The organism is Nostoc sp. (assembly GCF_036917415.1).
GTDB lineage: Bacteria > Cyanobacteriota > Cyanobacteriia > Cyanobacteriales > Nostocaceae > Nostoc.
On sequence record NZ_JBALDJ010000061.1, the window covers coordinates 1 to 97,473 of the forward strand.

Consider the following 97,473-nt stretch of genomic DNA (forward strand, 5'->3'; position numbering starts at 1 on the left):
ACAAATGACAAATGACAAATGACAAATGACAAATGACAAATGACAAATGACAAATGACAAATGACAAATGACAAATGACAAATGACAAATGACTAAATTAATTTTGCTGATTGGTAGCAACGGTCAAGTGGGTAAGGAACTACAACAAATACTCTCATCTTATGGCGATATTATCTCAGTAGCACGCCCAACAGTAGACCTTGCCCAACCCGATACCCTGTGCAAAGTTATCAGATCCAAGCAGCCGCAAATCATCATTAATGCCGCCGCTTATACTGCTGTAGATAAAGCCGAAAGTGAACCCGAACTTGCTACCGCTATAAATGCTACTGCACCCCTAATTCTTGCCCAAGAAAGCCAAAAATTAGGAGCTTTTCTAATTCATATTTCAACTGATTACGTTTTTGATGGTAATGGCTGTAGCCCTTACCAAGAGACCGATGCGACTAATCCCTTGAGTGTCTATGGTAAAACCAAACTTGCTGGAGAAGAAGCTATTCAAAAAACTTGTGCCCATCATCTTATTCTCCGCACTGCTTGGGTTTATGGAACCTTTGGCAAAAGTAACTTTGTCAAAACCATGCTGCGACTAGGTGCAGAACGCCAAGAACTCCATGTTGTTGCCGATCAAATTGGTAGCCCAACTTGGGCGCAAGATATAGCGGCAGTTATAGCCCAGATGATTCCCCAGTTAACCCCAGAAATTAGCGGCATTTATCACTACACTAATAGCGGCGTTGCTAGCTGGTATGACTTTGCCGTTGCTATTTTTGAAGAAGCACAACAACTAGGCTTCCCTTTGAAAGTTGAACGTATTGTCCCCATTACAACTGCCGAATATCCGACACCAGCCCGTCGTCCTGCTTATTCCGTCCTTGCTTGTGGAAAAATTTCCGCAATTTTAGGGACTTATCCTTCCCATTGGCGACAAAGACTTCGGCAAATGCTTCAAGATTGGGTATTGGGTACTGGGGATTGGGGATTGGGGATTGGGAAAACTCTTCCCTAGTCCCCAGTCCCTAGTTCCCAGTCCCTAGTCCCCAGTCCCTATCCCCTTTTTAATACTCCCGTTTCATATTGCATGGGCAAAACATCTAAAATATCAGTTTGGGAACAATATTTTAAATCTTCTTGACAGTCAAGGCGCAACAATCGTTGACCGTGACTAGCTTGGTGAAGTAATCCTAATAAGTTATCTTGCCATTGAAAGTAAAGAGCGATCGCACTAATTACTTCATCGTTACCAGCAAGTTCTTCAGATGACAACTCGGTTTGCTGCAAAATACTATGAGCGATCGCACCCGCACAAACTGTATCCTCTAAAGAAAAACTGCCTTCCCAACCGGAACCGACAATCCACACTGTCTCTGGTTGCTTATCTAAGAGAAATTGCACCACTGCCGCCCGGTTAATCAAGGCTGCTGCTAATACATTTGGGGAGTCTTGTACCCGTTGTAAAGCACGAGTGCCATTTGTAGTACTGATAAACAAACGCCGCCCTTGGACTAATTCTGGTGTGCAGTCGAGGGGAGAGTTACCCAACTCAAAACCAGCTACTTTCGCGCCACCGCGTTCTCCAGCCCGCAGACGTTTTTCGGCAGGCCATTTTTCGCTAACTTCAATTAACCGCTCTAAATCGCTGAATACTTGTACAGCTTCGCCTCCAGCTGCCAAAACTGTCGCAATTGTGCTAGTGGCTCGCAAGACATCGACTGCGATCGCACATTCTGGCGCTTTACCCGTTGGAGTCAATTCAGGAGTGTGGTATACGAATAGCTTCACGCGCTGGATACACCTAGTTTAATAATACTGTCGCAAATAACATTTTACCTAGTTGGTGTCACTAACTATAGTTACAATTGCTCCAGGAAAATTTTTTACCATCAAAATACAAAATGTATCTCATTCAGAGCTAATTTGTAAACTCAAGTAAAGTACTTGTCTAATAAGGGTTTCAGGAATTTAAGTCAATACAGCACTTATTCGCTGAAACTTAGACCTAGTAATGAGTTGAGTACCCTTAAGATTTTCTTTACGAATCAGCTCTCAATACTATAGATGGGAGTGGGGACTGGCGAAGAAGCAAGGGAGCAGGCTTGCTGTGAGGTAGCCGAATGGGAGCAAAAGAGCAAGGGAGCAAGGGAGCAAGGGAGACAAGGGGGCAAGGGGACAAGGTGACAAAAGTTTAGAACTTACAACAAGTCTTTCCCCTTGTCCCCAATTCTCCAAGTCACCTTGTCCTCTTTCCCATACCCAATGCCCAATGCCCAATGCCCCAATGCCTCTTTTCAATCCCCAAGGTGGTTTCATACGAAAAAAGAAAAATACATAAGTCTTGATTTCTCGTGAAAGTGGGATGGCTTTTTCCCTCTCTCCAAGCCTCTCCCCCACGGGGGGAGAGGCTTTGAAACACAGTTTTAATTTTTCTTTGCTTGTATTAAACCACCCTGCTCTGCCTCTTTTCAATCCTTAATCAATATTCAAAAAGCCCATTTTTATGATTTTAGACTTTCAGACTTGCTGCACTATCTTGTAATCTAAAACAAGAACAGACCTTCTAAATGGGGAAAAAGTTACAGTTTCAAGGTTACAGCCCAAAAGAACAAATATTCATTCATTCCCTACTCCCCAGTACAGACGCGAGATTAATCGCGTCTCTCCCACTCCCCACTCCCCATTGAAATTGCTATGGCACCTTTACCCGACTATCGCCCGAAACAACTATCTTTAGGCCCGTTAGAAGCGGAAATTTTAAATATCATTTGGGAACTTGGTTCAGCCACAGTCAAGGATGTACACGATCGCATCCTCGCCGATCCCAACCGCGAATTAGCGTATACTTCTGTCACCACCATTTTACGTCGCCTCACTGATAAAGGTTGGCTGGCTTGCGACAAGAAAGAGCGGGCATTCTATTGGCGGCCAATGCTGAGTAAGCAGCAATCAGAAGTCATCAAAGCTCACGAGCAGTTACAGCGATTTTTGGCAGTGGGGAATCCCGATGTTGTCGCAGCCTTTGCTGATAGTCTGGATGAAGCAGCTAGCGAGCAAATAGCAGCGATCGCTAAACGCATTCAATCTGCACGCCAAGCCAGGGAGGAACAATGATCCATCTAATAATGATTTTGAATGCTTTGGCAGTTGCCTGGTGGTTAAGATCCTCCTGGAATCAACCCCAAGGTAATTGGAGTCGGCGGTGGCAGCGATCGCTATTTTTGTTTCTCTTTCCGCCTTTGCTAATTTTCATGACTGCGATCGCTGTGCTGTTCATGGGGCCTCAAGGAGAAATGGGCGGAATGTATACAGGCTCAATTAGCTATTTACTAGCATTAATTTATTTGGCATTTTTTGCCATTTCATGCATTAAACTTGCTTTCCAAGGTTGGCAGTCTGTAGAATCTGCCCGTAACTGCCCCTTAGTGAATGTTGGCGATAGACGAGCCAGACTGCTGCAAACGGGGGCGCTGTTTGCAGGTCAAATTGGTTTTTGGCAACCAGAACTAGTGGTTAGCCAAGGATTAGTGCAAACTCTCTCACCGGCTCATTTAGAAAGCGTCTTAGCCCATGAGCAAGGACATCACTATTATAGGGATACATTCTGGTTTTTTTGGCTGGGTTGGGTGCGTTCCTGCACAGCATGGTTGCCGAATACAGAGCCTTTGTGGGAAGAACTGTTAGCTTTGCGCGAACTCCGTGCTGACGGTTATGCAGCATTGCAGGTAGACCCTCTGGTGTTAGCGGAATCACTTTTATTAGTGGTTAGTAGCAGCCCAGTTTTATCAGAAATTTGCTGTGCTGCATTAGGTTCTTCTGGTGCAGATCGCTTAGAACAAAGAGTAGAAGCTTTATTAGCACCACCAGAAGCAACCCCAGAAGCTCAATTACAATCCTGGCATGGCTTTTTGTTGGCGTTCCTGCCTCTACTGACTGTGATATTTCATAGTTAAGTTGAATTTAGCAAGCTATTACAGCACGAAATCGTGATGTTTGTAACGAAAATTATGATGTTTGTAACAAAATCGTGGTGTTTGTAACAAAAATCATCTTGTTTGTAACGAAAATCGTAGCGTTGGTAATGAAAACGTAGTGTTTGTAACAAAAATCGTGACGTTGGTAATGAAAACGTAGTGTTTGTAACGAAAATTGCGATAACAACAAATTAACAAGCGGTAATTACGAATTACGCTTATTCTTCTTCAAGCAACTGTTCTATATATTTTTGCACTAAAGGCACTTGAAAGGCATTGCCTTCTTGAGTCAAAATCTCTTTTCGCGCTAGTTTGCGGACAACACCTTTATCTTGCGGTGTGGGAGTTTCCCCGTGGATTATCCGCCGAAGCAAATTGCGATCGCTCTCTGCTAAACTCGTCCATAATTCCCGAAAATACTGAACGCCTCGCTCCAGCACGCCTAACAACATGCCTACCGCCACATCTTGCGGCACGCCTGATAAAAATTTAATTGCAAACATAGCAATCCAGAAGATATAGATGATAAAAGAAAAGTTTTTGAGATATAAATCATCTCCGAAAAATAAAAATTTCTTTGTATTAATACCACGTTTTAGAAACTTTCCTATTAACCAGCCCAACCAGAAAATCGAGCCTAAGAACCACCAGTTAAATGACTCTCCACTAGCGAACTTATAAGCTGGCCCAATGAGCAATAAAGAAAATATTGACGCTAGTTCAGTTAACCACCAAAATTGCCCAGCATAGCGGCGTAAACGGGGATTTGTATGAAATTCAGCTTGTTTCTTAAAAGGGTTATCTGTTGGTTTTAGTTCTGGATGGATATCACGTAGCCAGCGCTCAAATGTAAAAGGCTTAAAGTAAACCCAATAAAGCAGACGGAGACATTCAGCCACATAATTCCAAAAGCCTGATATTGGAGACGTTTTACTCATGGCTACTTTATCCCCAGCTTGTCACGCACAAAATCCCAAACTTCATTCCAGCGCACCACACCCACCAAAACCAAAACTGGTAAAAGCAGCATGACTAATCCAGTAATCCAGTTACCGATATCACCTACAGTTACACCAATGAATTGGGGTATCTTACCCAGACGCACTGGTAAATCCCAAACTAACCAACGCAGCCATAATTGCCATTGCTGTCCGTTGGATGGGGATTTAGCTTTAGTAAGCTGTTGTTCAAACTGCTGTTTCGCCCACTTGATTGGCTTGCCTTGTTGACGTGCTTCCCACAAATAGTAACCAGCCAATTGCAACTTATAAGGATGACGATCGCCCCATTGCTGGGCATCACTCTGTTCACCTACACTCAAAGCTGCACCATTAGTAGACCGAGTTGGTAAGCGCGACAGTTCAATAGCCTCATCTGTACTTAGTTCTTTCAAATAAATAGTGTGACCAATATTGAAAAAACTAGAGACAAACCGATGCTTGTTAGCATAAACATCCAGCTGTTTACGGGAAGCCACCACTAGCATCAAGGCGTTGCTATCCATCAGCGATCGCAAATTGTCATAAAATCCATTATCGAATTTATCAGGATATTTCAAAAGGCTTTCAAAATCATCCAGACAGAGGACGGGTAGCTTTCCTTGCTGTTTCCATTCCTTAACCGCATCTGAAAATGCTTGACGATTAAGCGGTTTACTCTTCCAAGGATTTTGCAGACTGCGGTGTTGCCATCCCTGAACGTGATTCAGTAAACCTTCAGCTACAGCCTCATAGAAACCCGTTTCAGTTTGGCAATCTACGCCCCGTAACGGTAGGTAAATAACCACATAACGGTTCGCGTCTAATCCTCGCTGCTCCCAAGTCCGAACGAAATAATACAGCAACGAAGATTTACCAATGTGCTTCTCACCAACTATATTTATACTTGTAGGCTGATCGCCCTTCATCCGAGATGCGATCGCGTGTAATTCATCTTTACGACCGACAAACAGCCTGGGATCTTCAATCATCCCCGCAGCCACAAAAGGATTGTCAGGCAGCGCTCCAGAAGCCATGTAAAGCGTTATCCTAGTTTCAGTAATTTAAGTGCAATCACTTAAAACAATAGCACTAGCCCCATAACATCTTTGTGATTTGGTTGTTGGGTATGTGCTTTTGCCATATAATGACAAGTCACAACGATTCCTAACACGAGATTAAAAAGCAAATCATTTCAATCTGTTATATAGAAATCTAAATTTGGTATATGTAGCTCTTTTGAGTAAAGACTACAGTTACAACAATGAGACTCAAAATATTAGAGCAAACTCCAACATTATTGAAACTACAACTTAAGCCAGCAGCCATCCTCTACTGGTTATTTGGCGGATTATTTGTAGTAGGAGGCGTTTTGTTAATAACAACACTGGCAAAGACAACTACTTTTACTTGTAATCGGGTTGAATCCACTCAAGCAAGTTGCCAATTAATCACCAAAAGTATTTTAAAATCTCAAGTTAAAACTTGGAATCTCAAAGACGTGCTAGGTGCAAAACTAGACACTAGTACGACAGCTGGGAATAGTTATCCCTTGCTACTTATAACGAGAGATGGTTCAATTCCCATAGATTTAGTAAATGCAGACAGCACTCACAAGGAATCTAAGGCTAGACAAATCAACGCCTTTCTTAAAAACTCACAAGAACCAAAATTAATTATTCATGAAGATACTCGTTTTTGGACTTATCCTCTAGGTTTCTTCTTAATTGCAAGTGGTGCTGTTTGCATTATTTATCTGCTAATGAATAATATAATTATTTGCATTTTCGATAAAACTCTTGACAAAGCAACTATCGAACGTAAAGGTTGGCTTGGGCAAGAAGTTATTGAAGCTAAACTCTCAGAAATATCAGGGCTGAATATGGATGCAGTTGCAATTGACACAGTAACAGGCACAAGTTCAAACAGTTATAATATTGTCTTAAACTTGGTATCTGACAAAAATATTTATTTGGCTGCTGGCCCAATGTTTACTGCTAAGAGTGCAGAACAAACCATTGAAGCGATCGCCAGCTTCCTGAAATCAGATTAACCTCAGAGCAACGCCTTTAGCACCTTTGCCAAATACTCATACTGCTCTAAAATATTGTATTGTAAATCTGTGCCCAAATCCTTACCAAAAGCCGAGTCAAGCGACCACGAACCTCTGATAAATAATCCAGAATCAAAAATTTAAAATCCAAAATTGCTAAACTCCCCAGGCTGGATTCGAACCAGCGACCAATCGATTAACAGTCGATCGCTCTACCACTGAGCTACTGAGGATCACTCACGATTTATAATCTTAGGGCTAAAAATAGGATTTGGCAAGTACTTTCGCCAATATTTTTTTTAGATGTTTAATTTAAATAATTATTTACAGCCAAAATCTATTCAGGAAATTAAGCAGAGACTGTTAAATACTAAATATCTACTACAATCCCATTCGTAATTCAGCCAAACGCTGCCGCGCCTTTGCATCAATGGCATTAGCTAAAAACCTACTCTTCGATTGTTTGCGCGTATGATACTTTTGTCGCATCCGGCAGACAGTGGCTTCCACTTCCCCACAGAGTTGTTGTGCTGACAACCATTCAGCCCCATAGCCTTGTATCATCAACTGCTGTGCCCGATCTGATGTAGCAACAATCACACGAGAAATCAAAGATTGAGCTATTTGCTGGCGAAAAGAAGCGCAGGATTTTTCAATATAAGTATCTGCGGTTTGCCCAAAATCAGTGTAATAAACAGATAAAAGCTCAGTAATAATTTCTTTATTACTAGAGGTGTTCTGATATTGGGCATCAAAAACTATCTGAGTTGTGTAACCTTGAAACGCACTATAACCAGTCATCGCTTCCACAAGTTCGCCCCGTGCTGCCTCTAATCCAACGCTATCACGCGTTTTTTTAAGGCAAGGCCAAGCGCCTATGATATTGTAGCCGTCTACTAACAAAACGGCTTGGAGTAAGGAACGGGGCATGGTTTTTAATCACAATTTTCTAGAGTTAACAAAATTCATTCATAAGTTTTATAATAATTGATGCATTGTCTGTAACACTATGTTACACAAAATAAAAAATACCGTAGCCTCACAAAACTCAAACCTCAGATAGACACACCAACTTAAAACGCGCCTTTTAAACAAAGGCGCGTTACAGTTCTTTTTTAGTAGTATTCAGGAGTGCTGAATGCAATGAATTTTACTTATTTACTCAGCACTCAGCACTTAATTAAGAGGCTTCGCTGTGTACCTCCATCAGACGTTGCTTGAGACGTTGGGCTTCACCGCTATCTACCAGAGAGCCTTTTTCTAGCAAGAAAGCGCCGTCACAGTAATTTAACTCATCTAATCGATGTGTTACCCACAGGGCTGTAATACCTCGACTTTTGACAAGGCGACGGACACCAGCAACTAAATCCAACTGACTATCTGGATCTAGTAAGGCTGTGGGTTCATCTAATAATAAGACTTCACAGCGACGGGCGATCGCACCTGCGATCGCGACTCGTTGTTTTTGTCCCCCAGAGAGTGCATAGATAGGGCGTCGTTGCAGGGTAAGCAAATTCACCGCTCCTAGCGCCTCCTCAACCCTGGCTCTAGTGGCAGCAGGTGGCAACTTTTCTTCCACCAATCCAAAAGCCACATCAGCACCAACCGTTGGCATTACCAGTTGATGATCCGGATTTTGGAAGACAAAACCAACAGGGTGCAAAAGCCGAATTTCGCCAGATTCAGGAGCTAATAACCCTGCCAGCAGTCTCAGTAAAGTAGATTTTCCACTGCCATTTGTACCCAAGAGCATCCAAAACTCACCTTTGGGTACTTCTAAAGAGCAAGATTTGATAACTTTCTCTCCATTAGGCCAACTGAAATTTAAATCCTTGACTTCAATGCCCACTTGAGCCATTTGTCAACCTTGGTTACTCAGCAGCTACAGCAAAAAAGCCAGGTGGTCTGCCGCCACCAGGGGTTGTACCATCTTTCTGAACAATCTGCACCCCAGAAATTTCACTAGCGCGGACAGCAATTTTTTTCTCTGTCTTACCTTCGCACTTGAGTTCTACAATGTCAGGGTTCCCAGAACGGATTGCTGCCAAAATTAGCTGATAGATAGCCTCAGCATCCTCTGCTGACTTACGTTGTACCGAGATAGGAAAAGCAGTGTTTCTGATGCTTAAATCGATGGTAAACATTTAGCAATAATCAAATTTAACTGTGGACTCATTTTAGCGTCAGCTGACTGATTGTAGGGAAATGAGGGTCAGGCATGGGGAATGGGGCATTGGGAAGAGACTTGGGGACAAGGAGAATTGGGGACAAGGGGAAGGGAAAGACTTGTTGCAAGTTCTAACTTTTGTCACCTTGTCCCCTTGTCTCCCCTGCTCCACTACTCCTCTGCCCCTCTACTCCCCATTTATCACCTCATCTGAATCAAAAATTAATTTTTATGAGAAAACCCCTAGAAAAATTAGCAATTTACACCTAATATGATTAAAGGTGTGTAAAAAATTGTAAACTAGGTTAACAACCCGGTTAACTTTCTGCTTATAGAAGGCTTTTTTATGGCCGTCTATAATACAGATACAACCTGTACTTATAAACATTTGGAGATTTGTTCTAATGACCATCGCAGTTGGACGCGCGCCCAGTAGAGGGTGGTTTGACGTTCTAGACGACTGGCTCAAGCGCGATCGCTTCGTATTCGTAGGTTGGTCAGGGATACTACTATTCCCCTGCGCCTTCCTAGCACTAGGCGGTTGGCTGACCGGCACCACCTTCGTCACCTCTTGGTACACCCACGGATTAGCCTCCTCCTACCTAGAAGGCTGTAACTTCCTGACAGTGGCAGTATCCACCCCCGCCGATAGCATGGGACACTCCCTATTGCTGTTGTGGGGGCCAGAAGCTCAAGGCGACCTCACCCGTTGGTTCCAATTGGGTGGTTTGTGGCCATTCGTGGCACTGCACGGAGCCTTCGGTTTGATTGGCTTCATGTTGCGGCAATTTGAAATTGCGCGTTTAGTAGGGATACGTCCTTACAACGCCCTCGCCTTCTCGGCTCCCATTGCAGTATTCGTCAGCGTATTCCTGATGTACCCCTTGGGACAATCGTCGTGGTTCTTTGCACCCAGCTTTGGGGTGGCTGCAATTTTCCGATTCCTACTATTCCTGCAAGGGTTCCACAACTGGACACTCAACCCCTTCCACATGATGGGTGTTGCTGGCGTATTGGGTGGTGCTTTATTGTGCGCCATTCACGGAGCCACAGTCGAAAATACCTTGTTTGAAGACGGTGATGGTGCTAACACCTTCCGTGCCTTCAATCCCACCCAGTCGGAAGAAACCTACTCAATGGTGACAGCAAACCGTTTCTGGTCACAGATTTTCGGGATTGCTTTCTCAAACAAGCGCTGGTTGCACTTCTTTATGTTGTTCGTACCAGTCACAGGCTTGTGGATGAGTGCCGTCGGCATCGTCGGTTTAGCACTCAACCTGCGGGCTTATGATTTCGTCTCCCAAGAATTACGGGCGGCGGAAGACCCGGAGTTTGAAACCTTCTATACCAAAAACATTTTGCTGAATGAGGGTATCCGCGCTTGGATGGCTCCTCAAGATCAACCCCACGAACAATTTGTATTCCCTGAAGAAGTTCTACCTCGCGGTAACGCTCTCTAAGAATTAAAATTTGACCATGACCTAAATCAGGTTTGTGGTTGGCAGAAATTGACATACCCAGATTAAAATAATCTCCTTGTAATCAGCCAAGAAAGTGTCAATTTTCAAAATTCTCCAGTAATCTCTCATCAAAAGGTGGGAGATTTTTTCTATATATGGTTAATATCTCTAAATTTATATGTTATGTTAGTTATAAGGTTATGAACCCAGAGTAAATCCTCTGCCCTTTTGAAACTAAGACCGCTTAGGCAATAAGGAGGTGATGCCCATGATAGAAAGTAGTAAATGCATGGGTCATCAGGTTGCAGTTAGCCGGCTGTGTGCCGGAGCTGTTCTCTAAAAGTTAGCCTTAGTTATCTTTGAGATACTAAGTTAGCTCAAGTAGCTAGGCAAGCTCGGAGTTCCTTCCGGCAGTCTGGTTGCAACCTGAAGACCCGCTAGACCGCCCTGAATTAGATCGCCCGATCTAATTCAGGGCGGATAGTTTTTTATAGGTGATTTTTGCTCGATCGATAGTTATTTTTAAAAGATAGATAACGATTGCTGTCGCGAATAAAGCCAACCTATTTAAGTTTTCTAAAAAGAATAAATATTTTACATTAAACCTTGGAATATGACCAAATGTGAGAAATAGCGTCTATATGCCAAGTCTGATTTAAATCTAGACATACGCATTGTGGCTTAATTTATCCTGCCATACTTTCTGTGTGCAGAATAAAAGGGGTTTGCCTTCGTCAAATGCAAAATGTAACAAATTTATATATAACTAGGAATTTCTTGATATGGCACAACTACTCACCGAAGCGGAAATTCAAGAACAAACAAAGGTTCTGTCAGATTGGACTGTTCAAGACTCCAAGTTGCAGATTACCCGCACATTCAAAGATTTTATTGAAGCAATTGAGTTTGTCAATAAACTGGTTGAACCGGCTGAATCAGCTGGACATCATCCACACATAGAGATTTCCTACAATAAAGTGAAGATTACACTTACAACATATGATGCAGGCGGATTGACGCAGCTAGACTTTGATGTAGCACAGGTGATTTCCCAGATAAACTAAGTGATTTCTTCTAACATCTTGCACCAGACGATAGGAAGTCACCGCGATATAGGGTTTATATAGCCGAGCCAGTGTGTTCTAACTGGCGTGAGATTTATGCTAGGGGTAAGTGGAAGAAGCGATTTTTGATGGCAAACTGCTAAGTGTCTAAAGCTTTCAGCAATTTAGGTTGCGTAGAGAGCGAATAACCCAAACCCTACTCCCTGCTTAGATATTTAAATAAGTATGTGTGACAGTTATTAAGGCGATCGCTGCAATCTTGCCATCTAGATCGGATGTTTTATAATGTTATGATATAAAGATATGTTTTTGCATAAGTTAATCACATAAGTTTTTAACCCAAAGTTAATCGTTTATTAGCTTTGCAAAAACTAGAATTGTATTAGTGGCAACTATGTCTCATCCACAGGTTTGAATGAGATGTCGCATTTTCGAGAATTAGGTGCAACGAAATCAATTATCTAAACAAGGTGTGAGGAGTAAGGTAAAGATGTCTAATCTGTTGTGGAAATCCTTAGTGGTTAGTCCAGCAGTTTTGGGAGCAACGTTGTTAGTTTCGACCGCAGCAATGGCGGCCCCAAACCCAACCATAGAAGTATCATCAGCCAAACAACTAGGTGTAACCGAAGTTGCCCAACAGCCAGAAGTATTGGCTCAAACAACCATAGATCAAGTTAACCGCTACAGTAACGAAGGTAATCAAAATAACTCTCAGTCCCAAGTAACATCAGTTTCTCAATTTTCCGACGTACAACCCACTGACTGGGCATTCCAAGCATTACAGTCCTTGGTTGAGCGCTATGGTTGTATTGCAGGTTATCCGAATTCCACTTATCGCGGTAATCGTGCTTTGACCCGTTATGAATTTGCCGCTGGTTTGAATGCTTGTTTGGATCGGGTTAACGAATTGATTGCCACAGCAACAGCTGACTTGGTGACTAAACAAGATTTAGCTACCTTGCAACGGTTGCAAGAAGAATTTTCCGCAGAATTGGCAACCCTACGCGGTCGCGTAGATTCTCTAGAAGCGCGGACTGCTGAATTGGAAGCGAATCAGTTCTCCACTACCACAAAACTAGTCGGTGAAGCCGTTTTTGCCGTTAGTGATGTATTTGGGGGTAACACTGGTGACAATAACAATACTGTCTTCCAAGATCGGGTACGTTTAGACTTGCAAACCAGCTTCACTGGTAGAGACGTTTTACATACCCGTCTGTCAGCCGGGAATTCAACAGCCTTTACACAATTTGACGACGCTAATAATCCGATCGGTACTGCTGAAGGCACACAAACATATCAAGTTGGTATAGGCAATGGTAACAACAGTGTTAGAGTAGACCGCTTGACTTATGAAGTTCCCATAGGTCCAGCCCAAGTTTACCTCGCAGCTAGTGGCGGACGGCATAGCCAGTATGCTGCTGTCAATAATCCTTACTTTTTTGACAACACTGACGACGGTGGTAACGGTGCTTTATCTACCTTTGCTTCTGAAAGTCCCATCTATCGGATTGGTGGTGGTGCAGGTATAGCGCTCAATCTCCCCCTTGGTAAAGGTGGCGGGATTTTGGGAAATAGCTCAATCACTGCGGGTTACTTGGCATCGCAAGCTAATAATCCTGGTCTTAATACAGGTTTGACCAACGGCGACTATGCAGCTCTTGGACAATTAAACTTTAGTGTTGGCGATCGCTTGGCTTTAGCTGCTACCTACGTCCACGGATATAGCGCCAGTGGTGCTTTATTCGACTCTGGTACAGACGGAGCAACTGGAGCTTTTGATGTAGGTACTGGACAAGCTAACTTTTTAGGTAATGCAGCAGGTCTTGCAGCAGGTGTAGCAACCCCAGCTATCAGCAACTCCTACGGTGTGTCAGCTGCGTTTAGACCCAGCGACAAACTGTCTATTAGTGGCTTCGTCTCTTACCATGACGTCACAGGTGTCGGTGCAGGTGATGATTATGAAGCTTGGAGCTACGGTTTAGGGGTAGCCTTACCTGATTTCGGTAAAAAGGGTAACGTCTTAGGTGTTTTTGCTGGTGCAGAACCTTATTCCTTTAACCGGCCAGGTTTTGGCGGTAACAATGATATACCCTATCACTTTGAAGGCTTCTACAAATATCGTGTGTCGGATAACATCTCTGTTACCCCTGGTGTAATCTGGTTGACCTCTCCTGGGCAAAACAGCGATAACGATGATGCTATTATCGGTACGCTTAGAACTACTTTTACCTTCTAGAGTGTTGATTTTCCACTGACAATTTTGAACTCTATTTCTCCCTGCCATCAGGCGGGGTTTTTTGTTTTCAGTAGTAATAATAGATAAACCCCAGTAGTTAACCGGAGTATACTAGAAAAGTTAGGAGTTATGGCGGGTTTGATATGAATAGAGCAGAGTAATGCCCACTCTATAAGTGACTTACACCGTGAGCGACTTTTTCGGAGCGAGCTTTTTTAGTAGAAGTTGGCGGTATAAAGCTACATATTGCGTAGTATCTTAACTCTACCAATTTGAGATTTTGAATTTTGGATTTGAGATTTTTCCTTCAATCTCAAATCCAAAGTGAATGACTTCTAACTCTTAATTTCTACCCCTAACTTATTGCTGCTTGTGGAACTATCCTGTAAATCGGAATACGCAATTCTCGCCTTATTAGAGATGGCCGCTCATTACGAAAGCGGCGAACCGCTGCAAATTCGACAAATTGCAGCACAACAAAATATACCCGATCGCTATCTGGAACAGCTACTAGCAACCTTGAGGCGTGGCGGTATAGTTAAAAGTCAGCGTGGGTCAAAAGGTGGCTATCTGTTAACGCGAGAACCCCGAAAAATCATCCTTTTTGAGATTTTGGAATGTTTAGAAGGCTTAGAGGCGCGGGCTGGTGAAGAAAACGTTAATTTCAAAAGCATAGACAGTTCAGTTATAGAAGAAATTTGGCAAGAAGCAAGTCGCGCGGCAAATTCCGTCTTGCAAAAATATACGCTCCAGGATCTTTGTGAAAAACGAGATTCGCGGCGGCAATTAGATATCATGTACTACATTTAGTCAAGAGTGATTTGTCATTTTTTGATGACTAATGACCAATAGCTAAGTAGGTGGGCGTAAATAATTATCGTTAGGATAAGGCAGTTCTTGCTGGGGGCAGGGAGCAGGGAGCAGGGAGCAGGGGAAAAAGGGTTTGAGTCTTATTTACTTTTCTTCACATAGTTCGGTTTTATTCTGCCCACTTAATAACTAAATAATTAATAATTAGGGACTAATTTATGCGAATAGCTCGTAACATTACAGAACTAGTTGGTCGTACCCCTCTAGTACAGTTGAACCGTATTCCTCAAACAGAAAAATGTGTTGCGCAAATTGTCGTGAAACTGGAAAGTATGAACCCATCGGCATCAGTTAAAGACCGGATTGGGGTAAGTATGATTAACGCCGCAGAGGAGGAGGGGCTAATTACTCCTCTTAAGACAGTATTGGTAGAACCCACTTCTGGAAATACCGGAATTGCCCTAGCAATGGCAGCAGCAGCTAAGGGTTATCGATTAATTTTGACAATGCCAGAGACGATGAGTGGAGAGCGTCGGGCAATGTTGCGAGCATACGGGGCAGAACTGGAACTAACACCAGGAATGGAAGGCATGAGTGGGGCAATTCAACGAGCGCAGCAGATAGTTAATACTACACCAAATACCTATATGTTGCAGCAGTTCCGCAATCCAGCTAATGCAAAAGTGCATCGGGAAACTACGGCAGAGGAAATCTGGGAAGATACCGATGGACAAGTCGATATAATTGTGGCAGGAGTGGGTACAGGTGGTACGATCGCTGGTGTAGCAGAAGTGATTAAAGCACGCAAGCCTAACACTAAGGCGATCGCTGTTGAACCAGCCAATAGCCCAGTTTTATCTGGGGGACGACCAGGCCCCCACAAAATCCAGGGAATTGGTGCTGGGTTTATTCCCCAAGTACTCAAGATAAAATTGATTGATGAAGTGATTACCGTCACCGATGAAGAAGCGATCGCCTACAGTCGCCGTTTGGCAAAAGAAGAAGGGCTACTATCTGGCATTTCCAGTGGAGCCGCTTTATGTGCAGCAATTCGCGTCGCCCAACGTCAAGAAAATCAGGGACGTTTAATTGTAATGATTCAGCCCAGTTTTGGTGAGAGGTATTTGAGTACGCCATTGTTCCAAGACCTTGAGGCAAGATTGGCCGCTAGCGTCAGTTAACGATACATTGAATTAATGGTCAATTCTAAGCACGTTTCTAACCATTACGAAACTCTCAAAGTTAGTCCAAGTGCCAGCCAAGCGGAGATTAAGCAAGCTTATCGCCGCTTGGTTAAATTGTTTCATCCTGACAGTAATCAAGAAACAGCCGATCGCGAGCAAATTATCCGCATCAATGCAGCTTATGAGGTCTTAGGCGACAACCAAAATCGCCGCAATTATGACCAACAACTGCAAGATGACTCCCAAAAATTAAATAGCGATCGCCAACAGCGTACAGCATCAGCCCAACAGCATTACCAAACAAGACGAAAAACTGGACGGGATGTTGACGAGCAAGTTGAAGAATGGCTCCGCCAAGTTTACCAACCAGTTAATCGCTTGCTTTGTACCGTTCTTTATTCGTTAGAAGAACAAATGGAGCAATTAGCTGCCGATCCCTTTGATGATGAGTTGTTAGATGAATTTCAGGAATATTTAAAAACCTGTCGAGATGACCTCAAGCAGGCACAAATTACTTTTCGCTCCCTGCCAAATCCCCCTAGTCTCGCAAGAACAGCGGCTCACCTTTACTACAGCCTCGATCAAGTAGCAGATGGACTAGATGAATTAGGTTATTTTCCTTTGAACTACGATGAGCGTTATTTACACACAGGTCATGAACTATTCCGCATAGCTACAAGATTGCACTGTGAGGCACAAGCGTCTGTTACATAGTCATTAGTCATTAGTCATTGGTCATTGGTCATTAGTCAAATAACAAATGACTAATGACAACTGACAAAGAAATTAGTTTATCCTGGAAGCAGAGAAAGATTAAGAAATTTTAAATTCTGCTCATAGTGTAGTCATGCAATGCATTGTTAATCGCCGTGCCCAGTTTTCAGCAAGTCATCGCTATTGGTTGCCAGAACTGAGCGAAGCCGAGAATATTGATAAATTTGGTGTTGGTACTAGATTTCCGGGACACGGACATAACTATGTTTTATTCATCTCCCTAGCTGGGGAATTGGATGAATATGGGATGGTGCTGAACTTGTCTAATGTGAAACACGTAATTAAACGGGAAGTTACCAGTCAATTGGACTTCTGTTATCTCAATGATGTATGGGCAGAATTTCAACAAACTCTGCCCACCACTGAGAATATTGCACGGATTATCTGGCAGCGGCTAGCACCTCATTTGCCTCTAGTCCGCGTGCAGTTATTTGAACATCCTGAACTTTGGGCAGATTATATGGGAAACGCAATGGAAGCCTACCTCACCATCAGTACTCACTTTAGCGCCGCCCATCGGCTAGCTCACCCTAACCTCAGTAACGAAGAAAACACTGAGATTTACGGTAAATGCGCTCGTCCCAACGGTCACGGACACAACTACCATCTAGAAGTCACTGTCAAAGGGAAAATTGACCCACGTACTGGCATGATTATTGATTTAGGTGCGCTGAATCAAGTGGTAGAAGATTATGTGCTAGAGCCATTCGATCACACTTTTTTAAACAAAGATATTCCTTATTTTGCCGAAGTTGTACCCACTGCTGAGAATATCGCACTTTACATTAGTAATTTACTGCGATCGCCTATTCAGGAATTGGGAGCTAAACTTTACAAAGTGAAATTGATTGAAAGTCCCAATAACTCCTGCGAAATCTACTGTACTGAGTCAGAATCAAATTCAGTCAGCGCAGCCTTAAATCAACCAGTATTGGCACGCATTTAGCTAATTGAAAATCCAGGCAGAGGACATAGGGAATTTATATCATTCCCATGCCCAATGCCCAATGCCCTATAAACGAAAAGAATCTAAAATTAGAACAGTTTACTTACTAAGCAGTTGAAACCAGGTAGCAAAGGACTTGTCAATTCATCTTGATTAAATAAAGTAACTACTAGCTTTAATGCAGCCTGTTCGCGTCGATAAACTTCAACTTTCTTCTGTATAGAATCGCAAATCCAATATTCCTGAACTCCTTGCACCGAGTACAGCTTTAGCTTTGTTTCCTTGTCGCGTTTCTCATTTTTTTCACCGGGAGACAAAACCTCTACTACTAACTCTGGTGCGCCCATGAGATGTCCAGCTTCATCTAGCAAGTGTTTTAAGCGTTCATGACTTACCCACACCACGTCAGGGATCACATTGTCAGCATCGGAAAAAATAATTCCAGGGGCGATCGCAGCCTTACCTAAACCAGTTTCATCTGACCAAATCTTGAGAACTGTACCAATATTGACACAACTTGATTGATGATCCCAGTGAGGTGCTTTAGTCACAAATAGTTCTCCATCAATAATCTCATAGCGATTTCTGCGATCGCCAGCGAATAACTCTAGGTCAGCAGTCGTCCAACGCACTGGAGTTGTTTGCATAGAAACCCCCTAGCATTTTCTTAAATCATATTTTAAAAATACCGACGGCGGGCGGAATGTCGCAAATAGCGATAAATGCCCCACGCTAAAACTCCAAAAAAGAGATTTAGTAAAAAGCGACTAACTATAAACCACAAAATATCAGTGTCAAAAAGCTTCGATGGACTCAAAGGACTAACAGTCCTAACTAAAAGAAACAGCCCAAAAATAGCATTTCCACCCAGGACGAGGGCAAACAACACTAAACTCCTTTGCCAGTAACGGCGCTGGATTGTACGGTTTGAAATCAGGGTAATTACAGGTTTACCTTGCACTTTTCGCAGTAATTGTTCCAGGCGCCAAAACATCCATAACAGAAACGGAAATAAACCGTAACTTAGGAAACGTAGGGGTAATGAATAACCCCAAGCACTAGATAGGACATTCACTAGGGCATGACAAATTACAGAATTTAGCCAAGCCCTAAAAATAAACTTATTGTCTCGATTTAAGCGATTTTTAGAGGAAATATAGATTCCTAAAGCATATCCCCAAGGCACAGAGAACATAGCATGGACTGGCGTGCCGATAGTACGTTCAAAAATTGATGCTGTACCGTGGAAAAGGTAAATCCAGTTCTCTTCGGCAGTGAATCCAAGAGAAACGGCGATGGTGAAGAAGAAAACCGTAGAGTGAAGTAATCGATACTTGCGTTGCAGATAGTAGGTTGGGACAACAACCGCAGCTAACTTGCAGCCTTCTTCGATTGGGCCTATTTCTACAAGCTGCCGCAAAGCTGTACCGGGAAGCGATCGCTTAATCTGATGCCAGTCTACAAAAGAATTCGCTACAATTTCAAAATCCGATTCGAGTCTAAGGGCTAAAAAACCAGATATTGCCCCAATGATAAAGAACATCAGTAACTTTAACAGAGGTGGGGCAAATGGTATCCGACAGTAGTAGTAGCCTAGCAGCAGCAAGGGTGGTATTGCTGCCCACAACACTAGAGATAAATCAACCACTCACCTGAGCGATCGCTGTGCGGTGACGGTGGGTATTGTTGGTAATAGTGGGAGTTTGGAAACCTGCCTCAACAATAGCCTGCTCAATGTCCAAAGCAAAATATTCATCTAAATACGGTTCAGTACTTTTGAGCAAAGTCAAAATGTAGGCTGGCATTTTCTTGTAAACTTCAGATTTGGGATTCATATCCATGATTGCCAAATAGCCACCCGGACGCAGCACGCGCCGCATTTCAGCTAAAATCTGTCGGGTTGCTGATTGGGGTAATTCATGGCACATCAGGAAAATGGAAACTAAATCAAAAGAGGCATCAGGTAATCCGGTAGATTCAGCTTGGGCATGAAGCCAGTTAATTTTAGCTTGACGTTGTTGGGCGCGGTAGTTAGCAACAGCTAAAAAGTAGGGAGATAAGTCTAAGCCTGTAATTTTGGCATGGGGATAAATTTCTTGTAGGGCAAAACTACTCAAGCCAACACTACATCCTACATCTAAGATGTCTTGCGGCTCATTGGGGATTTGATTCAGGATATTGTGGTAACTTTGGCGGAGCATAGCATCGCCTTGCGCTTCTTCAGCACTCTGCCAAATCTTAGCGTGGACAGCGTAAGCAGCAGGTTCTACCTCAAAAGCGGCTTGCCAACTGAGATTTCCGGTTTCGTAGGCATGGAATGAGGTGACGTAGTATTCTGGGTAGGAAAGCTGAGGATTTTCTACTTGAGCTAGATCGATCTTCCAATCACGCGCTTGTAGTGTTTCGACTTCTTGCGTCCAAGGCACACCAATTCTCTCGGCACGTTTAATCATCATTTGTCTAGCTTGATGCTTGGCTAGGTTAGCTAAAGGCTGGATTGCCAGTATGCCATTCACCAAGCGGGAAGCTAAACCAGGATTATTGTTTACAGCAACGGTCATAAATCAGTTTGCATTTAACAGCTTTTTCTACTTATGACATACTTGCTGGACGGCAGTCTAGAAATGAATTGAATTGTATAACGGCAGTCTGCCTGCTTTGGCTTGCCCCAAGCAACAAATATTATAGAAGGTTGACATTTGGAGAGCAGCAAAGTTCTGAGAAGATGTGAATTATGCTGGTTTACTATAGCTCAGGAAAGATTGACTGGTGCGTTGGATAGACTCAACCAAACCTTGGAAACTCGGAATAATCAAGTTTTGTGAGTAGGGGTGGGAGTGGGAGGATCGGGGAGAAATCAATTCAAAATTCAAAATTCAAAATTCAAAATTGTTCGCGTAGCGTCTCGTAGAGAAGAAAAAGACTGGGGGAGATGTAGCTTTAACTTCCCGTAGGGTGGGAGATGAGGAAGTGAGGGAGAAATATTCAATCCCCATGCCCCATGCCCCATGCCCTATTTGGCAGTAGGTTTGAGAGCTAACAACATCTCTAATTCACTGGTAGATTTATCAGGACTAATAGCGGTAAAACCAATACCACGAATGGAATTCAGGATGGTGATGGTATCGGCGTTAGACGATACAAAACTATTGATTAGGGGCACAGTTTTAGTTTTATCCATATCTAGGTAAAAATAGCCGCCGTTGGGTTTTTGCAAAGAACCAGTAACGGCTTTGAAGGCGTCGCTAGTGTCGAGAGATGGATTCTTGCGATCGCTAACAGCCTCAGCAATTGGACCACCAAGAGCTATAAATACAGTATCTCGATCTAGCCAACCATGTGCCAATAAAGCTCCTTGTCGGGGAATTTGCCATTCAGTTACGTCTTTACCACCGATATTTCTGTTAGCGACGTTGATTTGTTGGGTTTTGGCAAGGGTATCCAATTTTGTTAAGGTGGCTTCGGCAGTTTTGCGATCGCTAGTATCAAATACTAAAGCACCTCCAAAACCAACATTCGCTAACACTCCTTGATTTGATGGAATCGCACCAAAGGCAAATTCCCCATTCATCCAGCCAAAAATATCCTTATCTAAGTCTATATTGGCGAATTTCAGTTGTCCTCGCGCTTGTTCCAGAGCTTGCTTCATTTCTGGATAATCTTTTGACTGCTCTACTAACACTTCCCAACCACGGCTGATGCCATTTCCGCTAATCAGAGCAAAGGTATCAGCAGGAAATTGCCCGACTATATTCCCAGGACTTGATTGATACTGAAATTTATTTAATTGTGGATCTAAATTAGCGATCGCTTTTACCCGCACTCCCGCATCATCAACACCAACACCCGCTACCACAGATTTTATCTGCTTCAGTTGTGTCAGGGTTTGTGGGGGTAGCTGCTTTGCCTGGGGATTTCCAGCGGTTAATTGCTGTATCATCCCGGCATAGTCTGGTACATAAATTTGGGCGAGGCTGTTTTTAACATCCACTCCTTTAAGAATGCTGCTAGCACCTTCTTTACTGGCAAAAGAAGACTGTCCCTTAAATGTATCAATTGCTTTTTCTACAGCTTGCTTTTCGGGGGCTAATACCAACTGACTATCATTTAAAACTACGCTATACGTAGGCTTGCCATTTTGTGTAGTTTCAACAATTTTTTGACCTTGATAGTCAGATTCCTGTAATTTCACTCCTTTTTGTGACTTCAATTTGTTAGCAAAATTCAAGGCGCTGAGTTTGTCCTTGATTCCCACCACTATCAGGATATTTGATTCCTGCTGTAAATTTGTTGGTACATTAGGTGCCCCAGAGGGTACCTTTAACTGTGCTGGTTTTACAGGATTTGGTGGCAATACAGCAATCATCACACCATCAGCCCAAGGCTTTATGTCTTTTTCATAAGAAACGTTACTGTCACTGAACATTTGCTGATTGAAATCTTCCAGACCTTTTGCCACTAATTTTTGTGCTTCTGGAGTGCCAAACTGCTGTAATTTTGCCCAGGCTTCAGAGTCAGTAGTAATATAAGTTGCCATCAGTGCTGTTGAAGGTACTACTTTAGCACTGCCTAAAGCGTCGGAACTACCTCCTGATGGGCCTTTAAAGTACATATAAGTCGCTATACTTCCGGCGACAACGACAGCAGCACCAACAGCAGGAATGAGAAATTTTGATTTACTTTCTGGCATTTTGTTATCCTCTTTTTGCTCAGATTGTCACCGAGATTTATACAAGTGTCACTGTAGAGTTTTCGGATTTATTAGTAATTTCCGCTAATCCATCGCTACTGGAGTTTAGACTAACCCATGACCAAAGGATTTAGCAGCACACTCGTTGACAAACTGCACATCTACCTCTTCCTTGCTGAAAATTGTTGCTTTTGATATGCATCATTAATTGGAGCTTAATCAGAACTATTCTCAATTAAATATGATGTTCAATCAGCAAATATCCAACTTAAAAGTGATTTTTCACTACAAATGGTGTTTCTGCACATTAAATACATAGCAATCCTATCTGATTTGTAAAAATTGCAAGGCCAAGATTCCTGACTTCTCTAAAAAATTGGGAATCTCGTTGTTTACGAATGATTTAAGATTGCTATAGCACTTGGATTTCGCAGTCCATCTATACAGCAAACAAGCTAGCGATCGCCGATTTGTTAAAGAAGTTAAGAGGATTTGGGAAGCGCAACGTCAATCTACAAGCGTTTCCTTTGAGCGACTTTTACAGGCACTGGGCAGTATGGGAGTTTTTACGGAGACAGAAATCGGTTATTGTACTCTCATACAACTGGTATCCTGCATTTAGTTTCAACTCCAGTTGGTATTTACTGATAAAATTAGTAATCCTATAAATTAGCGGTCTAAAATTACTCTCAAAAATACTTCAACCAGATGAGGAGCGAATCTGCAAATGATATGCTGTTCATTTTAAACAAAGTAGCGTGTTTAGCAGCAAGCTATCCTAATTTATAAAAATAATTAGGAGTATTTGTACTTAATGAGAATCTATCGAGGTGCAAGATACTCTTGACTCAATGCCAAAAAAGTGCAAAACATCAGAAAAAGTAAATGCGGGAGAGATATGGAAAAAACCCAAGCATCGGTAGCCGAGCTTGGGAAGTTCGGGTGAGATTAATTTTAATCCCCCAATCCCAAAGGGGAGTTCTCACCTCCATAATGCCCTGTTGATTTGGGAAATACATCAAACACTGCTATTTTTCTTAACTACATTCAACCAAGCCAGACTTTTCAGGATTACAAGGTCATTAAGCATCAATGTCGCAGTCTTATTTTGATACAGATAATAACGGACACAAACCTTTTGAGTTACCGGGAGCAAGACCACACTACAACCCCGATCGCCCCGGACAGGTAGAGCATATTTTTCTCGATCTCATCCTGGATATTCCCAAGCAAAGCTATCAGGGCAGTTGTAGCATTCGCCTCTTGCCAATCCGTAATGGTATTGATCGTTTGACTTTGGATGCTGTCAACCTAAATATCGAGTCTGTGCAGGTGGACGAAGTGCCACAAAATTTTGACTATGACGGGGAACAGCTTTCCATCCAACTTTCTCAGGCAACCCAGATTGGTCAACGCTTGCTGATTGCGATCGCTTACTCGGTGACAAAACCGCAACGCGGTATTTATTTTATTCAACCAGATAAGCACTACCCAAACAAACCTACTCAAGTTTGGACTCAAGGGGAAGACGAAGACTCTCGCTTTTGGTTCCCCTGCTTTGACTATCCAGGACAACTGTCTACTTCGGAAATTCGTGTCCGCGTTCTCAACCCTCTCGTGGCGATTTCCAACGGCGAATTGATTAACACCACAGAAGATGGTGATTACAAAATCTACCATTGGTTACAGCAACAAGTTCATCCTACCTACTTGATGACTTTAGCAGTAGGTGATTTTGCTGAAATTCGCGATGAGTGGAAGGGTAAAGCTGTCACCTACTATGTAGAAAAGGGACGGGAGGAAGATGCTAAACGCAGCATGGAAAAAACTCCCCGCATGATCGAATTTTTGAGCCAAAAGTATGGTTATCCATATCCTTTTCCAAAATACGCCCAAGTTTGCGTCGATGACTTCATCTTTGGCGGTATGGAAAATACCTCCACAACACTGTTAACAGACAGATGTTTACTGGATGAACGCGCCGCCTTAGATAACCGCAACACTGAAGCTTTAGTCGTTCACGAACTGGCGCACCAGTGGTTTGGTGATTTGGTGGTGATTAAGCATTGGTCTCATGCTTGGATTAAAGAAGGGATGGCTTCTTACTCTGAGGTGATGTGGACAGAACAAGAATATAGTCTAGAAGAAGCAGCTTACTATCGTTTATTGGAAGCTCGTCGTTACTTGAGTGAAGATAGCAGCCGTTATCGCCGTCCAATGGTAACGCACGTTTACCGAGAAGCTATTGAACTTTACGATCGCCACATCTACGAAAAAGGATCTTGTGTTTATCACATGATTCGGGCCCAGTTGGGAGATGAGTTGTTTTGGCAGGCAATTCAAACATTTGTCCAAGATAATGCTCATAAAACCGTAGAAACAGTAGACTTACTTAGGGCGATTGAAAAGGCAACCGGACGTAATCTTTTGTTCCTCTTTGACCAATACGTTTATCGTGGTGGTCATCCCGATTTTAAAGTAGCTTACTCTTGGGATGGGGATGCTAATTTAGCAAAAATTACAGTAACTCAAACCCAAGCTGCTGAAGGTAAAAATGGCAGTAAGGATTTATTTGATTTAAAAATACCTATTGGTTTTGGCTATACCCAACAGGAAGAAGTCAGGAGTAACGGAAAACTCAGCACTTCATTCTCAGCACTCAAAACTTTCATCGTCCGGGTAAATGAACGCGAACAAAGCTTCTACTTTCCCCTAGAAAATAAGCCGCAATTTATTAGCTTTGATGTTGGAAATAATTACCTAAAAACAGTAGCTTTAGAATATCCAATTGCGGAGTTAAAAGCACAGTTAGAATTCGATCCCGACCCGATTTCGCGTAGTTATGCAGCAGCAGCTTTGGCGAAAAAAGGTGGGTTAGAAGCAATCAATGCACTGTCTGCATCGCTAAAAAATGACCCATTGTGGGGTGTGCGTGTGGAAGTGGCAAAACAACTAGCCCAAATCAATTTAGATCAAGCCTTTGATGGCTTAATTGCTGGGTTAAAAGATAAAAATGCTTATGTGCGACGAGCTGTAGTAGAAGCACTTACTCAATTCAAAACTGCTGAAAGCTATAAAGCTGTGAGAGGGTTAGTGCAAAAGGGCGATCCCAGTTATTACGTGGAAGCAACAGCTTCTTATGTTATCGGGGCGATCGCATCGGCAAACTTGGAAGAAAAACCCAAAGAAGACAAGGTATTAAAGCTGTTGAAATCGGTTTTAGAAGAAAAGGCGGGTTGGAATGAAGTTGTGCGGAGTGGTGCAGTTGCCGGTTTAGCTGAATTCAAAACCTCGGAAGCAGCTTTAAATCTGCTGATCGAATACACCAAACTCGGTGTACCACAACCCCTACGTTTAGCCGCAATTCGGGCTTTAGGAAAGATTTCTGTTGGTCAAAGTCCAGTTAATTTGGAACGGATTTTAGAAAAATTAACAGAACTAGCCAAAGAAACCTTCTTTTTAACGCAAATAGCGGTAGCCTCAGCATTAGGACAAATGGAAATACTTAAAGCAGCTGGGATTTTGCGATCGCTAGTCGATCAAACAGCCGATGGGCGTGTACGTCGCTATGCTGAAGAAGAAATTTCCAAGGTGCAAAAGAACATTGGTTCAGAAAAAACCCTGCGTCAATTGCGTGAAGATTTCGACCAACTCAAACAACAAAACCAGGAATTGAGAAGCCGTTTAGAAAACTTGGAGGCCAAATCTAAATAGCATTACATGATAATTAAAAGCAGGTAATTGGTAATTGTGGCAAAGCTATTAACAATTACCAAGGTTTTAGTTGATACTGTAATTTTATTGTGGACACATAAAATATTTTATTTTCCACTTAAATTACAGGTATAAATAAACATAGTACCAAGATCCCCGAATTCTGTTAGAAGCCGGGGATCTTTATGTTGTAAGCGGTTACTAAGTTTCAATTTGCATATATAGGTACATATTTATATTTATATAAATTAAAGTTAAGAAAAGATAAAATCATCTAAAAGTTGGATAAGTAGTTGTAGTTTTATAAAGTATAATTAAGAAAAAGATAAACAAATCTAGGCAGTAACAGATGCTAAAATCGCCTCGAACACTATCCCCAAAGGGTAGAGTTCTAGTTGTTTTAGATAAAAGACTACCGCTATCCTGAACTTGCAACTAACTTGTGGGTCAGGAAAAAAACAATCATTGTAAATTTTTCAGTTGAAGAGGCAAAAAAAGGCGTGGGTCAGTATCAACCTGCTCAACTAAAACTCTATAATCCAGATGCGATCGCTCGCTACTATAGTTACCGTCCCTGGCTAGGCTGGGGGCGACTGCTGAGAATTATCTCCTCCTTTGCAGGATTTATATTCAGTCTGAAGTGGGACGAGTGGCAAGATCGAGTTGAGCAGAACAAGGGTAAACGAGCTATCCAGTTGCGAGAGATGCTCACTCGCCTCGGCCCGACTTTTATTAAAGTTGGTCAAGCCCTCTCCACCAGACCAGACCTGATACGCAAAGATTTCTTAGAAGAACTGATAAAGTTACAAGACCAGTTACCACCTTTCGATAATGCGATCGCTTACCAGATTATCGAAAGAGAACTAGACCGTCCGATTAGCGAAAGCTTTAGCGAACTGTCACCTAACCCAGTAGCTGCTGCTAGCTTGGGTCAAGTATACCGGGGTCGTCTGGTCAGCGGCGAAGAAGTCGCCGTGAAAGTGCAACGTCCCAACTTACATCCGGTGATTACACGCGACTTATATCTGATGCGTTGGGCAGCAGGTTGGCTAGCTCCTTGGTTGCCTTTAAATCTTGGTCACGACCTAACTTTAATAGTGGACGAGTTTGGCATAAAATTATTTGAAGAAATTGACTATATTAATGAAGGTCGCAACGCCGAGAAATTTGCTAGTAACTTCCACAATGATCCACAAGTAAGAGTTCCAGGTATTTACTGGCGTTACACCAATACCCACGTTTTAACCCTGGAATGGATTGACGGCTTCAAGCTGACGGATACTCAACACATCCGCGAAGCAGGTTTAGACCCAGAAGCGATTATCCAAATTGGCGTGACATCAGGATTGCAACAGCTTTTAGAATATGGCTTTTTCCATGCTGACCCTCATCCTGGCAATTTGTTTGCTGTGCCCGATGGTCGTATGGCTTATATTGACTTCGGCATGATGGATCAGTTGGAAGAAAGCACCAAAGAAACACTGGTAGATGCGCTAGTGCATTTGGTAAATAAAGACTATACCGACTTAGCCGAAGACTTTGTAAAATTAGGGTTTCTGACTCCAGATACGAATATTTGCCCGATAGTGCCAGCATTAGAAGCGGTGCTAGGAAACGCTATTGGCAAAAATGTCAAGGATTTTAACTTCAAAACTATTACCGATGAGTTTTCGGAACTGATGTACGAATATCCTTTCCGAGTCCCGGCAAAGTTTGCTTTGATTATTCGTTCCCTAGTTACCCAAGAAGGTATTGCCCTTAGCCTCAACCCCAATTTCAAAATTGTTGAAGTGGGTTATCCCTATATAGCGCGGCGGTTGCTGACAGGGGAATCGCCTGCATTACAGCGACGATTATTGAATGTGTTGTTCAAAGATGGTAAATTTCAGTGGCAGCGGTTAGAGAATTTGATTGCGATCGCTCGTACCGATAACAACTTTGATGTATTGCCCACAGCTCAGATGGGGTTCCAATACTTAATGTCGGAAGAAGGCAAGTTTCTGAGGCGCCAGTTGGTGCTTGCTCTCACCGAAGATGACCGCCTGCATACCGAAGATGTGCAACGCTTGTGGAACCTGGTTAAAGATGACTTAAAACCGGATCGTTTATTAAATGTAGCGATCGGTATTTTAACAGAGTTATCCAGAGAAGGTGCAGCCGCTATCCTGCCAAAAGCGACATTACTTGGGTCTTTTGCTGAGAACCAGTCAACAAATAAAAAGTAAAAAATATTTAATAGAAATTAGGAGTTTTCATGTACTATTTTCCTCTGCAACCGCCTTATTTTCTGTTACTTGTTGGCTTTTTGACTGCATTAACATCTGGTTTGGCATTATCTGGCACTTTGAAAGTAATTGTGCAGAACTGGCCAAGCGAACGAGCAGAAAATACTCAGCCACGTTCCTCACTGAAACAATTACTTGTACCATTTATCGGCATAACAGGCGGTACTTGTCTATTTATGTCTTCAGGTTTAGAGATATTTGGCTTTCCCTCATCCTTGGCTTTAGGAGTCGGTCTACCAATTAGTCTGTTTACTTGTTTGCTAGTTTGGTTGCAGTTGGGAAGTATGATGACCTTTATAGAACGCGAAGGTATGCAATCTTTAGATTTAGATTCTTTTTCTTAAGAAAGAGTAGAAAATTAATAATTTAAAATTCAAGAGAGTCTGAAACTCTCTTGAATGTCTATTGAGCAATTTTATGCTTGAAGTTGCGATACTTGAGCTTAATATTGTTTATTTTTTGTTGAATAAAGCTACTAGTGGACTTTTGCAGAAGTGTTAGCTTGCTGGGGCGCTTAAAGCTTTGAGGACGTTTTTCAGGTGATTTTAAATAACGATAATATAAGAAAACATCGCGGTAAGGAATATCAGCATCTTCACCTCTACAAAGCCTCTTAAAGGCTGAAGAAGAGACACTCATATAGTGTAAGTATGTCAACTTCTGCCCTTGGTCGTAAAGGATATTATCTATAACATCAAATTTAGAAGCCCAGTGGCAACCAGTCGCTTTACCGTGATAGGCGTAATTGTAGTAAGAAATTCCACTACGTAAAACTAAATAGTTGAGAACTGTTTGATCGGAATCTGCCCATGCGAGTGCATCAGCTTCACCTGCTTCTAAGTTTGCTAGTAGATTTGCTAAATTAGCATCGTTAAAAACACCCTTTTTAGAAGCAAACCAACCAGAACAAAAAATTTGATTCCTAATATCTTCTATAGAAAAAATCTCTGCTAGCTTATCTTCTGTCCAGTTGAAAATATAATTCAAATCGGATCTATATTGAAAGTCATTCGTAATCCAATCATATTCATCCAACTTTTGATAAACATCATCGAGTGATTTCATCAATAAGGTATCTCCATCAAAGAAGATAAACTTGTCAAATGGACCATCTAGACAGCAAAGTTTTCGATGTCTTTCTATGCGATAATTCTCTGGCAAACCATATTCTCGCCATAGCTTTAACGCTCTTGGGTGAGCTTTCCAGATACGAGAGCCAAATTCTTCCCAGTAGGCTATGGAATCAGAATTTTCAAATAAAGTAACATTATCTCTAGATGCAATTTCTGCTTTTACTTTCTCTAGCTGGTCATTATATGGAATTACACAAACAGGAATTTCTCTACCAGCATTAGCTTCTATGCTGTTGAGCAAAGCAACTAGTTGATCGTAGACAACATCATTCGCTAAGGTGTAAATACCATCTATCATTGGGATACTCCTAATATTAAGTACGGGCAGAAACAAAGGGAAATAAACGGCGAGTCAGTTTGGGAATAAAGGCAAATTTACCCTCATGAAGATAGCGATAGTGTTCCCACAATTGCCAATAGGGACTACCAGTTTTCATCCGCGTACCAGCCCAGTGGAGATATTTGAGTCGTTGTCCTCGGTCATAGAGGGCGTAATCTTGCTGTTGGAAATTTTGCGAACCTGCCCAACTACCAGGCCCTCCCCCAGGAATTTTAACGAGATTTCCACGTTTGGAAATTAGTTTGAGAACAAGATAATTTAAAATTGGTTGGTCTGTAACTCCTTCAGAAAAATCAAAATATTCGCGATGTGCTGCACACTCGCGTAAAGCTTCATCCATTTGTTGTTCGGTAATAATTCCTTTTCTCGAAGCCCAAAAACCGCTGTTGAAAACATCTTGAAGTTGGGCATCGGAAAAAATTTGCTGTTCTTTCACAAATGGCGAAAATATATTTCGCAGCTTGTCATTAGCATGATGGTAATCACAGCAGAAGAAATCGACTTCTGATAGTTTGTCTAAATTGTCGGCAATTTTTTCAAAAACGACAATATCTGTATCAATATAAATAAATTCATCTAAAGGCCCAAACCACGCCACCAATTTACGCATTTTGTTGGGTAAGGCAAGGAAATCTCGGTCAAAAATTTCTCCGATGCGTTTGGTAAAGGTATCAATAAGTTCTAAATCTGGGAAAATTTGGACGTTATGTAAGGTAACAAGCTGTTCTGCTACCTTATGGTAATTGTCATTAAAAGGTATGAGATAAATGGTAACTTCTGGATCGTAGTAACGGATGCTATTGAGGAGAGCAATAGCATTATCGATAACGCGGTCATTGGCAACTATATAAATGCCCCGGCTCATAAATTATCCTTGGTTAATTAACTTAAATTTTCGCAAAGCTCTTGTAAGTAAATTTGCTACTGGAGCGTCATTATAATTCTTAGGAGGATTGTTAAATACTGGACGCTTTTCTGGTTCGTGTAAGTAACGATAATAGAGAAATAAATCTCGATAGGGAAACTGAATATTTTCTCCTGCACAGACTGCGTGATTGATATTAGGAGGAATCCCAATATAATGGAGATAAGTTAGTCGATTACCGCGATCGTAAAGAATATGTTCTCGTTCCTCGAAATGTTTGGAGCTAGCAGAGCATCCTGTTTTTTCATTATCTGGCAGTTGGCAAGCAAAGTTATAAATAGAAAGATTAGACCTCATTACCATATAGTTGATTAATGGTTGTTCGCCAGCACCACCATACAAAATTTCTGACTCCCCATTTTGCAAATTTGATATTAGCCAATCTCTTTTTTCTAAGTCAAATAGTCCTTGTTTTGCGCCATAAAAGCCTGAGCAAAATATTTCAGAATCGATGCGTTTTTGCTGAAAAACTTTTAGTAATTTGGGAGAATCAACATTATATATTTTACTAACGTCTTTAAATTGGAAATCGTAGACCACAAAATCATAACTATCTAGCTTTTCAAACACTCCTGCGAGTGAGTTCATCACCAAGGTGTCTGCATCTAAATAGATAAACTTATCGAATGGCCCATCAAAAGCGCAAAAACGACGGTGAGCGCCATAAAGACGGGATTTAGTCCGATTCAATCGTTCTGGGGCTGCTGCGAGCATAAATTGATCCCAGCGGTTGATTGATTCTCGATCATCGTAAAGAAATACATTAGGGCGTTTAGCTATTTCATCAGCAATTCGTTGTGTCCGATCGTCGAAAGGATAGATACAAACAGGAGTTTCTGGGCCTAAGATAACATCAATACTGTTGAGCAAAGCCACCAGTTGATCGAAAACATAATCATTGCCAAGGGTACAAATACCATTCATAATTTATGAGTGTTGATCGACAAAGTTTGATAACCAGTTAAGCAGATTTAATTTGTGTAAAATGATTTGACGTGCTTCTGCGATCGCATCTTTGGCAGCATACCAAGCATCAGGTGTAGCTGTCACTTCTTGGATGTAGGCAATGCCTTTTTCATCTAAACTCGGCAACCGCAAAAAACTACCCTGTGGCAATAATTTATCAGCAGCTGGGCCACCATAGTAAATTGGTAAACACCAAGCAAGTAAACTATCCCAAAGTTTCTCACTCACATACCAATTATTATCAGCATAGTTTTCAATTGCCAGATTGTAATAGTATGGTGCCATGCCATACCATTTGTTAGTTAATTCTCCCGAACTGTTCGCCCATTCTGGTAAATTACGCCCATACAAATCAAATTTCATCCCACTAGATTGCAAAGATTGTAAAAAATCTAAACGCTGGCGATGATTGACTGTGCGGCTAATTCCCGAAGTAATCCAACTACATGGAGCAACTTTTGGGGGCGGTGGCATTTCATTTAAATCTTGAAATGAATTTGAATGATACCAAATAGCAGGCATATAGTCAGGAATGGGAGCAAAATCATCGGGGCCAGAAACGTAGCCGCAATACTTCTGGGCTTCTTGATAATTATGATTAGTTATTTTTACAACCTCATCTAAAGGCGGTTCTCTGAGCAAATAAATAATCCGCTCTTTGTTGACACCACGCAGTAGAGATTCAACATTTACTACTGGGTTTTGCTGCTGTTTGCGAAAACTATCTAACCAAGATTTTTGCGGCGATGCTTGAGGAAAATCAAATTGATATAGCAACATAAAGTCTGGCTTTTCCACCATTTTCAACATTTGGATTTTATTCCAAACACCAAAGTAGTGCGGAGTTTGTTGCCATAACCAATCTTTGTTTTTAGCAAGCCCTGAATAGCTGCTAATCATGCCAACAGTTTTAATAGTCATAAATCGTATTTATTCGGTTATTTTTTAGTTAATTTTTGTACCGTTACCCTAAAATTGGTGGATGCCGATCTTCTTCTACGTAGCTTAATATTTTGGTAATTCTATTTTCCCAAGAAAATTGCTGGGCAAAATCTATACTAGCTGCATAACCCTCTATTTTTCTGGGATAAGTTTCTAAAGTATGTTGAATAGATTGGGCAAGTTTATAAGGATTATCTGGTGTGCACCAACTGGCAATCAAAGGTGATGTTTTGAATTCCATTAAAGGTGGAATCTCAGTTGCGACGATAGGAGTGCCAGCAGCCATGTACTGAAAAAACTTAACTGGATTTGTGAAATCTGCTGATTTTCCAGCGCAGTGAGGATGAACCAAAATATCAGCTGCTTGAAACAAGCTGACTAATCGTTCTCGTGGAAGTATCCAGCCCAAGAATTTAACGTTTTCTACATTTTTGTCTCTGGCTATTTGTTGATATGCTTGTACTTGTGCTTCTGTTCCTCCTGTGATTACAAACTGAATTTCTGGTAATTCTTTAGCAGAATCAATTAACAGATCGACTCCTTTGAAAGGATACAAAGCGCCTGAATAAACAATTAAATGCTTACGTCCATTTATCAGCAATTCTTGCCGCCACTTTTCGGCTTCTTCGGGCTGTCTGATTGAAAATGATTGATTGAATCCGTTATGTAGCCAAACTACTTTTTCCGGTGGCATTCCATTTTCTATTAGGCTTTGCCGGATGGGTTCTGACTGAGTTATGGCTATTTGAAAATAGGGACTGTGGACAATTTCTTGCTCAAATTTTCGGTCTTGAAAGTAGTGACGTTCATAGATTGTAGGAACTTGATTTTTGACTGCGGCTTTAACAAAGTTCCAATCTCGCGTGTGGACAACTTTAGTATGAGGTAGGATATGAACTGGTAAATAATATTTAGTTACTACTGTACTGGAGTTAGTAAATTTACCACCTATTTTATCGATAGGCCAAGGCATTGGCAATGCCGCAACTTTGAGCTTTTCTTGCACATCGTAAAATTCGATAAATTCTTTGCCGGGTTTTTTGGGTTGATAACGATAAATTAACGATAGTAGATTAACAGAAGAATTTTTTTTATCTTGATAAATTAAAACTGAGGAGTAGCCTAAGTTAGCTGCTGCGTTGGCACAAAGAACATCATGAATTTCGTGTGCTGTATCCGGCTTGAATGATAACTCTCCGGTATAAAAAATATATTGATTTTTCTTTGAAGAATTTATCATTTTTTTGGGGATGATAGGTTTTTCAAGATTGTGGTATAAGTACTTTTGTTCCTGAGATTAACTAAAATTAAACTTTATTTTCAAAAAGCTTTAATACATCTAATAGATAAATAGCATATTGATAAGATTCTGCAATTAATAGATTTTGTTTTTGGGGTTCGGATTCTAATTTATCGGCTAGTAAGCGCAGAGAGCTAATCAGAGGATAGAGACGCGTGCGAAACTCATCCGAAATATGACTAAAGTTTTGATACTGGTTATTTTCATCTTGATTTTGGTCTATATCTGACGATAACTGCCAGTTAATTTTCAGGTTAACTACATCGCTGAAGAGATCGATGGCGTTGAGAACTCTTAAGGCTGAGTTGTATGATTGGTCAATTAATTCCTGCCGCTCTTGAGAATTGTCTACTAGATCGTCAACTAATAGTCCAAGGAAACCAATCATTGAGTTAAGCCTTGTACGCAGTTCGTGAGAAATGCGGTTAAAGCTGGGATTAGTTTTGGTGGAAATTTCAGTCTGAGCGGCAAATTGCATTGAGTAGAGGCGTGAGTAGTAACCCCCTTTTTGTAAAAGTGTTTCATGGGTTCCCACTTCTACCACCTGTCCTTGATCTAATACGGCAATTTGATCGGCTTTTTGGACTGTGGAAAGGCGGTGAGCAATTACCAGGGTTGTACGATCGCGGCTCAGATCGTCGAGTGCAGCTTGTACTAAACGTTCGGAAACGGTATCTAAAGCGCTGGTGGCTTCATCTAAAATCAAAATTTCTGGATTTTGCAGGAGGGCGCGAGCGATCGCTAATCTTTGCCTTTGTCCACCAGACAACATGACGCCGCGATCGCCAATTTGGCTGTCTAATCCTTGAGGTAATTTATCAATAAATTCATAAGCATTTGCTCGTTTGGCTGCTGAGATAATTTCATCTTCAGTAGCTTCAGGTCTTCCATAAGCAATGTTATTTCGCACCGAGTCATTAAAGAGAAATGTATCTTGACTGACAATTCCCATGTGTGTTCTGAGAGATTTTATATCAAAATCACGCAGGTTTGTGCCATCGATAGAGATACTACCAGATGTCGGATCGTAAAATCTGGGTAAGAGGTCAGCCAAGGTGGACTTACCTGCACCAGAACCACCTACCAAAGCGAGAGTTGTAGCACGGGGTAAAAATAAATTTACATCTTTGAGTACTAACTTTTCATGACTGGGGTAGGCAAAGGAAAGTAAATTAAAACGTATTCCTTCTTTTAATTCTGTGTAGATAACATTACCGTTTTTCATAAACGGCTTGCGATCGCGACTTAAAAACTCACTCACTATTTCTACGCTAGTAGCACTATTGGCAAAGCTACTACGAAGACTATTTAACTGAGATACCAAAGGCAACAGTCGCAGTAATACTAATAAATATGTCAGTAGTACCGTTGAAATGAAAGAAACCTGGTTGGCAAAGAAAGTTTTACTCAAGAATACAATCATAAGTAAGGCTACAACTCCCATCACCTCACTTATCGGCCCGATCGCTTGTGAGTTTACCTGAGATTGAAAATCTGCTTTCTCGCGATCGCGGATTAATTTGGTAATTTTTTGATATTCTCTGTCTTCATTGGCAGTTGACTTTACCAAACGAATTCCATTCAATGTTTCTAAAACACTGATGGAATAAGATGTAGACATTTCTGATAGTTGTTGACCAAATTTTTTCGCTCTACTAATTGTGTATTGATTGATTAATGTTATAAAACCCAACAGAATTGTTGCTGCGATTGTAAGCGGCCAAGAAATTGCTAATAATAAACCAACGAAAACTAAAATTGTAATTATTAAAATAAGTAAATTTATAATACTCCCGATAGCGCTAGAAGTGCGGGCAGTTTCCGAGCCAAGGCGATTAATAATATCGCCTACTTTCGTTTTTGAATAATAGTCTATATCAATATCTAGCAATAACTCTAAGCTAGCTTCGCGAATATCCGCATTTAATTTCCGAGTGAAAACACTCGATGTTAAAATACTAAAATAACTAGATAAATTTTTTAATAAAATTATAAATATAATTGTTCCAGCCATTCCCAAATTACGATAATTTTCGGGAAGATTATCAAATGGAAACATCACAGCTTTGAGAATCGGAGGAAAACCAGTTAAATCTACTGGTTGTCCGACAATTCTCAAAATTACTGGCACAATCAAAGTCACACCGACACCATTAAATAAAGCACCAGAAAATCCTAACAGCATCGTTAGGATAATTAAACCTGGATAGGGTTTGGCGAATCTTAGGATTAGTTGACCTTTAGACATTGGTTTTTATCATCATGATTTACTTAGTATTAACATAATTTATAAATTAATTAAAGCATTAATTGTTTTAGTTGTTGAATATCAATTTTTCTACAATTAATCAATTTATTGGTTATAAATGGGCAATTACTGACTCCATAATAGATGCCATTTTCTCTACACTATATTTTTCTAAACATCTATTTCTCGCTTTTTTACCTATTTCGTTAGCTGTTTCTAAATCTTGAAATATTAATTTAATTTGTTCTGCAATTTGTTCTGGAGAAGCTGGATCGACTAAATAACCAACTTCATTTAAAATTTCGGGAATATCTCCTACTCGTGTTGCTAAAACTGGCTTTGCCATTGCCATACCATCCATGAGTTTAATCGGAAATTGTGCCCTTGCCACAGATGTATCTCGTTGAGGAACTACTACAATATGGGCCGCAGCTACGACTTCCGGCATTTGTTCTATTGACGTTTGAGGCAGCATAATAATCCACTGTCCCCAGCGTTCAATCAACTGTTCATCATAGTTATCGTAAGGATTACCACCAACAATCACTAGCCTGAAGTCAGATTCTTGTAACTGGTCAAGTGCTATTAAAACATCCTCTAGACCCTTGTGCGGTCGAGGCGCACCAGGGAACATGAGAACGCGGTATTCAGCTAAACCATATTTTTGGCGACTGATTTGCGGATCGTACTTTTGGGGATCAAACAAGCAAGTATCTTTGCCATTGGGTATATAAATACCACCAAAACGATTCAGCAAAAATTGAGTATCTGCTGTAATAGCGTCGGCACGATTAATCAATGACTCCATCCACTTTAAGTAAAGTGGATGGTCTGGATTCCTTAAAGCACCTTCTTTTTTTAGAAGTTCTCTAGCTAGCTGTTTCAAATTAGGGCGATACTGCCACTCATCGCCGCCATACCAACTTAATTCCCAATCATCAATATCTAAAATTACTGGTCTATGGCTGCGGATTTTATTAATTAAAGCTACACCATAGCTTGTAGGTTTTGGTTTAACAGCGCAGATAATATCTCCATCTATCTTATTTAAAATTTGCCTGACAGAACCGAACAATTGTGGATAATCGCATCCTGGTAGACAGAAAATTGCTAGATCGGATGGTGGCTCTGGATAAATATTTTTTCCAAATAAAAATCCTAATACTTCTACTTCATAATTTAATTTTTTAAAAATTTGACTTAGCAAATATGCTCTGTCAATTCCACCTTTAGAAAAGTTAGGGGTGAGGATTGAAACCTTTAATTTTTTATTTTGTTTATTCATAATAAATTAGGTGTCAGTCCATCAATATACAAAGTTTTTTTGAGAAATTTTTAAGATTTCCTGGTAAAGTGTCAGCATCTCTGAAGCAACAGTATCCATTGTACGTACTAGCTGGATACCTTGACGTAATTTAGCTAGTAAATCGGCGTCTTTGGCTAAAGTGGCGATCGCTTCAGCCCATGCTTGGACATCTTTTGCTGGAACTAACCAACCATCGATGCCGTGACGGACTAACTCAGCAATTCCTCCTAAATTTGAACCGAGTACGGGAATACCCATAGCTTGTGCTTCTAAAGCAACTATAGGCCCAGTTTCTAACCACTGCGACGGTATTGCTAGGATATCGAAACCTGCTAATGCGTCTGGTACTGCTTCGCGTGAAAGTGGTTCAGCAATCCGAATCCGGCGATCGCGAGCAGCGATCGCCATAACTTTTTCACGATTGGCAGCACCGTATTTTCCCGGATGAGTAGCATGAATAATTAACTCTACAGATACATCATTTGGTAGACTATGTACCGCTTCTACTAAAACTTGTACCCCTTTAGTTTCTTGCCAGCGACCCAAAAAGCCGATTTTTAATGTATTTTGGAGTTTGTTTGGTGTTACTTCGCGTTTGAAAGTGTTAGCAACACCTTGCCGACAGACAGTAAGTTTTTCGGGAGTAACGTTGTTTGCAACAAAAGCATTGTATTGCCAATTACTCGTTACAACAATGCGATCGGCTAGTTTTACTAGTTGCATCAAATTGCGTCTATGTTGAGACACTAGAGTAGGAATGCCAAGAGTTTTACCAAGTAGGCGTAGCTTGAAATTTTTAGAGGTAAGTAATTTTGTTTCTGCTGCTACCCCAACATCCAAGGGAACTCGGCTTAAAGCCTTGAGCATCCAAGGTGCTACTTGCTTTGGTACTCCCAAACATTGACTACAATTAACAGAGTCAATCAGCCCATCGCAAGGTTCTTTGTCCCAGCGCATCATCGTACCACGCAGACATATAGGCTCAGGCATATGGACGGTAACAACAGTAGCCATTCCTAACTGGCGGGCGAGAGCAAGATGATGTAAACCGCAGTCAAATCGCCATGAATGTTGATGGTATACATCGGCTCGATTGTTTTCTAGCCAATTAGCAAAAGTTTTAAAGCCTCCGTGGGGTAGCTGTTTGTGTGCCTGTATCTTACTGGGGTTAGGAAAAACAGGATAACGATAAACTGAGATGCCATTGTATTCGTAAGTATCTTCTTCTGTACCTTGTTGAGGAGCAGCAACAATACTTTCGAGTCCATGTACTTGTAAGCCATGCAGTAGTGAATCTAAGTATACTTCAACACCACCTGATGAATCTGGAAAATACCAGCTAGTTGTATGGATTAGCTTCATCTATGAACCTGCAAAGAAAAAATTGGAAAGCTCATTTTTTTTACCATGATTGATTGTTCTATTTTTCATTATTAACATCTATCTTTTATAAATAACCGGAAGTGAATCTATAAAATTCTGTACTAATTAGTAAGTATGTACGAATAAAAATTTTTCGATTACTGATTTTGGGTTTTTGAGTAAATAAGACAATTTAGGGCAAAAATAACAGAATAAATCTAACTTAGCTTTTACACTTCCTCCCAGAGAAATTTTACTGATATGCCCAGATCATAATTTATAGTTACTTAGCATAGTTTTAAGTATTATTACGGTTGCATACTATCATAGTATTTATGGACTTTCTCAACCTTTTCTCACTGAGATATTTAAGATTGCTGATAAATTCCAAAGTATTTACTGGAAAGGGAGATATTAAGTAATGCAAGTAATCAGGCTTGAGGCACTCTCAGATAATTACATATTTTTGCTGGTAGATCGCCAGCAACAAATTGCTGCTGTTGTCGATCCAGCAGAGGCTGAACCAGTACTAAAGCAACTTGCACAGTTAAAAGCTGAGTTGGTAGCGATTTTCAACACACACCACCACAATGACCATGTAGGCGGCAATCAGCAATTAATAAAACACTTCCCGCAACTAACAGTCTACGGTGGCGTCGAAGATCGCGGGCGAATTCCGGGACAGCAGGTGTTTTTGCAACAAGGCGATCGCGTCCAGTTTGCAGATCGCATAGCCGAAGTTATTTTTGTTCCCGGACATACCCGCGCTCATATCGCTTACTACTTTCCCCCTGAAAAATCTGGTGAGACAGGCGATTTATTTTGCGGCGATACCTTATTTTCTGGCGGTTGCGGTCGCTTATTTGAAGGAACACCAACTCAAATGGTGGACTCTTTAAGCAAACTCCGCTCTTTACCAGATGATACACGTATCTGGTGTGCCCACGAATACACTTTAGGAAATTTGCAATTTGCCCTAACTGTGGATGGCGACAATGCCGACTTACAAAAACGCTTCAATGAAGTGAAAAATGATCGTAGTCGAGGAGAAGCTACTATCCCCTCGCTGCTGGGAATGGAAAAGCGAACCAATCCCTTTTTACGTTGGGATCAGCCATCATTACAATCAACCGTTAAAGGTAGCGATGGAGTGCAAACCTTTGCGCGGATACGAGAAATGAAAAATAACTTTTAGATATTGGGCATTGGGCATTGATTATTCTCCCCTGCTCCCATTTCTCCAATTTTCTAGCGCTAATAGTTGCGATCGCACCCTTCCTTTCGCTAGGATCTGTAAGCTTTAGGGTATGGGCAAAGCTACTTGGGACAATATACTCATTTCAGGAGTTCTAAGTTCGGAAAAAACACTCGTTATTCAGGACTGTTTACTCAGCACTGGCTCAACCCATGCTACCGCTAACAGCACTGTTTTAGTGAGCTATGCTGCCCAAACCCACCCAAATTAATCAGATTTTACAGGAAAAACGAAAAACGATGGCGAAACGCGTGCAGTTAGTTTTAAATCAGGATATCAGCAAGCTGGGGAAATCTGGCGACTTAGTGGAAGTAGCTCCTGGCTACGCTCGTAACTATCTGATTCCCCAGAAATTGGCAACCAATGCCACTCCTGGTATTCTCAAGCAAGTAGAACGCCGTCGCGAGCAAGAACGTCAACGGCAATTAGAACTTAGACAACAAGCTCTTGAGCAAAAAGAATCTTTAGAAAAAGTTGGCAGCTTGACAATTGCCAAGCCCGTTGGTGAAAACGAAGCAATTTTCGGTACTATCACCACCCAAGATGTTGTAGATGCAATTAAGGCAGCCACCGGTCAGGAAATCGATCGGCGTGGAATTACCATCCCCGATATTAACCACCTTGGTACTTATCAAGCCGAAATTAAGCTGCATTCGGAAGTAGCGGCGCAAGTCGATATTCAAGTCGTCGCTAGCTAACTCAGAAGGGAGACGCAGCGATGAGGGGGATGAGTCTCTAGCAAAAGACGCGATTAATCGCGTCTCTAGCAAAATCTTTAATCGCGTCTCTAGCAAAATCTCAAAACTAAAATCGTTTATGGCTGAAGAACTGAGTTTTAAAGGTGATGGTAGCGATGCCTACGGCGGTAAACTACGCCTCCCACCACAAAATATTGAGGCGGAAGAAGCGATTTTGGGGGGGATTTTGCTAGATCCAGAAGCGATTAGTCGAGTTAGCGATCGCCTCCTTCCTGAAGCTTTTTACATTAGCGCTCACAAAGGTATTTATCAAGCAGCTGTCAGACTCCACGCCCAAGGTAAACCCACAGACTTACTCTCAGTCACCAGTTGGCTGACTGACCATGATTTACTTGCCCAGATAGGTGGTAGAAATAAATTAGCAACTCTGGTAGATCGTACAGTGTCAGCCGTGAATATCGACGCCTTAGCAGGGTTAGTCATGGAAAAATACCTGCGGCGACAGTTAATTAAAGCTGGCAATGAAATTGTACATCTTGGTTACGAAACAGAAACCGAGTTACCAACTGTTTTAGATCAAGCAGAACAGAAAGTATTTGGCGTTACTCAAGAGCGTCCCCAATCGGGTTTAGTTCACATTTCTGATACCCTAATTAATAATTTCCAGGATATTGAAGATAGAAATCAAGGCATCGCCTTACCTGGAATTCCTTGCGGATTTTACGATTTAGATGCCATGACCAGCGGCTTTCAGCGTTCTGATTTAATCATTGTCGCGGGCCGCCCATCAATGGGGAAAACCGCATTTTGCTTAAACCTTGCTCATAATATCGCCGCTTCTTATAAGTTACCAGTTGCTTTTTTCAGCTTGGAAATGTCCAAAGAGCAACTGACGCAACGTTTATTAGCTAGTGAAGCGCAAATTGAAAGTAGTTATTTGCGAACTGGCCGCCTCAGTCAAACACAGTGGGAACCTTTAAGCCGTGCTATTGGTATCCTCTCTGAAATGCCAATTTATATTGATGACACGCCGAATATTACAGTTACACAAATGCGTAGTCAGTCAAGAAGACTGCAAGCTGAAATAGGAACTGAGTTAGGATTAATTGTAATAGATTACCTGCAATTGATGGAAGGAGCAGGTGATAATCGCGTACAAGAATTATCAAAAATTACGCGTCAACTCAAAGGTTTAGCGCGTGAATTATCTGTACCAGTTATTGCCTTATCTCAGTTGAGCCGAGGGGTGGAGGCACGTACTAACAAACGCCCGATGTTATCTGATTTGAGAGAATCTGGTTGTTTAGCAGGCGATAGTCTAGTGACATTAGTAGATAGCGGACTGCAAGTACCAATTAGGGAATTAGCAGGTAAATCTGGTTTTGCAGTTTGGGCGTTGAACGAAGCTACAATGCAGCTAGAAAAAGCAATTGTTAGCAATGCTTTTTCCACTGGTGTAAAGCCTCTGTTTACTTTAACAACTCGATTGGGTCGAAAAATCCGTGCCACAGGTAATCACAAGTTTTTAACAATTAATGGCTGGAAAAGACTTGATGAATTAACTCCTAAACAACATCTATGTTTACCAAGACATCTCCCCAGTCCTGGTAAACAAACCATGACTTATGCCGAAGTCGCATTATTAGGGCATTTAATTGGCGACGGTTGCACATTGCCACGTCATGCCATACAGTACACCACTAGAGAGATAGATTTAGCTCAGAATGTTGCTTTCTTGGCAACAGAAGTTTTTGGAGATTCAATTGTTCCTAGAATTTCACCTGAACGTGGGTGGTATCAAGTTTATTTATCCGCAGGACAGAATCTAACTCATCGTGTGAGAAATCCAATAGCCAAATGGCTAGACTCTCTCGGTGTTTTTGGTTTAAGGTCTTATGAAAAATTTGTACCTGAAGAATTGTTCTCACAACCCCAAGAGTTAATAGGTTGCTTTCTAAGACACCTTTGGAGTACAGATGGCTGTATAAAATTGGTTGCAGGAAAAAACTTAAGACCTATTGCATATTATGCAACAAGTAGCCAGAGACTAGCTTTTGATATACAGACACTTTTGTTAAGACTTAGCATTAACGCAACACTCAGGACAGTTCCTCAAGTTGGGAAAGGCAGAAATCAATATCATGTAATAATCACTGGTAAGCCCGATCTGCAATTGTTTATTATTCATGTTGGAGCAGTAGGAGAATATAAGCTACGTTCACTCCAAGATATTTTCCAACACTTTGAAAACAGTATTCACAACCCTAATAGAGATGTAATTCCGAAGGATGTTTGGAAAATAGAGGTTGTACCTGCGATGCAAGCTATTGGCTTCACGACACGGATATTACAAGCCTCCATTGGAGTTTCGTTTTGTGGGTCTACTCTTTACAAAGTAAATTTAAGTCGAGAAAGAGCTTTAAAAGTCGGTAACATTGTCCAATCATCTAAACTGGTTACTCTTGCCAAAAGTGATGTTTATTGGGACGAGATACTTTCAATTGAATATAGCGGCGAGGAAGAAGTCTTTGATCTTACAGTTCCTGGTTTGCATAATTTTGTTGCGAATAATATCATTGTCCACAACTCAATAGAACAAGACGCCGATTTAGTAATCATGTTGTACCGCGATGAATATTACTCTCCCGATACTCCCGATCGCGGCATTGCAGAAGTAATTATAGCTAAACACCGCAATGGCCCTACAGGTACTGCGAAACTTTTGTTTAATCCACAATTTACAAAGTTTCAAAATTTAAAAATTTAGCCAGACTGAATAATTATTTGAGCAATGAACGAGCCGGATTTACTCATTAATGATGTATTTTTGTCGAATAGTCATTCTCTATTTGATAGTCTTATATCCATAATTAACTGGGATGAGCGTATACGGGCACGAAAAACAGCTAGCTTTGGTTCACCATATAACTACTCAAACATTTCTTACGAATCATACCCGATGTTGAACGAGTTTCTTCCTATTATTGATAGGCTTGAAAAACACTTTGGGTTTCGACCGAACAACTGTTTAGTCAATTATTACGTAAATGGTAACTCAACAATGGGATTTCACTCTGACTCAATTGATGAACTCATTGATGATACTGGTATCTCTATTATTTCGTTAGGGGCTGAAAGAATAATTACATTTCAGAATAAACAAGACAAAAGCATTGAATATAGTTACTTACTCAAAAGTGGTTCTCTACTTTTTATGTCTCAGAAGACCCAGCAACACTGGAAGCATGGAATTCTCAAGCAACCAGAAACATTCGGGCGTATTAGTCTGACATTTAGGTTGTTGGTATAGTAGCGGTAGTCCGATCAAAGTTACAGATACTTTTCTTATGTTTTCTAGCTATACTTCTGTTTCATCTTTATTCTGAAACAGCTAATTTATTTGATAGGGCATTGAGGACAGAGAGAATAGAAACTTCTTTTAATAATTCCCCCTTGTCCACAGTACCCAATCCCCAGTTCCCAGTTCCTATTTAACTCCCAGCAATTCCACTTCAAAAATTAGAGTTGCATTGGGTGGAATCACGCCACCAGCACCACGAGCGCCGTAGCCTAACTCAGATGGGATAATTAACTTACGAAGACCGCCTACTTTCATAGTGCTAAGTCCTTCATCCCAACCTTTGATTACCTGTCCAGCACCGATTTTAAAGCTGAAGGGTTGGCCGCGATCGCGTGAACTATCAAACTGAGTACCATCTTCTAGAGTGCCGACATAGTGAACTTCAACCGTTTGTCCAGGTTTAGGAGTCGCCCCAGTCCCCTCTTTTAACTCCACATACTTTAATCCAGAGGGAGTGGTTACGGCATTAGCATCAGACATAGTATTACTCGCAATTAAGATATTGTTTTCAGTTACAGCTGTGGATGCTGGCGGCGTTTGGGTTAACTCGGCAGCAATAGCAGTATTATGTTTACTGCTTACTTGCCCCACAATCAAAAGCACAACACACACCAGCATGAACGCCACGCTGAGGAAAATTGGTTTCAAAATCAGTTCTCCTTACTTAAGTATCCTGGCAAAAAGATTACCAACAGGACACATTTAGTTTAAATCAGAAAGGGCATTCTAACGCCAAAGCTTATTTTCCAAATCGCGCAATTGACGCTCTAAACGGTCAATTCTACCCCTCAGTTCATCCACTTCTGACTGACGAGCCACCCCCAAATCCTGCATCATATTTCGCATTTGCCGTTGCATTTGGACATCCAAATTTCCCTGTTCCGACTTTAACTGCTGGGCAATATCATCTATTACCGCCTTGGCTTGCTCAGGGTTGAGCTTGCCATCTTTAACTAAATCATCACTGACTTGCCGCAGTTTTTCTGCGACTATAGAGGTTGTGCCAAGACCCACCATCATTAGCTGTTGCAACCAGTTGTTGTTGTCCATACTCCCTTCCTCTTACTTATTAACCAGCCGACCCTTACTCCTGAGTGTAGGCAATCAAGCTTCTTAAAGCGTAGTTATTCTAGCCTACAGCTCTATTTTGGCAAATTGGCAAGCACAAAGATCAAAGGACGTGGTTATACAACTCCTCAAGTTTAAGGTTGCCCAAATTTACTTATTTCCACGATGTCAGAGGAGATTCCCTCTAAATTACAAAACTCACACTCATCGTTCGTGGGAAGATTTTATCTAGACAGTGCTGAATATCCAAGATTGATCGTTAAAGGAAAAGTTAAATTTGTGTACGCCATTTCTGAAAAGCGATCTCGTAATCCTCTGATTTACTCTGATAAACACTCCACCAATGAAAAAATAGTCCTAACCCCCATCCTAATATTGGGAAAATAGCCCAAAAATAACTAGGACTAGTGATTAAATTTAAGAGAATGAGGAATAAATTCACCGCTAGGAAAGAAACAAAGTGTGTCCAAAAGGCTCTGCGTCGGAAAGTATTAAATGTGTGTCGCGAACGTTCCTCTTCTTGTTGAGCCAACCACTTTTGTTCAGTTGTTTCCAAAATCTTAGAAGAAATGCCTAACTCAGATGCCATTTCTAAAAGCTGTTCTCGTGAAAATTCACCTTCCTGTTTACGAGTGAGTGCTTTTTGCAGGATTTGTTGGACATCTTCTGAATCGTAAGTCATTTTAATTACCTTATAGGTTTGTGTGTAAATGCGCCTTTGATTTCACGAAATTATCGATCGGCTTCGTTCAATTCAATTAGCAAATGCATCCACATTTGGCACCCAATACTTAGTGATATTCACAACACTATTATTTTCTCACAATTGATTTAGGGCTACTGTATTTGTCAATACCTCTATAATTGCTTTGATAAGAGCGATCGCTGTTACGGCATTAAGCTAAAGATTATTAGCAAAAAGATGCATTATGTGGTACAGGAGGCTGGTAGACCGATTCCAGGTAAAGACCCAACTACATTTTGCTGCCTCAATGGAGTAAACATTGCTGAAATCACTCTTTTGAATTTCCAAAAATATTAAATTTAATGGAAGATTTAAAATATCAGCAGCAGTGTACGCTACCTAGTAGTCTGTCAAGTTTGATTTGATCGGTTCGTAGTTTGTGCTTTAGCGCTAACTACAAACAATCCGCACTCCTCAATTATTTCTTGACAGACCAGTGGGAATGCGTCAATAGAGGACTCAATCAATGGGATATGTAATTGCTACTGCCAATATGAAAGGTGGCGTTGGTAAAACCACCCTCACGGTCAACTTAGCTACTTGTTTAGCTAAAAATCATGGCAAACGGGTGCTTGTCCTTGATTTAGACAGCCAGATTAGCGCCACACTCAGTTTGATGTCGCCTTTAGATTTTGCCAAGCTTCGTAAACAAAGTAAGACGTTTAGGTATTTGATAGACCAAGTTATCAATCCAGAACCACAAGCAAAACTCACAATTCAGGATATTGTTCAATCCCAGGTTTGTAATCTTTCCGGACTAGATTTATTACCGGGAGATATCGATTTATATGATGAATTTGTTGTTTCGGAAATGCTGCATCAGCAAGCAACTGCTTTAGGCGAACAGGACTTTGAAACGATTTGGAATCGCTTTGAAAGGGTCTTGATTAATAACATCTTAAAACCAGTACGTCAAGAATATGATTTTATCCTTCTCGATTGTGCCCCTGGCTATAATCTATTGACTCGTAGTGCTTTAGCCGCCAGCGATTTCTACATACTTCCTGCAAAACCAGAACCATTATCTGTAGTAGGTATTCAACTGCTAGAAAGACGGATTGCCCAATTAAAAGATAGTCACGGACATGAAACCAAGATAGATATAAAAATGTTGGGAATTGTATTTAGTATGTCCAGCGCTAACCTGCTCACTGGCAGATACTATAAACAAGTAATGCACCGCGTTGTAGAAGATTTTGGTGTTGAAAAAATTTGTAAGGTACAAATACCAGTTGATGTCAACGTTGCTAAGGCTGTCGATAGTTTTATACCAGCTGTTTTAAATGCTCCTCAATCAGCAGGTTCAAAAGCTTTCTTGCAATTAACTCAGGAGTTATTGCAAAAGCTATAGCTTTAGTCAATCATTGATGAACAACATGATTTCCGACTTGTTAAATTAGAGATAAGAATGTAAAGACGTAGGATTCCTACGTCTTTACAAGGGTTTCAAGCAATGAATAATTTATTTCTGGAGATGTCTATGTCTATTAAGTAGGTCACAAATCTCAACCTTTTAATTTTTATAAAGGTTTGAAGAAAGAGAATTTATACTTACTCGGTGAGAAACAAGCTATATAGAATAAATCTCAAATCCCCAATTTAAAATTCTCTATTCAAGAAAACCTTTAGGCATGAGGTCAATCTAAAATCTAAAATCCACAATTCAGTAACAAATAAGTTATCCTTTCTGAAAGTTCAGCAGTTATACTGAAGCTATAATTGGTGAGATTCAGCTATTGAGTGAAAAGGTCAGTAAATCTCACTAAGAAACAATGGTTAGTAACGATTCTGCGCGGGCACAGAACAATCAGCACTTGCTAATGCGCCTACCACGGACTCTGAGTTATCTCGAAACCTGGGGCTTCGGGTTAACTGGTCATGTTGGATGGATTGGTACCGCCCCCATCATTCATGCAGCGTTAGGGCCAAAAGCTATCTTAGTTTGGTTTTTTGGCACGATTATTTCCTTTTTACTCAACTTGCAGGTACAAAGTCTAGGTAGGCATTGGTCAGATGTCGCCGGAGGAACACCAAACTATACCACAAGGCTATTAAAGAACTTTCCTGGCTTAGGCCGTTACGTAGCATTAGGATACTTTTTTAGCTGGGCCGCAGCACCAGCACTGTATGCGATTATTCTCACTAACTTAATTAAAGTTAATTTTCAAACATTAAATATTTCTTGTCCAGAAACTTTCTTAAAAGTCTTATTTACAGCGATTCCATTTATTTTAGCGTTCAGTGGCACCCGTGCTTTGGCGCTCCTGCATTTATTTTTTGTATTACCAGCGATTTTATTACTGTTATTGTTTTGTGTTCAAGGCGTATTATGGTTAGCCTTCTCATCTGCTAATTTTAATTTTCTCCCAACTAGCGCACATAGCCTGAGCTTCCAAGAATGGGCAAAGTGGTTTTTTCTAGCTAGTTATTCAATTTATGCTTGTGAAACAACTTCTTCTTTTGTTGCTGATAGTCGCCACCCATATAAAACTTTAAAGTTTTTAACCGTAGCTGCTTGGTTAATTCCTCCGGTGTTTCTAGGTGGTTCTTGGGTATTAATGTGTTCTACTCAAAATCCTACAATACGTGATGATGCTTTCTTAAATCTAGTAGCGGCTTCTAAGCCTTTTTGGGGTGAATCTGCCTCTTTTCTAGTAACACTTCTGATTACTATATCTTGCCTTCTAAGTTCTGCTACAGCAGTTTCTAACTCTCCTCGGATATTATACCAGCTTGCCTTAGACAGACAGCTTTCTCCTATATTTGCATTAGTTTCCCGTCAAGGTGTCCTTGGCCCTGCTATTTTGTTGACCTTTCTACTAAGTTTACTTTGTCTAAATTTGGGAAATGTATCTCAACTTGTCACAGTAGCAGGCACCTGTTATCTCATGTCCATTATGGGACTACATCTGGGATTATGGATGTGTCGTGGCAAACCATACGTATTATGGCCTTGGTGGTCACTTGGTTTTTTCTTGTTAGAAGCGGTAGTTCTAATAGTGGGAGGTTTAGCTTGGAACTGGAGAGATTTTTTAGTGGGATTATTATTACCCATTATTTTGACGATTGGAGATTTAGTGCTACGTCGGTTAAGATTTGCGCCATTACACCCAAATTGGTGGGCACAGCGTTACGATACTAAGCCTAATAGAAACAATCCAGACTTTGTAGTATTACAAGTGATTGTTTTAGTATCATTAATTTGTATTACTGCCACAATCAGTTGGGTTATTCGCGATTTTTTAGATAAACATTCTAATAATCCTCAAAATTCTTTCCTAGCGATTTTATTAGTAACGCTTTCTTTTACAGGAGTTGCGATCGCTGGCTGGACAACTTTACCACAAATTATTGCTATTGATGAAGCACGCAAACAAGCAAGAAACCTATTTATTACTACTCTCGATACCGTTCCAGATACTGTTTTAGTATTAGATGAAGACGGAAATATTTCTCAGACAAATACCGCTGCTGAAGAATTATTTCAAACAAGTGTTCAGCAGCTGCTTGGGCAAAACTTGAATCAACTTCTAATATGCTATCGCGGCAAACCGGAGCAATGGTCTATTAGAAGTGAGCAAAGCTTGAAAATTAACCAAGGTTTGCGAATTGTTGAATCGACGATTTCCCAGCCATTTAATTCTCTGCTACGGGAGTATATTGTTATTGTCCGTGACATCACTAAGCGGAAGCTAGCAGAGGAAGAATTAGTCCAGTATCGTTATCAGCTTGAGCAGTTGGTTCTAGAACGCACTATTGAACTTATTAGGGTTAATCAACAACTTCAACAAGACATTGTTATACGTCAAGAAGCACAAGAACAATTACTGCACAACAGTCTTCATGATGGGCTAACTGGATTACCTAATCAACGATTATTTCTGGAGCGGGTGCAGCAGGCAATAGAACAGGCTAAACAGCAAAATAATTATTTATTTGCCGTACTATTCTTAGACCTAGACCGCTTTAAAGTTGTGAATGACAGCCTGGGACATCTACTAGGAAATCAACTTTTGATTGCAATTTCTCATCGGCTAAAGTCAGTTCTGCGAGGCGAAGACATAGTTGCCCGTTTTGGCGGAGATGAGTTCACAATCTTAATTGAGGAAATTGAGGATATCAACACCGCCATACAGGTCGCCGAGCGAATTAAAAAGGTGCTAGCTTTGCCATTTCAATTAAATGAGCATCGGGTGTTTACTAATGTTAGTATTGGTATCGCTTTAAGTAGAGTAGATTATGAGCAAGCAGCGCAGATTCTACGCGATGCTGATGTGGCAATGTATTGTGCCAAATCACTTGGTAAGGCACGTTATGAGGTTTTTGACCCAAAGATGCACGAGGGTGCAGCTTTGCTCTTAGAGTTAGAAACTGCTCTGCGAAATGCGCTGCTAAAGCAAGAAGAATTTCGCCTTGATTACCAGCCAATTGTTTCACTAACAACTGGCAAAATTATTGGATTTGAGGCACTGATACGTTGGTATCATCCAGAACGAGGACTTATTTCCCCTCAAGATTTTATTCCCCTGGCTGAGGAAACTGGAATGATTGTTAGTATCGGGCAATGGGTGCTTTATGAAGCCTGTTACCAAATGCACAAATGGCATAAACAATTTCCTACCTCACAACTTCTGACAATTAGCGTAAATTTTTCTGGTAAACAAATCACGCAACCTGATGTGTTTAAACAGGTTAAACATATTTTGCAGCAAACTGGACTTGAGCCATACTGTTTGAAATTGGAAATTACTGAAAGCTTATTGATGGATAATTTTGAATTAGCTACCACTGTGCTTTCCCAATTAACAGCGCTGAATGTCGAGATGCACATGGATGATTTTGGGACTGGCTATTCATCATTAAGTTATCTACATCGCCTACCAATCAAAACCATTAAGATTGACCGCTCTTTTGTCACCAGTATAGGTAGTCAAGGAGAAAATTTAGAAATTATTCGAGCGATTGTGACATTAGCCCATAATTTAAATATGTCTGTAACAGCAGAAGGCATAGAAACTGTAGACCAATTAGCACAATTGAAAGCTTTACAATGTGATTATGGGCAAGGGTATTTTTTCTTACCACCTATGGAACGGGCAGAAGTAGAAATACTACTTGCTGCTAACTTGTGCGGAAAAAACTTTTTAAAAAGATAAAATCTTGGGAGCAAATTCTGTTTAAAGAAACACCTTGTTAAAGTGGGTGATTAATTTCACTTGGCAATCTATTCTTAGTGTAGTACTGACTGTAGCTGAAAATTATCTACGTTATCAAGCAATCCTTCTTCTAACAACAGTTCGTTAACAAAAGTATCAATTTTGTGCCGATCGATATTTTGCATGACTATAATGTGTACCCAATTTTCAAAAACCGCTAACTGCCACTTTTTAATTAATCTTTGAGAAGGTTTTTGAAACACTACGGTATTGGAAAATTTATTGAGCATACATGGATATTCTCTGATTTTAAGTTGTTGGAAAAGATATTGGGCATTATCTATACAGGTTTTTGCTTCTTTCGCTAATCCATCATAACCTCTTGTTTGCATTGCATACCAGAGAATCAGAGGGGTATGACCGTTTCTAGAACCCAGAATAGTTGTATCTGATGAACCAATGTATTCAATTGCTGTTTCAACTTTTTCTACCCATTTTTTCTTAGTTAAAACTACGCCACAAGGCAAGGGAGAACCAATGAATTTTGCAGAAATAGCTATACTATCTATGGGTTTTTGAAAGTTAACTTGCGGAGCACCATCTAAAAAGGGTAATATTAATCCTGAAAGGGCGGCATCACAATGAATGTAGTAATCTTTAATCTGATTGCGCTCTAAAATTTCGATAATTTTGTCTAAGTTATCAATGGCACCTTTGACAGTAGTCCCAATATTTAAATTGACGATCGCAGGATAATTACGATTTTCGCTAATGAGTTTTTCAAAATGTTCATAATTCATCTCTCCATTAATTTGTGAGTTAACAATATTATGTTGGATGCGGAATAGTTTTGCTGCTTTGGGTATTGAGTAATGAGAGTCTTGTGATGAGTAAAGAATGCCATTAGGGTAGATTTCTCTTGCTAAGAATATTCCATATAAATTACCTTCAGTTCCGCCAGCAGTAACATAACCCCAAAACTCATTTTCTGGAATTTTATAGAGTTGGGCAAAAAAAGATAATACTTCTTGCTCAAACTTACGAGAATGGAGACCAAAATCTGGTTCAATATATGGATCTCCAGCATTATTTAATAGAAAATTAAAAAATTTAGCGATCGCACTGTAATCACAACTTAAATTATATGGATAGCCTGCATGAAACTGCGATCGCTGTTCTATTTGCAGCAGAAAATCAGCCAATTCCTTAGCAATTTTATTTGACATATCTCTGTATCTCTTAAATTTTGATTGAGTTAATGGATGTTTTAAACTAGATTACACGTATTAATCCATACCTTTATTTTTTCTTAATAATGACCCCATTCAGTTCTTTTATAGAACATAATATAGTGAAAATACTGATAAGCATTCAGTAATAATACCCATTTTTTTGCTAAAAAAGTATATTACATTTAGAACTTCTGCATAATACGAAATAACCAGAATGCGTATTACATAAAATATTTTTTCAGTCGCTGATTGCAACCTGATTTAATCACATATTTAACTTTGTGCCAGTTGCGTAATTTCTGGGAATTACTAGGCTATACAGCGAAGTCCGCTTATGCGGACTTCATCAAGCTAAAAAGACATTTCCAGAAATTACAGCTGTTTTCAGGTAAATAGACCACGTGGTAGGGGCACAGCAATGCTCATTGGTGTCAACTTCAGCCGAAAACTATATCAGACAGGCGTTTTGTAAATCCCTCACGCCTTCATCCCCTAACCCCTTCTCCCTTGGGAGAAGGGGAATTGAATGTCTAGCTCCCCTCTCTCTTGGGAGAGGGGCTGGGGGTGAGGGCAAAATGTTTTCACCAAGCGGGTTTAGCGTTAAGTTGACACCAATGAGCAATGCTGCGCCCTTACGACAGATGTGGTTCAAATACATTAGGACTTACGCACAAGTTACGGAATAACGAACCGCAGAGGCACAGAGAAGCCAGTGCGTTGGGCGGGTTCCCCGACTTCTAGCAACTGGCGCGGCACGGAGAAATCAGAGTTTGAGAGATATTTTGCGTAAGTCCTATACATGAAAACTGCTGTAAATATGGGTTATACAGAACCCTAATAGAGACTTAGCACTGCTCGTCTCTATATTGTTGCAGTTTTCCAGTAGATGAGGTACAAAATACAGGACTCACGCATCAAACATCAAGAGTTTCTACTTCCTTCTTTCTGTCTTTTGCCTCAAATCCTGTAGTTTTGTACTTCATGTAAAAGAAAACTGCTGTCAGTGCATTTAGCCATTTGTAATTTGCTAGTGCCGTGGAATTTTTGCTTTTAAAACTTTCCAGCTAAGGCTGCAACACACCGTTCGCAAATTAAGGGATGTTCTGCTGATTCTCCCACATGAGTAGAGTAGTTCCAACAGCGATCGCACTTTTGCCCGTCTGCATTCACTACCCCAATTCCCCAGTCTGGCGTCTGCGCTGTATATTTCAATCCTTGCAATCCTTCAGCAGAATCTAATAATTCCACTTGGGAAGTTAGCAATAAATACCGCAGTTCGTCAATCCCGTTACCCTTAACCGGGTTAAAGGCTTTGATAGCATCACCTAATTGTTTGTCAGGTATATGAATCAAAGCTTTCGCCTCCAGGGAAGAACCAATGAGTTTTTCTATCCTGGCTTGTTCCAACACCTTATTAACATCGGTGCGGAGTTGTCGCAGCGCTGACCAAAATTCCGCTAAATCTGGATTACGCCATTTTTCCTCAACCTGTACCCAACCGGCTTCAAATACCGATTTGTAAGGTGTTTTGTAGGGGAGATATTGCCAGATATCTTCGGCAGTGTGAGATAACACTGGTGCGATCGCTCGTGCTAAATTATCTATTGCTATCTTCAGCACTGTTTGACAACTGCGACGGCGGAAGGCATCTTTTGAACTGATGTACAGCCTATCTTTGGCCACATCTAAATAAAAGTTGGATAAATCCACCACGCAGAAATTCTGCACTGTTTGGAAAAAGCGGAAAAATTGGAAATTCTCGAAGGCAACAGTTACTTCCTCAAATACTTCGGTGATGCGGTGCAGCATATAACGGTCAAGTTCTGGCAATTCCTCAAAAGGAACTGCATCTTTTTCCGGGTCAAAATCATCCAAGCTACCCAACAAAAACCGTGCTGTATTGCGAATTTTGCCCCTGACATCATTCATTTGCTTAATGATGTTTTTGCCAATGCGGACATCGCCGGTGTAGTCAACCGATGATACCCACAATCGCAATACATCAGCACCGTAGGGCGGTTCTACTTTTTGATTTTTTCCGCCTTCAATGATTGTATTTGGATCGATCGTATTTCCTTCTGACTTACTCATCTTTCGGCCTTGTTCGTCCAAAGTGAAGCCGTGAGTTAGCACAGTTTTGTAAGGCGCAATGTCATTTACTGCTACGCTGGTAAGCAAGCTGGATTGAAACCAACCGCGATGTTGGTCGGAACCTTCCAAGTATATATCAGCAGGGTAGCGTAATTCTGGACGCTGTTGGACGACAGCTGCCCAAGATGACCCAGAATCAAACCATACATCCATTGTGTCTGTACCTCTGCGGTAAGACTTGCCATTATTACGATAGGATTCGGGTAATAATTCCTCAACTGAAAGTTCCCACCAAGCATCAGAACCTTTTCTCTTGATGATTCCTTGGACGTGGTTGATAATTTCTTCATTCAGCAGTGGTTCTCCCGTGGCTTCGTCGTAGAAAACGGGAATCGGTACACCCCAAACACGTTGACGGGAGATACACCAATCAGAACGTTCCGCCACCATTGGCGTAATCCGATTTTCACCTTGGGCTGGAATCCATTTTACCGTTGCGATCGCTTTTAATGCTTCTTCCCGAAATCCCTCCACGGAAGCAAACCACTGTTCAGTAGCGCGGAAAATTGTCGGCTTCTTCGTCCGCCAATCATAAGGGTACTTGTGGGGGTATGGTTCTTCTTTCAACAAAGAACCAGCCGCACTTAAGGCATCAATCACAGCCTGATTCCCATCACCCAGCACATTTAACCCAGCAAATTGTCCCGCTTCTTCGGTAAAATTGCCATTGTCATCTACTGGTGCAAGGATGGGCAAACCGTAACGCTGACCAACAATGTAATCTTCTTGACCATGACCGGGAGCAGTATGTACCAATCCAGTACCCGATTCTGTAGTGATGTAATCACCGCCGACAACAATCGGACTTTCGCGGTCATATAGAGGATGACGATAAGTAGTATGTTCTAAATCATTCCCTTTGAACGTGGCTTTTACAGTTAACTCAACTCCTAACGTTGAAGATAAACGTTCGACTAAATCAGCAGCAACAATTAGGTATTTGAAATTATTCTGCGCTTTTGCTTCTGAAGGTGAAACTTCCACCACTGCATAATTTAAATCTGCATTTACCGCCACAGCCAAATTCCCCGGAATTGTCCAAGGTGTAGTCGTCCAGATAGCCACACCCAAATCTGACTGATATTCCGCCAGCAGTGGTTTTACAGCTTCTGCCAAACTTGTAACTGCAAAAGCTGCATAGATACTACGGGAAACGTGACCTTCAGGATATTCCAACTCAGCTTCAGCCAAAGCGGTATGAGAACTGGGACTCCAGTGAACCGGCTTTAAACCGCGATAGATGTAGCCTTTTAAGAACATCTGACCAAACACGCCAATTTGAGCCGCTTCGTATTCCGGCTTCAGAGTTAGATAAGGGTTATCCCAATCACCCCAAATACCGTAGCGTTTAAAATTGTTGCGTTGGTCGTTTACCGCCGCTAGACCAAATTCTTTCGCTTTCTGTCGCAGTTGTAAAGACGTTAAATTTTGTCGTTCTGCTGATTTCATGTTCTGCAAAACTTTCAACTCAATTGGCAATCCGTGACAATCCCAACCAGGGACGTAGCGAACTTTACGCCCTTGTAACATTTGGTAGCGATTAATAATATCTTTGAGAATTTTATTTAAGGCATGACCGATATGGAGTGAGCCATTAGCGTAGGGAGGCCCATCGTGCAGTATAAATAATTCGCCGGGGTTATTTTCAAAGAGGCGATCGTAAATTTTATTTTCTTCCCAAAATTTTTGGATTTCTGGCTCACGCTTGATGGCGTTTGCCCGCATATCAAAATTAGTCTTGGGTAGGTTTACAGTATCTTTGTAACTTCCTGATTCGGTCACAGTCTCATGCCTAGAATTATGTGTGCAGGTTTTATTAATTATAGAAGATAGGCTGAAATCCAAAATTCACTATTGCTCAACCTTTAAAAGGCTAGTACCGGAAGGCGGAAGTCAAAAATCAAAAAAATCAAAAGAATTCTATTTCAAGCTCTTGCGCCATTTGAAATGGTATGTTTATTTACACCATGCTCTACTAGGGCGTGTTTTCATGTTCCCTTGTCCGACCCTAGTAAAGGTCAACCAGGCAAATAATCAGGAATTTTGCGGAGATTGAGAGTTTATCAGCAGAAAGTAGTATACTTTTCTGGGTTCGCCCAAAGCTATCAATTCCAAGTAGCTTCTTTAACTTCTGCCTTTTTTAGTGTTAAGATGCAAGATTTCCCGGAGTTAGCAATGGCGCGTAAACGCTTGATTATCGAGATGGGGATGGGAATGTGCGAATCGTTGGCTAGAAACTAAGACCCTAATGGGTCTGGAGGATTAGCCGCAAGGTACTGAACCTTGACAACTGAATGACCATGTAGGTGAGAGGTATTCTTAGAATCCTCAAACCCTACCCCGTAGGTGCAACGGTGAAAGCATCACCCCCAGGTTTGAGACTAGCCATCAACGCCTGAAGCGGGGTGAAAAGGTGTTATTACTAACAGCCCAAGTTGGTAAGCATCGAGCAAAGTACCCATGAGTAAAGCTTCGGCTTGAAGATGCGATTGAATCGTCGTTACACCAAATCAGCGAAATAAGGCTTAATGCGCTGAAGCCAAAAGGCACAGGATAAGGAGTTGGCAAATATGCCATTGACCAACATGCACTTCCAAATAAACCCGGCGAATAGCATCACTCTAAAGGTACACAGTATGGTCATTCGGAACGAGATAACCTCTCGTCTGCTCTCAGGTGGTCGAATCCCTGAGTAGGTGCTAACCGTATGCAGCGAGTAGGAAAGATTAAGTCAAAAGCGAATGTCTGGGGTAATGCCCAGAATATGCAGACAGACTTACGGTGATTTGGATGATAAAGTCCCAAGTAGTGAGTATATATGTCTAATACACAGTCTCAACAACTGATGGTGGAATGGCACTCTATTAACTGGCGCAAGCTAGAGCGTAGCGTGTATAAGCTCCAAAAGAGAATTTATCAAGCCTCTGCCCGTGGTGATGTGAAAGCATATCGCAGACTTCAAAAGACGCTGATGAAGTCATGGTCAGCAAGAGCGATTTCGGTTCGTAGAGTCACCCAGGATAACCAGGGGAAAAAGACAGCAGGTGTAGATGGCGTTAAATCGCTGACTCCAAAGCAACGTCTAGAACTTACTGGAAATCTAAACCTGGGATCAAAGGTCATCCCAACCAGGCGGGTATGGATTCCTAAGCCTGGAACAGAAGAGAAGCGACCTTTGGGTATACCTACAATGAAAGACCGAGCCTTGCAAGCGCTTGTCAAGCTGGCATTAGAACCAGAATGGGAAGCACGATTTGAACCTAATTCATACGGGTTCAGAGCCGGACGCTCATGCCACGATGCGATAGAAGCAATATATTTGGTAATCAAGCAAAAACCAAAATACGTTTTAGATGCCGATATTGCCAAATGTTTTGACCGCATCGACCAAGAAGCACTGCTAAGAAAATTAAATACATTCCCCACCATCCGCCGACAAGTCCGAACATGGTTAAAAGCGGGAGTGATGGACGGTAAGCAGTTGTTTCCAACATCTGATAGCGAAGCGGGCGCACGTACCCGTGCGACGGGTACGCCACAGGGCGGGGTCATTTCTCCACTACTGGCAAACATTGCCCTTCACGGGATGGAAGAACGGATTAAGCAGTATGCAGAAACCCTGCCTACTCGAAGTGGTTATGGTAAAGAAAACAATCGCAAGTCTCTTAGCCTAATCCGTTACGCCGACGATTTCGTGATTCTCCACGAAAACTTAACCGTAGTTCAAAGATGTAAAGAGATTATCTCTAAATGGTTACAAGGTATGGGTTTGGAATTAAAGCCTAGTAAAACGAGACTCGCCCACACTCTCACACAGTATGAGCAAGAAAAACCAGGATTTGACTTCCTTGGTTTTACGATACAACAATTTCCAGTAGGAAAGTATCACTCAAAACAAGGTTTTAAAACAATCATCACCCCAAGTAAGCAAAAACAGAAGGTACATTACGACCAAATCGCTAGTGTTATTGAAGCTCATAAGGCAGCACCGCAAGCGGCGCTAATCAACCATTTAAACCCAATTATTAGGGGATGGGCTAACTACTACACAACTGTGGTAAGTAAGGTTGCTTACTCACATATTGACTACCTCATGTACCAAAAGTTAAGCGCTTGGGCAAAACGCCGCCACCCCCAAAAGAGCGGGGAATGGGTGTCAAAAAGGTATTGGCAGTCCATAGGCAGTGATAACTGGGTATTCGCAACCAGGAAGGAAGGTTTAACCCCACTTCGGTTAATAAAACATGACACCACCCCAATAGTGCGTCATCTGAAAATTAAAGGCGAATTGTCACCATACGACGGAAACCTGGTTTATTGGAGTACAAGAATGGGTAGCAACCCAGAAATGCGAAACAGGATATCAAAACTCCTAAAAAAGCAAAAAGGGAAGTGTACCCACTGCGAAATGTTTTTCCGCAACGACGATGTGATGGAAGTTGACCATATCATCCCGAAATTGAAAGGTGGAAAGGATGAATACAAAAATCTTCAACTTCTACACAGACATTGCCACGACACAAAGACAGCCAGTGATGGCAGTCCTGGCACAAAATCCGGCTGTAATAGTGCCGAGCCTAAGCCCACCAGAAAACTTGAAAAAGTTAAGGATAAATGGGTAATGAGGTATGCATGACAAGCACCAAATCATTGAGGAGCCGTGTGAAGGGAAACTTTCACGCACGGTTTTGAAGACCAACGGGGTTGGTGACAACCTCGTTGAGTTTAATAGATCAGCATGGACAAGAACCAACAGTAGCAGCATCTAGGGCAGTACGTAATGCGATCGCTCACAATGCCTTACCTGGTGTTTGGGAAGTTGCAGGTTTGAGTCATCCCAATGAAATGATTATAGAGGTTCAGGTAGCAGTGCCATACCCAGAACAAGTTAGAGAAGAAGAGGTACTAGCTGTACTACCATTTGGGCGAAAAACTCTCGTCGTAGAATCTGGGGGGATGATAGTTCAAGGGCGGGCGATTCCCGAACTCAACGATAAAAATGACGAAATGTTGATTGCGATCGCTGCTGTTACAGTTCTAATCGAAGATGAGTAGCTGAGGTAATTCCTCTAGAAACAGAAAGTTATAGAAAAGTTATCAAGGAAGGCAGGAGGCAGATAGCGCAGCGTTAGCGAGTCCGCGAGCGTCGGGCAGGAGGCAGGAGGAAAACTGCCCTCTACCTCCTGCCGCGACGCCTTGGGAGCAGGGGTTTAAGACCTCACCGTTTGTTTATACGGCGCAAACAAAAAGGGAGCCAGTCTGATGGACGGGAACGCCTGCATAAAAGAACTGGCGTGAGGGGTCTGAATCCTCTCCTAATTGTTGCTTCAGCATAGCTGCCTCCTGCCTCCTGCCTCCTTCAATAAGTTATTCGACCGCCGACTTCATTTGTACAGACGCGATTTTTAATTGTCAAGTATATTTGCTGATTACTTTATCAAAAAGCCTTATTGCTTTAGAAAAATACTTATTTACTTTCTCAAAATACTTAAATACTTTCTCAAAATGACCTTTGACTTACTCAAAAGCTGTGTTTGCTTTCTCATTTTGGTGTTTTCCGCAAGCAAAATGACCTTTGACTTACTCAAAAGCTGTGTTTGCTTTCTCATTTCGGTGTTTTCCGCAAGCAAAACGACCTTTGACTTACTCAAACCCCAGTTTGCTTTCTCATTTGGGTATTTTCTGCAAGCAAAACGACCTTTGACTTACTTAAAATGCTTGAATGCTTTCTCATAGTTAATTTTTGAAGTTCCACTCTAGAAATGTTCTAAGTAAGTCGGTGCAATAAAACCAAACTGTGTGAAGAAAAGTAAATAAGTCTTAAACTCTTTCTCCCCCTGCTCCCTGCCCCCTGCTCCCTGCTCCCTGCTCCCTTAGGTAAAGGGCGATGCCGTCTTTTAGCTAGAGGTTATCGTAATTTCATGACTTGGGGAGTCAAGCTGAGGCCGCGCTGGCTCGATCACTTAAATACGAACAAAATATTAGAGCAGGATTTGCCTCTGATTGCGGGACAGCAGGCAGAAATTGAGCGCTTGGGAAGAAGTCTCAAAGAATTATATTTGCCGCTGAAAACATCTGACACATTAGTGATTGAGTACCGCAAGTGGCTAGATAAATTTGGATCGTCTTTGCCCTTTTATCACGGCTATTCCACATGGAAAAATGTTGAGAATGGCGAGTTGAATTTAAAGCCGATTTTGCTAGATAGGTTTTCGCGACACACACTTATTTGTAATTCTTGCAATCGAGCTTATCAGGTGACAAATAAGGTCAAACAAGGTTGTATAGGGGTAGCGATCGCTCTAGCTGCTGTAGCAATACTTGCAGATGATTCTAGAATCAGAATCGCAGCAATATCAGTTTCCATAGCAGCAATTGTCATCTCTGTTATGGCTCATACACTCAAAACTCACTTTGAGAATTCCTACACTCGTCATTAAAATAAGGATTGGGGACTGGAATCAGAAATCGGAATTCTTTGCAATACTTAATCCCTAATCCCTAATCTTCAGTCATGATGAAGTTATCAACTCTGCGCTAAAGTAAAAATATTGGGATAAAAATCTCTGGCAGTAAGTTCAATACACCAATAATCTTTACCACTGCGGCGATCATGTCTCAAGAGCATAACGAATCACTCCAAATTCAGGAGATCACCAAACTCAAACCGAAACACTTTGCTGATTTAGTCAGATCGGCACAATTGGTTTTCGACCCCACAGCCGGAGTTTCGGGAAGAAATATCACAGTTGACTGGGAACAATTTGGAATTCCCCGTGATGTAGCGGACAATCTCAAATCACTTGGTCAGCACTACCAGTATGCATCTCCTCACATCCCTGTTGAAGACATTTGGAGTAAATTAACTCCAGAAACTCGTATTTGGTTTGTTGAAAATAAAGATCGGTTGTGGCAGCTTGAAGAAGCTTTCCCAGCCCTTGACGAAGATTAAAGAAGGCAGGAAGAGAGTAAGAGGTTGGAATTTAGATAAGACTTCTATACGAGATCGAAGATTTTAGTGAAGGACTTTAAACTCTTCCTCCCTCTGCTCACAGCAGGAGACAGAGAGTAGCATTCCTCCTATCTTCTCCCTTCTGCCTCTCTCTACAAGGATAAGCAAAAACTGCGATCGCAAGCAAATAGCGAATATTGACATTACTAGTTGCAAAGTCCTTAACTCTATTGGTCAACGACTACTTAGCATTTCTCCAGGTTACGGTTATACTGCTATCATTGCTGGCTCTACTGGTCAGCTAAATCTACTGAGTATTATTTTATTCAGTTTAATAATCGTAGCAAATTAGTACAGATTAAATTGAGACATCCTTTAGCTTTAGCTGGAATGTTTCAAGGTATTTTATTGTTTTCTTTTTTCTTTCAGCAATAGATATATTAATTACAACAGGCTAGGAGTAATATCAAATCCGGGTAATTCCAGTTTAAGAAGTAATCAAGCAGACATGATGATTTGAAGAAGAATTCAGAAGTCAGAATTCAGGAGCGGAGCCGGAGACGCTCCGCCTCCGGTCAGAATCAAGACGCTCGTGGACTCGAAGAGGCAACGCTTACAGTGGGGGATTCAGACCCGCCACTGTAAGCGCAGCGTTAGCGAGTCCGCGAGCATCTTGTAAACCACCAAATCTAAGATTGGGTGGGGGTTTTAAACCCGTTTATTCATCCGCCACTCGTACAAAATTTATTCTGAATTCTGACTCCTGACTCCTGAATTCTGTTTTGATAAGGGATGGGAACATCAGGGAGAAACCAATCCCCAATAACCAATAACTAATATTTGAGGAGATTTAATGTGTCTAGTCGGAAATTATCTTTGTTACTAAAACTAATAATTATTATATTGGTTACTGGTGCTAGTAGTTTAGGTATCAGCTTGCTTTTAACCACAAACGGATTTGAGCATTTGTTGGGAATTATCAAGCCAAAAAGTGAGAGTGCTAAAGCGAGTCATAACAAACTAATGAGTGCAGATGCACAAAATATAAGTCCAGTCACAGACCAGATGAATGAAGTGCCAAAGGCATTTCAGGGAACAATCGTTTATCAAGCAAAACTAAAAGCGAATGAGAAAGTTATTGCCCTAACTTTTGATGATGGTCCCAGCCCCAAAAATACGGCACAGATTTTAGAAATCTTGAAGAAAAATGATGTAAAAGCCACATTCTTCATGATCGGGCAAATGGTGAAATATTTTCCCCAAGTTGCCAAGCAAGTGGCTGCTGATGGTCACGTAATTGGTAATCACACATGGCATCATTGGTATCGCCACATGGACTTAGCTACTGCGGCTAGTGAAATCGATCGTACAGCAGAAATCATCTACAAGACTACTGGAGAGAAAACTACTCTATTTCGTCCTCCTGGGGGCTTTCTGAATAATGGATTAGCCGAATATGCCAAAAATGAGAAATACGCTGTCATGATGTGGTCAGAAGAATCGGGAGATGCTGAACGTCGTTCGCCTCAAGTTCCAGGACTAGTCAAAAATGTGCTGAAATATGCAAAACCCGGTGCAATTGTCCTGATGCACGATGGGGGCGGCAACCGTTCCAAATCTGTCAAGGCTTTACCAGAAATGATTGCAGGTTTAAAAGCCCAAGGCTATAGATTTGTGACAATTCCCCAACTACTAGAAATACAAGCCCAAGAAAAAAGTGTAGAGACAGCAGCATCACCTGTAGTAACAAATCAAGAACATCCAAACCAACAGCTTAATCATTAGTGATATCCTGTCCAGGCAATTATAGCAGGAGGCAGAAGGCAGGAGGCAGAAGGCAGGAGGCAGAAGGCAGGAGGCAGAAGGCAGGAGGCAGAAGGCAGGAGGCAGGAGGCAGAAGGCAGGAGGTAGAACTATTACTATTCCTAGCATTCACGCTTGTCATTATTAGGACTTACGCAAAAAACCTCTCTAACTCTTATTCCTCTGTGTTCTCTGCGTTCTCTGTGGTTTGATTTTCCGTGACCTGTGCGTAAGTCCTGATTATGTCCTAACCTATGTGACTACGGCTATAGTTAGTTTATTGGCCAGCAATGCGATGTGTCGGCTAACAATGCAATTGTTTCGACTAATACCAATTCAATTAATGATTGCAATACATCCTTCGGTAAAGACGCGATGAATCGCGTCTCTACAAATGGTCTATTTGTCGTTTCAAATTGGTATAACAATGCGATTGTTTCGGCTAACAATGCGATTGTTTCGACTAACAATACCAATGTACCAATCTAAAATCGAGTTTCATACTCAACTTGAAGTTGATTGTCATCCCCCAAATCAGTTGAGCCTCGCATCAGAATTTCGTCATTGACTCGATAGAGGGCATTGAAACGGAAAGAGTCATCGCTAGAAAGAGCGCGTGATAAAGAGGCAGAGAAATTTTTATTAATATCAAACACACCTTCCGCTGATAAATTCAGAATTGAAGCTCTTGATGCTTTTGATTCTTCATTATTAATAGATGGAGTCGGAAATATCCGAAATTCACTGAAACCAACAGCCTGTCCGATCGCAGTGATAGTTCCTTGTAAACTACCTAAAATGGTAGAACTAGCGAAATTAGTCAGCCCTTGGCCCGCATCTGCTTGACCAAAAGAACCCAGAATTGAGCCACCCAGCAAAGCAACTATTTCTCCCTTACTACGGCTAGGTTCGCTCGTCAGTTCTAGATTCTCACCCAATTTACTAGCTGGCCCGTTCACCCTAGCTTGAACGGTAACGCTACGTAAAGTCCCAAAGTTGTTTACAGAAACATCGCTGACTTCAGAAGACAAGGGTGATTCCAGAGTTTGAGTGTTCCTTGCTGATGCTTCCGGTACAATTGCCGTCAGTCGGACATCCAAAGTCGGGTCAAGTCCTTGACTTGGAATAAACCGCGCAGTTTGTTCATAACCCCGCGCCAAGGTAAACGCAGTGGAAAATAAGCTCAGTCGTCCTCCTGTCAAACGAATGACTCCTTCAGGAAGCGGTTTGGCTAATGTACCATTAATGGTCAAGTCACCTTTAGCGTCAAAGCTCAATAAAGGCTGACTCAAAGCCGCTCCTCCTGGTACAAAGCTTAGGAAGGACTGAGTTGTAACCCGAATATCTTTGTCTAAAATCAACTTTAAATCTGCAAACTTTACAGGTAAATTCGGTGGAGTTGCGGCGCTAGTGCTTGCGTCTGCTGTCGCCACTGAGTTAGTGCTTCCATCTACTGTAACCACTGGGTTAGCGCTATTCTCTGCTGTCGGTGTGACGTTAGGGTTAGCCTCTTGTCTATCTAGATTTATGACCTTAGTATTAGCCTCAGTTGTAGCTGCTGATTTTTTAGTAGTAGTCGAGTTGCCAATAATTACCTTACCATCACTCAGTTTAATCTCTCCACCAATTACAGGTTTTAAGGCTGTGCCGCGAATCACGACATCGCCACCAACACCACCTTCATACAGTCCTGCAAGCTTAAAATTGAGTTTGTCTGCTATTGATACTGTCAGGGGATTCGCTGCGGTTTGTTGAGCATCAAAAATTGGCAAGATGCCTGATGCAGTTACTTGCCCTTGATTGTAATTACCTTGGATATTTTCAACGCTTACCGTACTACCATTAAATAGTGCTGTTCCTGTGACATTCGTTAGAGGATCGGATAAGGCTTGAGCGCGAAAGGTAGCATTATTAAGTGTGGCGTTGCCGTTGATAATTGGTTCGTTTAAAGTACCTTGAACATTTAAATCTACTTTTCCTTGACCATCTACCCAAGCGACTTGATTGTTAGTCAATAGATTTAAGAGTGCCAATCCTTCATTTTGCACATTGGCGTTGATGCTGATTTGATTGCTATCCGGTTGCACTTTGGCAAAAGGCAAAGGAGCAGGTACGCTACCTGTTACGGCAACTGGCTGCGTTCCTGTTACTAGTAAGGTACTATCAAAATTCAAGCGAGCTTTGTTGTAATCAAAGTTCACCTGTCCTGTTTGTACGGGTTGTTTGTTAAGGGTCGCATTCGCTAGCGCCACTTTCCCTTGAACTCTGGGGTCTTGCAAACTACCTGCTAAAGTAGCATCAGCATTTACATTACCAGTGATATCTACGGGGTATTTTTCAATAAAAGGTTCTAAAAGTGATAGAGGTAGACTGGCTACATTCAACTTTCCAGATAGTTGCTCAGTTCCTAACTGTCCTGAAAACGCCACCAGTCCTTGATTTATCCCCACACTCAAGGGCGAAAGTGTGACGATACCATCGGCAAAAGTGCCTTGAGCAACGACTTGATTGATGAAATAATTACCCCATTGCCAGTTAGCACCTTGAAAATTAAAGCCGACATTCAACCCAGACTTTAAGGAGCCATTGGCTGTAATTGCTCCGTTTAAAGCACCTGTTAATTCTGCAAGGCTGGGTAAAGATGGGGTTTGTTTTGTTTCAGCTTGCCGTTCTTTTGCAATCGCTGTTGTAATATTCGAGAAGTATGCTAACTGTGTTTTCAAATCTGCATCCGGCAAACTGATAGGCTCGGTGTCAAGTACTTCTGCTCCAGCTAACGTTGGAGGCTGCAACCCGGTACTAAGGTCTTGAAAATCGAAGATATTAAACGCTTGTAAAAGTCTCTGGATTTTGGCTTGGGCAAAATTAGCTTGGAATTGAAATTGCGGGTCATTCCCCATTTGCACATTACCACTGAGAGCGATGTTGCTATCGCCAATCCGCAATTGACCATTAGCCAAGCTAGCCGTACCATCAGCATAATTGATGCTACCGCGAAATTCATCGGCTGCAACTCTGGCAACACGAGGCCCTGCGATCGCTACGTCTCCCGCTATGGCATAATTACTTAAATTAACAACTAAATTACCTGATAATTGTCCCGCCAATGGTTTCAATTGATTGTTAGGTAAAAAGCCGCCAACAAGAGCGATGGGAAACTGTTGGGCGTTGATGAGCAAGTTATCTCCCTCAGTTCTACCTGTGGTGAGTGCGCCATCACGTTTAACTAAAAATGAAGTGGGACGATAATCTGCACCTAAGTCAAGGGCAATCCGATCTTGTTTCCCAGCTAATCGCAGACTTGCCCCTTGTCCTCCCTGAAAATTCACATTTCCGGTTAAAAGTGGGTCAAACGCCAAGTTACTCACATTGAAATTCCGCAGCCGAATATTGCCATTAGCTTGAGGTACATCTGGAGTTCCTGTAACTTTTCCATTAAAATCCAGTCGTCCTGCTATTGCTACGTCACCAGGAACTTTAAAACCAGTATTTTGTAAGTTGAAATTCTGCGCCAGTACATTTAAATCAAATCCGGCAATTTGGGGTGCGCCAGTTGGGGGAGACTGAATAGCGATCGCACCATTAGCACTCAATCCTGGGGTACTTGCGTTTTCAACTATAATCTGCTGTCCATTCCACTGAAATTGCGCGGTGAGCGGTTTTGCCAGCTGCGCTACTCCTTGGGGAAGGCTGATTTGTCCGGCGGCGCGAATATCTGCAAGCTGGAAAGATTGGGTTGTGCCTGCTAACTGAATATTGCTATTCAGCCGTCCTCGCAGTTGTGGTGAAAAACGGCTGAGTTGAATTTGAGAAGTTTTGACAGATCCTTGCCAGCGTTGTTGTGCAATTTCACCTCTGGCCCTGATTGTCCCGCCTGCCACGTTCACAACCGCATCGGGAAAGACGATATTCTCTCCTTGTTTGGTAACAACAACTCGTCCGGTGGTGGGATAGGTGGCACTAGGCGCTTGCACCCGTGCTACTGTTTGCAGATTGCTCAGAGTGCCGGAAATATCGGCATTTGCCGAGACATTCCCAATGACGATCGAGGGTGAAGAATTGTAGGCTTTGGCGATCGCATCTCCTGGTATATTTTTTGCTTGCACATTCAAAGCCACCCTACCTTGAGGTGCAAGCTGAACTCGTCCGCTAGCTGTGACTTGCCCTCCCACATCTGGATTTGCTTGAACGCGATCGACATTGACGTTTAACGGTGTACCCAGAGAACCAGAAATTTTAGCGTTTGCAGATATACCACCAACATTAATGGGAGTTGAAATACCATAACCTTGAGCGATCGCATTTCCTGGGATACCTTGAGCTTGAATATCTACGCCTACCTGACCTTGGGGAGCGAGTTGAATTTGACCATTAGCTGTGATTTGCCCTCCATCTGGTGGCGTTATCTGAACATTAGAAACATCAAGTTTCAAAGGCTGCTTGCGAAGTGACCCAGAAATTTGGGCTTTTGCTGAAACATTCCCCACTGCGATCGGTAGAGTAACGCCATAGCTGCGTGCTAGTATATCTCCTGATATCCCATCAGCTTGAGCATTAAATATTACCCCATCTTTGGTTCCCAGATTAGCTTGACCTCCGCCTGTAATTTGACCACCTGCTGCGGGGACTATTTTCAGATTGGAGACAGTAAGTTGAGATGCAGTTTGAGATGCATTCAAGCGAAAATCAGTGTTGATGGTATTAAATTGAACGCGGTCAACTTGAATAGGTTTTGTGTTACTTACCGTACCGCTGACGACTGGTTGCCCAAGTGCGCCTAATATTTTAATATTTGCTTGAATTTCGCCACTAGCTGGCACTGACGAATTTACTTTCAGGGTATCTAAGATATTTTTGGCAGTAACTGGTTTGATCTGAGCAGAGACATTAAAACCTGTTTTAGTATTAATTGTTCCATTAGCCAGAATGGGAACTTTGGCAAAGTTCGTACTCAGATTATCTAAAGTAACTGTCTGACCCTGAAATAGAAATTTCCCATTAAAATTAGAAACCGGCTGAGGAATATTTGGAATTTTAGCGATAATTTGATTAGCTGTAGCTGTTCCCGTAATTGCGATGTCTGAAAGTTTGGGTGGAATCTGAACTCCTAAATCAGCATTTAAATACCCTGCTTGTAGAGCGATCGGTAACTGAATTAATCTAGTGATATCAGATGCTTGTAAATTTTGTGCTGAAAGTTGGAGGTTAGTTTGTTGAGCTTTTAGTTGGGTTTCGCCAACAATTTTAACAGCCCCTCCCCTAGTGAGTTGAGTATTGAAGTCATAACCGATCCTTTGATTTCCATCTGAAAATCGGGCAATACCACCAACTCGATCTAATATTACTGAGCCTTTTGGTTTAGTTGGTGCAGTGAATGGCACCAACTCGATATCGCCATCTTGAATTTGAAGTGACTGCAACTCAGTTTGAATAAAACCTTTTCCTTCTCCAGCCTTAACTTGGGCTGTCACCCAACGACCATCTTTATCTTGTTGAACGTAGACATTGGGTTGAACTAAGGTGACATCTAATACCAATTTTCGGGTGAGGAGAAGTTGCAACGGCGAGAACTGCACCTCCAAAGCTTTTGCTAATACCCGATCTCCATCGCTGGCAGTTGCTGGTATCGATAAAGAGCTAAATCTCAGGCTAGAAAGCGAAAAACGTTCAACGTTTCCTACTTTTACTGGACGCCCCAGTAATTGCTCAAGATTTTGCTGCACTAACGGTGCTAAATCTTTATATACATAGCTTCTAGCCCACCAAGCACCAACTGCAATTCCAACCAGCAAAACCCCACCCACAGCCAAACTGGTACGTCCTAAGATGAGGAGCCATAAACGACGATTAGATCGTTTCTGATTTTTTTCTGAATTTGGAGAGTGCGTCATGATTGTTACCAGTACCAGTACTTTTTTCTGGAGTGAGCCTAGAGATAGGCTAGTTGCAGCTGTATCAGCAAGTCACAAGCTATGGTTTCACAATATTAGGACTTACGCAAGAACTTTGCGGCAAGCTGCTTCTATTCTCTAAAAGAGGCTGCGCCAATGAGACGCTCCGCAAATGCATCTATTACTTTAACTAATTCTGTGGGTTTAAGTCCTCCGCAATCAGAGCCAAGTTTTGTGGTGGGGTCTTTCTTGCAAAATCCACCATATCGCCGCAAATCGGCACTCCAGTTTGGCATTAAATTCCCGTTACAAAACTTAATTACGTTAGCGTTCGCGCAGCGTCTCGTAGAGAAGTGGTAGCGAGGAACGAGCGTCCGTAGGAGCGTCATTACGAATTACGAATTATTTTAACCTCTCACGGATGTCGCCCTTGGTTTCTGTTGTGATGCAAAACCACCGATCAATAAAAATGCCAATTCGTAAAGCTTCAATTTGAAGTTGTATAAATGCTATCTTTTGTAGTCAGTTTTGTTTTGTGATGGTAGCGCCACATCACAAAGCCAGTAATAAATAAAATTAGTGGTGCAAGTCCCACAAACACGTAGAGAATTCGGGTAGGCAAACCGCCAAATGTACCGTAATGCAATGGCGAAAATGAGTTAAGTACAACCTCAGCGCGGGTTGGGTTTAATCCATCTTGTATTCGCAGCACTTTGCCGCTAAATTGGTCGAGATAAAGTTGTGTGCTACCCCACTTGCTGGTTTCTTGGAGCTGTTTTTTGCCCAACCAGAAAGCATCTTCGGGCTTGGTGGGGAAGAATAGTCCAGTAGTAGGGGCATCGGGTAAGGCAGCATCGGCGCGTTGGAGTAGTTCAGTCACCGAAAGAGGCTGTTTGCCAGGAATAGGCTGGGAAACGGGGTCTTTTAGCTTGGACGTGAATGTTGTAGCATAGATTGCATCTTCGACTTTGGCTTGCGGCATATTCCAAGCGAAACCCGTGAAGCCGATAAAGGTGAGGAAAATGGCGGTGATAATGCCTACGACTTTGTGAACATCAAAGTTGATCCGCTTGATGTGGCCATTCCATTTAATCTTGAAACCGCTGATCAGTTTGTGCCATCCAGGCCACAGTACAATGCCTGTAATGCTGAGAATCAAGGTTACTAGCGCGACAACACCCATGATCGTGGTTCCTGTTTCACCAGCAAGCAGTTGGTAGTGCAGTTTGAAGGTGAAGCCAAGCCAGGTGTCATCCCAAATGCGATCGCCCATCACCTTTCCAGTATAGGGATTGACAAACACCCGCAGTTCTTTCCCTTTTACAGTTTCAGCCCGAAACTTATAGGGTTCTCCCTCAAGCATTTCGACATAAGTAAGTTTGAATCCAGGTGTAGATGTGTAGGTGGTTTTGACTGTGTTAGCCAATGTTTCGAGGGGCTGCGGATTTCCCACTGGCACCACATACCCCATTTGATAACCTAATATGAAATTATCAATTTCCTGCTCAAACACCAAAATACTACCAGTTAACCCAGCAATACAGAGCAGAATGCTAACCACCAAACCTAGCCAGCGATGCAGTTGAAACGTGATTGTGCGAATGATTTTGCGGTTCATAGTAGAAGTTCAACGGAGGTTGCCAATTAAAACTCGACAGAGATAGACCCCAAAACATTGAGTGGCGGCTGAGGAACAACCAGGAATCCACCGTAGCTGTTGTAATATTGGGTATTTCCCAAGTTGTTGATGTTAACCTGCACCTTCCAATTGTTCCGGCGGTAAAAAACCGAAGCATCTGCCCGGAGATAACTTGCTAACTCAACATCCGTATTTGGTAGCGATGCTTTGCGATCGTCTACGTAAAATAGTCCCAAACCAAACCCAAGCCCCGTCAAACTTCCGGCTTGAATTTCATAGCTTGTCCACAGTCCAAACTGGTTTGCTGGAACCCCTGCAAGCTGATCTCCAATAGGAATCGTAATATCTTTACTCACAAATGCGTCGGTATAAGCGTAACCCACTGCAATATTCCAACCTTTAACTGGGCTACCAGTCAGACTGAATTCAACGCCTCGGCTTTTTTGCTCACCTGTTTGAATGCTAAATCGGGAATCATCAGGATCAGCGATCAATACATTCTGCTTTACCAAATCATAAAACGCTAAGGTTGCAGATAGTTTGTCGGGAATTAGGTCTGCTTTTAGTCCCACTTCCAGCTGTTCGCCCTTTTCGGGTTGAAATCTAGCCCCTGTCCTGCTAGTACCAAAGATGACAGGATTGAATGATTTGGAATAACTCAAATAAAGGGAAATAGGTTCAATGGGTTGATAAACAATCCCAACACGGGGTGTAAAAGCGGTTTCAGTCTTATCTACGAATCTTTCACCCAGGAAATTTTCATCGATACTGCGGACTAAATCAAACCGACCACCAGCCAGCAGTTTGAGGTTTTTCAGTAAGGTGATTTGGTCTTGAAAATAGAGACTTAAACCATCATTACCATATTCGTCTCCGTTGTCAGGGATTAGTTCACCAGGCTTTGCACCATAGACTGGATTGAAGATGTTAATGGAATCAATCGAGCCACTGAAAAACTGATATTTAAAGCGCTGTCGAAAGAGTTCACTACCAAACAACACGCTATGCTTAACAGAACCTGTATTAAATTTGCCTAGTAACTCATTTTGAATTGTGTAATTGCTTGAGGATTCTTCGCTACGGCTGGCACTACGATTGAGGGTGCGGCGATCGTCTTGCAAGCCATCTGGGTAGGTCGTTTTGGGATCATTACTACTTAAGACAGCCGCAAAGGCATGGCGTAGTTTCCAGTTATCACTAAACTGGTGTTCCAGAATGTAACTAGCACGCCCAGAGTTAGCCGTCGCGTTGTTGAAATCCGGTTCCCCTAAAAAGCGGCTAATCGGTATTTGGAAAAATTCTCGTTCAGGTAGAAACGCTCGATCAAAGCCATATTGATAGTTTTGATATTCAAACAGAAAGGTAATCTTGGTGTTCTTGCTAATCTCCCAAGAAAAAGCAGGAGCCACAAAAATACTTTCTGAGTCATTGAAATCTCGAAAACTTCCAGCATTCTCATAAGCTATGTTCAGTCGGTAAGCAGCTGTTTTCTCAAAATTGAGGGGACTCGAAAAATCCAGAGTTGAGCGATAAAAATTGTAGCTGCCAGCGGTAAAGGAAGCCTCGTAACGCGGCTGTTGCAGCGGTCGCTTGCTAACAATATTGACAATTCCACCCGGATCGTTTTGTCCATATAAAACTGATGCAGGGCCTTTAAGAATCTCAAGTCTGTCAATATTGGCAACATCGATTGGGCTGAGGAAACCAAAATCCCGAAACCCATCCCGGTAAGTGGTGGAAGCTGCAAAGCCCCGGATGAAGAAGTAAGCGCTGGAAAGTCCTCCATAACTCTGAGCAGGTTGCACACCTGCTACGGTATCTGTTGCTTGCTGAACACGTGTAACTTGACGATCCTGGATGAGTTGGCGAGGGACGACATCAACAGAAGCAGGAATATCACGCAGGGGGGTATCGGTTTTGGTCGCTGTCGAAGCTTCTGATGCGCGATATCCGTCTTGCTCACCCGTCACCACCAATTCAATCGGCTGATCGTCCTGGTCTGATGGTTGTTCTGGCTGGGTTTCGCTACTTGGTTGTTGTGGGGGAGTCGGCTGAGTTTGTGCTTGAGAAGATGGGGCTGGTGTAAAACCAAACACTAAACCTTCCGGGTCGTCAAATAATGCCACCTTTGGGCTACTTGCTTCTCCTGTCACTGTCACCCGAATACTACTAGCATCAAGCGCTGTTACAGATACAGAAACAATACCCTTGGCAGGATTGAGACTACGAAACTCTTGGCCATCTGGCAGTTCCAAAACAACATTCGGGATATCTGCAATGAAGCTATTACCTTCACTTTTAGCAACAGGTTTGAGTGCTTCCCCAAGAGAAGTTTGTAAAACTAATTCAATGCCCGTACTTGTGTTATTAAGCTTAACACCTGTAACTTTAACAACTTGGTTGACAGGTTGCTGTACTAATAGTGGAGCCACATTCTTGACAAAATCATGCTTATCTGATAATAAATTTGGCTTTGAGACTTCGCTCCCAGTTGCAGATTGTGTCAATATCGCAATCAGAGTAAATGCAAAACCAACCAAACTTATCCCACTCTGTCGCCTAGATTTCATCTAATTTTCTCCCCACCAACCACAAATGGTTATAGATAAATTTTGCTAATTAGTTAATGGAAAGAATCTACATAATTTCTCAGGCTTAAATCAACTCAATCACGGAGACTTCGATCCATTGCGGGAGAGTCGGCTTTTAACTTTGAGTCCATAACGTCCACCTCAAAGCAGTTTTAGGGATATTAAAAGACAATTAAAATTACTCGAATATTTTCTTCCCGGCTTTACATTCAGAGGGACTCACACCAAACTTGCGTTTAAACCCAGCAGCAAAATGACCGGGATTCGCATATCCCACTGCATTCGCAACCGCAGCTACACGCATTTTTCCGTCTTGCAGCAACTGTCGAGCTATTTCCATGCGATGATTATGCAAGTAACCAAAGACTGTTGTACCAAATACTTGACGAAATCCGATTTTTAATTTGTTGTCATTTATACCTACTTGCTGCGCCAAATATAACAGAGAAGGAGGGTTTTCTTGTTGAAAAATCAGAATATCTCGGGCGCGGTGAATCTTCTCAATATCTCTAGGTTTAAGAGTTATAGATTTAACAGATGCATTTTTAATTTTTGTCAGTTGCTCTAATTTCAAGGCAATTAATTCTAAACACTTAGCCTCTAAATAAATCTGTTTGGTCAGTCCCTGAAATGGGCAATTAATAATTTGTTGAAGTGGTAAATACATCGCCGGAGTCAGTTGATTATCTTCAACATAACTTTGTTGACTCTTGCCTTCAATAAGTTTGATTAAATCTGGCGGTAGTTCTTGATTTATACAGCGGACAAAATTATTTAAAATCTCTGAAGATTTAAGATGTATATCAACTTTTAAGAAATGCTCATTTCTAAATGAAGTATAAAGAAAGGCATCATACTCTTCCCCACTGGGAAAATCCCACTGTAAAAAATTTTCTTTACCGCTTTTATTGTATGGAAAATCTAATCGATTAGAACTATAACTACCTGATAAATTAAAACCAAATTCTATCTGTTCAAATTCATCTTGTCCGGCTTCAAATACGATTTGTAAATCATCGTGATATTTCTGATTAATAATCAACAGACTAATATCTCGTAATTCAATCCAGCGCTCGCATCCTATACCAAACTGCTCAGGACATGAGTAGATAATGTCAGAAGAATCTAAAGGATCTGGATACTGAGTATTTTTATTAACTTTATACCACTTTTCTTGGTACTCAGCTTCTGAAATGACGTTCGCCATTACTGTCTTGGTAGTGCTAACTTTAGATATAAACTACCATTTATAGAGAATCTTTCTTAATATGAATAATAAGATTCGCGACTTTTCTACAAAGTCGCGAATCTGAGCTTTTCGATTACAGTTTTGCAAACTCAGGGAACTCCAAAAAATAAATTATTCCAATTTCTGGACTCAACACAACTGTTTTTCTCCCCTGCCCCCTGCTCCTCGGTCACTGAGCGTCTTGCCCTGAGCGTAGTCGTTGGCGCAGCCTCTCGTAGAGAAGGGAGCCGAAGTGCTGCCCCCTTGCCCACACAACGTTCGCGTAGCGTCCCGCAGGGATGGAATATTTTTTTACTTGGAAGTCCCTTAATCATTCATCGGTTGGATCGTCAATCATTTCTGGTACTAAGGCTGGGTTACTTCTACGTTCTTCTGGTGATTGCTCCCGGATAACATCGTCTATTCTCGCTGGGTGTTTGATTTTGTCCAGTACCTCTGGACTTAATTGTGATGCATCACCTTCTGGATTAGACTTTTCAGCTTGACTAGGAACTGTTTCCTTATTCATAACTATTTCCCTAAACCCTAAACTTATACGCCAAGCTTAAGTTGTTCTCTGGTGGGGTACACACTATCTTGGGACTTAATTTTACATAGCGGTGGGTAAAAAAGGCGATCGCTCAAGAAGGGATTAACTAACAGGACTTACGTACTGAAAACCTGAAACCTAGATCCCCCCTAACCTCGCTTCAAAAGGGGGGAACGCTAAAAGTCCTCTTTTTAATGGGGTTGAGGGATCTCTTGTGCGTAAGTCCTAACTAAGTTTGCCTACGTTTATCACGAGTCCATTGTGTAGGTTCCAAAGGATTGCATTCCTTGCTGCTTCATAATTGTTCAACTATTCCCTGGTAAGGAAGGGGGCTAGTGTGTCTAATCTCTTTGAATCCTACTCCTTTGTTTGTGGATTGTGGTTTTTGGCTGATCCAGAAAGCAATGTCATCAAAAAATGACATTGTGGTCATTGATAAACACGTAGATCGCGATAATTGTCATAAAAACATGACAATAAGATCCCAGAAGGGCTGATAAATTCGTGAAACAGCCAAAAAACCCACCTCATACCCCTTGATCCCTAGATATGCTTAGTGGTTAATATAGACTTAACAAACAGAAATCCTCCGATCCCAAAGAAATGCTGATTTCGGCATTATCATTAAAAGGATGTTGGCTCAATTTAAAAACAGATTAAAAAACTTAAAAACTGGGCAAAACCAGGAGTCAGGAATAAGAAATTCATCTGGAGTGGATGACATTTTACATAGCATTCTTTAACCAGGGGAAATCATTTACCGCTTAAACTACTGGAGGCCAAATTAATGGCAAAAGAACGCCCGCCACTAGAGGAGATGACCTTACGCCAACTACGCAAAGTTGCTAGCGAATATAGCATCTCTCGCTATAGCAGAATGCGTAAATCACAATTGCTGACATCAATACAAGAAGTCCAGCGTAGCAAAAACTTACTCAGTCCATCTCGTTCATTGGAGGCACAAGAAACCGTGGAAGCTGCAAAGTTTGAATTAGGTCAGGAAGATCGTACTGGTGGATCTTTGGCTGATGTTGATGAAGGACTGGCAGATTTGCCTTCTGGCTATGGTGAAAGCCGGATTGTACTTTTACCGCGCGATCCTCAATGGGCTTACACTTACTGGGATATTCCCAATGAACACAAAGAGGAACTGCGTCGGCAAGGCGGACAACAACTGGCACTACGGATTTATGATGTCACCGACATTAATATCGAATACCAAAGCCCACATAGCATTCAAGAATATCCTGCTGATGAACTAGCTAGAGAATGGTATCTACCAGTTCCAGTTAGCGATCGCGATTATACGATCGATATTGGCTATCGTGCTGCTGATGGTCGCTGGTTAGTACTAGCTCGTTCTAGTAGAGTACACATTCCTCCTGTCTATCCTTCTGACTGGATTGAGGATGTCCTCATCACTGTAAATTTTGAAGAAGATTTACGTGGCAAAACTCAGTACGAACTAGTTCCCCCTGCTAAGAAGGTTGCAGCTACTGCCAATGGTAATACTGTTAATGCTGTAAATGGCAACGGCAACCCCATCTACGACGAAATATTTGGTTTAGCGGAATCTGCCGAAGCACAACGGGTTGCTGGTTCTATTTTCGGCTCCCAACAAGGTGCAGTGCGTCCCGAACAAGCCATTAGCTCCTACATTTTCCCATCTGGTGTCGGTCTGTGGGCAACTCCCACCATGTCTGGCTTAACCGCTTCCGGCGCAGGAATGTCAGGTGTTGGCTTCTCGGCTTCTGCCGTACCAGTGCGTCCGCGCAAGTTCTGGTTAATTGCCGATGCTGAGTTGATAGTCTACGGTGCAACCGAACCCGATGCTACTGTAACCATTGGCGATCGTCCAATTAAGCTGAATCCAGATGGAACATTCCGCTTCCAGATGTCCTTCCAGGATGGTTTAATTGACTACCCAATTTTAGCTGTAGCTGCTGATGGTGAGCAAACCCGGTCAATTCAGATGAAATTTAATCGTGAGACACCATCTCGGAATACTAACACCAAAGAAGAAGCTGTCTTAGAATGGTTCTCTTAAGTTTTGGCTCTGAGATTGACTCCAAACTGAAATTTTAAATTATTCCCCGCTATAGTAATTCTGTAGCGGTTTTTTTATATTATTATGTCTACAAAAAAATTATTTTTGTTATTTATCTTGATAATCAGTGCAAGCTTATTATCAGGTTGCCAAAAGATTGAAGCAAATTTAGTCCCAAAAGCGTCTAAAAGTTGCCCTGGCAAAGATGCCAACTTCAGTATTGATTTTTTTAGAACCAATAATCAAGGAAAAAAAAATCCCAAAGGTATTAACAATGTGATTATTTTTAATCCCAAATCACCAGAATTAGATTTTAAAGTTAATGTTGGTCTATCTCATAAACTCTACGCCCAAGATAGTAGAGGTAAACTACGTAAAGAATATATAGCAAAACAGTTTCATGAACTAATCGCTGATGAAAATGCCAAGTTAAACGGACAGCTACCCATTGCTGCAATTAATGCCGACTATATAGATACTGATGATAAACCACAAGGCTTAAATATTTCTCGTGGCGTAGAGTATTCAGGAGCATTTAAAAATAAACGTTCTTCTTTTGGAATATCAGGAGGTATACCCCAGCAGCGACAGGCTACTATTCAAGCTGGCAGAAGAAAAAATGATATTCTCAATTACAATTTAGTGGGCGGTAATGGCAGATTTTATCGTCAGGGTAAGTTTAAAGATATTTGTCAAGATTTGGGAGAATTTGCTTGTAGAAATGCAACTAATCGCTCTCTGGCAGCTATCACTAATCAAGGCTATGTAATCTTATTAGTTAATGACTTGAAAGCTAATTCAGATATTGAATTATCTCAACTTAATCGAGAGTTACTGCCAGATATGTTTGATAATGTCTTGGAAGGTATTGCTAGCAATAACTGTTTAGGTAAGATTCAAGAAGGGATTTTATTTGATGGAGGTAAGTCTCCAGGATTGTATTACAACCAGAAAACTTATGTAGAAAACCTTGGGCCGATTGGTTCAGTTTTTTTGATTTACAAAAAATAAAAATAGTTATAATTCCCACGGTTATTGCACCCCTCCCCGATGCTTTGGTGGGAAGGGGTGATTCGGGTTTAATAAGTCATTAAGCGAATCTGATATAATTACCCAGACTTGATATTATTGATTGTTTACAAATGACCAAGAACTAATGACTAATTCACGAGTTAATGCTTATTTACAACTTTGTGATTCATCTTGAATTTTAGTTTTTTGATGAGAAAAGCGAATTCCTACAAAGACATCGTAAATAAACTCTAAAAATTCTTTCTTTTGTAGTAATCCTGAAGTTTGATAACAGCCCTTTTCATCTAATAAAGGCTTCATTAGATAATATGTAGACTGATATTTGTACCAAGGAATACAAGTCCATAAATGATGAATTAAATGGTAGTTCTGACCTAAAATCAGGATGTTAAGAATTGGGCTAGGGTATACACGAGCATTTTTCCAGCGATCGCGTTCAACAAAAGGACGATGGGGCAAATAATCAAAAAACAAACCCAGTATTAATCCCACTATACCAGAAGGTACAACCCAAAAATTGAGAACGTACATTAAAAAATGATATTGAACCGAGATATAAACAATTGCAACAACAATTAAGCGGCTAATTAACCATTCCCATAGCTCATATTTGCGCCACAGTCGCCGTCGAAAGAAAAACACCTCGTGGGACAAGAATCGAAATGCAATCAGCCACAGCGGGCCACCTGTAGAAACAAAATGATCTGGGTCATCTTTGGGATGGTTGACATGAGCATGATGCTGCAAATGTACTCGTGTAAACACTGGGAAAACGAACCCTAGCATCAGGGCGCTACCATGCCCTAGCATGGCATTAATTACTCGATTGCGGTGAGCAGATTGGTGACAAGCATCATGAATTACTGTTCCAGCACAATGCAAGGCAATAGTATTAAAACCAAAACACAGCCAGTCTGGCCATTGCCAAAGCCAGTAACCACAATGAGATGACACCAGTACTGTCACGGATGCAAAAAACAGTAGTAGTGTAGGATTGAAATCACCAGGAGGCGCTAACAATTCCTTCGGTGGGGCTTTCAGCAGTTTTTGTGCTTCTGAAGTTACCGTTCTTACTTCTGTATCTACTACGTCTTTAAAGATGACTTCCAAGTTGTTGCCATTTAGCTTTTTATAGTCATCAACGGCTGGGTCAATGATGATTAGGCTTTTGTCCGGGATGTCAAAAAAATTAGGATCTACAGAGGTCATAATTTTCCTGGTCGTGATTCTTTGATAAAATGGGCTTGAAATCCCAAACTCAGCCAGCACAGAATAGATTTCTTGCCTCGATTAGAAAGATGAAAAGATTGAAAATTTAGCCAATACTCTTCTCTATTCAAATTAGGTATGGACTGTAAGAGATAGGGAATAGAAAAAATTTGGAATTCCTTGCTAAACTACATACATAAACAAAATATTTGATTTTTCATTTCGAGAGTGAGTCCTGTTACTCATAATGCCAGCGACAACGGCATACATAGATTTTGGTTTGATATCGACATTTATCGATTTGCCCAGGCAATGTTTTTTCCGATGTGCTGAAATTGTGCTTTGTTATTGCTTTTGTAAAAAACAATTTTCAACAATATAAAGAATACAGTTATTTGAACGATCGACGCAAGAGTTTTGTCGGAATTTGACGTATAATAAAATTTTAGACACAGATATCATACTTTTAACAAAATGCATATTTTATTTGCTTAAATAAAAGATCATCTTTTTCCTAAGCGATGCAATAAGTATATATACTTGCGATCGCTTGCCCGCTTTTGATTGCGTGCAGTTGCTGTCTTCTTCTTTTAACCAAAATTCCATTACGAGAACGTACTGGTAGCCAGAATAGGGAAAATTTAGCGCGAACCATAACACTTACAGCAGAATTCAAAATGGGCTACGCCCCGCTGCGCTAACAGCAGTAAAACACTTTTTATATCTGGGTAACAGACGAATCGTTGTGTACTTCACTTTCCTTGAAATCTGCTCTATTTGTGGAGCATACCACTTCCTAATCTGATTGTGAATTCGACACTACCTAAAATATTAAATTTTTATACTTAACAATAAAGGTTTTGCTATGCGTCAATTATTACTAGTTTTATCCAGTATACTAACTCTCAGCAGTTTAAATACCTCCGCCATGACAATAGCAGGCACAACGCCTGATTTATCTGAGATGCGCTTAGTTCAAAAGCTTAACTGCAATAATCCTCAAACTCAAGCAGCAATTAATGAATGTACGAAGTTATCTTATCAGAATGCAGATAAAAAACTGAATCAAGTTTATCAACAATTGATATCTACATTAGAAAAGTCTAGAAAACAGAAATTGATTGCTGCACAGCTAGCATGGAGCAAATTTCGAGATACCAATTGTGAGTTTGAGAGAAGCAAATATGAGGGCGGAAGTATTGCTTCTAGCATTTATTTTGGTTGTTTGGAAAATACTACAAAACTGCGTACCCAACAATTACAAGAATATCTCAAACCCGACTCTTAAGCTGTGCAAAAGGTCTATTGAGTCAGAAACTCAATGAATGCATTCCCATGCTCTGCATGGGAACGAGGAAAGTCTTCGGTTTTTAGGACTATTGGTATTAACTACTAGTTGTTATCAATAATCTGAGATTGGTAACGAGACTAATTATCTTTTTCTGAGATTAACGCAAACCTAAAATTTCGGAAATCGCCGCTACAATATCCAAATAAAAGTTGCCTTTGACTGCTCGAAATAATTCAAATTTAGAGTCAGGGGCACCAAAAAATGGTCTGAGAAACCATCCTAACTGCATACCAACAAAGGCATAAAGCAATAACCAGGATCTTAAAATAGTGGTGCGGGTTTTTTTGCCAACTTCATCTTGTTGAGAAAGTAATTGCATTCCCTCATAAAGGAATTTCACGCCAAATATGCCTGTAATAGCAAAAATAAATACATTCAGCAGTTTAAAAAATTGATAAGAATCAGGTGTAGTAATCAGAAAAAATAGCGTAACTGGTGCCAAGCTAAATAAAAGTACGCTAATCACTGATACAGATGTGAGTAATACAACGAAATGCTGTAAAATACTGCTCCGAGAACCAAACAAAATATTAAAAAAGAACAAAGTCGGAAAACAAATAATCAGTGTGATTAAATAGAATACCGGAAGCTTAATAGCACCCGATAATGCCTGTCCCCAACTGTGGGATGCACCGATAATTGCTCCATAAAGGGCAAAGAAAATGGAACTAGATACGAATAGAGAAGTGATTTTATTTTGTAATCGCACTCCCTGACGAATTTCTTCTAAGAATGACTGGCGATCGCGCAGTAAATTAACCAAGACAGCAAATTGTTGAATTCCGCGATTTTGCTTCTTTAGCATATTTTTATATGTTGTATATTTTAGGGAATTACTAATGACTAATTAACGAATTCCCAAGAGATAGCTAATAGATTTAATGACGCTTAAATAGAAATTACCTTCTCTTTCACGGAATAGTTCAAAGACAGAACCAGGTGTGCCAAAAAACGGTCTGAGAGTCCATCCTAACTGACTGCCGACGAAAGCATAAAGAAATAGCCAAAATTGTAAAATTTTCTGGCGTGTCTTGCTGCCTTCATTATCTTGTTCTAAAACTAAACTCGTGGCTTGATATAAAGACGAAACACCAATAAATCCAGTTATGGCAAAGATAAAGACATTTAACAAAATTAGAAATTGGTAATTATTGGTGGTAATTAAGAAAAAGAGTGTGATTGGAGCAAAGCTAAATAAAAGTACGCTGGTGACTGAAACCGCAGTTAAAACTAATGCTAAATGCTGGGCAAAAGTCCGCTTGGAACCAAAAATGATGTTAGCAAAGAACAACGTCGGGATACAAATCAAAAGTGTGATTAAATAAAGGGCTGGGAGTTTAATGGCGGAAGATATAGCTTGCATCCAGCTATGGTATGCACCAATGATTCCGCCATAAGCAGCGATAAATAAGGAACTGCAAACTAGCAAAGAAATTATTTTATTTGGTAATCTCGTACCTTGACGAACTTCTTCTAGAAATCCTTGGCGATCGCGCAGGAATCCAATCAGCACTGCAAAGTATTTGATTCCTGAAGATTTCCGTTCAATCATATTATCCTCACACCGATAAAATTCTAAGTTTAATCTGAGTAATCACCGCCAGAACCATACTTCCAAGCATCAATCAAACGATGCCAATAATATTGTTGTTCGTTCGGTTGATTCTTAATCCATGTTTCTAGCATTGGACTTAGGGAAAGCAAAGCAGTGTACACACCTAAATTACTGTAATGTAACATCCAATCTAACAAACTTGCCAAACCTACTTGCGGAATTATCTTGGCAACTATTCGAGGATGATATAAACCAGTTTTTAACAGTGTTTGCGTTAGTGCCGAAAACTGCACTATATCTTGTAAAAATGGTTTTAGCACTGGTGTACCCAACTGTTGCATTTCTTGAAATACTGCTGAGAGTAATTGGTTAATTTGATCTGGGGCAATTTTCTGATTTACACCAACACTCATCGCCCTTTGAAACAACCAGGTAACAGTCAAACTTGGCTGATAGGGTTGCAGCAGTGTTAACCCTTTTGCAGATAATTGTTCTGTTTCTAGCGCTTCGTCAATGCCATAAGTTAAACGCTTCAGGTGACGCACCATTGCCCCAAAACCACCAAAACTCAAGGGAGATTGACTACCACTGCTATCTCCGGCTGGTAGAATGCGATTCCAAGGGGTTTTTAGCGGACTTTGGCGATAGGTGGGAAAGAAACCAAATAGTGCCCGCTGAAATTTCAGCTTGCTCAATTCCACTCCCTGATATTCTGGTAAAAGACGCAGATATTCCTCAAATAGAGCTTCTAAACTCAAACGTTGGGGATTTGCATCCATGTAAGTAAACAAGTAAGTTGTTCTGCCATCCCTGGCTGGGAACGCTTCCCAGAAGTATTGGCATTGATTTTGCAACTCAGTAAATGATAATAACAAGTCGCCTGAGTTATTTTCTGGAAAACCTTGAGCGCAACTTCCCACCACCAAGCATAAAGCATCTGGTTTTTTGCCTTGGCGTGCTTGTTGGGTGATGGGTGAAAAATGTCCCATCGCGTCGATTAATAACCGAGTTTTGAATTGGTTATTTACCATCACCCCATCGGGATGAACCACTGCTTCGCTAAAAGGTGTATTCTCTAACAACTTTCCACCAGCAGCGAGAAATCGGGTTTTTAAGGTAGCTAGTAGATAAACTGGATCTACGCCGATATTCAAGACATCCTCTACCCAAACTTCTGTACCGCCAGCAAAACTAACTCGCGCTGGGTTATATTGAGTGGCGATCGCACTCTCTAATTCTTCCTCAGTTAGCAAGTTCAATTCCACAAATACATCTAATTCTTTGCGAGAAATATTCCATTCTTGTTCCCTCCCCCGCAAAATTCCCCGTTCCAACAACGCCACCCGCAATCCCTTCAACACCAAGGCGCAACCAATTAAAATGCCCAAAGTGCCACCGCAGATTAGCACATCGAAATCTACAACGCCTAAAGGCTGTTGACTTTCTCTAACTAACGTTGGGACAGGTGCGGAGTTTTCTCTCAGAGATGTGAGGATGCGATCGCCTTGACGCAATCCTCCTAAAACATCGCCGGATAATTGGGAAAGAATTTCTTCAGTTAAAGACATTTTGGAAAAACTTAACTCTACATTCCAAAACTACCTGAGAATGAAGAAAGTAGATACGATCGTGGCCAGGTAAATCGTAATTGGAACAGGACTTATGCAAGAGAGATCCCCCCTAACCCCCCTTAAAAAGGGGGGAACCGAAATCAAAGTCCCCCTTTTTAAGGGGGATTTAGGGGGATCTAAAACGTTTTGCTACCGACCAAAGAACTTTTAAAACATCCTCTTAAGGATTTTTTATTTAAAAGACCTCACGTTAAATTATCCCAAACCGAATAGTTTAGAAATCGTAGGCAATAATTTATTAGCCGCTTCCACCACAGAGGCAACAACAGGTAAGCCTGTAAATATCCCTTTCAACATGGTGATTGCAGTTTTTGCCGTCTTCTGCTTGGTTGATTCTTGAGGATTTTTACCCGCTTCTGCCAAAGCCTTCACCTGTTCTAGCGCTTCGGCTTTGTCTTCTTCTGGCAAATATGTAGATTGTATGATTGCATCTTGCAACTGCGACAATAATTCTTTGATTCCTGGTTTCTCGGCATCTGGTGCATCAGGTAACTCATTGAGGGCAATACTCACGTTACCGCTAATGGTTCCTAGATTAGCAATAGAATTATTGCCAGCGATACCGCTAACATTACTGCTACCTTGAATACTGATGCCGCTGATATCTGACATATTTGTATCTCCTTGAGTATAAAATTTTGGCTGCTTGAGAGCAGTATCTACCATATTTTCTAAACTAATAATGCGCTTATCTTTTTCTACCAGCAATAATTGCTGACTCTGCGATAAAGCTTTGAGTTGATTATAATCATCAAAATATTCTGCACTCAGTAGAGATTTATCGCTAACTACTGCGGTTTTGGCTCTGAGCAAGATTTTATCATCGCCGCGTTTCTCCATTGCCACGATTTCTAACTCGGCTTCGGGATGGTTTTCGGCAAGGTTTTTGAAGGCAATGGCAACAGCGCGGGGGTCAATGCCTTGATTATGATAAAGGTCGAGAGTGTCAAAAATTGGCTTAATAAAGTCGGCAAAATCGCCGTCTGCAAATACCTCTTGTTTATTATCAGGTTTGCGGAGCGGGTCGGGGTCTTCTTTGGTGGGTAAGCGCATGAAGACATATTCACACCTCACCCCATGCAATTTAGTTGTATTTGTAATGCCCCAATCTTCAATGTATGCTCCTGTGAGAGTTGCACCTGTTAAATCTGTGCCGTCTAGTTGGGTTTGCTTTAGCTTTGCTCTTGACAAATCAGTATCTTGCAAATTAGCTTCACTGAGATCAGCTCCTATAAAGCTAGCATCAGCTAAGTTTGCACCACACAAATTTACACCTCGTAGCGATAGATTATCAAAATTTTTGTCTTGTCCTTCTCTTGTAACTACCAATTGTCGCACTAGTGATTTATCTAAATAAGTCTTCCAAACACTTGCAAAATCTAGCTTTTGGGCTTGGAACCAGCAAGTGCGAGTCAGATTAGCATTTGTAAAATTTGTGCTTTTGAGTATCGCTTGAGTAAAATTAGCATCTGTTAAATTAGCGCTACGAAAACTGGTGCCATCACCACCACATGCAATACCAATCATCCTAATGTAGATATACTTTTCATCTTCAGCTAAAGTTCGCAGGCTCATATAAAGTGATAATCCAACTGTTACCACCGTCGCAATTGCTGCCCCATATCCAACTAACGCTCCTGCCTTGGCATACACTATTACAATTGCAGTCATGGCAGCCATTACAGCCGATGTTACAGCTGCTGCCATAGCCGCCCTGCCCTCAACCGCCGCGACCACCACCACTACGGTTACAATTACAGATGCTGCCAAAGATGTTGACATAGCTCCCATCCCAACTAAAGCTGCCCCCAAAGCTATAACTATTAGAGCTGCTAATACACTTTGGCGTATGGTAAGAAGAAAAATAAAAAATACTGCCAATATTACGATCACGGCTAAACCAGCAGGGTCTTTTCTACTAATAAGCAGGGATATCGTACTAGCCCCAAAGTATGGAAAGAAGAACCCTGATATTGTCGATACAAGTAATGAAGTTAATACCAAAACAATTATTGAATGCAATTGCAATCCGGCTTTGGCATGGCTGAAGTTTGCACCTCTCAAATTAGCGTTAATGAAGTTTGTACCTCGGATGTCGGTATAGCTAAAGTTTGCACCCGCAAGGTCTTGTCTACCTTTGAAGTTGCGTCCTCGGAGATTTTGACCGGAGAAGTCTAAAGCCATGTTCCACTTTACAGAGGTGAGCAAATTTTACTACACGCTCATCCCTGTAAATTCAGGAATGGTTAAATATATTTGTTAGTTGAGCTTCAAAGGTGCAACTTCGAGGATAAAAGCCGCAACATCGAGCCTCAGAAGGTCAATGTTGAGCTTCAGAAGGTCAACATCGAGCCTCAAAAGGTCAACGTCGAGCTTCAAAAGGTCAACATCGAGCCTCAAAAGGTCAACGTCGAGCTTCAGAAGGTCAACGTCGAGCTTCAGAAGGTCAACGTCGAACCTCAGAAGGTCAACGTCGAACCTCAGAAGGTCAACGTCGAGCTTCAAAGGCTCATTTATTGCCCTTTTATATTCAAACGCGATGTGCAACTTAATATTCTGACCTCTCTCCAAACCTCTCTCCTAAAAGGAGAGAGGCTTTGATTTTTGCTCCCCTTCCCTTGTAGGGAAGGGGTTGGGGGTTAGGTTTGTGTTTAAGTTAGGAACGAAGCCCAACAGGTTGCAGGGTAGGTTGGGTAACGCATTGCCCCAACCTACAAATATTCTTAACCCAAGCGTATTGGAACTACAGCACAAGCCTCAATAAACCGTAAATAGCGAGTCAAGTTTTCCAAAGAACGGGCAGAATTTTCCCCTCCAAACAGCAGTTCAGCAACAACAGGTAATGGTAGGACGATATTTGGCAAGACTATCACTCTTGCAACTGCGTAGCTTGCCGCTGTAGGCATCGCATCACCGTTGAGATAGCGGCGTTAACAATGTTAGCGTCCTCTATGCCGCCTGCAAATTGGTAGTAATTGAGAGTTCACTTCCGTCCTGCCAAGACTTGTTCGGCACTCAAATCCAACTGTGGAAAAGTAAAAGAGATAATGCGTTCTTGTCCTCGGAATACAACAGCATCATAGAACCCTTCTACTAGGGTGCATATTGTTACTATCTCTTGAATCGGGTCAACAATCCAATATTCGGGAATTTCCAGAACAGCATACTCAGAACGTTTGCTGCGATAGTCTGTGGTTTGTGTAGATTCGCTGACGACTTCTACCACTAATATGGGGGGAGTTTCGTTGAGTTCGATAACAGCTTCTCGATTAGAAAGTGCTTCCCACTGCTGTGTTGGTAATACTACTACATCTGGAATTCGTGAGGTGTCCCAGCGTCCTTTGCGTGGCGAACGCACTCCCACAGAAAACTTTTGTGCTGTCCAATTCTGGCCAATTTTGGCACTTTCATCATCAAAGCTTCGTTCTAAAAACTTAGAGATGCTACCGTGCTTGCCAGTGCCAAGGCTCATGGGAATTAATTCTCCATCTACCAATTCATATTGGGTATCCGTGCCATCGTCATACTTAAGATACTCTGCAAAAGTAAATTTTTTTGTGGTTGCAGTCATAGCGATACCTACGGTGGGCTGCGCCTACGCAATTCTCATCGATGGCTCAATACAGTTATTCTACTTGCATTATAGGAAATACTGATAGAACGCTCGAAAATAATTGCCATTCTTACAGGTGCGATTTCGGTTATTTTAGCGATCGCCAACTCTAGGGCGATATCTGACGACAAGCTGCCCTTAGCATATAAAGGAGGGAGTAAATCGACGGTAAAAAACATTAGGTATAGAAATAACTATGGAATCAAAGCAAGATGACATTACTATTCTTCAGGAAGCTGAGAAGCGTTTACGGCGACTGTCTCCAGAAAGGCTGCGGGTAGTGAGTAATTTTCTGGCCGATCTAGAAGAAAGAGAAGAAAATGAGGCGACAACGGAACTTTTGAATGTTCCTGGTTTTGAGCAAGCTTTGCGTGAAGCTATGCAGGAAGCTGACGCTGGGGAAGTGGTGTCATTTGACAGTATTCGTCGTCATGTATGAACTGGTACTGACTCGCAAAGCACAGAAGTTTTATCAAGAAGTAGATGCATCACTAGCCCAACGACTAAACCGTTGTTTTGACCAACTACGAGAGAATGCTTATGAACATCCAAACATTAAGCGGCTCAAAGGTGATTTTGCAGGTCTTTTTCGCTATCGAGTTGGTGTCTGGCGAGTTGTTTATAAAGTGGATGAAGAACAGCAACTAATTACTATTTTACTAGTAGCCCATCGGAGCGATGTATATCGGTAAGTGTGTGGTGTGTGTCTCAAGTATTAATGTGGATATAGACACTGCACAATAACTTGCATTACAGGAAATAGTGATGGAACGTTCAAAAATAATTGCCATTCTTACAGGTGCGATTTCGATCATTTTAGCGATCGCCTACCTGATCCTAGTCCAACTCCTGGACTACCGAGACATGAAACCCGCCCCCATTAGTCAAGTTGTCTCGCCACCTGCCATTACTATCTCTCACTGGCAGGTTGACAAAATCACGCAAATATAAATTACATTTAGTCGATTTGTAGAGACGCGATTGATTGCGTCTCTTGTTATTTAGATCGATTGATAAAACTAATGATAACTATTGATTCATCTCTAACTTAATGCATAGATAAAAATTAATAGGTACGATTCATTGCTTAAATAGTTTATTACATAAGAAATAATTAGAGTTATTATCTCAAATTTATTTAGTTAACTAATTCCATTTGGACAGATATAACGGTAAGCTGTTTCTAAGAAAATTAAATAAAGATGAAATTGCATTATCTGCAATAACTAGGTCACTGGGATCAACGCGAGTTGATTTAAAACCGATAATTTTTAATGACAATAATAGAGGTGAGTTGATGGCTCAGTTTCTACTTGAGACTGTTTGGCTAGTTCCGTGCTATGCCTTAATAGGTGGCTTGTTAGCCGTGCCTTGGTCGCCGGGGATCATTCGGAAAACGGGGCCAAGACCGGCGGGTTATGTAAACTTGGTGATGACATTTTTGGCGTTTGTGCATTGTGCGATCGCCCTACAAGCAACTTGGAATTATCCAGCCCAAGAAGTATTTATTCCGTGGTTATCTACGGCTGGTTTAGACCTGACTGTTGCTTTGGATATATCCTCGGTGAGTGTCGGCGCTTTAGTTGTGATTACTGGCTTGAATTTGCTGGCGCAGATTTATGCGATCGGCTACATGGAAATGGATTGGGGTTGGGGACGCTTCTATTCTTTGTTGGGATTATTTGAAGCGGGATTATGTGCCCTTGCTTTGTGTAATAACTTGTTTTTCAGCTATGTAATTTTGGAAGTCCTGACGCTGGGAACCTACCTACTAGTTGGGTTATGGTTTAGTCAGCCGTTGGTAGTTTCAGGTGCAAGAGATGCTTTCTTAACCAAGCGGGTGGGAGACTTATTCTTGCTGATGGGCGTGTTGGCATTATGGCCTTTAGCTGGAACTTGGAATTATCCAGAATTAGCTGAATGGGCGGCTACTGCTAACGTCAACCCGACAACTATGGCACTGGTAAGTTTAGCTTTAATTGCTGGGCCGATGGGTAAATGTGCCCAATTTCCCTTGCATCTCTGGCTAGATGAAGCGATGGAAGGTCCTGTTCCCAGTACGATTTTGCGGAACTCGGTAGTAGTAGCTAGTGGTGCATGGGTGCTGATTAAATTGCAACCTGTGTTAACCATCTCGCCCATAGCTTCCTCGGCGATGGTGGCGATTGGTGCGGTGACAGCCGTGGGTGCTTCTTTAATTGCGATCGCTCAAATCGATCTTAAACGCTGCCAATCCTATTCTGTCAGCGCATACATGGGTTTAGTATTCATCGCCGTGGGAGTGCAACAAGACGAAGCAGCACTATTGTTAGTCCTTACTCATGCCATATCTGCAGCACTATTGGTAATGAGTACCGGCGGAATTATCTGGAATAGCATCACCCAAGACGTAACCCAACTTGGTGGACTGTGGAAACGCCGCCCAATTTCTGGAATCGCCTTTATCGTTGGAAGTTTGGGGTTAATTGGTTTTCCACCCCTGGGTAGCTTTTCGGCGATGCTGGAATTAGCAGATGGGTTATGGAAAACCCAACCTTGGTTAGTGGGAGTATTGATAGCGGTAAATGCTTTGACAGCCGTCAGTTTAACGAGAGAATTCGCTTTAATTTTTGGTGGTAAACCGACACAAATGAGTCAGCGATCGCCTGAAGCCCACTGGCCGATGATTCTGCCAACAATGATTTTACTTGGTGTCAGTCTACATCTTTCTTTAGTGTTGCAAAGCTTATCACTTTTACCAGATTGGACAAACCTCAATAAAGATGTCGCACTACTTTTAATGTGGTCGAGTATTTTCGGGTGCGGTATCACTGGTGTGATTTATTTGAGCAATATTCCGAAACCGATTCGTTTGCCTTGGAAAGGTTTGCAAGACTTAATAGCATACGATTTTTACACCCCCAAACTCTATCGGATGACGATAATTTTTGGAGTTGCTAAAATTTCCCAACTTGCCGATATGATTGACCGCTTTGTGGTTGATGGTATCGTTAATTTCGTTGGTTTATTTTCCTTATTAGGTGGCGAAGGTCTTAAATACAGCACCTCTGGACAAACCCAGTTTTATGCATTCACTGTTCTTCTAGGAGTGAGTTTTTTAGGAATGTGGGTAACTTGGCCATTTTGGGGAGTGCAATTTTTAAATTTTGTTTTTCAAATCTCGACACTTAGGTAGCAGTAGCTATCCGACTAAAAGTTAACAGTTTAATATTGTGAGGATAATTCCATGAGCATACGACATCCGCAGAGAAATCTTTCCAGAAGAAGTTTATTCAAGTTTGGTGCAGGTGCGATCGGTACAGGTGTATTGACAGCCGGACTTGGTTCAAACCTACTTGCAGCCGAAAAAAAACCAGTAGAAGAAGATATTACGCCCGATAAAGCACTGCAAGAGTTATTAGATGGGAATGAAAGGTTTGCCAAAAGAAAACGTCGTAATCCTGACCAAAGCTATTCACGTTTAGTTGAAGTTGCCAAAGGTCAAAAGCCCTTTGCTTCTATTTTAGGTTGTGCAGATTCACGAGTCCCTTCAGAAATTGTTTTTGACCAAGGGCTTGGAGATTTATTTGTCTGCCGGATAGCTGGTAATATTGCCACAACACAGCAAATTGGGAGCTTAGAATTTGGCAGCTTAATATTAGGTTCCAAAGTCATCATGGTAGTAGGGCATGAAAGATGTGGGGCGGTACAAGCGGCGATTAAAGGCGATCCAGTACCTGGACAAATTGGAAGTTTGCTTGAAGCAATTAAACCAAGTGTAGAAAGCTCAAAAGATAAATCAGGAGATAAGGTAGAAAATGCTTGTAAAGCAAATATTTTGGCGCAAATTAAAAAATTGCAATCATCATCAGTTTTATCAGAGTTAATCAAAGCAGAAAAGCTGAAAATAGTTGGTGGTTATTACGATTTAGATACTGGAGAAATTAGTATAGTTGATTAGCTTTTTTGTCCTTTGTCATTAGTCATTAGTCATTGGCTAAGAGTAAGTCATAAAGGACAAAAGACAAAGGACGAAGACGTAGGTTGGGTTGAGGAACGAAACCCAACATTATCGAGACTTTGTTGGGTTACGCTATCGCTCAACCCAACCTACTATTCTCTTAACCCAAGGGTATTGAGTTATAAAGGACAAAGGACAAAACTCCCATGTTAAGTGTTTTGATTTGGCTGCCAATTTTAACCGCTGCTTTCATAGCAATCTTACCTGTAAGTATCCCTAATCATCGCATTCGTTTAACAGCGTTAATTTTTTCTGGAATAGTTCTATTCTGGAACCTTTTTATCCTGCTAAAATTTGACATCAGCAATCCAGGGATGCAATTTCAAGAGTATTTGCCTTGGAATGAAACCCTTGGTTTGAGTTATCAACTAGGTGTTGACGGGCTTTCTATATTGATGTTGGTGTTAAATAGCCTGCTCACCTGGATTGCTATTTACAGCAGTAGTAAAGAAACTGAACGCCCCCGGCTGTTCTACTCGATGGTTTTATTAGTTAGTGGAGGAGTTGCAGGTGCTTTTTTAGCGGAAAATTTGCTGCTATTTTTCCTATTCTATGAACTAGAATTAATCCCCTTCTACTTACTAATTTCAATTTGGGGAGGGGCAAAACGAGGTTATGCTGGGATTAAATTCTTGATTTATACTGCTGTTTCAGGAGCATTAATTCTGGCGACATTCTTGGGTATGGTGTGGCTGAGTGGTTCTACCAATTTTGCTTTTGATGCAGTCTCTACAGAAAATCTATCAACAGCAAAGCAAATCCTTTTACTAGCAGGAATAGTGTTAGGCTTTGGGATTAAAATTCCCTTAGTTCCCTTCCATACTTGGCTACCCGATGCTTATGTTGAGGCTTCAGCACCAATTGCCATTCTTCTCGGTGGCGTGTTAGCAAAGCTAGGAACTTATGGACTGCTACGATTTGGGTTGGGTATGTTTCCCCATGCTTGGAGTATTATTGCACCGACTTTGGCAATTTGGGGAGCAGTCAGCGCCATCTATGGGGCAGTAATTGCGATCGCTCAAAAAGATATCAAGCGCATGGTAGCATACAGTTCCGTTGGCCACATGGGCTATATCTTGCTGGCTGGTGCTGCGAGTACTCCCTTAGCACTCGTGGGTGCAGTCGCCCAAATGTTCAGTCACGGCATTATTTTAGCCATTCTCTTCCACTTGGTAGGAGTTGTAGAAGCCAAAGTTGGTACACGCGAGTTAGATAAACTCAATGGTTTAATGAGTCCCATACGCGGTTTACCTCTAATTAGCGCTTTACTAGTTTTAAGCGGTATGGCTAGCGCAGGTATTCCCGGTTTAACAGGATTCATCGCGGAATTTATCGTCTTTCAAGGCAGTTTCTCTATCTTTCCCCTCTCGACAATTTTGTGTGTAGTCGCTAGTGGATTAACCGCAGTTTATTTTGTTATCCTCCTCAACCGCACTTGTTTTGGCAGACTGGAAAACTTCGCCTATTATCCCAAAGTCCTTTGGTCTGAAAAAATCCCAGCTTTAATCTTGGCAGCTTTTATCATCTTTTTGGGAGTACAACCCACTTGGTTAGTCCGTTGGAGTGAATCCACAACTACAACAATGGTGGCTGCAATTCCCTCATTAGAAAAAACTGTTATCTCTGAAGTGGTAAATAATTAAGAGTTTTTAAACGCAGAGGAACGCAAAGTTTAACGCAAAGTAGCGCAGAGTTTTTGAATTCGATTCGCTAGAAGTTTACGCAATTGAGTAAATATCATTACCATGACTGCAATTAAAACAGCAATTAAATTACCTCCTTCTAATCACGAATTTGCTGACGTAATTCATCGTCTAGAAGCAGGCGGTGCAATGTTACCTGATACTCCAGAAAATTTGATGCAAATCATTGGTTTATATAAAGCTTATGCTGTGCCAATGGATTTTTACTGGCGTGACCTACTTTATATTGCCGAACGCGAATTTTTAAACCCGTTACCGTTCTTTAAATACTTCTTACCCAAAGAGTATTTAGAACTGCATAATCATTACGCTGGCGATGATGCAGATTTACGAATTTGGCGCGGCGAAGCTACTGCACATCCAGAACTTTTGGCATTTATTGAGAAGGGTGAAACTTTTAAAATGCCAAAGTTGTTGCATCACTTGTTCCACGATCGCATTAACATGGAATTTGCGGAAGCTTGTATGCGGGCGATGTTGTGGCATAGAGGGATGGGTGGACAATTTGACCCTTACCTAGATTCTGAAGAATACAAAGCCAATGCTGACAGGGCAATTAAAGCTTACTTCCAAGGGAACCCAGTAATGCTAGGACTTTACAAACTGTTCCCTGATATGTTTTTGGAACAGTGCCGCCAGATGTCATACTACGCTAATCTGGGCTTATTCTGGGAAGTCATGGCCCCAGTATTCTTTGAAATGTCCGACCGCTATGACGAAGGTAGCATTAGCAGTGTCCCAGAGGCGATGAGCTTCTTAGTTAATGGTATATTTGCGATCGCAGGTCGTCCCATTTACCATCACGTTTATATTCGTGGTGAATGCTACGAAATTGTGCCCAAATCTAAGGGTTTTATGTGGCTATACGAAGCTGCATTACCTTATGTAGAAGCAGTTTTCTACCGCACTGCACCCTTCCGAGGAACAAAATCTTATAATGCTCAAGCGCGTCAAGTACCGGAAGACCAGAAAGACTTTCACTATGGGATTCTTTACGCTGATGTATTTCCAGTAGGTACTGCTGGCATTCCTCCGACATTATTAATGCAAGATATGCTGCATTTTTTACCACCCTATCTTGTTGATTATTACAGCCAACATTGCCGGGGTGAAGAAGATATGTTGATTCAATTAGGAGTTAGTTTTCAACGCTCAATGTACTGTGTTACTTCTGCGGTAATTCAAGCCTTGCGAACTGCACTTTTATATCCATTAGATGACCAAAATCCCAAGCATTTACAAGCCAATCGAGATTTTTTTGAAATGCAGCTAAATCGCTTTACCCGTAATGACTACAATATTCGTGATGCTGCTCGTTTAGGAAGCATTCAAAATCAAGATTATCGATAATATCATATCATGTCCGCTTGATTACTTACTAAACCCGAAGAACCCCACTCCGCATTTGCTTTACTCAAATGCGGAGTGGGGTTCTTTTTTTTGATTTATGCAAGAGGTCTATTGTAGAGAGGGCGATTCATCACGTCTCTTACCTAGTACTTACGCAAAATATCTCTCAAACTCTGATTTCTCCGTGCCGCGCCAGTTGCTACAAGTCGGGGAACCCGCCCAACGCACTGGCTTCTCTGTGCCTCTGCGGTTCGTTATTCCGTAACTTGTGCGTAAGTCCTATTACCTTAACCGAACCGTATTGATTGTCAGCCAAAACAATGCCATTGCAACTCTAAAAGACTTGTGTGTATACCGTAGCTCTACAAAGAAAGAGGTTTTTTAGACAATAGTGAACAGTCAGATTAATAATAGCTGCCAGATTTCCGATGTTCTAAAGCCGTGACACCATCATTTTCCAACACTTCACCGCGATCGATGACGGCATAAATTAACCATCGATCGCCACATTCGAGCTGATTTTGCACTGTACATTCTAAATAGGCTAATGCCTCATTCAGAATCAAACAACCATTCAGAGCAGTTTTTGTGTCAAGATTTGCAAAGGGATTATCTCCTAAAGTGCTGTGACGAGAAAAATAGCGCCGCACATTTCTTCCTTCTTTAAGGATATTCAGCACAAATTTATCGCCAGGATGATGCATTAAATCTGCATTTTGCTCGTTAGCGATCGCAATCATAATTCCTGGCGGGTTAAAAGTTGCCTGCGATACCCAAGAAGTTAAAACCCCTTTGTGAGTTTCTTGATCACGAGTTGTCACAACACACAGAGAACCAACGATCCGCCCCACCGCTTGTTCGGTACGATCGACATGGGTTTCTGTGACAATCTGGCGGGAAGTCCGCAGTTTTTTGGTTTTCTTCAAGTTTTGGGCAAAAGAAGCACCAGCTTCTTGACATTGCTGGAGAATCTCAGGAGTTGGACTGAAACGCACCCGAATGGTTTCAAATCCTAGTTGATAATTAGCATCTTTGAGCTTGCTTTCGATTAAATCAATTGCCTCGCCACTCCAACCATAAGAACCAAACACCCCTGCTAACTTAGTTTTAGCTGCCACCGAGAGAACTATTCCTAAAGCAGTTTGAATTTGAGTCGGTGCATGGCCGCCTAAAGTGGGTGAGCCAATAATCAAGCCATCGCAGGTTTCTACAATGCGGTTAATCTCCGCAGAATCGGCTAGTTCGCAGTTGATTAATTGTACATTAACTCCATTTGGAATCAAACCTTGAGCGATCGCGTTCGCCATAATTGCTGTATTTCCATAAGCAGAAGCATAAAGCAAAGCGACACTTAACTCTTGAGATTTTTGCCCTTGACACCATTGACGGTAATCATAGGTAAAACGACTGAGGCTGTAACGGACAACCGGGCCGTGTGCTGGGGCGTAACATCTAGCTCCCAAAGCTGACAATTTATCTAAGGCTACTTCGACTTGTTTAGCTTGGGGCGCATGGAGACATTCAAAATAGTAACGACGTTCCGCATCTAATCCCTTCCAATCTTCATCAAACAAAGTATCTTCGCAAATATGAGCGCCAAAAAGTTTATCTGTATAGAGAATTTTTGTGGCGGTATCGTAGGTACAAAGTCCATCAGCCCAACGGGGAGTCGGTACGGTGATAAATGATAGAAGATGTCCTTGTCCTAAATCTAGAGTATCCTGCGATCGCATCGCTTGGATAGATGATTCAAATTCGGGAAAGGCAGTTTTTAGAGCATTGGCGGCGGGGCGAGAACAAATGAGAGTGGCTTGAGGAACCAGAGAGAGCAATACTTGCAAGGTTGCTCTGCGGTTCGGGTTGACATGACTGAGAACAATGTAATCGAGGTAGATAAAATCTAGATGTTGTGCTAGTTGCTCAAGGTAAATTTCGGTAAAAGATTCGCCGGGAGGGTCAATTAAAGCTTTTTTATCAGCTTGAATCAGATAAGAATTTGCTGTAGTTCCCCGTTGGCGGGAATACTCCACCTCAAATTTTAGTCTGTCCCAAGTCCGCGATCGTAGAATCAGAGTATTTTTACCAATTTCAGCAACTTGTACATCTCTGCTATGGTTGGACGTTAATGTGGCAGTAGACATAATAACCTCTCTTGATTGGGCATTGGGCATTGGGCACAAGAGGCAGAGGGGTAGTGAGCAGGGAGCAGAGGGGAAAGAAAGAGGTAATTTTTCTCTCCCTTGCCCCCTGCCCCCTGCTCCCCTGCTTCCCCTTAATGACCATTGGTTTGTGTTAATTCAGACTTGGCTAGATTTCTATAGCGTTTAGATGCTTCTTGTTCCGGGTCGATCCCTTCAAAGGTCGGGGGTAGCCAAACTCGGAGAAACAGTAGTATTCCCAGCACTAATAAAAAGGCACAAGTTGCTAAAACTTGAGTCCAATTAGTTTCTAAAACCCCTTTTACAATGACTTCTCGCAAAGCAGAAACAATGGAAACTTCAACAGCTACCCCAATCGATACTCGATGTTCCTGTAGGTAAATAATCAGCAGTCGGAATAACTCAACTAAGATAAGTAAAAAGAGAATATCGGCAGTAACAGCATGAAAATCTAGAGGCGGAAGTAAGGAGAGAAACATATCTCTCACCTGAAGCACCATGAAGCTAAATAAACCGATACACAAAGAAATTACAATTATATCTTGGATAAATTCCAAGGTTCGCACGACGCGCCCCCGATTTATTTCGTACATGGTAATTGGGGTATTTTCAGCAGATTTATACATAGTTTTTTGGGAGACGCGATGAATCGC

General features: G+C 41.5%; 80 protein-coding genes and 1 tRNA gene. 40 read left to right on the plus strand and 41 right to left on the minus strand.

The features are described 5' to 3' along the window. The first annotated feature begins 88 nt into the window (after nucleotides 1–88). The gene (gene rfbD / locus V7K41_RS11690) at nucleotides 89–1,009 is read left to right on the plus strand and encodes a dTDP-4-dehydrorhamnose reductase (protein ID WP_334848235.1); all 921 of its coding nucleotides are present in this window, start codon (nucleotides 89–91) and stop codon (nucleotides 1,007–1,009) included. A 38-nt stretch (nucleotides 1,010–1,047) separates the two neighbouring features. On the opposite strand, the gene V7K41_RS11695 is transcribed toward rfbD, so the two are convergent. Then, nucleotides 1,048–1,782, minus strand: a complete 735-nt coding sequence (locus V7K41_RS11695) for a 2-phosphosulfolactate phosphatase family protein (RefSeq protein ID WP_334848237.1) — start codon at nucleotides 1,780–1,782, stop codon at nucleotides 1,048–1,050. Nucleotides 1,783–2,688: 906 nt separating this feature from the next. On the opposite strand from V7K41_RS11695, the gene V7K41_RS11700 reads away from it, so the two are divergent. Further along, entirely contained in the window at nucleotides 2,689–3,108 is a 420-nt protein-coding gene (locus V7K41_RS11700; RefSeq protein ID WP_104906082.1) for a BlaI/MecI/CopY family transcriptional regulator, read from the plus strand. Next, the gene (locus V7K41_RS11705) at nucleotides 3,105–3,947 is read left to right on the plus strand and encodes a M56 family metallopeptidase (RefSeq protein WP_334848240.1); all 843 of its coding nucleotides are present in this window, start codon (nucleotides 3,105–3,107) and stop codon (nucleotides 3,945–3,947) included. The genes V7K41_RS11700 and V7K41_RS11705 overlap by 4 nt, the downstream gene beginning before the upstream one ends. Nucleotides 3,948–4,186: 239 nt before the next feature. On the opposite strand, the gene V7K41_RS11710 is transcribed toward V7K41_RS11705, so the two are convergent. Together V7K41_RS11710 and V7K41_RS11715 are read right to left on the minus strand one after the other, a co-directional pair. Continuing rightward, nucleotides 4,187–4,906, minus strand: a complete 720-nt coding sequence (locus V7K41_RS11710; protein ID WP_334848242.1) for a hypothetical protein — start codon at nucleotides 4,904–4,906, stop codon at nucleotides 4,187–4,189. Nucleotides 4,907–4,908: 2 nt separating this feature from the next. After that, entirely contained in the window at nucleotides 4,909–5,982 is a 1,074-nt protein-coding gene (locus tag V7K41_RS11715; RefSeq protein ID WP_334848244.1) for an ATP-binding protein, read from the minus strand. Between the two features lie 227 nt (nucleotides 5,983–6,209). Between V7K41_RS11715 and V7K41_RS11720 the strand changes: the two genes are divergently transcribed. After that, nucleotides 6,210–6,998 (plus strand): hypothetical protein, encoded by a 789-nt coding sequence (locus V7K41_RS11720; RefSeq protein ID WP_334848246.1) that lies wholly within the window; start codon nucleotides 6,210–6,212, stop codon nucleotides 6,996–6,998. Nucleotides 6,999–7,159: 161 nt separating this feature from the next. Here V7K41_RS11720 and V7K41_RS11725 read toward each other — a convergent pair. From V7K41_RS11725 to V7K41_RS11740, 4 genes are all read right to left on the minus strand, one after another. Continuing rightward, nucleotides 7,160–7,231 (minus strand) — tRNA-Asn (locus V7K41_RS11725). Nucleotides 7,232–7,379: 148 nt separating this feature from the next. Next, a complete protein-coding gene (locus V7K41_RS11730) occupies nucleotides 7,380–7,928 on the minus strand; it encodes an NYN domain-containing protein (protein WP_322679778.1) in 549 nt (182 codons plus the stop codon). 250 nt (nucleotides 7,929–8,178) lie between these two features. Continuing rightward, nucleotides 8,179–8,856, minus strand: a complete 678-nt coding sequence (locus V7K41_RS11735) for an ABC transporter ATP-binding protein (protein ID WP_292857778.1) — start codon at nucleotides 8,854–8,856, stop codon at nucleotides 8,179–8,181. Between the two features lie 13 nt (nucleotides 8,857–8,869). Beyond that, nucleotides 8,870–9,142, minus strand: coding sequence for a hypothetical protein (locus V7K41_RS11740; protein WP_190731518.1), 273 nt, complete (start codon nucleotides 9,140–9,142; stop codon nucleotides 8,870–8,872). A gap of 427 nt (nucleotides 9,143–9,569) precedes the next feature. On the opposite strand from V7K41_RS11740, the gene psbD reads away from it, so the two are divergent. From psbD to V7K41_RS11775, 7 genes are all read left to right on the plus strand, one after another. Next, nucleotides 9,570–10,625, plus strand: coding sequence for a photosystem II D2 protein (photosystem q(a) protein) (psbD, locus tag V7K41_RS11745; protein WP_322694081.1), 1,056 nt, complete (start codon nucleotides 9,570–9,572; stop codon nucleotides 10,623–10,625). A 782-nt stretch (nucleotides 10,626–11,407) separates the two neighbouring features. Then, nucleotides 11,408–11,689, plus strand: a complete 282-nt coding sequence (locus tag V7K41_RS11750; RefSeq protein WP_334848257.1) for a 4a-hydroxytetrahydrobiopterin dehydratase — start codon at nucleotides 11,408–11,410, stop codon at nucleotides 11,687–11,689. A 490-nt stretch (nucleotides 11,690–12,179) separates the two neighbouring features. Next, nucleotides 12,180–13,925 carry an iron uptake porin gene (locus V7K41_RS11755; protein ID WP_334848259.1) on the plus strand — a complete coding sequence of 582 codons (1,746 nt, stop codon included), beginning with the start codon at nucleotides 12,180–12,182 and terminating at the stop codon, nucleotides 13,923–13,925. Nucleotides 13,926–14,297: 372 nt separating this feature from the next. Then, a complete protein-coding gene (locus V7K41_RS11760; protein WP_334848261.1) occupies nucleotides 14,298–14,735 on the plus strand; it encodes an RrF2 family transcriptional regulator in 438 nt (145 codons plus the stop codon). Nucleotides 14,736–14,953: 218 nt separating this feature from the next. Beyond that, the gene (gene cysK, locus V7K41_RS11765) at nucleotides 14,954–15,916 is read left to right on the plus strand and encodes a cysteine synthase A (RefSeq protein ID WP_334848262.1); all 963 of its coding nucleotides are present in this window, start codon (nucleotides 14,954–14,956) and stop codon (nucleotides 15,914–15,916) included. Nucleotides 15,917–15,931: 15 nt separating this feature from the next. After that, on the plus strand, nucleotides 15,932–16,633 hold the full coding sequence (locus V7K41_RS11770) for a J domain-containing protein (protein ID WP_334848264.1): 702 nt from the start codon (nucleotides 15,932–15,934) through the stop codon (nucleotides 16,631–16,633). Between the two features lie 133 nt (nucleotides 16,634–16,766). Further along, entirely contained in the window at nucleotides 16,767–17,639 is an 873-nt protein-coding gene (locus tag V7K41_RS11775) for a 6-carboxytetrahydropterin synthase (RefSeq protein ID WP_334848266.1), read from the plus strand. A gap of 89 nt (nucleotides 17,640–17,728) precedes the next feature. Here V7K41_RS11775 and V7K41_RS11780 read toward each other — a convergent pair whose 3' ends face one another. The 4 genes from V7K41_RS11780 to V7K41_RS11795 all read right to left on the minus strand — a co-directional run bounded on the left by V7K41_RS11780 (nucleotide 17,729) and on the right by V7K41_RS11795 (nucleotide 22,329). After that, nucleotides 17,729–18,286: a Uma2 family endonuclease gene (locus V7K41_RS11780; RefSeq protein WP_334848268.1), complete on the minus strand. Its 558-nt coding sequence runs from the start codon at nucleotides 18,284–18,286 to the stop codon at nucleotides 17,729–17,731. A 32-nt stretch (nucleotides 18,287–18,318) separates the two neighbouring features. Further along, a complete protein-coding gene (locus V7K41_RS11785) occupies nucleotides 18,319–19,287 on the minus strand; it encodes a PrsW family intramembrane metalloprotease (RefSeq protein ID WP_334848270.1) in 969 nt (322 codons plus the stop codon). Next, nucleotides 19,280–20,200: a class I SAM-dependent methyltransferase gene (locus V7K41_RS11790; protein ID WP_334848272.1), complete on the minus strand. Its 921-nt coding sequence runs from the start codon at nucleotides 20,198–20,200 to the stop codon at nucleotides 19,280–19,282. The genes V7K41_RS11785 and V7K41_RS11790 overlap by 8 nt, the downstream gene beginning before the upstream one ends. Nucleotides 20,201–20,652: 452 nt before the next feature. Further along, entirely contained in the window at nucleotides 20,653–22,329 is a 1,677-nt protein-coding gene (locus tag V7K41_RS11795) for a DUF3352 domain-containing protein (RefSeq protein ID WP_334848274.1), read from the minus strand. 421 nt (nucleotides 22,330–22,750) lie between these two features. Between V7K41_RS11795 and V7K41_RS11800 the strand changes: the two genes are divergently transcribed. The 4 genes from V7K41_RS11800 (at nucleotide 22,751) to V7K41_RS11815 (ending at nucleotide 28,672) form a co-directional block, all read left to right on the plus strand. Then, on the plus strand, nucleotides 22,751–22,951 hold the full coding sequence (locus V7K41_RS11800) for a hypothetical protein (protein WP_334848276.1): 201 nt from the start codon (nucleotides 22,751–22,753) through the stop codon (nucleotides 22,949–22,951). 470 nt (nucleotides 22,952–23,421) lie between these two features. Beyond that, nucleotides 23,422–26,043, plus strand: coding sequence for a M1 family metallopeptidase (locus V7K41_RS11805; protein WP_334848278.1), 2,622 nt, complete (start codon nucleotides 23,422–23,424; stop codon nucleotides 26,041–26,043). Nucleotides 26,044–26,543: 500 nt separating this feature from the next. Further along, complete coding sequence (locus tag V7K41_RS11810; RefSeq protein WP_334848280.1) at nucleotides 26,544–28,268, plus strand: ABC1 kinase family protein; 1,725 nt, start codon at nucleotides 26,544–26,546, stop codon at nucleotides 28,266–28,268. A gap of 29 nt (nucleotides 28,269–28,297) precedes the next feature. Then, the gene (locus tag V7K41_RS11815; protein ID WP_104906063.1) at nucleotides 28,298–28,672 is read left to right on the plus strand and encodes a hypothetical protein; all 375 of its coding nucleotides are present in this window, start codon (nucleotides 28,298–28,300) and stop codon (nucleotides 28,670–28,672) included. 58 nt (nucleotides 28,673–28,730) lie between these two features. Here V7K41_RS11815 and V7K41_RS11820 read toward each other — a convergent pair whose 3' ends face one another. The 8 genes from V7K41_RS11820 to V7K41_RS11855 all read right to left on the minus strand — a co-directional run bounded on the left by V7K41_RS11820 (nucleotide 28,731) and on the right by V7K41_RS11855 (nucleotide 38,850). After that, nucleotides 28,731–29,759: an Npun_R2821/Npun_R2822 family protein gene (locus tag V7K41_RS11820; protein ID WP_334848285.1), complete on the minus strand. Its 1,029-nt coding sequence runs from the start codon at nucleotides 29,757–29,759 to the stop codon at nucleotides 28,731–28,733. A 16-nt stretch (nucleotides 29,760–29,775) separates the two neighbouring features. Continuing rightward, nucleotides 29,776–30,666: an Npun_R2821/Npun_R2822 family protein gene (locus V7K41_RS11825; protein ID WP_334848287.1), complete on the minus strand. Its 891-nt coding sequence runs from the start codon at nucleotides 30,664–30,666 to the stop codon at nucleotides 29,776–29,778. A gap of 3 nt (nucleotides 30,667–30,669) precedes the next feature. Then, entirely contained in the window at nucleotides 30,670–31,650 is a 981-nt protein-coding gene (locus V7K41_RS11830; RefSeq protein WP_334848288.1) for an Npun_R2821/Npun_R2822 family protein, read from the minus strand. Nucleotides 31,651–31,653: 3 nt separating this feature from the next. After that, a complete protein-coding gene (locus tag V7K41_RS11835) occupies nucleotides 31,654–32,613 on the minus strand; it encodes a glycosyltransferase family 10 domain-containing protein (protein ID WP_334848290.1) in 960 nt (319 codons plus the stop codon). A 43-nt stretch (nucleotides 32,614–32,656) separates the two neighbouring features. After that, on the minus strand, nucleotides 32,657–33,874 hold the full coding sequence (locus V7K41_RS11840) for a glycosyltransferase family 4 protein (RefSeq protein WP_334848292.1): 1,218 nt from the start codon (nucleotides 33,872–33,874) through the stop codon (nucleotides 32,657–32,659). 67 nt (nucleotides 33,875–33,941) lie between these two features. Next, nucleotides 33,942–36,182 (minus strand): ATP-binding cassette domain-containing protein, encoded by a 2,241-nt coding sequence (locus V7K41_RS11845; protein WP_334848294.1) that lies wholly within the window; start codon nucleotides 36,180–36,182, stop codon nucleotides 33,942–33,944. 112 nt (nucleotides 36,183–36,294) lie between these two features. Further along, nucleotides 36,295–37,467 carry a glycosyltransferase family 4 protein gene (locus tag V7K41_RS11850; RefSeq protein WP_334848296.1) on the minus strand — a complete coding sequence of 391 codons (1,173 nt, stop codon included), beginning with the start codon at nucleotides 37,465–37,467 and terminating at the stop codon, nucleotides 36,295–36,297. 21 nt (nucleotides 37,468–37,488) lie between these two features. After that, complete coding sequence (locus tag V7K41_RS11855; RefSeq protein ID WP_334848298.1) at nucleotides 37,489–38,850, minus strand: glycosyltransferase; 1,362 nt, start codon at nucleotides 38,848–38,850, stop codon at nucleotides 37,489–37,491. 421 nt (nucleotides 38,851–39,271) lie between these two features. Between V7K41_RS11855 and gloB the strand changes: the two genes are divergently transcribed. The 4 genes from gloB to V7K41_RS11875 all read left to right on the plus strand — a co-directional run bounded on the left by gloB (nucleotide 39,272) and on the right by V7K41_RS11875 (nucleotide 44,113). After that, on the plus strand, nucleotides 39,272–40,045 hold the full coding sequence (gene gloB / locus V7K41_RS11860) for a hydroxyacylglutathione hydrolase (protein ID WP_334848300.1): 774 nt from the start codon (nucleotides 39,272–39,274) through the stop codon (nucleotides 40,043–40,045). Between the two features lie 299 nt (nucleotides 40,046–40,344). Beyond that, nucleotides 40,345–40,803 (plus strand): 50S ribosomal protein L9, encoded by a 459-nt coding sequence (rplI, locus tag V7K41_RS11865; protein ID WP_094352304.1) that lies wholly within the window; start codon nucleotides 40,345–40,347, stop codon nucleotides 40,801–40,803. A 118-nt stretch (nucleotides 40,804–40,921) separates the two neighbouring features. Beyond that, nucleotides 40,922–43,570 (plus strand): replicative DNA helicase, encoded by a 2,649-nt coding sequence (locus V7K41_RS11870; protein WP_334848303.1) that lies wholly within the window; start codon nucleotides 40,922–40,924, stop codon nucleotides 43,568–43,570. 24 nt (nucleotides 43,571–43,594) lie between these two features. Further along, nucleotides 43,595–44,113, plus strand: coding sequence for an alpha-ketoglutarate-dependent dioxygenase AlkB family protein (locus V7K41_RS11875; RefSeq protein ID WP_334848305.1), 519 nt, complete (start codon nucleotides 43,595–43,597; stop codon nucleotides 44,111–44,113). A 177-nt stretch (nucleotides 44,114–44,290) separates the two neighbouring features. Here V7K41_RS11875 and V7K41_RS11880 read toward each other — a convergent pair whose 3' ends face one another. The 3 genes from V7K41_RS11880 to V7K41_RS11890 all read right to left on the minus strand — a co-directional run bounded on the left by V7K41_RS11880 (nucleotide 44,291) and on the right by V7K41_RS11890 (nucleotide 45,914). Continuing rightward, a complete protein-coding gene (locus V7K41_RS11880; RefSeq protein WP_334848307.1) occupies nucleotides 44,291–44,812 on the minus strand; it encodes an FKBP-type peptidyl-prolyl cis-trans isomerase in 522 nt (173 codons plus the stop codon). A gap of 78 nt (nucleotides 44,813–44,890) precedes the next feature. Then, nucleotides 44,891–45,214, minus strand: coding sequence for a phasin family protein (locus V7K41_RS11885; RefSeq protein ID WP_104906051.1), 324 nt, complete (start codon nucleotides 45,212–45,214; stop codon nucleotides 44,891–44,893). 289 nt (nucleotides 45,215–45,503) lie between these two features. After that, nucleotides 45,504–45,914 (minus strand): 2TM domain-containing protein, encoded by a 411-nt coding sequence (locus tag V7K41_RS11890; protein ID WP_292858071.1) that lies wholly within the window; start codon nucleotides 45,912–45,914, stop codon nucleotides 45,504–45,506. Nucleotides 45,915–46,443: 529 nt separating this feature from the next. Between V7K41_RS11890 and V7K41_RS11895 the strand changes: the two genes are divergently transcribed. Both V7K41_RS11895 and V7K41_RS11900 read left to right on the plus strand, forming a co-directional pair. Then, nucleotides 46,444–47,328 carry a ParA family protein gene (locus V7K41_RS11895; RefSeq protein WP_334848312.1) on the plus strand — a complete coding sequence of 295 codons (885 nt, stop codon included), beginning with the start codon at nucleotides 46,444–46,446 and terminating at the stop codon, nucleotides 47,326–47,328. A gap of 421 nt (nucleotides 47,329–47,749) precedes the next feature. Further along, nucleotides 47,750–51,133, plus strand: coding sequence for an EAL domain-containing protein (locus V7K41_RS11900; protein ID WP_334848313.1), 3,384 nt, complete (start codon nucleotides 47,750–47,752; stop codon nucleotides 51,131–51,133). 74 nt (nucleotides 51,134–51,207) lie between these two features. On the opposite strand, the gene V7K41_RS11905 is transcribed toward V7K41_RS11900, so the two are convergent. Together V7K41_RS11905 and ileS are read right to left on the minus strand one after the other, a co-directional pair. After that, on the minus strand, nucleotides 51,208–52,359 hold the full coding sequence (locus tag V7K41_RS11905; RefSeq protein ID WP_334848314.1) for a histidine decarboxylase: 1,152 nt from the start codon (nucleotides 52,357–52,359) through the stop codon (nucleotides 51,208–51,210). A gap of 1,056 nt (nucleotides 52,360–53,415) precedes the next feature. Further along, nucleotides 53,416–56,298: an isoleucine--tRNA ligase gene (ileS, locus tag V7K41_RS11910; protein ID WP_334848315.1), complete on the minus strand. Its 2,883-nt coding sequence runs from the start codon at nucleotides 56,296–56,298 to the stop codon at nucleotides 53,416–53,418. A gap of 261 nt (nucleotides 56,299–56,559) precedes the next feature. Between ileS and V7K41_RS11915 the strand changes: the two genes are divergently transcribed. The 7 genes from V7K41_RS11915 to V7K41_RS11945 all read left to right on the plus strand — a co-directional run bounded on the left by V7K41_RS11915 (nucleotide 56,560) and on the right by V7K41_RS11945 (nucleotide 63,760). Next, complete coding sequence (locus V7K41_RS11915) at nucleotides 56,560–56,757, plus strand: hypothetical protein (RefSeq protein ID WP_334848317.1); 198 nt, start codon at nucleotides 56,560–56,562, stop codon at nucleotides 56,755–56,757. Nucleotides 56,758–57,334: 577 nt separating this feature from the next. Beyond that, nucleotides 57,335–59,152 (plus strand): group II intron reverse transcriptase/maturase, encoded by a 1,818-nt coding sequence (gene ltrA / locus V7K41_RS11920; RefSeq protein WP_334848318.1) that lies wholly within the window; start codon nucleotides 57,335–57,337, stop codon nucleotides 59,150–59,152. An 83-nt stretch (nucleotides 59,153–59,235) separates the two neighbouring features. Continuing rightward, on the plus strand, nucleotides 59,236–59,571 hold the full coding sequence (locus tag V7K41_RS11925; RefSeq protein ID WP_334848320.1) for a Lin0512 family protein: 336 nt from the start codon (nucleotides 59,236–59,238) through the stop codon (nucleotides 59,569–59,571). Nucleotides 59,572–60,374: 803 nt separating this feature from the next. Beyond that, nucleotides 60,375–60,956 carry a hypothetical protein gene (locus V7K41_RS11930; protein ID WP_334848381.1) on the plus strand — a complete coding sequence of 194 codons (582 nt, stop codon included), beginning with the start codon at nucleotides 60,375–60,377 and terminating at the stop codon, nucleotides 60,954–60,956. 173 nt (nucleotides 60,957–61,129) lie between these two features. Next, a complete protein-coding gene (locus tag V7K41_RS11935) occupies nucleotides 61,130–61,468 on the plus strand; it encodes a hypothetical protein (protein WP_334848322.1) in 339 nt (112 codons plus the stop codon). 855 nt (nucleotides 61,469–62,323) lie between these two features. Continuing rightward, complete coding sequence (locus V7K41_RS11940; RefSeq protein ID WP_334848324.1) at nucleotides 62,324–63,253, plus strand: polysaccharide deacetylase family protein; 930 nt, start codon at nucleotides 62,324–62,326, stop codon at nucleotides 63,251–63,253. Between the two features lie 315 nt (nucleotides 63,254–63,568). Beyond that, complete coding sequence (locus V7K41_RS11945; protein ID WP_334848326.1) at nucleotides 63,569–63,760, plus strand: hypothetical protein; 192 nt, start codon at nucleotides 63,569–63,571, stop codon at nucleotides 63,758–63,760. Here the strand turns inward: V7K41_RS11945 and V7K41_RS11950 are convergent. Beyond that, the gene (locus tag V7K41_RS11950) at nucleotides 63,757–69,162 is read right to left on the minus strand and encodes a translocation/assembly module TamB domain-containing protein (protein WP_334848328.1); all 5,406 of its coding nucleotides are present in this window, start codon (nucleotides 69,160–69,162) and stop codon (nucleotides 63,757–63,759) included. The two genes, V7K41_RS11945 and V7K41_RS11950, sit on opposite strands and share 4 nt — an antisense overlap. Here V7K41_RS11950 and V7K41_RS11955 point away from each other — a divergent pair. Together V7K41_RS11955 and V7K41_RS11960 are read left to right on the plus strand one after the other, a co-directional pair. Next, nucleotides 69,161–69,304, plus strand: coding sequence for a hypothetical protein (locus V7K41_RS11955; RefSeq protein ID WP_334848330.1), 144 nt, complete (start codon nucleotides 69,161–69,163; stop codon nucleotides 69,302–69,304). The genes V7K41_RS11950 and V7K41_RS11955 overlap by 2 nt on opposite strands. A gap of 14 nt (nucleotides 69,305–69,318) precedes the next feature. Next, on the plus strand, nucleotides 69,319–69,522 hold the full coding sequence (locus V7K41_RS11960; RefSeq protein ID WP_334848331.1) for a hypothetical protein: 204 nt from the start codon (nucleotides 69,319–69,321) through the stop codon (nucleotides 69,520–69,522). A 127-nt stretch (nucleotides 69,523–69,649) separates the two neighbouring features. On the opposite strand, the gene V7K41_RS11965 is transcribed toward V7K41_RS11960, so the two are convergent. From V7K41_RS11965 to V7K41_RS11980, 4 genes are all read right to left on the minus strand, one after another. Continuing rightward, a complete protein-coding gene (locus V7K41_RS11965) occupies nucleotides 69,650–70,780 on the minus strand; it encodes a PepSY-associated TM helix domain-containing protein (protein WP_334848333.1) in 1,131 nt (376 codons plus the stop codon). A 26-nt stretch (nucleotides 70,781–70,806) separates the two neighbouring features. After that, the gene (locus V7K41_RS11970) at nucleotides 70,807–73,371 is read right to left on the minus strand and encodes a TonB-dependent siderophore receptor (RefSeq protein ID WP_334848335.1); all 2,565 of its coding nucleotides are present in this window, start codon (nucleotides 73,369–73,371) and stop codon (nucleotides 70,807–70,809) included. 199 nt (nucleotides 73,372–73,570) lie between these two features. Next, complete coding sequence (locus V7K41_RS11975) at nucleotides 73,571–74,599, minus strand: helix-turn-helix transcriptional regulator (protein WP_334848336.1); 1,029 nt, start codon at nucleotides 74,597–74,599, stop codon at nucleotides 73,571–73,573. Nucleotides 74,600–74,951: 352 nt separating this feature from the next. Further along, on the minus strand, nucleotides 74,952–75,149 hold the full coding sequence (locus V7K41_RS11980; protein ID WP_334848338.1) for a hypothetical protein: 198 nt from the start codon (nucleotides 75,147–75,149) through the stop codon (nucleotides 74,952–74,954). An 808-nt stretch (nucleotides 75,150–75,957) separates the two neighbouring features. On the opposite strand from V7K41_RS11980, the gene V7K41_RS11985 reads away from it, so the two are divergent. After that, on the plus strand, nucleotides 75,958–77,217 hold the full coding sequence (locus V7K41_RS11985; protein WP_334848340.1) for a DUF4912 domain-containing protein: 1,260 nt from the start codon (nucleotides 75,958–75,960) through the stop codon (nucleotides 77,215–77,217). Between the two features lie 84 nt (nucleotides 77,218–77,301). After that, entirely contained in the window at nucleotides 77,302–78,228 is a 927-nt protein-coding gene (locus V7K41_RS11990; protein WP_334848342.1) for a phosphodiester glycosidase family protein, read from the plus strand. Between the two features lie 168 nt (nucleotides 78,229–78,396). On the opposite strand, the gene crtR is transcribed toward V7K41_RS11990, so the two are convergent. Both crtR and V7K41_RS12000 read right to left on the minus strand, forming a co-directional pair. Then, complete coding sequence (gene crtR / locus V7K41_RS11995) at nucleotides 78,397–79,458, minus strand: beta-carotene hydroxylase (RefSeq protein WP_334848345.1); 1,062 nt, start codon at nucleotides 79,456–79,458, stop codon at nucleotides 78,397–78,399. Nucleotides 79,459–79,972: 514 nt separating this feature from the next. Then, nucleotides 79,973–80,113 carry a hypothetical protein gene (locus V7K41_RS12000; RefSeq protein ID WP_334848347.1) on the minus strand — a complete coding sequence of 47 codons (141 nt, stop codon included), beginning with the start codon at nucleotides 80,111–80,113 and terminating at the stop codon, nucleotides 79,973–79,975. A 210-nt stretch (nucleotides 80,114–80,323) separates the two neighbouring features. Here V7K41_RS12000 and V7K41_RS12005 point away from each other — a divergent pair, with 210 nt between their 5' ends. Further along, nucleotides 80,324–80,746: a lysozyme inhibitor LprI family protein gene (locus V7K41_RS12005; protein ID WP_334848349.1), complete on the plus strand. Its 423-nt coding sequence runs from the start codon at nucleotides 80,324–80,326 to the stop codon at nucleotides 80,744–80,746. Between the two features lie 160 nt (nucleotides 80,747–80,906). On the opposite strand, the gene V7K41_RS12010 is transcribed toward V7K41_RS12005, so the two are convergent. The 8 genes from V7K41_RS12010 to V7K41_RS12045 all read right to left on the minus strand — a co-directional run bounded on the left by V7K41_RS12010 (nucleotide 80,907) and on the right by V7K41_RS12045 (nucleotide 87,787). After that, on the minus strand, nucleotides 80,907–81,614 hold the full coding sequence (locus V7K41_RS12010; protein ID WP_334848351.1) for an actin-binding WH2 domain-containing protein: 708 nt from the start codon (nucleotides 81,612–81,614) through the stop codon (nucleotides 80,907–80,909). Nucleotides 81,615–81,656: 42 nt separating this feature from the next. Beyond that, nucleotides 81,657–82,361, minus strand: a complete 705-nt coding sequence (locus tag V7K41_RS12015; RefSeq protein WP_334848353.1) for an actin-binding WH2 domain-containing protein — start codon at nucleotides 82,359–82,361, stop codon at nucleotides 81,657–81,659. A gap of 29 nt (nucleotides 82,362–82,390) precedes the next feature. Then, the gene (locus tag V7K41_RS12020; protein ID WP_334848355.1) at nucleotides 82,391–83,932 is read right to left on the minus strand and encodes an FAD-binding oxidoreductase; all 1,542 of its coding nucleotides are present in this window, start codon (nucleotides 83,930–83,932) and stop codon (nucleotides 82,391–82,393) included. 258 nt (nucleotides 83,933–84,190) lie between these two features. After that, a complete protein-coding gene (locus tag V7K41_RS12025; RefSeq protein ID WP_334848357.1) occupies nucleotides 84,191–86,179 on the minus strand; it encodes a pentapeptide repeat-containing protein in 1,989 nt (662 codons plus the stop codon). 75 nt (nucleotides 86,180–86,254) lie between these two features. Beyond that, nucleotides 86,255–86,566, minus strand: a complete 312-nt coding sequence (locus V7K41_RS12030; RefSeq protein ID WP_334848359.1) for a hypothetical protein — start codon at nucleotides 86,564–86,566, stop codon at nucleotides 86,255–86,257. Nucleotides 86,567–86,718: 152 nt separating this feature from the next. Continuing rightward, nucleotides 86,719–86,901, minus strand: coding sequence for a hypothetical protein (locus V7K41_RS12035; RefSeq protein ID WP_334848361.1), 183 nt, complete (start codon nucleotides 86,899–86,901; stop codon nucleotides 86,719–86,721). A gap of 77 nt (nucleotides 86,902–86,978) precedes the next feature. Then, the gene (locus tag V7K41_RS12040; protein WP_334848363.1) at nucleotides 86,979–87,566 is read right to left on the minus strand and encodes a Uma2 family endonuclease; all 588 of its coding nucleotides are present in this window, start codon (nucleotides 87,564–87,566) and stop codon (nucleotides 86,979–86,981) included. Nucleotides 87,567–87,601: 35 nt separating this feature from the next. Further along, nucleotides 87,602–87,787: a hypothetical protein gene (locus tag V7K41_RS12045; RefSeq protein ID WP_334848365.1), complete on the minus strand. Its 186-nt coding sequence runs from the start codon at nucleotides 87,785–87,787 to the stop codon at nucleotides 87,602–87,604. A 17-nt stretch (nucleotides 87,788–87,804) separates the two neighbouring features. Between V7K41_RS12045 and V7K41_RS12050 the strand changes: the two genes are divergently transcribed. The 7 genes from V7K41_RS12050 to V7K41_RS12080 all read left to right on the plus strand — a co-directional run bounded on the left by V7K41_RS12050 (nucleotide 87,805) and on the right by V7K41_RS12080 (nucleotide 94,661). Further along, complete coding sequence (locus V7K41_RS12050) at nucleotides 87,805–88,047, plus strand: hypothetical protein (RefSeq protein WP_334848366.1); 243 nt, start codon at nucleotides 87,805–87,807, stop codon at nucleotides 88,045–88,047. Then, entirely contained in the window at nucleotides 88,040–88,300 is a 261-nt protein-coding gene (locus V7K41_RS12055) for a type II toxin-antitoxin system RelE family toxin (RefSeq protein WP_334848368.1), read from the plus strand. Before V7K41_RS12050 ends, V7K41_RS12055 begins: the two co-directional genes overlap by 8 nt. A 73-nt stretch (nucleotides 88,301–88,373) precedes the next feature. Next, nucleotides 88,374–88,559 carry a hypothetical protein gene (locus V7K41_RS12060; protein WP_334848370.1) on the plus strand — a complete coding sequence of 62 codons (186 nt, stop codon included), beginning with the start codon at nucleotides 88,374–88,376 and terminating at the stop codon, nucleotides 88,557–88,559. Between the two features lie 346 nt (nucleotides 88,560–88,905). Then, on the plus strand, nucleotides 88,906–90,783 hold the full coding sequence (locus tag V7K41_RS12065; RefSeq protein ID WP_334848371.1) for an NAD(P)H-quinone oxidoreductase subunit F: 1,878 nt from the start codon (nucleotides 88,906–88,908) through the stop codon (nucleotides 90,781–90,783). A 51-nt stretch (nucleotides 90,784–90,834) separates the two neighbouring features. Continuing rightward, nucleotides 90,835–91,548, plus strand: coding sequence for a carbonic anhydrase (locus V7K41_RS12070; RefSeq protein WP_334848373.1), 714 nt, complete (start codon nucleotides 90,835–90,837; stop codon nucleotides 91,546–91,548). A 206-nt stretch (nucleotides 91,549–91,754) separates the two neighbouring features. After that, on the plus strand, nucleotides 91,755–93,251 hold the full coding sequence (locus V7K41_RS12075; protein WP_334848375.1) for an NADH-quinone oxidoreductase subunit M: 1,497 nt from the start codon (nucleotides 91,755–91,757) through the stop codon (nucleotides 93,249–93,251). A gap of 102 nt (nucleotides 93,252–93,353) precedes the next feature. After that, nucleotides 93,354–94,661 (plus strand): CO2 hydration protein, encoded by a 1,308-nt coding sequence (locus V7K41_RS12080; protein WP_334848377.1) that lies wholly within the window; start codon nucleotides 93,354–93,356, stop codon nucleotides 94,659–94,661. A 404-nt stretch (nucleotides 94,662–95,065) separates the two neighbouring features. On the opposite strand, the gene V7K41_RS12085 is transcribed toward V7K41_RS12080, so the two are convergent. Continuing rightward, on the minus strand, nucleotides 95,066–96,802 hold the full coding sequence (locus V7K41_RS12085) for a diflavin flavoprotein (RefSeq protein ID WP_334848379.1): 1,737 nt from the start codon (nucleotides 96,800–96,802) through the stop codon (nucleotides 95,066–95,068). Nucleotides 96,803–96,933: 131 nt separating this feature from the next. Then, the gene (locus tag V7K41_RS12090) at nucleotides 96,934–97,446 is read right to left on the minus strand and encodes a phosphate-starvation-inducible PsiE family protein (RefSeq protein ID WP_334848382.1); all 513 of its coding nucleotides are present in this window, start codon (nucleotides 97,444–97,446) and stop codon (nucleotides 96,934–96,936) included. Between the last annotated feature and the right edge of the window lie 27 nt (nucleotides 97,447–97,473).

Bases quoted from the DNA above. Each gene is read 5' to 3' on its own strand.
- rfbD (WP_334848235.1), top strand. From the start codon at position 89: ATGACTAAATTAATTTTGCTGATTGGTAGCAACGGTCAAGTGGGTAAG.
- V7K41_RS11700 (WP_104906082.1), top strand. From the start codon at position 2,689: ATGGCACCTTTACCCGACTATCGCCCGAAACAACTATCTTTAGGCCCG.
- V7K41_RS11705 (WP_334848240.1), top strand. From the start codon at position 3,105: ATGATCCATCTAATAATGATTTTGAATGCTTTGGCAGTTGCCTGGTGG.
- V7K41_RS11710 (WP_334848242.1), bottom strand. From the start codon at position 4,906: ATGAGTAAAACGTCTCCAATATCAGGCTTTTGGAATTATGTGGCTGAA.
- V7K41_RS11715 (WP_334848244.1), bottom strand. From the start codon at position 5,982: ATGGCTTCTGGAGCGCTGCCTGACAATCCTTTTGTGGCTGCGGGGATG.
- V7K41_RS11720 (WP_334848246.1), top strand. From the start codon at position 6,210: ATGAGACTCAAAATATTAGAGCAAACTCCAACATTATTGAAACTACAA.
- V7K41_RS11730 (WP_322679778.1), bottom strand. From the start codon at position 7,928: ATGCCCCGTTCCTTACTCCAAGCCGTTTTGTTAGTAGACGGCTACAAT.
- V7K41_RS11735 (WP_292857778.1), bottom strand. From the start codon at position 8,856: ATGGCTCAAGTGGGCATTGAAGTCAAGGATTTAAATTTCAGTTGGCCT.
- V7K41_RS11740 (WP_190731518.1), bottom strand. From the start codon at position 9,142: ATGTTTACCATCGATTTAAGCATCAGAAACACTGCTTTTCCTATCTCG.
- psbD (WP_322694081.1), top strand. From the start codon at position 9,570: ATGACCATCGCAGTTGGACGCGCGCCCAGTAGAGGGTGGTTTGACGTT.
- V7K41_RS11750 (WP_334848257.1), top strand. From the start codon at position 11,408: ATGGCACAACTACTCACCGAAGCGGAAATTCAAGAACAAACAAAGGTT.
- V7K41_RS11755 (WP_334848259.1), top strand. From the start codon at position 12,180: ATGTCTAATCTGTTGTGGAAATCCTTAGTGGTTAGTCCAGCAGTTTTG.
- cysK (WP_334848262.1), top strand. From the start codon at position 14,954: ATGCGAATAGCTCGTAACATTACAGAACTAGTTGGTCGTACCCCTCTA.
- V7K41_RS11770 (WP_334848264.1), top strand. From the start codon at position 15,932: ATGGTCAATTCTAAGCACGTTTCTAACCATTACGAAACTCTCAAAGTT.
- V7K41_RS11775 (WP_334848266.1), top strand. From the start codon at position 16,767: ATGCAATGCATTGTTAATCGCCGTGCCCAGTTTTCAGCAAGTCATCGC.
- V7K41_RS11780 (WP_334848268.1), bottom strand. From the start codon at position 18,286: ATGCAAACAACTCCAGTGCGTTGGACGACTGCTGACCTAGAGTTATTC.
- V7K41_RS11790 (WP_334848272.1), bottom strand. From the start codon at position 20,200: ATGACCGTTGCTGTAAACAATAATCCTGGTTTAGCTTCCCGCTTGGTG.
- V7K41_RS11795 (WP_334848274.1), bottom strand. From the start codon at position 22,329: ATGCCAGAAAGTAAATCAAAATTTCTCATTCCTGCTGTTGGTGCTGCT.
- V7K41_RS11805 (WP_334848278.1), top strand. From the start codon at position 23,422: ATGTCGCAGTCTTATTTTGATACAGATAATAACGGACACAAACCTTTT.
- V7K41_RS11815 (WP_104906063.1), top strand. From the start codon at position 28,298: ATGTACTATTTTCCTCTGCAACCGCCTTATTTTCTGTTACTTGTTGGC.
- V7K41_RS11820 (WP_334848285.1), bottom strand. From the start codon at position 29,759: ATGATAGATGGTATTTACACCTTAGCGAATGATGTTGTCTACGATCAA.
- V7K41_RS11825 (WP_334848287.1), bottom strand. From the start codon at position 30,666: ATGAGCCGGGGCATTTATATAGTTGCCAATGACCGCGTTATCGATAAT.
- V7K41_RS11830 (WP_334848288.1), bottom strand. From the start codon at position 31,650: ATGAATGGTATTTGTACCCTTGGCAATGATTATGTTTTCGATCAACTG.
- V7K41_RS11835 (WP_334848290.1), bottom strand. From the start codon at position 32,613: ATGACTATTAAAACTGTTGGCATGATTAGCAGCTATTCAGGGCTTGCT.
- V7K41_RS11840 (WP_334848292.1), bottom strand. From the start codon at position 33,874: ATGATAAATTCTTCAAAGAAAAATCAATATATTTTTTATACCGGAGAG.
- V7K41_RS11845 (WP_334848294.1), bottom strand. From the start codon at position 36,182: ATGTCTAAAGGTCAACTAATCCTAAGATTCGCCAAACCCTATCCAGGT.
- V7K41_RS11850 (WP_334848296.1), bottom strand. From the start codon at position 37,467: ATGAATAAACAAAATAAAAAATTAAAGGTTTCAATCCTCACCCCTAAC.
- V7K41_RS11855 (WP_334848298.1), bottom strand. From the start codon at position 38,850: ATGAAGCTAATCCATACAACTAGCTGGTATTTTCCAGATTCATCAGGT.
- gloB (WP_334848300.1), top strand. From the start codon at position 39,272: ATGCAAGTAATCAGGCTTGAGGCACTCTCAGATAATTACATATTTTTG.
- rplI (WP_094352304.1), top strand. From the start codon at position 40,345: ATGGCGAAACGCGTGCAGTTAGTTTTAAATCAGGATATCAGCAAGCTG.
- V7K41_RS11870 (WP_334848303.1), top strand. From the start codon at position 40,922: ATGGCTGAAGAACTGAGTTTTAAAGGTGATGGTAGCGATGCCTACGGC.
- V7K41_RS11875 (WP_334848305.1), top strand. From the start codon at position 43,595: ATGAACGAGCCGGATTTACTCATTAATGATGTATTTTTGTCGAATAGT.
- V7K41_RS11885 (WP_104906051.1), bottom strand. From the start codon at position 45,214: ATGGACAACAACAACTGGTTGCAACAGCTAATGATGGTGGGTCTTGGC.
- V7K41_RS11890 (WP_292858071.1), bottom strand. From the start codon at position 45,914: ATGACTTACGATTCAGAAGATGTCCAACAAATCCTGCAAAAAGCACTC.
- V7K41_RS11895 (WP_334848312.1), top strand. From the start codon at position 46,444: ATGGGATATGTAATTGCTACTGCCAATATGAAAGGTGGCGTTGGTAAA.
- V7K41_RS11900 (WP_334848313.1), top strand. From the start codon at position 47,750: ATGGTTAGTAACGATTCTGCGCGGGCACAGAACAATCAGCACTTGCTA.
- V7K41_RS11905 (WP_334848314.1), bottom strand. From the start codon at position 52,359: ATGTCAAATAAAATTGCTAAGGAATTGGCTGATTTTCTGCTGCAAATA.
- ltrA (WP_334848318.1), top strand. From the start codon at position 57,335: ATGTCTAATACACAGTCTCAACAACTGATGGTGGAATGGCACTCTATT.
- V7K41_RS11935 (WP_334848322.1), top strand. From the start codon at position 61,130: ATGTCTCAAGAGCATAACGAATCACTCCAAATTCAGGAGATCACCAAA.
- V7K41_RS11955 (WP_334848330.1), top strand. From the start codon at position 69,161: ATGATTGTTACCAGTACCAGTACTTTTTTCTGGAGTGAGCCTAGAGAT.
- V7K41_RS11950 (WP_334848328.1), bottom strand. From the start codon at position 69,162: ATGACGCACTCTCCAAATTCAGAAAAAAATCAGAAACGATCTAATCGT.
- V7K41_RS11960 (WP_334848331.1), top strand. From the start codon at position 69,319: ATGAGACGCTCCGCAAATGCATCTATTACTTTAACTAATTCTGTGGGT.
- V7K41_RS11965 (WP_334848333.1), bottom strand. From the start codon at position 70,780: ATGAACCGCAAAATCATTCGCACAATCACGTTTCAACTGCATCGCTGG.
- V7K41_RS11970 (WP_334848335.1), bottom strand. From the start codon at position 73,371: ATGAAATCTAGGCGACAGAGTGGGATAAGTTTGGTTGGTTTTGCATTT.
- V7K41_RS11975 (WP_334848336.1), bottom strand. From the start codon at position 74,599: ATGGCGAACGTCATTTCAGAAGCTGAGTACCAAGAAAAGTGGTATAAA.
- V7K41_RS11980 (WP_334848338.1), bottom strand. From the start codon at position 75,149: ATGAATAAGGAAACAGTTCCTAGTCAAGCTGAAAAGTCTAATCCAGAA.
- V7K41_RS11985 (WP_334848340.1), top strand. From the start codon at position 75,958: ATGGCAAAAGAACGCCCGCCACTAGAGGAGATGACCTTACGCCAACTA.
- V7K41_RS11990 (WP_334848342.1), top strand. From the start codon at position 77,302: ATGTCTACAAAAAAATTATTTTTGTTATTTATCTTGATAATCAGTGCA.
- crtR (WP_334848345.1), bottom strand. From the start codon at position 79,458: ATGACCTCTGTAGATCCTAATTTTTTTGACATCCCGGACAAAAGCCTA.
- V7K41_RS12000 (WP_334848347.1), bottom strand. From the start codon at position 80,113: ATGGTTCGCGCTAAATTTTCCCTATTCTGGCTACCAGTACGTTCTCGT.
- V7K41_RS12005 (WP_334848349.1), top strand. From the start codon at position 80,324: ATGCGTCAATTATTACTAGTTTTATCCAGTATACTAACTCTCAGCAGT.
- V7K41_RS12010 (WP_334848351.1), bottom strand. From the start codon at position 81,614: ATGCTAAAGAAGCAAAATCGCGGAATTCAACAATTTGCTGTCTTGGTT.
- V7K41_RS12015 (WP_334848353.1), bottom strand. From the start codon at position 82,361: ATGATTGAACGGAAATCTTCAGGAATCAAATACTTTGCAGTGCTGATT.
- V7K41_RS12020 (WP_334848355.1), bottom strand. From the start codon at position 83,932: ATGTCTTTAACTGAAGAAATTCTTTCCCAATTATCCGGCGATGTTTTA.
- V7K41_RS12025 (WP_334848357.1), bottom strand. From the start codon at position 86,179: ATGGCTTTAGACTTCTCCGGTCAAAATCTCCGAGGACGCAACTTCAAA.
- V7K41_RS12035 (WP_334848361.1), bottom strand. From the start codon at position 86,901: ATGCCTACAGCGGCAAGCTACGCAGTTGCAAGAGTGATAGTCTTGCCA.
- V7K41_RS12040 (WP_334848363.1), bottom strand. From the start codon at position 87,566: ATGACTGCAACCACAAAAAAATTTACTTTTGCAGAGTATCTTAAGTAT.
- V7K41_RS12045 (WP_334848365.1), bottom strand. From the start codon at position 87,787: ATGTTTTTTACCGTCGATTTACTCCCTCCTTTATATGCTAAGGGCAGC.
- V7K41_RS12050 (WP_334848366.1), top strand. From the start codon at position 87,805: ATGGAATCAAAGCAAGATGACATTACTATTCTTCAGGAAGCTGAGAAG.
- V7K41_RS12055 (WP_334848368.1), top strand. From the start codon at position 88,040: ATGTATGAACTGGTACTGACTCGCAAAGCACAGAAGTTTTATCAAGAA.
- V7K41_RS12060 (WP_334848370.1), top strand. From the start codon at position 88,374: ATGGAACGTTCAAAAATAATTGCCATTCTTACAGGTGCGATTTCGATC.
- V7K41_RS12065 (WP_334848371.1), top strand. From the start codon at position 88,906: ATGGCTCAGTTTCTACTTGAGACTGTTTGGCTAGTTCCGTGCTATGCC.
- V7K41_RS12070 (WP_334848373.1), top strand. From the start codon at position 90,835: ATGAGCATACGACATCCGCAGAGAAATCTTTCCAGAAGAAGTTTATTC.
- V7K41_RS12075 (WP_334848375.1), top strand. From the start codon at position 91,755: ATGTTAAGTGTTTTGATTTGGCTGCCAATTTTAACCGCTGCTTTCATA.
- V7K41_RS12080 (WP_334848377.1), top strand. From the start codon at position 93,354: ATGACTGCAATTAAAACAGCAATTAAATTACCTCCTTCTAATCACGAA.
- V7K41_RS12085 (WP_334848379.1), bottom strand. From the start codon at position 96,802: ATGTCTACTGCCACATTAACGTCCAACCATAGCAGAGATGTACAAGTT.
- V7K41_RS12090 (WP_334848382.1), bottom strand. From the start codon at position 97,446: ATGTATAAATCTGCTGAAAATACCCCAATTACCATGTACGAAATAAAT.